General features: G+C 68.4%; 108 protein-coding genes and 1 pseudogene (2 of these 109 cut by a window edge). 31 read left to right on the top strand and 78 right to left on the bottom strand.

The annotated features are described in order from the left end of the window. Both LKD76_RS14310 and LKD76_RS14305 read left to right on the top strand, forming a co-directional pair. Positions 1-444: the 3' portion of an ABC transporter ATP-binding protein gene (locus LKD76_RS14310; protein WP_227981818.1), read on the top strand. It extends 360 nt beyond the left edge of the window; 444 of the gene's 804 nt are visible here — the last part of the coding sequence; its start codon lies beyond the left edge, outside the window; its stop codon occupies positions 442-444. 102 nt (positions 445-546) lie between these two features. After that, a complete protein-coding gene (locus tag LKD76_RS14305) occupies positions 547-960 on the top strand; it encodes a DUF3291 domain-containing protein (protein ID WP_227981817.1) in 414 nt (137 codons plus the stop codon). 33 nt (positions 961-993) lie between these two features. On the opposite strand, the gene LKD76_RS14300 is transcribed toward LKD76_RS14305, so the two are convergent. Continuing rightward, positions 994-2,460, bottom strand: a complete 1,467-nt coding sequence (locus tag LKD76_RS14300; protein ID WP_227981816.1) for an amino acid permease — start codon at positions 2,458-2,460, stop codon at positions 994-996. A gap of 101 nt (positions 2,461-2,561) precedes the next feature. Here LKD76_RS14300 and ggt point away from each other — a divergent pair, with 101 nt between their 5' ends. Continuing rightward, positions 2,562-4,511, top strand: coding sequence for a gamma-glutamyltransferase (gene ggt, locus LKD76_RS14295; protein ID WP_227981815.1), 1,950 nt, complete (start codon positions 2,562-2,564; stop codon positions 4,509-4,511). Between the two features lie 5 nt (positions 4,512-4,516). Here the strand turns inward: ggt and LKD76_RS14290 are convergent, their stop codons facing one another. The 4 genes from LKD76_RS14290 to LKD76_RS14275 form a co-directional block, all read right to left on the bottom strand. After that, positions 4,517-5,017: a PH domain-containing protein gene (locus LKD76_RS14290; RefSeq protein WP_227981814.1), complete on the bottom strand. Its 501-nt coding sequence runs from the start codon at positions 5,015-5,017 to the stop codon at positions 4,517-4,519. Between the two features lie 4 nt (positions 5,018-5,021). Further along, positions 5,022-5,501: a 6,7-dimethyl-8-ribityllumazine synthase gene (gene ribH, locus LKD76_RS14285; protein ID WP_227981813.1), complete on the bottom strand. Its 480-nt coding sequence runs from the start codon at positions 5,499-5,501 to the stop codon at positions 5,022-5,024. Between the two features lie 63 nt (positions 5,502-5,564). Further along, complete coding sequence (locus LKD76_RS14280) at positions 5,565-6,815, bottom strand: bifunctional 3,4-dihydroxy-2-butanone-4-phosphate synthase/GTP cyclohydrolase II (RefSeq protein ID WP_227981812.1); 1,251 nt, start codon at positions 6,813-6,815, stop codon at positions 5,565-5,567. A gap of 189 nt (positions 6,816-7,004) precedes the next feature. Further along, positions 7,005-7,625, bottom strand: coding sequence for a riboflavin synthase (locus tag LKD76_RS14275; protein ID WP_227981811.1), 621 nt, complete (start codon positions 7,623-7,625; stop codon positions 7,005-7,007). 579 nt (positions 7,626-8,204) lie between these two features. Between LKD76_RS14275 and LKD76_RS14270 the strand changes: the two genes are divergently transcribed. After that, complete coding sequence (locus LKD76_RS14270; protein ID WP_227981810.1) at positions 8,205-8,675, top strand: hypothetical protein; 471 nt, start codon at positions 8,205-8,207, stop codon at positions 8,673-8,675. Here the strand turns inward: LKD76_RS14270 and rpe are convergent. Further along, positions 8,644-9,309: a ribulose-phosphate 3-epimerase gene (gene rpe / locus LKD76_RS14265; RefSeq protein WP_227985246.1), complete on the bottom strand. Its 666-nt coding sequence runs from the start codon at positions 9,307-9,309 to the stop codon at positions 8,644-8,646. The two genes, LKD76_RS14270 and rpe, sit on opposite strands and share 32 nt — an antisense overlap. Positions 9,310-9,399: 90 nt before the next feature. On the opposite strand from rpe, the gene LKD76_RS14260 reads away from it, so the two are divergent. Then, positions 9,400-9,855: an ATP-binding protein gene (locus tag LKD76_RS14260; protein ID WP_227981809.1), complete on the top strand. Its 456-nt coding sequence runs from the start codon at positions 9,400-9,402 to the stop codon at positions 9,853-9,855. Between the two features lie 188 nt (positions 9,856-10,043). Next, complete coding sequence (locus LKD76_RS14255) at positions 10,044-10,775, top strand: RNA polymerase sigma factor SigF (RefSeq protein ID WP_227985245.1); 732 nt, start codon at positions 10,044-10,046, stop codon at positions 10,773-10,775. A gap of 17 nt (positions 10,776-10,792) precedes the next feature. On the opposite strand, the gene LKD76_RS14250 is transcribed toward LKD76_RS14255, so the two are convergent. Beyond that, positions 10,793-11,716, bottom strand: coding sequence for a LysR family transcriptional regulator (locus tag LKD76_RS14250; protein ID WP_227981808.1), 924 nt, complete (start codon positions 11,714-11,716; stop codon positions 10,793-10,795). 103 nt (positions 11,717-11,819) lie between these two features. On the opposite strand from LKD76_RS14250, the gene LKD76_RS14245 reads away from it, so the two are divergent. After that, positions 11,820-12,962, top strand: a complete 1,143-nt coding sequence (locus LKD76_RS14245) for a YeiH family protein (protein WP_227981807.1) — start codon at positions 11,820-11,822, stop codon at positions 12,960-12,962. Between the two features lie 9 nt (positions 12,963-12,971). Here the strand turns inward: LKD76_RS14245 and LKD76_RS14240 are convergent, their stop codons facing one another. The 6 genes from LKD76_RS14240 to LKD76_RS14215 all read right to left on the bottom strand — a co-directional run bounded on the left by LKD76_RS14240 (position 12,972) and on the right by LKD76_RS14215 (position 18,796). After that, on the bottom strand, positions 12,972-14,627 hold the full coding sequence (locus LKD76_RS14240; RefSeq protein ID WP_227981806.1) for an RsmB/NOP family class I SAM-dependent RNA methyltransferase: 1,656 nt from the start codon (positions 14,625-14,627) through the stop codon (positions 12,972-12,974). After that, on the bottom strand, positions 14,624-15,547 hold the full coding sequence (fmt, locus tag LKD76_RS14235; protein ID WP_227981805.1) for a methionyl-tRNA formyltransferase: 924 nt from the start codon (positions 15,545-15,547) through the stop codon (positions 14,624-14,626). The genes LKD76_RS14240 and fmt overlap by 4 nt, the downstream gene beginning before the upstream one ends. Then, positions 15,548-16,108: a peptide deformylase gene (gene def / locus LKD76_RS14230; RefSeq protein WP_227981804.1), complete on the bottom strand. Its 561-nt coding sequence runs from the start codon at positions 16,106-16,108 to the stop codon at positions 15,548-15,550. Between the two features lie 66 nt (positions 16,109-16,174). Then, a complete protein-coding gene (locus LKD76_RS14225) occupies positions 16,175-17,197 on the bottom strand; it encodes an esterase/lipase family protein (RefSeq protein ID WP_227981803.1) in 1,023 nt (340 codons plus the stop codon). A gap of 54 nt (positions 17,198-17,251) precedes the next feature. Further along, a complete protein-coding gene (locus tag LKD76_RS14220; RefSeq protein WP_227981802.1) occupies positions 17,252-17,911 on the bottom strand; it encodes a PadR family transcriptional regulator in 660 nt (219 codons plus the stop codon). A 306-nt stretch (positions 17,912-18,217) separates the two neighbouring features. Next, positions 18,218-18,796: a TetR/AcrR family transcriptional regulator gene (locus LKD76_RS14215; RefSeq protein ID WP_227981801.1), complete on the bottom strand. Its 579-nt coding sequence runs from the start codon at positions 18,794-18,796 to the stop codon at positions 18,218-18,220. A gap of 74 nt (positions 18,797-18,870) precedes the next feature. On the opposite strand from LKD76_RS14215, the gene LKD76_RS14210 reads away from it, so the two are divergent. Then, a complete protein-coding gene (locus tag LKD76_RS14210; protein ID WP_227981800.1) occupies positions 18,871-19,710 on the top strand; it encodes an NAD(P)H-binding protein in 840 nt (279 codons plus the stop codon). A gap of 12 nt (positions 19,711-19,722) precedes the next feature. Here the strand turns inward: LKD76_RS14210 and LKD76_RS14205 are convergent, their stop codons facing one another. From LKD76_RS14205 to pyrR, 14 genes are all read right to left on the bottom strand, one after another. Next, positions 19,723-21,756: a primosomal protein N' gene (locus LKD76_RS14205; RefSeq protein WP_227985244.1), complete on the bottom strand. Its 2,034-nt coding sequence runs from the start codon at positions 21,754-21,756 to the stop codon at positions 19,723-19,725. 254 nt (positions 21,757-22,010) lie between these two features. Then, entirely contained in the window at positions 22,011-23,225 is a 1,215-nt protein-coding gene (gene metK / locus LKD76_RS14200) for a methionine adenosyltransferase (RefSeq protein ID WP_227981799.1), read from the bottom strand. A 225-nt stretch (positions 23,226-23,450) separates the two neighbouring features. After that, positions 23,451-24,668 carry a bifunctional phosphopantothenoylcysteine decarboxylase/phosphopantothenate--cysteine ligase CoaBC gene (gene coaBC, locus LKD76_RS14195; protein WP_227981798.1) on the bottom strand — a complete coding sequence of 406 codons (1,218 nt, stop codon included), beginning with the start codon at positions 24,666-24,668 and terminating at the stop codon, positions 23,451-23,453. 123 nt (positions 24,669-24,791) lie between these two features. Then, positions 24,792-25,067, bottom strand: a complete 276-nt coding sequence (gene rpoZ / locus LKD76_RS14190) for a DNA-directed RNA polymerase subunit omega (RefSeq protein ID WP_227981797.1) — start codon at positions 25,065-25,067, stop codon at positions 24,792-24,794. A gap of 64 nt (positions 25,068-25,131) precedes the next feature. Then, positions 25,132-25,713 carry a guanylate kinase gene (gene gmk / locus LKD76_RS14185; protein ID WP_227981796.1) on the bottom strand — a complete coding sequence of 194 codons (582 nt, stop codon included), beginning with the start codon at positions 25,711-25,713 and terminating at the stop codon, positions 25,132-25,134. 7 nt (positions 25,714-25,720) lie between these two features. Continuing rightward, positions 25,721-26,041, bottom strand: coding sequence for an integration host factor, actinobacterial type (gene mihF / locus LKD76_RS14180; protein ID WP_030513994.1), 321 nt, complete (start codon positions 26,039-26,041; stop codon positions 25,721-25,723). A gap of 558 nt (positions 26,042-26,599) precedes the next feature. Then, a complete protein-coding gene (gene pyrF / locus LKD76_RS14175) occupies positions 26,600-27,424 on the bottom strand; it encodes an orotidine-5'-phosphate decarboxylase (protein WP_227981795.1) in 825 nt (274 codons plus the stop codon). Next, complete coding sequence (locus tag LKD76_RS14170; protein WP_227981794.1) at positions 27,421-27,798, bottom strand: hypothetical protein; 378 nt, start codon at positions 27,796-27,798, stop codon at positions 27,421-27,423. The genes pyrF and LKD76_RS14170 overlap by 4 nt, the downstream gene beginning before the upstream one ends. Positions 27,799-27,812: 14 nt before the next feature. Then, on the bottom strand, positions 27,813-31,157 hold the full coding sequence (gene carB / locus LKD76_RS14165) for a carbamoyl-phosphate synthase large subunit (protein ID WP_227981793.1): 3,345 nt from the start codon (positions 31,155-31,157) through the stop codon (positions 27,813-27,815). Then, on the bottom strand, positions 31,157-32,275 hold the full coding sequence (gene carA / locus LKD76_RS14160) for a glutamine-hydrolyzing carbamoyl-phosphate synthase small subunit (RefSeq protein WP_227981792.1): 1,119 nt from the start codon (positions 32,273-32,275) through the stop codon (positions 31,157-31,159). The genes carB and carA overlap by 1 nt, the downstream gene beginning before the upstream one ends. Then, complete coding sequence (locus tag LKD76_RS14155) at positions 32,272-32,796, bottom strand: PH-like domain-containing protein (protein ID WP_227981791.1); 525 nt, start codon at positions 32,794-32,796, stop codon at positions 32,272-32,274. Before LKD76_RS14155 ends, carA begins: the two co-directional genes overlap by 4 nt. Beyond that, a complete protein-coding gene (locus LKD76_RS14150; protein ID WP_227981790.1) occupies positions 32,796-34,142 on the bottom strand; it encodes a dihydroorotase in 1,347 nt (448 codons plus the stop codon). The genes LKD76_RS14155 and LKD76_RS14150 overlap by 1 nt, the downstream gene beginning before the upstream one ends. A 106-nt stretch (positions 34,143-34,248) precedes the next feature. Continuing rightward, positions 34,249-35,214: an aspartate carbamoyltransferase catalytic subunit gene (locus LKD76_RS14145; protein WP_227981789.1), complete on the bottom strand. Its 966-nt coding sequence runs from the start codon at positions 35,212-35,214 to the stop codon at positions 34,249-34,251. Continuing rightward, positions 35,211-35,846, bottom strand: a complete 636-nt coding sequence (gene pyrR / locus LKD76_RS14140; protein ID WP_227981788.1) for a bifunctional pyr operon transcriptional regulator/uracil phosphoribosyltransferase PyrR — start codon at positions 35,844-35,846, stop codon at positions 35,211-35,213. The genes LKD76_RS14145 and pyrR overlap by 4 nt, the downstream gene beginning before the upstream one ends. Positions 35,847-36,042: 196 nt before the next feature. Between pyrR and LKD76_RS14135 the strand changes: the two genes are divergently transcribed. The 3 genes from LKD76_RS14135 (at position 36,043) to LKD76_RS14125 (ending at position 38,439) form a co-directional block, all read left to right on the top strand. Continuing rightward, a complete protein-coding gene (locus LKD76_RS14135) occupies positions 36,043-36,930 on the top strand; it encodes an alpha/beta fold hydrolase (RefSeq protein WP_227981787.1) in 888 nt (295 codons plus the stop codon). 73 nt (positions 36,931-37,003) lie between these two features. Beyond that, positions 37,004-37,630 (top strand): alpha-ketoglutarate-dependent dioxygenase AlkB, encoded by a 627-nt coding sequence (locus LKD76_RS14130; RefSeq protein ID WP_227981786.1) that lies wholly within the window; start codon positions 37,004-37,006, stop codon positions 37,628-37,630. A gap of 62 nt (positions 37,631-37,692) precedes the next feature. Further along, positions 37,693-38,439 (top strand): HD domain-containing protein, encoded by a 747-nt coding sequence (locus LKD76_RS14125; protein WP_227981785.1) that lies wholly within the window; start codon positions 37,693-37,695, stop codon positions 38,437-38,439. A gap of 6 nt (positions 38,440-38,445) precedes the next feature. Here the strand turns inward: LKD76_RS14125 and LKD76_RS14120 are convergent, their stop codons facing one another. After that, positions 38,446-38,997, bottom strand: a complete 552-nt coding sequence (locus tag LKD76_RS14120) for a DUF4334 domain-containing protein (RefSeq protein ID WP_227981784.1) — start codon at positions 38,995-38,997, stop codon at positions 38,446-38,448. A 295-nt stretch (positions 38,998-39,292) separates the two neighbouring features. On the opposite strand from LKD76_RS14120, the gene LKD76_RS14115 reads away from it, so the two are divergent. Next, positions 39,293-40,444: a serpin family protein gene (locus LKD76_RS14115; RefSeq protein WP_227981783.1), complete on the top strand. Its 1,152-nt coding sequence runs from the start codon at positions 39,293-39,295 to the stop codon at positions 40,442-40,444. A gap of 69 nt (positions 40,445-40,513) precedes the next feature. Here LKD76_RS14115 and LKD76_RS14110 read toward each other — a convergent pair whose 3' ends face one another. Continuing rightward, complete coding sequence (locus tag LKD76_RS14110; protein WP_227981782.1) at positions 40,514-41,086, bottom strand: TetR/AcrR family transcriptional regulator; 573 nt, start codon at positions 41,084-41,086, stop codon at positions 40,514-40,516. An 87-nt stretch (positions 41,087-41,173) separates the two neighbouring features. On the opposite strand from LKD76_RS14110, the gene LKD76_RS14105 reads away from it, so the two are divergent. Beyond that, entirely contained in the window at positions 41,174-42,151 is a 978-nt protein-coding gene (locus tag LKD76_RS14105; RefSeq protein ID WP_227981781.1) for a quinone oxidoreductase family protein, read from the top strand. Positions 42,152-42,164: 13 nt separating this feature from the next. On the opposite strand, the gene LKD76_RS14100 is transcribed toward LKD76_RS14105, so the two are convergent. The 5 genes from LKD76_RS14100 to LKD76_RS14080 all read right to left on the bottom strand — a co-directional run bounded on the left by LKD76_RS14100 (position 42,165) and on the right by LKD76_RS14080 (position 45,475). Then, positions 42,165-42,725, bottom strand: a complete 561-nt coding sequence (locus tag LKD76_RS14100) for an LppU/SCO3897 family protein (RefSeq protein ID WP_227981780.1) — start codon at positions 42,723-42,725, stop codon at positions 42,165-42,167. 104 nt (positions 42,726-42,829) lie between these two features. Next, the gene (locus tag LKD76_RS14095) at positions 42,830-43,087 is read right to left on the bottom strand and encodes a YciI family protein (RefSeq protein WP_227981779.1); all 258 of its coding nucleotides are present in this window, start codon (positions 43,085-43,087) and stop codon (positions 42,830-42,832) included. Next, a complete protein-coding gene (gene nusB, locus LKD76_RS14090; RefSeq protein ID WP_227981778.1) occupies positions 43,087-43,587 on the bottom strand; it encodes a transcription antitermination factor NusB in 501 nt (166 codons plus the stop codon). The genes LKD76_RS14095 and nusB overlap by 1 nt, the downstream gene beginning before the upstream one ends. A 108-nt stretch (positions 43,588-43,695) precedes the next feature. Then, positions 43,696-44,259 (bottom strand): elongation factor P, encoded by a 564-nt coding sequence (gene efp, locus LKD76_RS14085; protein ID WP_227981777.1) that lies wholly within the window; start codon positions 44,257-44,259, stop codon positions 43,696-43,698. Between the two features lie 79 nt (positions 44,260-44,338). After that, the gene (locus tag LKD76_RS14080; RefSeq protein WP_227981776.1) at positions 44,339-45,475 is read right to left on the bottom strand and encodes a M24 family metallopeptidase; all 1,137 of its coding nucleotides are present in this window, start codon (positions 45,473-45,475) and stop codon (positions 44,339-44,341) included. Between the two features lie 165 nt (positions 45,476-45,640). Between LKD76_RS14080 and LKD76_RS14075 the strand changes: the two genes are divergently transcribed. From LKD76_RS14075 to aroB, 4 genes and pseudogenes are all read left to right on the top strand, one after another. Then, positions 45,641-46,195 carry a prepilin peptidase gene (locus LKD76_RS14075; RefSeq protein ID WP_227981775.1) on the top strand — a complete coding sequence of 185 codons (555 nt, stop codon included), beginning with the start codon at positions 45,641-45,643 and terminating at the stop codon, positions 46,193-46,195. Between the two features lie 44 nt (positions 46,196-46,239). Then, positions 46,240-47,460 (top strand): chorismate synthase, encoded by a 1,221-nt coding sequence (gene aroC / locus LKD76_RS14070; RefSeq protein ID WP_227981774.1) that lies wholly within the window; start codon positions 46,240-46,242, stop codon positions 47,458-47,460. A gap of 56 nt (positions 47,461-47,516) precedes the next feature. After that, positions 47,517-48,032, top strand: a pseudogene (locus LKD76_RS14065) (shikimate kinase); the annotation flags it as partial. Between the two features lie 626 nt (positions 48,033-48,658). Next, positions 48,659-49,795, top strand: coding sequence for a 3-dehydroquinate synthase (aroB, locus tag LKD76_RS14060; RefSeq protein WP_227981773.1), 1,137 nt, complete (start codon positions 48,659-48,661; stop codon positions 49,793-49,795). A 62-nt stretch (positions 49,796-49,857) separates the two neighbouring features. Here aroB and LKD76_RS14055 read toward each other — a convergent pair whose 3' ends face one another. From LKD76_RS14055 to LKD76_RS14025, 7 genes are all read right to left on the bottom strand, one after another. Beyond that, a complete protein-coding gene (locus LKD76_RS14055; protein ID WP_227981772.1) occupies positions 49,858-50,331 on the bottom strand; it encodes a B-4DMT family transporter in 474 nt (157 codons plus the stop codon). Between the two features lie 48 nt (positions 50,332-50,379). Then, complete coding sequence (locus LKD76_RS14050) at positions 50,380-51,228, bottom strand: shikimate dehydrogenase (RefSeq protein ID WP_227981771.1); 849 nt, start codon at positions 51,226-51,228, stop codon at positions 50,380-50,382. Next, positions 51,218-52,930 carry an endolytic transglycosylase MltG gene (mltG, locus tag LKD76_RS14045; RefSeq protein ID WP_227981770.1) on the bottom strand — a complete coding sequence of 571 codons (1,713 nt, stop codon included), beginning with the start codon at positions 52,928-52,930 and terminating at the stop codon, positions 51,218-51,220. Before mltG ends, LKD76_RS14050 begins: the two co-directional genes overlap by 11 nt. Then, positions 52,923-53,441, bottom strand: coding sequence for a Holliday junction resolvase RuvX (ruvX, locus tag LKD76_RS14040; protein WP_227981769.1), 519 nt, complete (start codon positions 53,439-53,441; stop codon positions 52,923-52,925). The genes mltG and ruvX overlap by 8 nt, the downstream gene beginning before the upstream one ends. A gap of 101 nt (positions 53,442-53,542) precedes the next feature. Beyond that, on the bottom strand, positions 53,543-56,209 hold the full coding sequence (alaS, locus tag LKD76_RS14035) for an alanine--tRNA ligase (RefSeq protein ID WP_227981768.1): 2,667 nt from the start codon (positions 56,207-56,209) through the stop codon (positions 53,543-53,545). A gap of 54 nt (positions 56,210-56,263) precedes the next feature. After that, a complete protein-coding gene (locus LKD76_RS14030) occupies positions 56,264-57,592 on the bottom strand; it encodes a replication-associated recombination protein A (RefSeq protein ID WP_255661447.1) in 1,329 nt (442 codons plus the stop codon). A gap of 101 nt (positions 57,593-57,693) precedes the next feature. Further along, positions 57,694-58,269, bottom strand: coding sequence for a helix-turn-helix domain-containing protein (locus LKD76_RS14025; protein ID WP_227981766.1), 576 nt, complete (start codon positions 58,267-58,269; stop codon positions 57,694-57,696). A 65-nt stretch (positions 58,270-58,334) separates the two neighbouring features. Between LKD76_RS14025 and LKD76_RS14020 the strand changes: the two genes are divergently transcribed. Continuing rightward, positions 58,335-59,288, top strand: a complete 954-nt coding sequence (locus LKD76_RS14020) for a TauD/TfdA dioxygenase family protein (protein WP_227981765.1) — start codon at positions 58,335-58,337, stop codon at positions 59,286-59,288. Positions 59,289-59,292: 4 nt separating this feature from the next. On the opposite strand, the gene LKD76_RS14015 is transcribed toward LKD76_RS14020, so the two are convergent. Then, positions 59,293-60,462, bottom strand: coding sequence for a phosphotransferase family protein (locus LKD76_RS14015; protein WP_227981764.1), 1,170 nt, complete (start codon positions 60,460-60,462; stop codon positions 59,293-59,295). Between the two features lie 259 nt (positions 60,463-60,721). Between LKD76_RS14015 and LKD76_RS14010 the strand changes: the two genes are divergently transcribed. After that, complete coding sequence (locus LKD76_RS14010) at positions 60,722-61,771, top strand: DUF2189 domain-containing protein (protein WP_227985505.1); 1,050 nt, start codon at positions 60,722-60,724, stop codon at positions 61,769-61,771. A gap of 25 nt (positions 61,772-61,796) precedes the next feature. Here LKD76_RS14010 and LKD76_RS14005 read toward each other — a convergent pair whose 3' ends face one another. Further along, positions 61,797-62,771, bottom strand: a complete 975-nt coding sequence (locus LKD76_RS14005; protein WP_227981763.1) for a DUF389 domain-containing protein — start codon at positions 62,769-62,771, stop codon at positions 61,797-61,799. A gap of 90 nt (positions 62,772-62,861) precedes the next feature. Continuing rightward, positions 62,862-64,652: an aspartate--tRNA ligase gene (gene aspS / locus LKD76_RS14000; RefSeq protein WP_227981762.1), complete on the bottom strand. Its 1,791-nt coding sequence runs from the start codon at positions 64,650-64,652 to the stop codon at positions 62,862-62,864. Between the two features lie 299 nt (positions 64,653-64,951). On the opposite strand from aspS, the gene ypfJ reads away from it, so the two are divergent. Further along, positions 64,952-65,860, top strand: coding sequence for a KPN_02809 family neutral zinc metallopeptidase (gene ypfJ / locus LKD76_RS13995; RefSeq protein ID WP_227981761.1), 909 nt, complete (start codon positions 64,952-64,954; stop codon positions 65,858-65,860). 186 nt (positions 65,861-66,046) lie between these two features. After that, entirely contained in the window at positions 66,047-66,538 is a 492-nt protein-coding gene (locus tag LKD76_RS13990) for a hypothetical protein (protein ID WP_227981760.1), read from the top strand. Positions 66,539-66,559: 21 nt separating this feature from the next. Here LKD76_RS13990 and LKD76_RS13985 read toward each other — a convergent pair whose 3' ends face one another. From LKD76_RS13985 to LKD76_RS13975, 3 genes are all read right to left on the bottom strand, one after another. Then, positions 66,560-67,639 carry a 2-oxoacid:ferredoxin oxidoreductase subunit beta gene (locus tag LKD76_RS13985; RefSeq protein WP_227981759.1) on the bottom strand — a complete coding sequence of 360 codons (1,080 nt, stop codon included), beginning with the start codon at positions 67,637-67,639 and terminating at the stop codon, positions 66,560-66,562. Then, a complete protein-coding gene (locus LKD76_RS13980; RefSeq protein ID WP_227981758.1) occupies positions 67,636-69,588 on the bottom strand; it encodes a 2-oxoacid:acceptor oxidoreductase subunit alpha in 1,953 nt (650 codons plus the stop codon). The genes LKD76_RS13985 and LKD76_RS13980 overlap by 4 nt, the downstream gene beginning before the upstream one ends. Positions 69,589-69,751: 163 nt before the next feature. Further along, entirely contained in the window at positions 69,752-70,795 is a 1,044-nt protein-coding gene (locus tag LKD76_RS13975; protein WP_227981757.1) for an Rv2578c family radical SAM protein, read from the bottom strand. A gap of 185 nt (positions 70,796-70,980) precedes the next feature. Here LKD76_RS13975 and LKD76_RS13970 point away from each other — a divergent pair, with 185 nt between their 5' ends. Then, positions 70,981-71,130, top strand: a complete 150-nt coding sequence (locus LKD76_RS13970) for a hypothetical protein (RefSeq protein WP_227981756.1) — start codon at positions 70,981-70,983, stop codon at positions 71,128-71,130. 5 nt (positions 71,131-71,135) lie between these two features. Further along, entirely contained in the window at positions 71,136-72,320 is a 1,185-nt protein-coding gene (locus LKD76_RS13965; RefSeq protein WP_227981755.1) for a serine hydrolase domain-containing protein, read from the top strand. Here the strand turns inward: LKD76_RS13965 and LKD76_RS13960 are convergent. Next, positions 72,275-73,267 (bottom strand): NAD-dependent epimerase/dehydratase family protein, encoded by a 993-nt coding sequence (locus tag LKD76_RS13960; protein WP_227981754.1) that lies wholly within the window; start codon positions 73,265-73,267, stop codon positions 72,275-72,277. The two genes, LKD76_RS13965 and LKD76_RS13960, sit on opposite strands and share 46 nt — an antisense overlap. A gap of 173 nt (positions 73,268-73,440) precedes the next feature. Between LKD76_RS13960 and LKD76_RS13955 the strand changes: the two genes are divergently transcribed. The 3 genes from LKD76_RS13955 (at position 73,441) to LKD76_RS13945 (ending at position 76,547) form a co-directional block, all read left to right on the top strand. Continuing rightward, complete coding sequence (locus LKD76_RS13955; protein WP_227981753.1) at positions 73,441-73,767, top strand: type VII secretion target; 327 nt, start codon at positions 73,441-73,443, stop codon at positions 73,765-73,767. Positions 73,768-73,770: 3 nt separating this feature from the next. Then, positions 73,771-75,426 carry a hypothetical protein gene (locus LKD76_RS13950; RefSeq protein WP_227981751.1) on the top strand — a complete coding sequence of 552 codons (1,656 nt, stop codon included), beginning with the start codon at positions 73,771-73,773 and terminating at the stop codon, positions 75,424-75,426. 251 nt (positions 75,427-75,677) lie between these two features. Next, positions 75,678-76,547: a TIGR03619 family F420-dependent LLM class oxidoreductase gene (locus LKD76_RS13945; RefSeq protein WP_227981750.1), complete on the top strand. Its 870-nt coding sequence runs from the start codon at positions 75,678-75,680 to the stop codon at positions 76,545-76,547. 4 nt (positions 76,548-76,551) lie between these two features. On the opposite strand, the gene LKD76_RS13940 is transcribed toward LKD76_RS13945, so the two are convergent. The 3 genes from LKD76_RS13940 to hisS form a co-directional block, all read right to left on the bottom strand. Next, positions 76,552-77,559 carry a malate dehydrogenase gene (locus LKD76_RS13940; RefSeq protein WP_227981749.1) on the bottom strand — a complete coding sequence of 336 codons (1,008 nt, stop codon included), beginning with the start codon at positions 77,557-77,559 and terminating at the stop codon, positions 76,552-76,554. 604 nt (positions 77,560-78,163) lie between these two features. Then, positions 78,164-78,823, bottom strand: coding sequence for a hypothetical protein (locus tag LKD76_RS13935; protein ID WP_227981748.1), 660 nt, complete (start codon positions 78,821-78,823; stop codon positions 78,164-78,166). 76 nt (positions 78,824-78,899) lie between these two features. Further along, complete coding sequence (gene hisS, locus LKD76_RS13930; RefSeq protein WP_227981747.1) at positions 78,900-80,177, bottom strand: histidine--tRNA ligase; 1,278 nt, start codon at positions 80,175-80,177, stop codon at positions 78,900-78,902. Positions 80,178-80,341: 164 nt separating this feature from the next. Here hisS and LKD76_RS13925 point away from each other — a divergent pair, with 164 nt between their 5' ends. Then, entirely contained in the window at positions 80,342-81,208 is an 867-nt protein-coding gene (locus tag LKD76_RS13925; protein WP_227985243.1) for a peptidylprolyl isomerase, read from the top strand. Positions 81,209-81,572: 364 nt separating this feature from the next. After that, complete coding sequence (locus tag LKD76_RS13920; RefSeq protein WP_227981744.1) at positions 81,573-82,136, top strand: hypothetical protein; 564 nt, start codon at positions 81,573-81,575, stop codon at positions 82,134-82,136. 65 nt (positions 82,137-82,201) lie between these two features. Here the strand turns inward: LKD76_RS13920 and LKD76_RS13915 are convergent, their stop codons facing one another. From LKD76_RS13915 to LKD76_RS13850, 14 genes are all read right to left on the bottom strand, one after another. Continuing rightward, complete coding sequence (locus LKD76_RS13915) at positions 82,202-82,588, bottom strand: DUF4913 domain-containing protein (RefSeq protein WP_227981740.1); 387 nt, start codon at positions 82,586-82,588, stop codon at positions 82,202-82,204. Next, the gene (locus tag LKD76_RS13910) at positions 82,585-84,420 is read right to left on the bottom strand and encodes a type IV secretory system conjugative DNA transfer family protein (protein ID WP_227981738.1); all 1,836 of its coding nucleotides are present in this window, start codon (positions 84,418-84,420) and stop codon (positions 82,585-82,587) included. Before LKD76_RS13910 ends, LKD76_RS13915 begins: the two co-directional genes overlap by 4 nt. Positions 84,421-84,456: 36 nt before the next feature. Further along, positions 84,457-84,969 carry a hypothetical protein gene (locus LKD76_RS13905; protein ID WP_227981737.1) on the bottom strand — a complete coding sequence of 171 codons (513 nt, stop codon included), beginning with the start codon at positions 84,967-84,969 and terminating at the stop codon, positions 84,457-84,459. Between the two features lie 149 nt (positions 84,970-85,118). Continuing rightward, a complete protein-coding gene (locus LKD76_RS13900; protein WP_227981736.1) occupies positions 85,119-86,819 on the bottom strand; it encodes a peptidoglycan DD-metalloendopeptidase family protein in 1,701 nt (566 codons plus the stop codon). A 10-nt stretch (positions 86,820-86,829) separates the two neighbouring features. Beyond that, positions 86,830-87,135 carry a transposase gene (locus LKD76_RS13895; RefSeq protein WP_210743180.1) on the bottom strand — a complete coding sequence of 102 codons (306 nt, stop codon included), beginning with the start codon at positions 87,133-87,135 and terminating at the stop codon, positions 86,830-86,832. Continuing rightward, the gene (locus LKD76_RS13890) at positions 87,135-90,179 is read right to left on the bottom strand and encodes a hypothetical protein (protein ID WP_227981734.1); all 3,045 of its coding nucleotides are present in this window, start codon (positions 90,177-90,179) and stop codon (positions 87,135-87,137) included. The genes LKD76_RS13895 and LKD76_RS13890 overlap by 1 nt, the downstream gene beginning before the upstream one ends. Positions 90,180-90,185: 6 nt before the next feature. Then, positions 90,186-91,676, bottom strand: a complete 1,491-nt coding sequence (locus tag LKD76_RS13885; RefSeq protein WP_227981732.1) for an SCO6880 family protein — start codon at positions 91,674-91,676, stop codon at positions 90,186-90,188. Continuing rightward, the gene (locus LKD76_RS13880) at positions 91,673-93,145 is read right to left on the bottom strand and encodes a hypothetical protein (RefSeq protein ID WP_227981730.1); all 1,473 of its coding nucleotides are present in this window, start codon (positions 93,143-93,145) and stop codon (positions 91,673-91,675) included. The genes LKD76_RS13885 and LKD76_RS13880 overlap by 4 nt, the downstream gene beginning before the upstream one ends. Positions 93,146-93,225: 80 nt before the next feature. Beyond that, positions 93,226-94,062 carry a DUF8175 domain-containg protein gene (locus LKD76_RS13875; protein ID WP_227981728.1) on the bottom strand — a complete coding sequence of 279 codons (837 nt, stop codon included), beginning with the start codon at positions 94,060-94,062 and terminating at the stop codon, positions 93,226-93,228. Positions 94,063-94,137: 75 nt separating this feature from the next. After that, positions 94,138-94,398 (bottom strand): hypothetical protein, encoded by a 261-nt coding sequence (locus LKD76_RS13870; protein WP_025350768.1) that lies wholly within the window; start codon positions 94,396-94,398, stop codon positions 94,138-94,140. After that, a complete protein-coding gene (locus LKD76_RS13865; protein ID WP_030513931.1) occupies positions 94,398-94,694 on the bottom strand; it encodes a hypothetical protein in 297 nt (98 codons plus the stop codon). The genes LKD76_RS13870 and LKD76_RS13865 overlap by 1 nt, the downstream gene beginning before the upstream one ends. Positions 94,695-94,845: 151 nt before the next feature. Beyond that, the gene (locus LKD76_RS13860) at positions 94,846-95,316 is read right to left on the bottom strand and encodes a hypothetical protein (RefSeq protein ID WP_227981726.1); all 471 of its coding nucleotides are present in this window, start codon (positions 95,314-95,316) and stop codon (positions 94,846-94,848) included. A gap of 176 nt (positions 95,317-95,492) precedes the next feature. Next, the gene (locus tag LKD76_RS13855) at positions 95,493-96,365 is read right to left on the bottom strand and encodes a hypothetical protein (protein WP_227981724.1); all 873 of its coding nucleotides are present in this window, start codon (positions 96,363-96,365) and stop codon (positions 95,493-95,495) included. 15 nt (positions 96,366-96,380) lie between these two features. Next, a complete protein-coding gene (locus LKD76_RS13850; protein WP_227981722.1) occupies positions 96,381-97,529 on the bottom strand; it encodes a DUF8176 domain-containing protein in 1,149 nt (382 codons plus the stop codon). Between the two features lie 781 nt (positions 97,530-98,310). On the opposite strand from LKD76_RS13850, the gene LKD76_RS13845 reads away from it, so the two are divergent. Further along, the gene (locus LKD76_RS13845) at positions 98,311-99,195 is read left to right on the top strand and encodes a DMT family transporter (RefSeq protein ID WP_227981721.1); all 885 of its coding nucleotides are present in this window, start codon (positions 98,311-98,313) and stop codon (positions 99,193-99,195) included. On the opposite strand, the gene LKD76_RS13840 is transcribed toward LKD76_RS13845, so the two are convergent. From LKD76_RS13840 to LKD76_RS13830, 3 genes are all read right to left on the bottom strand, one after another. After that, positions 99,171-101,465 (bottom strand): RelA/SpoT family protein, encoded by a 2,295-nt coding sequence (locus LKD76_RS13840; protein ID WP_305082780.1) that lies wholly within the window; start codon positions 101,463-101,465, stop codon positions 99,171-99,173. The genes LKD76_RS13845 and LKD76_RS13840 overlap by 25 nt on opposite strands. Before the next feature lie 327 nt (positions 101,466-101,792). Beyond that, a complete protein-coding gene (locus LKD76_RS13835) occupies positions 101,793-103,403 on the bottom strand; it encodes an ATP-binding cassette domain-containing protein (protein WP_372465804.1) in 1,611 nt (536 codons plus the stop codon). A gap of 180 nt (positions 103,404-103,583) precedes the next feature. Then, positions 103,584-104,075 carry a nitroreductase/quinone reductase family protein gene (locus LKD76_RS13830; protein ID WP_227981718.1) on the bottom strand — a complete coding sequence of 164 codons (492 nt, stop codon included), beginning with the start codon at positions 104,073-104,075 and terminating at the stop codon, positions 103,584-103,586. 179 nt (positions 104,076-104,254) lie between these two features. Here LKD76_RS13830 and LKD76_RS13825 point away from each other — a divergent pair, with 179 nt between their 5' ends. Then, on the top strand, positions 104,255-104,485 hold the full coding sequence (locus LKD76_RS13825; protein ID WP_227981716.1) for a hypothetical protein: 231 nt from the start codon (positions 104,255-104,257) through the stop codon (positions 104,483-104,485). A gap of 27 nt (positions 104,486-104,512) precedes the next feature. Here LKD76_RS13825 and LKD76_RS13820 read toward each other — a convergent pair whose 3' ends face one another. The 7 genes from LKD76_RS13820 to LKD76_RS13790 all read right to left on the bottom strand — a co-directional run bounded on the left by LKD76_RS13820 (position 104,513) and on the right by LKD76_RS13790 (position 112,600). After that, the gene (locus tag LKD76_RS13820) at positions 104,513-104,938 is read right to left on the bottom strand and encodes a hypothetical protein (protein WP_227981714.1); all 426 of its coding nucleotides are present in this window, start codon (positions 104,936-104,938) and stop codon (positions 104,513-104,515) included. 156 nt (positions 104,939-105,094) lie between these two features. Then, positions 105,095-105,652, bottom strand: coding sequence for an adenine phosphoribosyltransferase (locus LKD76_RS13815; RefSeq protein ID WP_227985242.1), 558 nt, complete (start codon positions 105,650-105,652; stop codon positions 105,095-105,097). Positions 105,653-105,702: 50 nt separating this feature from the next. Further along, on the bottom strand, positions 105,703-107,439 hold the full coding sequence (locus tag LKD76_RS13810; RefSeq protein WP_227981712.1) for an ABC transporter substrate-binding protein: 1,737 nt from the start codon (positions 107,437-107,439) through the stop codon (positions 105,703-105,705). After that, positions 107,439-108,641, bottom strand: coding sequence for a protein translocase subunit SecF (gene secF / locus LKD76_RS13805; RefSeq protein WP_227981710.1), 1,203 nt, complete (start codon positions 108,639-108,641; stop codon positions 107,439-107,441). The genes LKD76_RS13810 and secF overlap by 1 nt, the downstream gene beginning before the upstream one ends. Continuing rightward, on the bottom strand, positions 108,638-110,416 hold the full coding sequence (gene secD, locus LKD76_RS13800) for a protein translocase subunit SecD (RefSeq protein ID WP_227981708.1): 1,779 nt from the start codon (positions 110,414-110,416) through the stop codon (positions 108,638-108,640). Before secD ends, secF begins: the two co-directional genes overlap by 4 nt. Before the next feature lie 121 nt (positions 110,417-110,537). Then, positions 110,538-110,969: a preprotein translocase subunit YajC gene (yajC, locus tag LKD76_RS13795; RefSeq protein ID WP_227981706.1), complete on the bottom strand. Its 432-nt coding sequence runs from the start codon at positions 110,967-110,969 to the stop codon at positions 110,538-110,540. Between the two features lie 137 nt (positions 110,970-111,106). After that, positions 111,107-112,600 (bottom strand): flavin-containing monooxygenase, encoded by a 1,494-nt coding sequence (locus LKD76_RS13790; RefSeq protein ID WP_227981704.1) that lies wholly within the window; start codon positions 112,598-112,600, stop codon positions 111,107-111,109. Between the two features lie 37 nt (positions 112,601-112,637). On the opposite strand from LKD76_RS13790, the gene LKD76_RS13785 reads away from it, so the two are divergent. Further along, complete coding sequence (locus LKD76_RS13785) at positions 112,638-113,312, top strand: TetR/AcrR family transcriptional regulator (protein WP_255660006.1); 675 nt, start codon at positions 112,638-112,640, stop codon at positions 113,310-113,312. A 16-nt stretch (positions 113,313-113,328) separates the two neighbouring features. Here LKD76_RS13785 and ruvB read toward each other — a convergent pair whose 3' ends face one another. The 3 genes in view from ruvB to ruvC are tightly spaced (at most 5 nt apart) and all read right to left on the bottom strand, a layout consistent with a single transcriptional unit that may run on beyond the window. After that, complete coding sequence (gene ruvB / locus LKD76_RS13780) at positions 113,329-114,441, bottom strand: Holliday junction branch migration DNA helicase RuvB (protein WP_227981700.1); 1,113 nt, start codon at positions 114,439-114,441, stop codon at positions 113,329-113,331. 5 nt (positions 114,442-114,446) lie between these two features. Beyond that, a complete protein-coding gene (gene ruvA, locus LKD76_RS13775; protein WP_227981698.1) occupies positions 114,447-115,052 on the bottom strand; it encodes a Holliday junction branch migration protein RuvA in 606 nt (201 codons plus the stop codon). Continuing rightward, positions 115,049-115,343 carry the 3' portion of a crossover junction endodeoxyribonuclease RuvC gene (gene ruvC / locus LKD76_RS13770; protein ID WP_227985241.1) on the bottom strand. It continues 275 nt past the right edge of the window, so the window shows 295 of its 570 coding nt (coding positions 276-570); its start codon lies off the right edge, out of view; it ends in the stop codon at positions 115,049-115,051. The genes ruvA and ruvC overlap by 4 nt, the downstream gene beginning before the upstream one ends.

The raw sequence follows: 115,343 nt of genomic DNA, 5'->3' as shown, positions 1-115,343 counted from the left end.
CAGGATATCGAGGCGGACCGGCTGATCGAGCTGATGGGCCTCACCCATCGGCGCGATGCGCGCTGGCCCACGCTGTCCCAGGGTGAACGCGGCCGTGCCCTGATCGCGCGCGCCCTGATCGCCGAGCCGCGACTGCTCCTGCTCGACGAACCGGCCACCGGACTCGACGTGGGCGGCCGCGAACAACTCATCGACCGCATCGATCTCCTGCAGGCCACCCATCCGGAACTGGCCTCCGTCCTGGTCACCCACCATCTCGAGGAACTCCCACCGGCGACCACCCACGTGCTGCTGCTGCGGGCGGGCCGATGTGTGGCCAGCGGCCCGGTGGACGACGTGCTGACCGGCGCCAACATCAGCACCTGCTTCGACCATCCGATCCGGCTCACCCGGACCGAGGACGGCCGCTGGCAGGTGCGAGCCGAACGCGGCGTACGCACCTGATCGAGGTTCCACACCTCCCCATCTTGCCATTGACAAGATAGGGAGGGCGTGCCATGTTGGACGAGCGACACCACCTCGTACGCCTCCTCGAAAGTTCCCCTCATGCCCACTCTGCCCTGGGTCACCATCGCTCGGCCCACCGCCGAAACCGTCCAGATCATGGCCTCACGACTCGAGGTCCGATCACTGCGCCACGTTCCCCGGTTCTTCGCGACGTCGATCGTGCTGTGGCGACAGGCCCGCCGATCCCCGGGCGCGCTCGGTGTCACCCTGAAAGCCGACCTCGTCCGGGGCACCTTCTGGACCCTGTCGGCCTGGTCGGACACCGACTCGATCCACGCCTACGCCCGGACCGATCCGCACGCCTCGGCGATCGTGCGGGCCCGCGAGGTCGTCGCGGAATCGACCTTCGTGTTCTGGTCGGCCCCGGCGGCCGAGCTGCCGATCGACTGGGAGCAGGCCAGGCTCCGTATCAGCGCCGAACGCGAAAACGGCAGCCGGGCAACATCTTCCTGAGTCGCCGGGGCGACCACCACGTCCCGGGGCGCGTCAGTCGTCGACCGGTATCGGATTCGACAACCGGGCAGGTTCCTCATCCGGAGGCTCCCGCAACCGCGCTACCTCCATCACCCGGGAGCGCGCCGCGAACCAGCCGATGATCAAGGCCGGGATCAGGATCACCAGACTCGCCACCGTCCAGGTGCCGACCGGGTGATCGAACGCCATGAGCACCAGCATCGCGGCCAGGAACACCAGCGTCGCGATGCCGGTGTAGGGAGCCCCGAACATACGGAAGGCGGGGCGTTCCATCTCCCCGCGCCGCCACCGCCGGTACAGCGCCAGCTGGCACAGCACGATGGTCGCCCACGACGACAGAATGCCCAGCGACGCGACATTGAGCACGATCTCGAAAGCACGGGCCGGCACGATGTAGTTCAGCCAGATTCCCACCAGGGCGATCACACTGGTCAACACGATGCCGCCATAGGGCACACCGCGACTGTTCATCCGGGCGGTGAAGGCCGGCGCGCTGCCGTTGACCGCCATCGAGCGCAGAATGCGCCCGGTGGAGTACAGCCCCGCGTTCAGACTCGAGAACGCCGCGGTGAGCACCACCAGATTCATCACCGAACCGGCATGCGGCACACCCAGTTTCGCGAAGAACGTGACGAACGGACTCTCGTCCGCCCGGTAGGCGGTATAGGGCAGCAGCAGTGCGAGCAGGATCAGCGATCCCACATAGAACACCGCGATGCGCAGGATCACCGAATTGATCGCGCGCGGCATGATCTGCTGCGGATTCTCGGTCTCCCCCGCGGCCGTGCCGACCATCTCGACCGCGGCATAGGCGAACACCACACCCGAGGCCACGGTGACCAGCGGCAGCACCCCGGTCGGGAACCACCCACCGGCCTGCGTTACCAGTCCGAATCCCGTCGCGGCACCGTCGACCCGGAACCGGCCACCGAGGAACACCACCCCGATGATCAGGAACGACACCAGCGCGACCACCTTGATCAGCGCCGCCCAGAACTCGAGTTCACCGAACCATTTCACCGAGATGAGGTTCACGCTCAAGACCAGGACCAACGCGATCAGCGCGAGCACCCACTGCGGTATCGCGCCGAAGGCGCCCCAATAGTGCAGATAGGTAGCGATGGCCGTGGTGTCGACGATCCCGGTCATCGACCAGTTGAGGAAATACGTCCAGCCGGCGATGAAAGCCGCCTTCTCCCCGTAGAACTCGCGCGCGTAGGAGACGAACGATCCGGACGATGGCCGGTGCAGGACGAGTTCCCCCAGGGCCCGCAGGATGAAGAAGACGAACACGCCGCACACCGCGTACACCAGGAACAACCCCGGTCCCGCGTGTGCCAGCCGTCCCCCGGCGCCGAGGAACAGGCCGGTGCCGATCGCGCCGCCGATGGCGATCATCTGCAGTTGCCGCGGTTTGAGGCTCTTGTGATAACCGCTGTCTTCCGCACTGAGGTGCGTATCTGCCGGTAGCTCACTCATCGATCGGCTGATCCCTTGGTCGAGGTCGGGGCGGCTCGAGGTTACCTGGTGTGGGAAACGGACCTCGTCGCGGTGGTACCGCAGCGCGTTACAGTGCCCGCATGAGGCGTACCCGAGCGATCCTCGGCGGCGTGAGCGCCGCCCTCCTGCTGACCGCCGGGTTGCTGACCGGCTGTTCGTCGAAGACCTCCGATTCCGCGAGTACCTGCGCCGACACCCCCGGCGGCACCCCCGTCACCGCGGCCGCGGGACCGGCCGCGACCGCTGCCCCGACGAATCTGGCCACCAATCCCGAGATCGCCACCGGGTACCGCAGCGGGATGACGCCCGTGCGCACGCACACGTTCGCCGTCTCCACCGCCAATCCGGTCGCCACCCATGCCGCCTGCCAGGTGCTCGCCGACGGCGGCACCGCCGCCGACGCCCTCGTCGCCGCTCAGACCGTGCTGGGACTGGTCGAACCGCAGGCCTCCGGCATCGGTGGCGGCGCGTTCCTGCTCTACTACGACGCCGCGACGGGCTCGATCGACGCCTACGACGGCCGCGAGGTCGCGCCCGCGGCCGCCACCGAGAACTATCTGCGCTGGATCAGCGATACCGATCACACAGTGCCGCAACCGAATACCCGTGCCAGCGGCCGCTCCATCGGCGTGCCGGGAGCCATCCGCCTGCTCGACGCCGCCCACCGCGATCACGGTAAGCAGTCCTGGCGGGAGTTGTTCACACCGGCGATCACCCTGGCCGACAACGGATTCGACATCGGCGCGCGCATGGCGAGCCAGATCGCCCAGTCCGCACCCGATCTGGCCCGCGATGCAGAGTCCAAGGCGTACTTCCTGCAGCCGGACGGCACACCCAAACCGCAGGGCTACCATCTGACCAATCCCGCCATGGCGAAGACGTTGGGCGCCATCGCATCCGACGGACCCGACGCCTTCTACACCGGGGCCGTCGCCCGCGACATCGTCGATGCCACCGCCACCACCAGTGGAGGCCGTACACCCGGCCAGATCTCGCTCGACGATCTGGCCCACTACCAGGCCAAGAAGCGCACCGCGCTGTGCACCGACTACCGTGCGCATCGCATCTGCGGCATGCCCAACCCGTCATCGGGAGGTATCACCGTCGCCGCCACCCTCGGCATCCTGGAGAACTTCGATCTGAGCCGCCTCCGCCCGGAACACCTCGACCGCAACGGCGGCGAGCCCGATGCCGAAGCGGTGCACCTGATCTCCGAAGCCGAACGGCTGGCCTACGCCGACCGCGACAAATACGTCGCCGATACCGACTTCGTTCCGCTTCCCGGCGGCTCCCCCGCCGCGCTGCTCGACAAGGGCTATCTGAAGGGCCGCGCCGCGGCGATCGACCCGAACCATTCCATGGGCACCGCACAGCCGGGCGACTTCGGTCCCGTCCCGCTCGGCACCGGTCCGCAGCAGCCCGAGCACGGCACCAGCCACATCTCGGTGGTGGATCGCTACGGCAATGCGGCGACCATGACCACGACCGTCGAGTCCGCGTTCGGCTCCTTCCATCTGGTCGACGGTTTCGTCCTCAACAATCAGCTCACCGACTTCAACGCGAATCCGGTCGACGCGGCGGGAGTTCCGATGGCCAATCGGATTCAGCCCGGAAAGCGGCCGCGCAGTTCGATGAGCCCGACTCTGGTCTTCGACCGCCGCCCGGACGGATCACCGGGACAGCTCGTCGATGTGGCCGGCTCCCCGGGCGGCTCCGTGATTATCCAGTTCGTCGTGAAAACGCTGGTGGGACTGCTGGATTGGAATCTCGATCCGCAGCAGGCCGTCTCCCAGGTCGCGTTCGGCGCCGCCAACACACCGGTGACGGGAATCGGTGGAGAACATCCGGCCATCGACGCGACCGATCACGGCGCCCACGATCCGCTGGTGCAGAAGTTGCGCGCGATGGGACATCAGGTATCGGTCGATCAGCAGTCCAGCGGGCTCAGCGCCCTGCAGCGCGACAGCGACGGCTGGATCGGTGGCGCGGACCCGCGCCGCGAGGGAATCGTACTGGGCGATACCCGCTGAAACGATCAGTCGCCCGGTGCGGCGGTGTATTTCGCGCCCAGCTCGCGGAAACGATCCATCGCCCGCGCGGCATGATCCTTGTCGTTGACCCGGATCGCCAGCATCGGCACGTATTCGTCGCCCGCCAGCTCCAGCCGGGCCCATGCCTTCTTGTCCGGAATCGAGATGCCACGAATATCGGACCAGCCGAACTCGTTGTCGCCCAGGATGTTACGAACAACCACACCCTGCGGACCGACCCGCACACGGGGCCGCGTGAGCAGCAGGACCGCGCCCGCGAGCAGCAGCCCGAAACAGATGATCGCCACCTGATCCGCGCCACGGAAGTTGACCCCGGTCGCGGAATTGCTCGACAGCACACCGGCGAGGATGAACAGCACCGCGATCACCGCCGCCACGATGCGGGCGGTGCGCACCGCCCGCCGCGGCCGCACCTCGAGATCCCACCGCGACGCCTGCGCGCCCGGTTGCGAACCGCGCTTGAACAGATGAACGGCCGGAGACATCGCGTCAGACTTCTCGATGCAGCGCGCGCAGGGTCAGCGCGGCGTCCAGCGCCGCGGCACTCGCCTGCTCGCCCTTGTTCTCCGCCGAATCGGGCAGCCCGGCCCGATCGCGTGCCTGCGCCTCGGTGTTCACGGTCAGCACCCCGTTGGTGACCGGCGTGCCCTCGTCCAGCGACACCCGGGTCAGCCCCGCCGTGACCGCGTCACAGACGTACTCGAAATGCGGTGTCTCACCGCGGATCACGACACCCAGGGCCACCACCGCGTCGTGCGTGCGCGCCAATGCCTGCGCGACGACCGGCAGCTCCATCGCGCCCGCGCACCGCACGACGGTGATCTGCTCGACGCCTGCCTCGCGTGCGACCCGCTCGGCATTGGCGAGCAACGTGTCACAGATGGTGGTGTGCCAGCGAGAAGCGACGATGCCCACCGTCAGACTCTTCGCATCCGCCAGCGCGAACTCCGGTACGCCCGTACCACTCATCGACCGATACCCCTTTTCACCGAATTCCTCACCGCCACGCGGACTTCTGTCACCAGGTACTGTTTACTGCGCCGTCTCGCCGAGATCCAGATCGTCGAGACCCACCAGATCGTGGCCCATCCGATCCCGCTTGGTACGCAGATAGCGCAGGTTCTCGGCATTGGCCCGCACCGGCATCGGCACCCGGTCGGTGATACTCAGCCCGTAGCCGTCGAGACCGACCCGCTTGGCCGGATTATTGGTCAGCAACCGCATCGATTCGATGCCCAGATCCACGAGGATCTGCGCCCCGGTCCCGTAGTCGCGCGCGTCGGCGGGCAATCCCAGCTCGATATTCGCGTCGACGGTGTCGTGACCGGAATCCTGCAGCTGATAGGCCTGCAGCTTGTGCATCAAACCGATACCGCGGCCCTCGTGGCCACGCATGTACAGCACCACTCCGCGCCCCTCGGCGGCGACCATTTCCATGGCCGCGTCCAATTGCGGGCCGCAATCACAGCGCAGCGATCCGAAGACATCACCGGTGAGGCATTCCGAATGCACCCGCACCAGCACATCGTCACCGTTGCCGACGCTCAGATCACCGCGCACCAGCGCCACATGCTCGACATCGTCGTAGATGCTCTTGTAGCCCACGGCCTTGAATTCGCCGTATTTGGTGGGGATGCGCGCCTCCGCGATCCGCTCCACCTGCTTCTCGTGCTTGCGCCGCCAGGCGATCATGTCCGCGATCGAGATCAGCGCCAGCTCGTGCTCATCGGCGAAGACCCGCAACTCCTCGGTGCGGGCCATATCGCCCTCGTTCTTCTGGCTCACGATCTCGCAGATCACACCCGCCGGACCCAGTCCCGCCATCCGAGCCAGGTCCACGGCCGCCTCGGTATGCCCCGGGCGACGCAGCACTCCACCGTCCTTGGCCCGCAGCGGCACCACGTGGCCGGGCCGGGTGAAATCGTCGGCACGCGCCGCCGGGTCGGCGAGCAATCGCATGGTCGTGGCGCGGTCCGCTGCCGAGATACCGGTGCTGATGCCCTCGCGCGCGTCCACCGACACCGTGTACGCGGTACCGTGCTTGTCCTGGTTCATCGAGTACATCGGCGGCAGGCCGAGGCGATCGCAGTCCGAACCGGTCAACGGCACGCAGATGTAGCCGGAGGTGTATCGAATCATGAAAGCCACCAGCTCGGGGGTTGCCTTCTCCGCGGCGAAGATGAGGTCGCCCTCGTTCTCCCGGCCCTCGTCGTCGACGACGACGACGGCTTTACCGGCGGCGATATCGGCGACTGCGCGCTCGATGGTGTCGAACCTGGTCACGTCTGCTGTGCTCCATCTCGGAATAGGTGCGACTCGAGCCTACTGGGTTGTCGGCCTGCGCTTCGCTCCGGCATGTTCTCGGCCCCGTGGGCCCGGAACGGGAACTGTGGACGATTCGAGTGAGGCTGAACATGTGCGACTCGGGTGCACCCGTGTGTGTTTTCGTTCGGCCGCCGTGGCGGCCCGGCGCTAACCGCGCTGCTGGAGTCGTTCTACGTATTTGGCGATGATGTCGACCTCCAGGTTCACGGTGGCGCCGTCGGGGGCGGTACCCAGGGTGGTGAGCTCGCGGGTGGTGGGAATCAGGGAGACCTCGAACCAGTCGCGATGACCGGGTTCACCGGACTCGTCGACACCGATACCGGAGACGGTGAGCGAGATGCCGTCGACGGTGATCGAACCTTTCTCCACCACGTAGCGTGCGAGGTTGTCGGGCAACGAGATTCGCACCACCTCCCAGTTGTCGGAGGGGGTACGGGACAGCACCACGCCGGTGCCGTCGACATGCCCCTGCACGATATGTCCGCCCAGACGGCTGTTGACCGCGGCGGCGCGCTCCAGATTCACCTTCGAGCCGATGTCGAGTTTGCCGATGCCGGAGCGATTGAGGGTCTCACCCATCACATCGGTGGTGAAGCTGTTGCCGTCGACCACGTCGACCACGGTCAGGCACACGCCGTTGACCGCGATGGAATCCCCGTGACCGGCATCGGAGGTCACCAGCGCCCCGCGAATCGTCAGCCGGGCCGCATCGGCGGACCGCTCGGCGGCGACGATCTCACCCAGTTCCTCGACGATGCCTGTGAACATCCAAAGTCTCCTGTCACCCGGCGCCCTCCGCACGGGCGTCCGATAGCGCAAACGGTGGCAGCCGCCCGCTGTATTCCCCGGCGGGCCGCACTGTCATCAGACTAACGACGCGCTGTAGCAGAAAAAATCCGGCCGTCCCACCGACCGGACACAACCCGGCATTCGAGACCGCCGGACCGGAAAACCGCCGCGAACCCGGCAACTCGCCCGCGGCGCGCCGAGAGGAGGAACCGTGGATCTCGTGTTGCCCGCCGATATCGGGCCTTCACGCGTAATAGGAATCCGAATTCCGAAATCGATGAATCGAAAAGACCCGGTGGCGAACCGCATATCCGGATATTCCATTCGAAAATCACGAATGAATTCGACCTGTTACCCACCTGCCTGCGAATTCAACCCCGACGCTTGCGCGATAGCGGATTCGGTAGCAATATTGTTATGCAGTTGATTCCAACAGTTCACTACCGCGCACGTTTCGGTCTCGTGCGCGTTTTCTGCATCGCGTTCTGACGACATCCGGAAGGATAGGCCCGTGCGGGTCTGATCCAGGTTGGACAACAACACTCTTGGGGGTGCGGCGTGACCACAGTGATCGATACGTCTCTGACCGATCGTTGCGAGCGGTATCGGCGCGTCTTTCATCTGCCCGCGGCGGTGGACGACGCCTCCCAGCACATCGTGCTCGACATCGGCCGGCAATTCGGCGCCGTCACCATGCCGGCCGACCTCGGCGAGCGCGTCCTGCGCCAACTCACCCAGTCCGGACTGGTGACGCCGGTGGTCCACCATCCACGCGCCCGGCGCTGGACCTTCATCACCGGTCCCGCCCGCACGGCCGCGGTCAGCACAACCGTTGCGGCCGAACTGTTCCGCCTCTATACGACCGTCGCGTGCACCGGCAGTCAGGTGGTGCTGCCGTCGGCCGAGGACGAGCGGACCGGCTACCGGATCTGGGTGCAGACGCCCGACCACCTCGAGGCGGTGGTGCCGATGGCCGCCGTCGTGGAGGCCGCTCGGCTCAGCGCCGAGCCGCCTGCTCGCTCGCAATAGCCCTCTGGCGCAAGGCTTCCACGGTCGCGGCGGGGTCCGGTGTGCCGTAGACCGCGGAGCCGGCGACGAAACAGTCCACGCCCGCTTCGGCAGCCGCCTCGATGGTGTCCATATTGATGCCGCCGTCGATCTCGACGACCAAGCGCAATTCACCGCTGTCGACAAGCCGGCGTACCGCCCGCGCCTTGTCCAGGACATGCGGGATGAAGGATTGGCCGCCGAAGCCCGGCTCGACACTCATGACCAGCAGGGTGTCGAAGTTGCGCAGGATCTCCAGATACGGCTCGATCGGGGTGTTCGGCTTCACCGACAGTCCGGCCTTGGCGCCGGCCGCGTGGATATCGCGGGCCACCGCGACCGGATCGTCGGTCGCTTCCGCGTGGAAGGTCACGTTGTAAGCACCCGCCTCCGCGTACGGCGGCGCCCAGCGGCCCGGATCCTCGATCATCAGATGGCAGTCCAGCGGGACGTCGGTAGTGTTGAGCAGGCTCTGCACCACCGGCAGGCCGAGCGTCAGATTCGGCACGAAGTGGTTGTCCATCACATCGACATGCAGCCAATCCGCACCCTCGACGGCCCGCACCTCTTCCGCGAGACGGGCGAAATCGGCGGACAGGATGGACGGTGCGATCATCGGCGACGGCCGGTGGAACTGGTGATTCGAGGTGGACACAGCGCGTGAGTGTACTGGGTCGCTCACACCGGAATTCAGGACAGTCGACGGTTGTCCGCCGCGAAGTTGGGTAGCCTGCTTAGGGTGATCAACATGTCGGCTGAAGAGGGACTGCGCAGCACACCCGTCGAAATCGGAGTCGCGGCCACGGTGTCGCAATTGCCGATCGTGCGCGGATTGGCCGAAACACTGGTTCTGCTCAGTGATTTCACGCTCGACGAGGTCGCCGACATCCGGCTGGCTGTCGACGAGACCTGCTCCACTCTGATCGAGCTCGCCATGCCGGGGACCACTCTGCAGTGCCGGTTCACCGTCGGCGACACCGATCTCGTCGTGCGCGTGGCCGGGATCGCGGCCTCCTCGCAGCTGCCCGATCAGCGCAGCTTCGGCTGGCACGTGCTGCGCACCCTGACCGACGGGATCGAGGTCACGCAGGACCCCTACGATTCAGCGATTTCCGGCTACCCGACGGTCGTGGAATTTCGGCGGGTCCGGGGGAAAGCGTAGTGGTCGACGAAGACAACGTGTTCGAGGCCGACGCGGCCGCGGACACGGCGAGTACGGCCGCGAGCGGACCACCGGAGGACAACGGCGCCGACCGACCCACCGGTTCGGACTCCGCCAAGGAGACCGAAGAGACCGACAACGCCGATGAGGTCGCCGAGGTCACCAGCTCCGTTTCCGGCTACGACGATGTGAACGCCCTGTTCGTCGCGCTGTCGCAGGCCGGGGAGGACCGCCGCGGTGAACTGCGCGACGAACTGATCAACCGCTGCATTCCGTTGGCCGACCACATCGCTCGCAAGTTCAGCGGACGCGGGGAGCCGTTCGACGATCTCACCCAGGTGGCCCGCGTGGGGCTCGTCCACGCGGTGGATCGCTTCGACGTCTCGCGCGGATCGAACTTCCTGTCCTTCGCGGTACCGACGATCATGGGTGAGGTACGCCGCTACTTCCGCGACAACACCTGGGCCATGCGGGTTCCCCGGCGCGTCAAGGAAACTCATCTGCGCATCGGTTCCGCGATCGACTCGCTCTCCCAGTCGCTGGGCCGCTCGCCCACCGCCAAGGAGATCGCCGCCGAACTCGATATCCACCCCGACGAGGTGACGCAGGCGGTCATCGCCGGCAATGCCTACCAGCCGAGTTCCATCGATGCCGTCTCGGTGGGCCGCGATACCGAGGCATCACTGCTCGACACTCTGGGCGAGGAGGAGTCGCAGTTCAACCGGGTCGAGGAGTATGTGGCGATCCGGCCGCTGCTGGCCGGCCTGCCCGAACGCGAGCGGCGCATCCTCACCATGCGGTTCTTCGAATCGATGACCCAGACCCAGATCGCGCAGCGGATGGGCATCTCCCAGATGCACGTCTCCCGGATCCTGGCGAAAACTCTTGCGCGACTGCGGGAGCAGAGCGCCCGCGAGTGAAGTCGGCACCACGTGGATCAGTGTGACGTTCCCGCGGCGGCGTCGCGGTGCCGATGGACGACGGCGGCCACCAGCTCTCCGGCGGGGCCGGCGAGCTTGCGCGGCGGGCGCCACACCGCGCGCAATGTCCGCCGCAGGTCCAGTCCCTCGACGGTCACCGCGCGCAGTTCGCCGCGGTCGAGTTGTTCGCCGACGGCCAGCGTACTGACCACCGCCGGTCCGACACCGCCGAGCACACTGGTGCGGATCGCGGCCGCGCTGCCGAGCTCGAGCAGTGGTTCGGCGCGCGGATACTCCGCCAGCGCCACATCGAGTGTGCTGCGGGTGCCGGAGCCGGGTTCGCGCACCACCAGCGGTGTCGCGGCGAGTTCGGCCACGGTGAGGGGTTTGCGGCGGCGCGCCCACGGATGATCCGGATGCACCACCACGACCAAGCTGTCGTGCGCCACCGTCACATGGGTCAGACCGTCGGGCACCGCCGGCGATTCGACGAAACCGAGATCGCAGTCGCCGGCTACCAGCCGATCGCAGACCTGACGCGAATTGTGCACCTGCAAGTGGACTTTCACCTCCGGGTGGCCGCGACGGAATTCGCCCAGCCATCCGGGCAACAAGCATTCCGCGACCGTCATACTGGCCGCCACGGTCAATTCGGCCTCCTGGTCGGTACGCAACGCCGCGGCCGCGTCGAGCAAGCGGTCCACATCGGCCAGCACCTCCCGCGCCCAATGCACCACGACGGTGCCCGCGGGAGTCAATGTCGAGCCGCGGGGCGACCGGCGCAGCAATGCCAGGCCGAGGCGATGCTCCCACTGGCGTACCGCGCGGCTGGCGTTCGGCTGCGCCATGCCGATCGCCCGCGCGGCGGCACCCAGACTGCCATGATCGTCGATCGCGACCAGAAGTTCGAGAAAGCCCAGGTCCGGTCGAGTAGCAGCCATACCTGAATCATATGCCCAAGCGCATAGCCATATCTCTGCGATATGTCTGCGATGCCGATTCCGCGACTACTGGAGGCGACCGGATCGCGGCACCGTATGGGATATGACAAGCCTGGACTCACCGCGCGCGAACGCCTCCGCCGACGAACCGCGCCGCGACTCTCCGGCGACGGCGGCGGATGTGCCCGGCACCGGCGACGAACTCGTTCACACCGGCACCGGCACGGCGGTGCAACGCGCACCCGGCCGGCGCGGGCCGGCATCGCTTCTCGGCGCCGATATCGTGCCCGGCCTGGCGGTGACCGTCGTGGTGACGGCCGCGGTACTGGGTGTCGCCCAATTCGTGCCGACGGTCAGCCCGCTGCTCATCGCGATCCTGGTCGGCGCGATCCTCGCCAACTGCGTATCCCTGCCCCAACGGCTGCAGCCCGGATTGCAGTTCTCGGCCAAACGGCTGCTGCGACTGGGAGTGGCCCTGCTGGGTTTACAGCTGACGTTCTCCGACATCCTCGGGCTGGGCCCGGCCACGATCGTAGTCGTCGTCGCGATCGTGGCGCTCGGGATCGCGGGCACCATGCTGATGGGACGCTTGCTGGGGTTGAGCTGGACGCAGCGGCTGCTGATCGCCTGCGGATTCTCCATCTGCGGTGCGGCCGCGGCGGCGGCGGTGGACGGCGTCGTCGACGCGAAAGAGGAGGAACTGCTCACTACGGTCGCACTGGTCGTGGTGTTCGGCACCGTCATGATCGGCGTCATACCTCTGCTGTCGGGCGTCTTCGGACTCGACGCGCGCACCAGCGGAATCTGGGCGGGCGGTGCCGTCCACGAGGTCGCCCAGGTGGTGGCCACGGGTGGAGCGATCGGCGGTACGGCGCTCACGGTCGCGGTGGTGGTCAAACTGGCCCGCGTGGTATTGCTTGCGCCCGTCCTGGCGGTCATCGGATGGCAGGTCCGGCGGCGCGACGACGCCGAGGGCGGTCCCCAGCGGCCACCGCTGATCCCGCTGTTCGTGGTCGCATTCCTGGGGTGCGCGGCGCTGCGCACCACCGGAGTGCTGCCCGAATCGGTGCTCGATGTGGCGAAGGTGCTGCAGACCGCGCTGCTGACGGCAGCGATGTTCGCACTCGGCGCCGGGGTCCGAGTGGCCGCGCTGCGCCGAGTCGGTCCCCGGCCACTGGTGCTGGCGCTGCTGTCGACGGTGTGGGTCGCCTCGATCGCACTCGTCGGCGCCGTCCTGACCGGATAACCGGACCGATCAGCGCGGTTTGCGCAGCGCGGCCATGAACATCGCGTCCGTGCCGTGCCGATGCGGCCACAGCTGCGCCCCGGGGCCGTCACCGATATCGGTGACCCCGGGGAGCAGTTCGCGGGTATCGAGCTGTTCGGCGTCGGTACGCCGGACGAGATCGGCGACCACCGCGACCGTTTCGGGCAGGTGCGGGGAACACGTCGAGTACAGCACCACACCGCCCGGCCGCAACAGTTCCCATGCGGCGGTGAGCAATTCGCGTTGCAGGACAGCGAGCTCCCGCACGTCGGCGGGGGTCCGCCGCCACCGCGACTCCGGGCGGCGGCGCAGGGCACCCAGTCCGGTACACGGCGCGTCGACCAGGATGCGGTCGTAGCCCGGAGCCAGGCCGCTGTCGCGGCCGTCGGTGACATGCACCGTCACCGGCAGGCCGCGGGTCGCCTTGCGGACCAGTTCGGCACGATGGTCGGCCGGTTCCACGGCATCGACCCGGTAGCCGTCGATATCGGCCAGGGCACCCAGCAGCGCGGCTTTACCGCCCGGCCCGGCACACAGATCCAGCCAGCGCCCGGTATCCGCGCCGAGCAGCGGCGCCCGGGTCAGCGACAGCGCGACCAGCTGACTGCCCTCGTCCTGCACGGCGGCCATACCCTCGCGCACCGGTTCCAGCTGCGCCGGATCCCCGCCGTCGAGATACACCGCATACGGTGACCACCGACCTTCTTCACCACCACTGACCAGGGCCAATTCCTCGGCGGTGATATCGCCGGGCCGGGCTACCAAGTGGACTACCGGCCGTTGGTCATCGGCGGCGAGCAGATCGGCCAGCTCCCCGGCCCGGGCGCCGAGCGCATCGGCGAAGGCCTGCGCGATCCAGACCGGATGCCCGTACTCGAACGCCGCATGGCCCACCGGATCCGTCGGCGCCAGGGCCTCGACCCACTGCTCCGGCGACCGGGCCGCCGCGCGGCGTAGCACCGCATTGACGAAACCGGCCCTGCCGCTGCCGAATTCGGCCCTAACCAGGTCCACCGAAGTATCCACGGCGGCATGCGAGCCCACCCTGGTCCGCAGCAGCTGGTACACGCCCAGTCGCAACACATCCAGCAGCGGGCCGTCGATCTCGTCGAGCGGCCGCCCGGCACAGTCGGCGATCACGGCATCCAGCACACCCAGCGCCCGGCAGGCGCCGTAGGCGAGCTCGGTCGCGAACGCCGCGTCCCGCCCGGACAATCCGTACTCACGCAACAGTCCGGGCAGCACCAGGTTCGCGTAGGCGTCGCGTTCCCGAACGGCTCGCAGCACATCTCGGGCGACCGAACGCGGGACATCGGCCGAGCCGGTCCGCCGCCCCTTGTCCCCCGCGCCGCCGCGAGCACCACCGGGACGCCGGGCATCGGAGCCGCGGACGGCACCCGAACGCCCGCTCCGGCGCTCCGCGTTCGAGCCGCCACGTCCACCGGAACGGCGCGAACCACTGTTCTCACGATCACCGGCCCCGCGTCCCGGCACCTCGTCGGAACGCCGGCCGGCGCCGCCCTGTTCGGTCTTGCGGCGTACCTCGCGCCGGCCCGCATCGCCTCCGGTGGTGCGGCCGGCATCGCCGTCCCGGCGTCCCCGGCCCGACCGGGCGCCACCACCCTGTTCGCGTCGGCCGGTCATTCGACCACCGAGCCGGGCTCCAGGCGCGCGCCACGGGCCCAATCCAAGGCCGACATCATGCGTTTGCCCTGTGGTTGAACCTGGTCCAGCCGAACCGCGGTGGTAGCGGTGCCGATGAGGACCCCGGATTTACGCACCTCGATCACCCGCGCCGGCAACTGCTCCTCGACCAGTTCGACGGGGCCGACCTTGAGCCGCTTACCCGCGATCTCGGTCCAGGCTCCGGGCGCGGGCGTGACCGCGCGAATCCGGCGACCGATCGCCAGTGCCGGCTGATCCCAGCGGATATGCCCTTCGTCGGCCTCGATCTTGGGAGCGTAGGAGACTCCCTCACCGGACTGGGGTACCGCCTGCACAGTGCGGTCTTCGATCCCGTCGATGGTCGATTCCAGCAGTTGAGCACCCGACACTGCCAGCCGATCCAGCAGGGCACCCGCGGTATCGCCGACGCCGATCCGCTCGGTGACCACACCGTAGACCGGCCCGGTGTCGAGTCCGGTCTCGATGCGGAAGGTCGACGCCCCGGTGATCTCGTCACCGGCCAGTACCGCCGCCTGAACCGGTGCGGCGCCACGCCACGCCGGCAGCAGGGAGAAGTGCAGATTGACCCAGCCGTGCACCGGAATGTCGAGCACCGCGGGCGGCAGCAGCGCGCCGTATGCCACCACCGGGCAGCAGTCGGGCGCCAATTCCGTCAGCGCCGCAACGAATTCCGGCTCGGACGGCTTCCGCGGGGTCAGCACCGGTATGCCGTACTCGTCGGCCAGCCGGCCGATCGGCGAGCGAGTCACCTTGCGCCCGCGGCCCGCGACCGCGTCCGGGCGAGTCACCACAGCCACAACCTCGTGCCGGGGCGATTCGATCAGCCGCCGCAGCGACGGCACCGCCGGTTCGGGAGTACCCGCGAAGACCAGTCGCATCTACTCGCCCCGCCCGGCATCGGCGCGGCTGCCGGCGACCTCCGCCGCCGACATCACCGTCTTACCGGCGGTGAACCAGTCCGATTCGCGCACGGCGCGCATGGCCTGCTTCCGCGTCGCCGGTTCCAGGCGCTGCAGATACAGGACACCGTCGAGATGGTCGGTTTCGTGCTGGACGCAGCGAGCCAGCAGGCCGTCGGCCGCGAATTCCACCGGGGCACCCTGGATATCGACTCCCCGGGCGATCACCTGCTCGGCCCGGGTGACGTCGTAGCGCAGCCCGGGAATCGACAGGCAACCCTCCGGTCCGGTCTGCTCATCGGCACCCACGACCTCGAAGACCGGGTTGACCACATGGCCCGCGGCCTCACCGGTGTCGTAGACGAACACCCGTAGCCCGACGCCGATCTGCGGTGCGGCCATCCCGACTCCGCGGCTGGCGTACATGGTGTCGGTGAGGTCGGTGACCAGCTGCTCGAGTTCACGGTCGAAGGACCCGACCTCATCCGCGCGGGCACGCAGGACGGGGTCGCCGAACAGGCGAACGGGCTGGATTGTCACAGGCATACTCCCGGGCGAGACGACAAGGGGTCGCCCCAGTTTACGGGCGTGGCGAAATCCGCTTCGTCAGGAATGCGCCCCCAGGATCACTTCGCCGATTCCGGTGCCCAGCGGCACGTAGGCGCAGCGTGGCAGTGGCGCGCCGACCGGATCCAGGAGGGTGAGCAGCACCTGCTGGACGTACGGGTCGTACACCAGGTGGAAATGCCCGGTCAGGTCGATCGGGCACTGATCCTGCAGCACGATGTTGCGGGCGCCCGGACCTCTCAGCGCGATATCGCCGAACGGCTGGATCATCTCGTCGACCCGGCTACCGAGGGTGGTGTATCGCACACCGGGCACGGTGTCGCCGCCGGCGTTGAGGTCGAGCATGAACGGCGAGCCCTGTGCCTGCTGGATGGCGGCCAGTGAGGTGACCTGCCGGTAGGCGTCCCACAATCCGGGCACGGCCTCGGCGAGCGGCACCAGCCCGTACATCACGCCCCCGTAGGTCGGCGAGGCCAGGCCGATCCATTGGCCGACCTTCGGGGCGCCCCCGAGTTTGTTGATGTAGTAGCGAGTGATGTTGGCGCCCTGGGAAAATCCGACCAGATCGACCCGGCGGGCGCCGGTGGCGTCGAGCACCCGATCGACGAAGGCGCCGAACTGGCGCGCCGATGCCCACAGATCCTCGGTGCCGTAGCTGGTCGCCCCCGGTTTGCCGCCGTAGTCGGGGGCGAAGACACAGAATCCCGCGGCGACGAGTTGCGGGGCGATGCCCGCCCAATCGGTGTAGGCGGTGGCGTCGGTGCCGTGCGCGAGGACGACCGGACGCGGATGCCGCGCGGAGGGCCGGCAGGTGAAGTCGTTGGTGCCCCACGGGGTGGCGTCGGGATGCGCCTTCAGATACTGCGAGGCCGCCAGATGCTCGGACTGCGGCGGCGCCCATTCGGTCGGAACCACCACGGGGTTGGTGTCCGGCGGGGATGCGGGCGGTTCGGCCCAGCCGGGTGTGCTGCCACCGAAAACCGCCCCGCACAACGCCGCCGCCGCGAGCGTGCTACGCCACGCGCAGCCGCGAACGCCGAGATGATGCCGCCATTGTCCCATTTTCCCATTTTGCGCCGCGCGGGCCGAGATATGTGGCGGGACACGGATTCCGCCTCACTCGGCCGCAGTGGTGTCGTCGTCGGCGAGAATTCGGTAGATCGATCGCCGGGCCTCGGTGAGGACCTCCGCCGCCTTACCGGCCTGCTCGGGTGTACCGGCACGGGCCACCTGGGCGACCGCGCCCATCAGCTGCCCGACCAGCTCGCGCAGATCGAGCGCCTGATCGCCGACGCCCTCACGAACGTCCTGCCAGGGATCACCGAGCTCGTCGCGGTGATCGCGCACGTATTCGGTGCCGGCCTGGGTGAGCTTGGCGGTCTTCCGGCCCGACACCTTCTCGATGATGACCAGCCCCTCGTCCTCGAGCTGGGACAGTGCCGGGTAGATCGATCCGGGGCTGGGACGCCAGATGTCGTCGCTACGCTCGCGGATCCGCTGAATCAGCTCGTATCCGTGCATCGGGCGCTCCTGCACCAGTAGCAGGATCGCCGCGCGGACATCGCCGCGCCGGCCGCGGCCACCGCGGCCGCGTCCCCGGCCCACGTGCCCACCGGGACCGAATCCCGGTCCGAAATCCGGACCGAAGGGGCCGAAACCGTGCGGACCACGCGGATGACGGCGGAACTGTTCGCGCCCACCGCGCTCGTGTGGATCCGGCCGGGGTCCGCGACGACGTCCGCGACCGAATCGGTCCATGTTCTCCATGCTTTCCATGATGTGCCTCCTCAGGCGTTGTCTTACGTTGACGCAATCAACGATATATCGGCAATGCATCTTTGACAAGTATGGGACTCGCCACGTTCGCTCCCCGCTGCACCGGCAGGCCGCCGGCCATGGCGCCCACCAGCGGACATCAGGGCGTTCCGCGCTGCCGACGCGACGATCACCGTCGGTTCGACAGGTGGCCCCGATCAGCGGCCGCGCACCGGAGCGGCGCGGCGGGCAGCCCGCGCCGACCGTCGAATTTGCCCGGCGGCGAGTACCGAGCGGGCGTTCGTCGGCGGCGGACCCGAGGCGCCCTCACGCGGCGAGGGAATCGATCCAACGTTCCAATCGAGCGCCTTCGATCTCCATCAGCTCCGGATCGCGAAAGGTATTGGCGAGCAGGGAAATACCCTGATACGCGGCGATCAGGGCGACGGCCAGTTCGCGCGCGTCGGCGCGCCCCAGCGCCTCGAACTGCCGCTGCGCCCAGTCCAGCAGCACCCCCATCACCTCCGCGAGCTCCCGTTCCACGCCGTCGTCGCGCTTGTCGAGTTCTGCGGCGAGCGTCCCGGAGGGACAACCGAATCGGGCCGCCACCTCACGCTGATCCACCCAGGACCGAACAAGCGCCCGCAGGCGAGCCGCGGGGGTGGATTCGCGATCGAGTTCGGCGAGAAAGAGATCGAGGGTCCGCGCATGGGCTCCGATCGCGGCCCGGATCAACTGATCCTTGGTTTTGAAGTAGTAGTAGACGTTGCCGACCGGCACCTCGGCAGCCTGGGCGATATCCGCGATCGTGGACTTCTCCACCCCTTGCCGATGGAAGACCTCCGCGGCCGCCGTCGCCAGCCGGTCCCGCTTACCGGGCCGAACGTCCGCACCTGAGTTAGTCATACAACTCACTATAGACATCCGGGGCGCACTCCTCTACTGTCGATTCAGTCAGTCAACTAACTCAGGAGTTCGCAATGATCGCAATCACCGGCGCCACCGGCACCATCGGGCGTGTTCTGGTCCGGTCCCTCACCGAGGCCGACGAGAAGGTACTCGCCGTATCCCGCGGCATCGCCGAGGTACCCGACGCGGTGGCGCATCGCCGTGCCGATCTCGCCGATCCACAGCAGCTGGCGACCGCAGTCGAGGGAGCCGAGGCACTGTTTCTGCTGTTCACCGGACCGCAGCTGGTGACCGGACCGGATCCGGCCCACTACCTGGAGGCGGTGCGCCGCGCCGGCGTCGAGCGGGTGGTGCTGTTGTCCTCACAGGTCGCCGGCACCCGCCCGGATCTCGAGTCCCACGCCCGCGGGGCGACATTCGAACGGGCGCTGCGGGAGTCGGGCCTGGAATGGACGATTCTGCGGCCGACCGGATTCTTCTCCAACACCCTGGCGTGGGGAGACAGCGTCCGCGACCAGGACACGGTCTTCGCACCCTTCGCCGATATCGCGCTGCCGACGATCGACCCGGCCGATATCGCGGCGGTGGCGGCCGCCGCGCTGAGCCGGGACGGCCACACCCGGCACGTCTACGAACTGACCGGTCCCGCCGCGATCACGCCGCGCGCACAAGTGGATACCCTCGCACAGGCACTGGGACGGCCACTGCGGCTGGTCGAGCTCACCCGGTCGCAGGCCCGGGAGAACCTGCTGCGTTTCATGCCCCCGGCCGTCGCCGACGGCACCCTCGACATCCTCGGCGAACCGCTGCCTGCCGAACAGGTGCCGGGTACCGATGTGACCACTGTCCTCGGCCGGCCGGCGACCACGTTCGCGGACTGGGTCACGCGCAACCTGGGCGCGTTCGGCTGACCGAGGGCGCCACTACCCGATGTCGACCGGATCGATCTGAACCCGCAGCGGACCGTCCGAGCGATGGCTGCTGCGGATGGTCAGGGCGTCGGCCAGGGATCGCGACAGCACCGATCCCTGGTGTCGGTCGACGCGCAGAATCATGCGTTCGACCTCCGCGGGCGCGGCGTCCCCGGAGAAAGGTGTGCGGGCGCCCGGCGGCAGCGGCACCGGGCCCAGGACCTCCACTCCGTCGGGAAGCACTGTCTCACCGAGCAATTCGCCGATGGTCGAGGTGGTGCCGTCGACGGCGGCCAGCCGGACCGCGGGCGGGAAACGCACCTCGACGCGGGCGGCCAGCTCGTGGCGAGCATGGCCGATCGGATCCCAGCGCACCAGGGCCTGCACGGTCGGCAGTGACGGCTCGGCCATGACCAGCACCTCACCGGCGGCGCGGACGAGGGTGGCCGCCGACATCCAGCGCCGTAGCGCGTCCTCGGCCGCACGTAGATCCGCACGGCCCAGCAGCGCCCAGCCGTCGAGCAGGAGTGCGACCCCGTAACCGCCCGGTACCGGCGGTTCGGCGCCGATCGTCGCGACCACCACCTGGGGTCCCTCGGGCACCGAATCCAGGACCGCCGAGCCGCCGGAGCCTCGGATCGGCACATCGGGAAAGGCCCGGCCCAGCTCCTCGGCGGTCCGCTGGGCACCGATCACCACCGCGCGCAGCACCCGGGATCCGCAACTGCCGCAGCGGAAGGCCGGTTCCACCTTTCCACACCAGCGACAACTCGGGCTCGCGGCCGTCTCGCCGGAGGCCCGGCTTCCCAGCGGAATTCCCGAACCGCCTTCGCGTCCGGCGTTGTCCCCCTTCGTATCTCGCCGTCCCCACGCCCCGGTCTCCGGTAGTGTCAACGGACCGTTGCAGTGGCGGCAGCGGGCGGGTGTGCGGCATTTCGCACACGCCAGCGCCGGAACATATCCGCGCCGGGGAACCTGCACCAACACCGGTTCGCCGGCAGCCAAGGCGCGGCGCGCCGCGGCGAAGGCGGTACCGGGAATCCGGATCGCGCGGGCCATCGGATCGCGCTCCAGGGCGATATCGCTGTCGCCGGGTGCGTGGATGCGCGGGGTCGCGGCACGCAACGTCTGCCGATCGGCGATCAGATCGTGGGCCCACCCGGATTCGACGACCGCCTGCGCTTCCGCGGTACGCGCGAATCCGGCCACCACGAACGCCGCCCCTGTCTCGTGCGCGCGCAGCATGGCGACCTCGCGGGCATGCGGATACGGGGCGCGCGGCTCGGCGTAGGTGTCGTCACCGTCGTCCCACACCGCGATCAACCCCAGATCGCGCGCAGGCGCGAAGACCGCGCTGCGCGTGCCGACCACCACCCGCGCCACGCCGCGCAACGCCGCGAGCCAACGCCGATACCGCGCGGCCGGCCCCAGCCCGGCCGACAGTCCGACAACCGCATCGCCCACCAGCACAGCGCATTCGGCCACCACCCGGTCCAGATCGCGTTGATCGGGAACCATGATGATCGCGCTGCGACCACCCGCGACCGTCGTAGCCGCCAGTTCCGCCAGCCGGCGGGCCCAGTCCTCACCCGGCAGCGCCTGCCAGGCTGCGCGCGGCCCACTCCCCCGCCGCAGCGCGGACAGGAAGGATCCGCCGTGCACATATCCCGACCAATCCGGGAAGTCTTCCGGAATCTCCGGCAGCACAACCGGTTCGGCCTCGGCCGCTTCGGTGCGCGCATGACGCGGTGGAATCGCCAGCCGCAGCACGTCGGCCCGGGTGCCGGCGTAGCGGGCGGCCACCGCGGACACCACGCGCGCGATCTCCGGCGTCAGCACCCGCTCGCCGGAGATCACCCGCTGCAGCGGCACGATCTTTCCGGAATGCGCACTGCGCGTGAGCCGTTCGAGAATGTAGCCGTCGACGAGCCGCCCGGAGAACCGGACCCGAACTCGGACACCGGGCTGGGCGAGCTCGTCCATCTCCGCCGGTACCGCGTAGTCGAAATCACGGTCCAGATGGGCTGGTTCGAGCAGCGGCAGCACCCGCGCGATCGGCTTGTCGAGCCGGACGTGACCGCTCGGCGCCGAACCCGCACGCGACGCGGGGTCCGATCGGCCGGGCAGTTGCGGGTCCGCCGCCTCGGCCTCCTGCGATTCCGGCGAAGCAGCCGCTCCCACAGGGGATTCCGCGGACAATGCCGGTGACGGCGAAGGTCCGGGCACGCACCCGGCGTCCTCCGTCGCGACGGAGGACGCCGTCAGGCTCGCCGCTTCCGCCAAGGCAGGCGCGGACCGGCTCAGAGACCGGCGGCCGCGCGCAACTTGTCGGCGCGGTCGGTGCGCTCCCAGGGCAGGTCCACATCGGTGCGGCCGAAGTGACCGTAGGCGGCGGTCGGCGCGTAGATCGGCCGCAGCAGGTCCAGATCGCGGATGATGGCGCCCGGGCGCAGATCGAAGACCTCGCTGATCGCCTTCGAGATGCGGTCCGGATCGACCTTCTCGGTACCGAAGGTCTCGACGAACAGCCCCACCGGCGCGGCCTTGCCGATCGCGTACGCGACCTGGACCTCGACCCGTTCCGCGAGTTCGGCCGCGACCACATTCTTGGCGACCCAGCGCATGGCGTAGGCGGCCGAGCGGTCCACCTTCGACGGATCCTTACCGGAGAACGCGCCGCCACCGTGGCGGGCCATACCGCCGTAGGTGTCGACGATGATCTTGCGACCGGTCAGACCCGCATCACCCATCGGGCCCCCGAGCACGAACTTGCCGGTCGGGTTGACGAGCAGGCGGATATCGGAGGTGTCGAGCGGGTTGGGCAGCTCCAGATCGGCCAGGACCGAGTCCACGACCTTCTCCCGGATATCGGGAGCCAGCAGGTTGTCGAGGTCGATATCGGCGGCGTGCTGGGTCGACAGCACCACCGTGTCGAGCCGGACCGGCCGGTCACCCTCGTATTCGATGGTGACCTGGGTCTTGCCGTCGGGACGCAGATAGGGCAGCACGCCGGACTTGCGGACCTCGGTCAGCCGCCGCGACAGCCGATGCGCCAGCGCGATCGGCAGCGGCATCAGCTCGGGGGTCTCCTTGGTGGCGTATCCGAACATCAGACCCTGGTCGCCGGCACCCTGACGTTCGATCTCGTCGTCGGACCCACCGACGCGGGCCTCATGGGAATGGTCCACACCCTGGGCGATATCGGGCGACTGGGCGCCGATCGCGACGTTGACGCCGCAGGACGCGCCGTCGAAGCCCTTCGCCGAGGAGTCGTACCCGATCTCGAGCACCTTCTCGCGCACGATGGTGGGGATATCGGCGTAGGCCTCGGTGGTCACCTCACCGGCCACATGCACCTGACCGGTGGTCACCAGGGTCTCGACCGCGACCCGGCTGTGCGGGTCCTGCGAGAGCAGGGCGTCGAGGATGGAATCGCTGATCGCGTCACAGATCTTGTCCGGGTGACCCTCTGTGACGGACTCACTCGTGAATAGCCGGCTACCGGACGTGCGCACAGTTGTTCCCTCTCCCTCAACGGGTTTCTCATGTCGGGATGCGACAGTAGCGGCATCGCGTCACCGCACAACCCTTTACCTCACACTATTCCAAACATTCCCACGGTTGGGCCGCAGACCGCCACCCGGGGTACTTGCCCGCCGGGCCCAGTGCGGCACCGGCCGCGGATATCCTTCCGCTGAGCGGGCCGCGGCATCCCCACCGCGACGGAAAACGGTTGCGGCTCAGCGCAACAGCGGTCCGAGCGCGTCGAGCACCCGGCTCGCCAGCAATGCTTTGGAACCGTGATCCAGCGATTGTTCGGTGCCGTCGGCGCCGAGCAGCCAGCCGTCGTTGTTGTCGACCTCGAACGCTTTGCCGTCGCCGACGGCGTTGACCACCAACAGATCACAACCCTTGCGGGCCAGTTTCGCCCTGGCGTGGGTCAGCACATCACCGTGCTCGTCGCCGGTCTCGGCGGCGAAACCGACGATTGCGGTCTCGGCGAGTTGCCCGTCGCGACGTGCCTGCACCAGTCCGGCGAGGATGTCGCGATTCTTGGTCAACTCGATCGAGTTCGGCTCGTTCGCGCCCTTCTTGATCTTCGCCGCGGCCACATTGGACGGCCGGAAATCGGCGACCGCGGCGGCCATGATGACCGCGTCGGCGCCGACGGAGTGTTTGTCGACCGCTGTACCCATCTGTTCCGCGGTCGTCACGTGCACGACCTCGACCGAGGCCGGCGGCTCCAGGCCGATGGTGTTACCGGCGATCAGCACGACCTGGGCGCCCCGCTGGGCCGCCACCCGGGCCATCGCGTAGCCCTGCTTCCCGGAGCTCCGATTACCCAGGAAACGAACCGGGTCCAGGGGTTCACGGGTGCCACCGGCGGAGACGACGACCCGGCGGCCCTCGAGATCGCGGGGCAGCGCATCGGCGCGTTCGAGCAGCAGCGAGGCCAGCGTGAAGATCTCCTCGGGCTCCGGCAGCCGGCCCGGGCCGGTATCGGCACCGGTCAGGCGCCCGGAGGCCGGCTCCATCACGGTGGAGCCGTGCGCGCGTAGCGCGGCGACATTGGCCTTCGTGGCGGGATGCTCCCACATCTCGGTGTGCATGGCGGGAGCGAACAACACCGGACATCGCGCGGTGAGCAGCGTGGCGGTGAGCAGGTCGTCGGCGCGGCCGGACGCCGCGCGCGCCATCAGGTCGGCGGTCGCGGGCGCGATCACCACCAGATCGGCCTCCTGGCCGATGCGTACGTGCGGCACCTCGGGCACATCGGCGAAGACGCCGGTGTTCACCGGATTGCCCGACAGCGCCTCGAAGGTGGCCTTACCGACGAACTGCAGCGCGGACTCGGTGGGAATGACCCGGACATCGTGCCCGGTCTCGGTGAACTTGCGCACCAGCGAGCACGCCTTGTAGGCGGCGATGCCGCCGCCCACGCCGACAACGATTCGCATCTGAATCAAGCCTCTTCGTCCGGTGGAGGGGCGGCGACTGCGCCGATGGCGGTCCTCGCGGCGCCCTCCGGGGTTACGCGGGCCGCCGCCTCCGGGCCCGTCGCGAGCACCGTGGCGGGGGTGTCACTCGCCCTCGGTGTGTTCCAGCAGGTCCGAGTGGATCTCGCGCATCGCCACCGACAGCGGCTTCTCCTGCAGACCCGGCTCCACCAGCGGACCCACGTACTCGAGGATGCCGTCGCCGAGCTGGTTGTAGTAGTCGTTGATCTGACGCGCCCGCTTCGCGGCGTAGATGACCAGCGCGTACTTGGACGACGTGCGCGCGAGCAACTCGTCGATCGGCGGGTTGGTGAGGCCGACCGGGGTGTCGTAGGCGGGCACGGTCTTGATGTCGCTCACTGAGGAGGCTCCTGCGGGTCGATGGGGAGTTGCGGTTCGGGACGTGCGCGCGGATCGCCCGCGCTCATCTCGATTTTGTGCTAACGAACAACGATACCAACTGCTCACATGCCGTTGTCACGTCGTCGTTCACGATCACGATGTCGAACTCGTCACAGGCGGCGAGTTCGGTCCGCGCGGTGGCCAGCCTGCGCTCGATCACCTCGGGTGATTCGGTACCGCGGCCGGTGAGCCGGGCGACGAGTTCGTCCCAGCTGGGCGGGGCCAGAAAGACCAGCAGTGCCTCGGGCATCGCCGCTCGTACCGAGCGGGCGCCGGCGAGGTCCACTTCCACCAGAACCGGTTTCCCGGCGGCGAGAGCCGCCTTCACCGGTGCGGCCGGGGTTCCCGACCGTTGCAGGCCGCCGTGGATATCGGCCCATTCGAGGAGTTCGCCGTCTTCGATCATGGCGTCGAAGTCGGCACGGGTCACGAACCGGTAGTCACGGCCGTCGACCTCACCGGGCCGAGGGGCCCGGGTGGTGGCCGACACACTGAAAACCAGTTCCGGCAGTCGTTCCCGGACACAACGGACCACGGTGGACTTGCCTACGGCCGAGGGGCCGACCAGTACAACCAGCCGACCCTTCTGAGTGTGTTCGACCACCCTCGGATCAGGCTTCGAAGTCGAACTTCGCCAGCAGCGCCTTACGCTGCCGGTCGCCCAGGCCCCGCAGTCGGCGGGTCGGCGCGATCTCCAGCTCGCTCATGATCTCGGCCGCCTTGACCTTGCCGACCTTGGGCAGGGCCTCCAGCAGCGCGGATACCTTCATCTTGCCGAGGACCTCATCGGTCTCGGCGTCCTTCAGGACCGTCTTCAGGTCAGTGCCGCCACGCTTCAAGCGCTCCTTGAGCTCTGCCCGAGCGCGGCGAGCGGCAGCCGCCTTCTCCAAAGCAGCGGCGCGCTGCTCGTCAGTCAGCTGGGGAAGGGCCACGGTTCCTCCGTCTCATCGTTCATTGCTAGATCTACCTCCGGTAACCCGGTGGTCTCAGCGACCGTACCCACGCGGCTCGCCGATTGCGAACCCACCCCCCAGGTCAGCGCCCGATTCGAGCATTCGGCGCCGTTCCCGGGCCGGTCGGAGCATGGAATCGGCCCGGTGGCCGAGACCACGTGAGCGAATCCACAAGCAGGCCCGTGGCCTGCGGTTTTCGCGATCCCGCCGGGTTCGGCGAGGGAATCGCACCCGACCGGAAGCGGCCGTAACCGACCCGTAATCGCGCGACCTGGAACTTTCTGAAAATTCTCCGCGTGTCGCACATTTTCGCATCTGCGTGTCGCGTTTCGGTCGCCTCGGATGGCTCCGTCCGCAACGAGTCGGCGACGAACTGGAACGGCCCGTAGCGGGTCCCGGAATGGCCGCTGAGCCGGAAAAATACGAGGGTGTAACTCCATGCGCGCACGACGGATCCGCGGCGCGCGAACGGGCCGCTGACACAAACCGAACGGTCGCCACGCAGTGCGTGGCGACCGGGACTTCGAGCGCGAAGGATCAGGACTGCAGGAAGGCGAACTCGTCGGCGAGCTTGAGCATCTTCGTACGCATCGCGGCGACCGACGGACCGCAATCGAGGAGCTCCCGCGAGACGTTGGGCACCACGGAGGCCAGCTGCCCGGCCGGGATCAACGCGCGAATCGTTTCCGGTCCCCCGCCCTGCGCACCCACACCGGGCATCAGGATCGGACCGTTGAGCTTGCTCACATCCACGGGTTCGGTGAGGGTCGCGCCGACCACGACGCCCACCGAGCCGTACTCGGCCCCGGCGTTGCACGCGGCCGCCTCGTCGATCATGAGCTGGGCGACACTGCGACCGTCGGGCGCGGTGATGCGCTGCAGCTGGGCGGCCTCCGGATTGGAGGTGGCGGCCAGGACGAACACCCCGCGCCCGGCGGCCCGCACGGCGTCGAGCGCGGGTGCCAGCGAGCCGAATCCGAGGTACGGCGATACCGTCACCGCATCGCTGGCCAGCGGGCCGTCACCCAGCCAAGCGCGGGTGTAGGCGGCCATCGTCGATCCGATATCCCCGCGTTTGGCGTCGGCCAGGACCAGCGTGCCGGCGGACCGCAGTGCGGCGATGATGTCCTCGAGGACGACGATCCCGCCGGATCCGTACTCCTCGAAGAACGCCACCTGCGGCTTCACCAGCGCCACCCGGCCCGCGAATACCTCGACGCAGGTGTCCGCGAACCGTTTCAGGCCCTCGACGTTCTCACCGAGTCCCCACGCGCGCAGGAGTTGCGGATGTGGATCGATGCCGGCGCACAGCGGGCCCAACCGGCCCATCGCCAGCGCCAGTCGTTCGCCGAACGGCGTCACCGGCTCGCTCCGGCACCCGCCAGCTCGTCACCCGAATGCGCCGGCGGAGGCGCGTCGTCGCCGCCCTCGGGCGGGCACCCCTCGGCGCCGGCGAGGACCTCGTCGGCCCGTGCGAGGACCTCGTCCGCGCGGGCCAGGAGCGCGTCGGTCAGCGCCTCGGCGTCGACCTCGTCCGGATCCGGCGCCGGCTTCCGGCCCATCGGCGGAATCGCCCGGAAACCGACGGTGCTGTAGCCGCCGACCTTGCGCATCCGGCGGATGTCGCCGCCACCGGGCGGCGCGACCTCCCCGGCGACGAAACCTCGCGTCCGCCGAGACGCCGCCCGGCCCGCTCCCGGGGGCCGGACTCCCGCACCGAAACCGATGGCTCCCACGGTCTCCCTCTCTCTCAGCCGCGCAATACGGCGTGCAGCTCCTGCAATGAGCGCACCCCGATACCGCCGTTGATGGTTGCTTCGATGCCCTGTACGGCCGCGGCCGCACCCTGCACCGTGGTGATGCACGGAATATTGGCGCCCACTGCCGCGGTACGAATTTCGTAGCCGTCGACGCGGGGCCCGGAGTTACCGTATGGCGTGTTGAACACGATGTCGATCTCACCGTCCTTGATCTGATCGACAATCGACGGCGTCGGCGCGGTGTCCTCGCGCCCCTCCGCCGGCTCCGGCTCCGAGTGCTTGCGCACTCGTTCACACGGAATTCCGTTGCGCCGCAACATCTCCGCGGTGCCCTCGGTGGCCAGGATCCGGAATCCCAGATCGTGCAGACGCTTGACCGGGAAGACCATCGCGCGCTTGTCACGATTGGCTATCGACACGAACACCGTGCCCTCGGTCGGCAGCGAGCCGTAGGCCGCGGACTGACTCTTGGCGAAGGCCGTACCGAAATCGGTGTCGATACCCATCACCTCACCGGTGGACTTCATCTCCGGCGAGAGCAGCGAATCCACACCGGTCCCGTCCGGGCGGCGGAAGCGGTGGAACTGCAGTACCGCTTCCTTGACCGCGACCGGGGCGTCCATCGGCGCGTGCCCGCCGTCGCCCTCGGCCGGCAGGATGCCCTCCTTGCGCAGCTGGGCGATGCTGGTGCCCAGCATGACCCGCGCGGCGGCCTTGGCCAGCTGCACGCCGGTGGCCTTGGATACGAACGGAACCGTCCGGCTGGCACGCGGATTGGCCTCGAGCACGTACAGCACATCGTCCTTGAGGGCGTACTGCACGTTCAGCAGGCCCTTGACCCCGATGCCCTTGGCCAGCGCCGCGGTCGAGCGGCGCACCGACTCGATATCGCTGCGCCCCAAGGTGATCGGCGGCAGCGCGCAGGCCGAGTCACCGGAGTGGATACCGGCCTCCTCGATATGCTCCATGACCCCGCCGAGGTAGACCTCCTCGCCGTCGCACAGGGCGTCGACGTCGATCTCGATGGCGTCTTCGAGGAAGCGGTCGACCAGCACCGGATGTTCGGGGCTCAGTTCGGTGGCGCGGGAGATGTAGCCCTCGAGTGAGGACTCGTCGTAGACGATCTCCATACCGCGCCCGCCCAGCACATAGGACGGGCGGACCAACACCGGATATCCGATTCCGGCCGCGATCTCCTTGGCCTGCTCGAATGTCGTGGCGGTGCCGTACTTGGGCGCGGGCAGACCGGCCGCGACCAGCACGCGTCCGAATTCGCCGCGGTCCTCGGCCAGGTCGATCGCCTCCGCGGAAGTTCCGACCACCGGCACCCCGGCGTCGGTGAGCCGCTGCGCCAGACCCAGCGGCGTCTGTCCGCCCAGCTGCACGATCACACCGGCGACCCGGCCCGACTCCGATTCCGAGTGGTACACCTCGAGGACGTCCTCGAAGGTCAGCGGCTCGAAGTAGAGGCGATCGGCGGTGTCGTAGTCGGTGGACACCGTCTCCGGGTTGCAGTTGACCATGACGGTCTCGTAGCCGGCCTCCGACAGCGTCTGCGCCGCGTGCACACACGAGTAGTCGAATTCGATGCCCTGGCCGATGCGATTGGGACCGGATCCGAGGATGATCACCTTCTCGCGATCGGGCTGCGGGGCCACCTCGGACTCGGCGGCGGGATCGAGTTCGTAGGTCGAGTAGTGGTACGGGGTCTTGGCCTCGAATTCGGCCGCGCAGGTGTCCACGGTCTTGTACACCGGCCGGATGCCGAGCCGGTGCCGCAGCTCACGAACGCCGTTCTCCCCGGCCAGCTCCGGCCGCAGCACCGAGATCTGACGATCGGACAGGCCGTTGTACTTGGCGTAGCGCAGCAGTGCCTCGTCGAGTACCGGCGCCTGCGCGATCTCCTCGCGCAGTTCGACCAGTCCGGCGATCTCCGCGACGAACCACGGGTCGATGCCGGAGGCGTCGGCGACCTTCTCGATGCTCGCACCCAGCCGCAACGCCCGCTCCACCTGGTAGAGCCGGCCCTCGGTGGGCACTCGCAGATCCGCGAGGATCTCCTCGGTGTCGGTCCAGCGCCCGTCGGGCTGGGTCCAGAAGCCCGTGGCCTTCGTCTCGAGCGAGCGCAGCACCTTGCCCAGGGCCTCGGAGAAGTTGCGGCCCAGGCTCATCGCCTCACCGACGGACTTCATCGTGGTGGTCAGGGTCGGGTCGGCGCCCGGGAACTTCTCGAACGCGAATCGCGGCGCCTTGACCACGACATAGTCCAGGGTCGGCTCGAAACAGGCCGGGGTCTCCTTGGTGATGTCGTTGACGATCTCGTCGAGGGTGTAGCCGATCGCCAGCTTCGCCGCGATCTTCGCGATCGGGAAGCCGGTCGCCTTCGACGCCAGCGCCGACGACCGCGAGACGCGCGGATTCATCTCGATGACGATCAGGCGGCCGTCGCGCGGATCGACCGCGAACTGGATGTTGCAGCCGCCCGTGTCGACGCCGACCTCGCGCAGGATCGCGATACCCAGATCGCGCATCTTCTGGTACTCGCGGTCGGTGAGGGTCATGGCCGGGGCGACGGTCACCGAGTCACCGGTGTGCACGCCCATCGGGTCCACGTTCTCGATCGAGCAGACGATGACCACGTTGTCGCGGCCGTCGCGCATCAGCTCGAGCTCGTATTCCTTCCAGCCCAGGATGGACTCCTCGATGAGGACGTTCGCGGTCGGCGAGGCGGCCAGTCCGCCGCCGGCGATGCGATCGAGATCATCGTCGTTGTAGGCCATACCGGAGCCCAGGCCACCCATGGTGAACGACGGCCGCACGACGACCGGGAAGCCGAGTTCGGCGACGGTCTCGCGGACCTCGTCCATGGTGTAGCAGACCTTGGACCGCGCGGACTCGCCACCGACCTTGGCGACGATGTCCTTGAACTTCTGCCGGTCCTCACCGCGCTGGATGGCCTCGAAGTCGGCGCCGATCAGTTCGACGCCGTACTTGTCGAGGACGCCGTTCTCGTGCAGGGCGACCGCGGTGTTCAGCGCCGTCTGGCCCCCCAGGGTGGCCAGAACAGCATCGATCGGCACGCCCTTTGCCTTCTGGGCGGCGATGACCTTCTCGACGAATTCCCACGTGATCGGCTCGACGTAGGTGGAGTCGGCGAATTCCGGGTCGGTCATGATCGTGGCCGGGTTGGAGTTCACCAGCGAAACCCGCAGGCCCTCCGACCGCAGCACCCGGCACGCCTGGGTACCGGAGTAGTCGAATTCGCAGGCCTGTCCGATGACGATCGGGCCCGAGCCGATCACCAGGATGTGGTGCAGGTCGTTACGACGTGGCATCAGGCTTCCTCCATCAAACCCGCGAAGCGGTCGAACAGATAGGCGGCATCGTGCGGTCCGGCGGCGGCCTCCGGGTGGTACTGCACCGAGAACGCGCGGCCGTCCACCAGGCGCACGCCCTCGACGGTGCCGTCGTTGGCACAGGTGTGGCTGACCTCGGCGGCGCCGAACGGGGTGTCGAACCGCTGGCCCGCCTCCCCCTCGAGGGCGAAGCCGTGGTTCTGCGCGGTGATCGAGATCGCGCCGGTGCTGTGGTCGACGACCGGGACATTGATACCGCGGTGGCCGAACTTCATCTTGTAGGTGCCCAGGCCCAGCGCGCGGCCCAGGATCTGGTTGCCGAAGCAGATTCCGAACAACGGAAGCCCTTCGCCCAGCACGGCTTTGGTGAGTTCCACCGCACCGTCCTGGGTGGCCGGGTCGCCGGGGCCGTTGGACAGGAACACGCCGTCGGGCTTCAGTTCCTTGATCCGGTCCAGCGTCACCCCCGACGGGACCACGTGCACCCGCATCCCACGCTCGGCGAACATGCGCGGCGTGTTGGTCTTGATACCGAGGTCGACGGCGACCACGGTGAACCGGTGCTCACCCACGGGCTCGATGGTGTACAGACCCTCGGTGGACACCTCCCGGGCCAGATCGGCGCCGAGCATCGACGGTTGATCGGCGACCCGGCCCAGCAGTTCCTCGGCCGAGGCGGCCGCGGCGTCACCGCTGAAGATGCCCGCCTTCATCGATCCGCGGGTGCGCAGATGACGCACCAGCGCGCGGGTGTCGATCCCGGCGATCCCGACCACGTGCTGGCGTTCGAGCTCCTCCTGCAGAGTGGTCGTGGCCCGCCAGTTCGAGGCCCGCTTCGCGGGGTCACGCACCGCGTAGCCGGCCACCCAGATCCGGCCGGATTCGTCGTCCTCGTCGTTCCAGCCGGTGTTGCCGATCTGTGGGGCGGTCGCCACCACGATCTGGCGGTGGTAACTGGGGTCGGTCAGGGTCTCCTGATAGCCCGTCATCGCGGTGCAGAACACCGCCTCGCCGAGCGTCTGCCCCTCGGCGCCGAACCGCCGGCCTCGGAACACCTTTCCGTCCTCGAGCACCATCACCGCGGCGCGGTCGCTCATTCGTTCACCTCGTCTTCCGTCGCCGCGCCGGACTTCCCGGTCGCGGATGTGGCCGTCCAGGCCGGATACACCGTCTTGTCGTCACCGCGGAACCCGGTATCCACCTCGGTTCCGGTCGGCAGTTTCCAGCGAATAACCAGCACACCATTGTCGGTCATCACCTTGCCCGCGTGGCCACGTTCGGTGCGGACCGCGGTGATCGACTCCTGCGGAATCCAGATCACCTCCGCACCGTCGCGCTCCAGCAGAATCCCCCGCTCGAATCGAGTCAGCTCCGCCGTGGCCCGGAACCCCAGATCTCCGACCACGATCCGGTTCTGCCAGCTCGGCGCGAGCGTGGTCCCCGTATAGAGGCCGGTGGTCGGCTCGAGCACCTGAGCACCCAGATCGCCGGGCACCCGCGGCAACTCCCCGACCGAGGACGCCTGCTTGCGCGCCCGCTCGACCCACGATCGGTACATCAGCCACAGCAGCAGTACGAACAGGGCCGCCAGCCCGATCACCCACAGCGCTCGCTCCATTACGGTCCCACTCTCCCCGCCAGGGCGGTGTTCGCCTTACCGTCGCGGGAGGTGATCCGCCCGCGCAGCACAGTGGCGGTGACCTTGGCGGGCAGGGTCATCGCCTCGTAGGGGGTATTGCCGGAGATGCTGGCGAGTTCGGTGGCCCGCACCGTCCACGAGGTATCCGGGTCGACCAGCGTCAGGTTGGCCGGTTCACCGACCGCGATCGGGCGGCCCTGATCGTCGAGTCCGGCGATGCGGGCCGGATTCTCACTCATCACCCGCGCCACACCACGCCAGTCGAGCAGTCCTGGAGCCACCAAGGTCTCCACGACGATCGACAGCGCGGTCTCCAGACCGAGCATGCCCGGACGGGCGGCGGCGAACTCGCAGCACTTCTCCTGTTCGGCATGGGGCGCGTGGTCGGTGGCGACGCAGTCGATCACCCCCTCGGCGATCGCCCGGCGCAGCGCCTGGGCGTCACCGGCCTCACGCAGCGGAGGGTTGACCTTGTTCACCGCGTCGTAGGTCTCGAGCCGGGAGTCGTCGAGCAGCAAGTGATGCGGGGTCACCTCGGCGGTGATCGAAATTCCTTGTCCCTTGGCCCATTTCACCAGCTCGACGGTGCCGGCGGTGGAGGCGTGGCAGATGTGCACGCGAGCGCCGGCGTCGCGGGCCAGCAGTGCGTCGCGCGCCACGATCGACTCCTCGGCCGCGCGCGGCCAGCCCGCCAGGCCCAGCCGGGCGGCGTTCGGACCCTCGTGCGCGATCGCGCCCTCGGTCAGCCGCGGCTCCTCGGCATGCTGGGCGATCAGCACATCCAGCGATTTCGCGTACTCCAGCGCCCGCCGCATGATCAGCGGGTCGTAGACGCATTTGCCGTCGTCGGAGAAGACCCGCACCCGCGCCTCACCGGCGGCCATGGTGCCCATCTCGGCCAGCTGCTTGCCCGCCAGCCCGACCGTCACCGCGCCGACCGGGTGGACGTCGACCAGGCCGACCTCCCGCCCGCGCCGCCACACGTGGTCGGTCACCACCGCCGTATCGGCGACCGGATCGGTGTTGGCCATCGCGAACACCGCGGTGTAGCCGCCCAATGCCGCTGCGGCCGAACCCGATTCGATGGTCTCGGTATCCTCGCGACCGGGTTCGCGCAGATGGGTGTGCAGATCGACGAAGCCGGGCAGCAGGATGTGACCGCCCGCGTCGAGCACCTCGGCGTCCGCCGCGACGGGCACCCCGTCGACCGCGGCCGCACCGGAATCCGCCGCGCCCAGCGCGACGATGACACCGTCACGGACCAGCACGTCCACGGGCTCGCCCTCACCGTAGGGCCGAACACCTCGGATGACCAGATCGCTCACGCGCCCTCACCTTCCCGATCGAAACCAAAGCCACGCACGCGGTGCCGAGACACACGAGCGAGGACTCGCGTGATCACATACGCCGCCGCCATCGGCCCCGACCCGCTCACGCGACCGCCTCCCCGGCGCCGACGAGCAGCCGGAACAGCACCGCCATCCGCATGTGCACACCATTGGTGACCTGCTGCAGTACCGCGGCCCGGGGCGAATCGGCCACCGCCGCGGAGATTTCCATACCGCGCAGCATCGGCCCCGGATGCAGGACCACGGCATCGTTGTCGAGCAGCGCCATGCGCCGCTCGTTGAGCCCGTAAGCGATCGAGTACTCGCGCGCCGACGGGAAGAAGCCACCGTTCATCCGCTCGGCCTGCACCCGCAGCATCATCACCGCGTCCGCGCCGGGCAGCGCCGCGTCCAGTGAATGCGAGACCTGAACCGGCCACTGCTCGACCCCGACCGGCAACAGCGTGCGCGGTGCGACCAGCACGACCTCGGCACCCAGGATGTCGAGCAGGAACGCGTTCGAGCGAGCCACGCGGCTGTGCAGGATATCGCCGACGATGACGACGCGCTTACCGGCCAGATCGCCCAGACGCTGACGCAGGGTCAGCGCGTCCAGCAGCGCCTGAGTGGGATGTTCGTGCATACCGTCACCGGCGTTGATCACCGCCGGACCGGTGCCGGTGTAACCACCCGCTCCGGCGTCCAGCTCACCGAACCACCGGGCGATCTGATGGGCCGCACCCGAGGCGGGATGCCGCACGATCAGCGCGTCGGCGCCGGCCGCGTGCAGGGTCAGCGCGGTGTCGCGCAGCGATTCCCCCTTGGACACCGAGGAACTCGACGCGCTGACATTGATCACGTCGGCGCTCATCCACTTGCCCGCGACCTCGAACGAGACCCGGGTGCGGGTGGAATTCTCGAAGAACACCGTCATCACCGTGCGCCCACGCAACGTGGGCAGTTTGCGCACCTCGCGGCCGAGCAGCGCCTGTTCGAAACGCTGTGCGTCGTCGAGCAGTTCGGTGGCGGTGGCGCGGTCGAGGTCGGTAACCGACAGCAGATGCCTCACCGCTGCTCCCCCTGATGTAGATAGACCCCGTCGTGGCCGTCGTGTTCGGTCAGCAACACCGAGACGTCCTCGCTACGGGACGTGGGTACGTTCTTGCCGACGTAGTCGGCGCGGATGGGCAGTTCGCGATGTCCGCGGTCGACCAGCACCGCCAGCTGCACCGCGCGCGGGCGTCCCAGGTCCCGCAGACCGTCCAGCGCGGAACGGACGCTGCGGCCGGAGAACAGGACGTCGTCGACCAGGACCACCAGCGCGTCGTCGATACCGCCCTCGGGCACCGAGGTCCGCTCGAGCGGACGGTGCGGGCGATTGCGTAGATCGTCGCGGTACAGGGTGATATCCAGCGAACCGAGTGCGGGTCGCACCCCGCTGAACTCCTCGATGCGCTCGGTCAGCCGAGCCGCGAGCGTGGTGCCGCGGGTCGGGATTCCGATGAGAACCACCCGGGCAGCCTCCGGATCGGCGGAATCCAGGGCGGTCTTCTCGATGATCTGATGCGCCATGCGCGCGATCGTGCGGCCGACATCGGACGCCGACAGCAGCTCGCGGCCGGCCTCGACCCAATCGGGGTCGTGCCGCTGCGAATATTCGGCAGCACTCGACCTGGCGGCCCGGTCCTCGGGCACAGCCATGCCGACCTCCTTCCCCGCCTCGCCGGACGGTCCGTTAAAGGATGTCTTGTCGATGCCAGAGCCTAGCAGCGGCGCCCGGCGCCCCCAGCGGCGGGGGTCCCGCTGTGAGCCCCGCCACCTGCGAAGATGTCCGCGCATGATCCGCCCGGTCGTCTCGGTCACCGGACCATTTCATACAGCGTAAACCGAATGTGGGATGCTCGAAGGCGTGAGCAACGAAGCCGACTTCACCGAACCTCGCCGGATCTCCTTCCGGGGCCACGGCGGAATCACCCTGTCCGGGGAGAGCTGGGGACCGGCCGACGGCCCGCTGGCGGTCTTCCTGCACGGCGGCGGTCAGACCCGGCACTCCTGGAAGGAGTCCGGGGCCGCGCTGGCCAAGGTGGGGATGCACGCGATCCTGCTCGACGCTCGCGGACACGGCGAGAGCGACTGGGCACCCGGCGGCGACTATTCGCGCGAGGCGATGACCGCCGATCTGCTCGGCATCCTCGCCGAACTGGATCGGCCGGCCATCGTGGTCGGCGCGAGCATGGGCGGCCTGACCGCCCTACTGGCGACCGCGCGACCTGGACACGAGCGGATCGCCGGACTCGTACTGGTCGATGTCGTGCCGCGCCCCGAGCACAAGGGGGTCGAGCGCGTGCTCAACTTCCTCGGCGGCAACCCCGAGGGGTTCGCCTCACTCGACGAGGCCGCGGACGCGGTCGCGGAATATCTGCCACACCGCCCCCGCCCGCGCAATCCGGACGGTCTGCGCCGCAATCTCCGCCGGCGCGAGGACGGCCGGTGGTACTGGCACTGGGATCCGGCGATGATGTCGAGCCGCCCCGAGGACATCGAACTGCAGACCAGCGACCTCGAGGACGCCGCGCGGGCCCTGGACATCCCGGTACTGCTGGTGCGGGGGCGACTGTCGGATGTGGTCAGCGAACAGGGTGTCGCGGATTTCCGGGCCCTGGTCCCGCAGCTGGAGTACGTCGAGATCACCGGCGCCGCACACACGGCCGCCAGTGACGTCAACGACGAATTCTCCGATGCGGTGGTCGATTTCGTACGCGCCCACCTCACCGGCAGGTCCTGACACTCGGCGGGCCACACACGCCCACACCGGCCGATGCTTGAACATATGTTCGATAGAACGTAGATTCGAACGCATGTCCGCACCGCTGCAACAATCGCTGCTCGACGGCTTCGGCGAGGTCGAGGTGGGGACGCTGACCGGACTTCGCCGGACCGGGCTCACCGACGGCGCGTGGGTGGATCTGTTGCCGGGCTGGCTGCGCGGCGCCGACGAACTGTTCGACCGCCTCGCCACCCGGGTGCCGTGGCGTACCGATCGGCGCCCGATGTACGACCGCGTGGTCGATGTGCCGCGGCTGCTGCGCTCCTACGGCGAACACGAGCCGTGGCCGGATCCGATCCTGCCGCGGGCCCGCACGGCGCTGAGCGAGCATTACGGCCCCGAACTGGGCGAACCGTTCCGGACGGCGGGCCTGTGCTACTACCGCGACGGTAACGACAGCGTCGCCTGGCACGGCGATACCGGCGGTCGCGGCGCCACCCACGACACCATGGTCGCCATCGTTTCGATCGGCGCCCCGCGCGCACTGCTGCTGCGCCCACGCGGCGGTGGCGCGAGCATCCGGTATCACCTCGGCCACGGCGATCTGATCGTGATGGGCGGATCGTGCCAGCGCACCTGGGAACACGCCGTACCGAAGACGCGCCGCCCGGTGGGCCCGAGGATCAGTATCCAGTTCCGCCCCCGCGGCGTGCACTGATATCTCGCGGACTCCCCTGCCGTTGGCACCGGGCTGTCACCCGGCCCCGCTACATTGGGCCGATGAACTCGATCGGGGCGGGAATCCTGGCGGCCATGCCGTTGCACACGCTCAGCGATGTGCACGGCGAGAGCGGCCTGCGGCAGCGACTACTACTGGAATCGGAACGCAAACTTCCCGATCCCGAACGGGTTTCGGCCGCACTCGATTTCGCCGCCGATCTCCATCGCGACGACACCTACGGCCGCGAACCGTATCTCAATCATCTGCTGCGGGTCGCCATCCGCATCGTCAGTCACTACGAGGTCCACGACACCGATCTCGTACTGGCGGGTCTGCTGCACGATGCCGTCGAAGATCACGCATCCGAACTCGCCGCTCGGCACGGCACCGTTCCCTCGGCCGCTCCCGATGACCAGACGGCGGCCGCCCTCGCGCTGCTGAGCGAGCAGTTCGGCACGCGAGTGGCGAATCTTGTCGCGGCGGTGACCAACCCGGCCCGCGAACCCGGCGAGGACCGCCATATCCGGTACCGCGAACATGTCGCCGCGTCACTCGAACGCGACCCATGGGCCAGGGTGGTGAAGATCTCGGACTTCACCGACAACGGTGTGGGCATCCTCTATGCCGACCAGCAAGCCGTCATGTACAAGCTCGCGACCAAATACCGGCCCCTGACCGGCGTCTACCGGGATCTGATCACCCGGGCGGACACACCGCTGGCCGCACATGTCAAGCAACACATCCTCGACCAACTCGATACCGCGGATACGCGCTTCGACGCCATTCTGGCCGGCGAGGACGACTGAGCGGGCTCAGGCCCGCTCGCGACGCAGGACGAAGAAGTACGGGTCGTCCATACCGCGCATATCCATCACACCGAGCAGAGTGTCGTCGTCCACGCGCCGGAAGATGTCGATGATCGGCAGGTGGTCGTAGATCATCGCCGCACCGACCTTGCCGCGGTACTCGATATCGCGCAGGCGCGCACGCCCGCGCCCGGTCCGCAGCAGCGGGCGCAACGCCGGCAGCATGCGCCGGGCCGCACGGAATCCGGCCGTCGGAAACCAGCCCGCGAGACCGAGCGGCACGCGGCGCGGGTCGACCCCGAACACCTGCCCGTCGGGACCCGCGAACAGCAGCGGCTGAACCTCGTCGGGTGAGTCGAATTGCTTTCCGTACCAGCCGGATTCCACGAGCACCCCGGCCCAGGGATGTCCGGTGTCCAGCTCGGCGCCGGTCCAGCGGCCGGTGATGATCTCCGACACCGCGACCGCGGGCAAGCTGTCGTACAACTGCCAGGCCTGTTCCACCGTCGCGCGTCCCGCGCTCAGCTCCGCCAGGCGAGCCGTACCGGCCCCAGCCATCCCTGCCTCCTCGATATCGTGCGAGCGTTCGCGTCGGAAGGATGTCACAGATCCCGGCGGCGGTCCTCAACACCTCCGGCCACGAAAACGCACTTTCGGCCAGAGGTGACGCAGACCACACCGCTCCCCCTGGACCTCGAGTGCGGTTGAGGAACAAGACTCGTCCACAGATCGGTCACCCGGCCGATCCTCCGGATCGCCCGATCCGGCCGCGCCCCTGCCGCCCACGTACACCCGGGCAGGGGCGCACCTTCTCCCCCGTGCCCGGGACCGGCCGCAACTAGGCTCGGCGATTATGCAGCCCAGCCTGGCCCCCGACGTCGCGGCCGCCAACGACCTCACCCGAAAATGGTGCGCGGCCGCCGGTTCCGGCGATTTCGTCCTGTCCGGCTGCGGCGTATGGCCGCTGCTCGCCTTGCTCGCACCGGTCGCGGCCGAGCCGACTCGCACCGAACTCGCCACGGCGGCCGGAGTTTCGGCGGATTCGGCGCATCCGGCCGCGCGCACCCTCCTCGCGCGCATCGAGGGCGCCGACGCGGTCCGCACCGCGCTCGGCGTATGGGTTCGTGACGGCATCGCGTTGGACGACAACTGGATTCGCTCACTGCCTCCGGCGACGGTGGCCGCACTGCGCGGCCGCGCCGATCTCGACGAGTGGGCGGTGCGGCACACCGATGGTCTCATCGACCGATTTCCGGTCGAGATCGACGGATCCGCCGCACTGGCCGTGGCCACCGCGGTCGTCGCGCGGACACCGTGGACCAGCGCCTTCTACGCCGACGTCCTCGAGCCGGCCACCGGCCCCTGGCGCGGCCATCGGGGACCGGCCTTGGCGCGATACGACACCGCGCTCGGCAATGCCGCGCTGCTGACCGCCGAGACACCGATGACCCGGGTGGTGGTGCGCGGCGCCGCCGATCTCGATGTGCATCTGCTGCTCGGCCCGGATGCACCCGCGCCGGGGACACCCGCCACGGTGCTCGCCGCGGGCCTGGACGCACTCGACGGATCGGTCGAGACCCGGCCGATCACACTCGCCAGCACCGGTCCCGGTCTACTCGTCCGGGAGGTGACCGCGATCGGCGACGCGCTACGGGTCCAGTTGCCGCCGTTCGACATCCGGTCGGCACACGACCTCCTCGAGGTCCCGGCGCTGTTCGGGCTGCGTACCGCCACCGTCACGACCGGCAATCGATTTCCCGGACTGTCGCCCACACCGCTGGCGCTCAGCGGCGCCGGCCAGCACGTCCGCGCTCGCTTCACCGCCGAGGGGTTCGATGCCGCGGCGGTCAGCGCCGTCGTCATGGCTCCCACCGGCATGCCACCGAAGCCCACCCGCAGCATCGAGGTCGCGGTGAGCTTCGATCGCCCGTTCGGATTCCTCGCCGTGCATCGCCCCACCGGACTGGTGATCGTGGCCGGCTGGGTCGCGACACCCGGATCGTGAACCTTCGCGCCGCCTCGCGGGCCGGCACCGACGCCCCCGCGACCACCGGTGCGGTCGCGGGACCGCTGATCACCGGGTGACCACCGACTCCACCAGCTGGCGGACCGCATGCCGCAAGCGCTCGGCCTCCCCCTCGCGCACCGCCGTGACCGCGTAGTCGGTGCCCAGGATCCCGAACAGCAGCCCGCCGACCGCCGCGGCGTCGAGATCGGGCCGCGCCTCCTCCAACAGCGAGGTGATGTGGGTGGCCCAGGCGGAATGGAATTCGGAGGTGCGCGGATGCGGGGGGACGCTGCGGTAGGCGGCGGCCATCAACTCGACATTCGCGGCCATCATCGAGGTCATCGCATCGAAGAACGCCAGCAGCCGGTCCGCCGCCGCGGCGCCGGGACCGAGCGGCGGAGGCCCGTCGGCGATCCGGGCCAGCAGTGATTCGGCGGGTTCGGCGACCATCGCCTGCAGCAGCCCCGCGCGAGATCCGAAGCGGTGGAACACCGTTCCCTTTCCGACCCCGGCGGTCGCGGCGACCCGCTCCATGGTGACCGCATCGGCGCCGCCCTCGGCCAGCAGTGTGCGCGTCGCGTCGAGTATCGCGCGGCGGTTGCGTGCCGCATCGGCTCGTTCTCTGCGCTGCTCGGCCACGGTATCTCCGATTTCGTTGACAAAGTTGACCGTCGGTCCATATCCTATCGAGGATATCTGGACCATCGGTCAACTTATGAGGTTGGGATGCAAGCAATCGTAATGACAGGGGTCGGCGGACCCGATGTGCTCGTCGCTCAGGAGATGCCCGAACCGCAACCGCGGCCGGGCGAGGTACTCGTGCGGGTCGAGGCGGTTCCGGTGCTGTATCCGGAAACCATGTTGCGCAACGGCGCCTTCCCGATGCCGAGTCCGCCCCCGACGGTGTTCGGCATGCAAGCCGTCGGCATCGTCATCGCCGTCGCCGCGGACGTCGACCCGGACCTGATCGGACATCGCGTTCTGGTGACGCGCGACGACTTCGGCACCTATGCCGAACGGGTGTGCGCACCAGCGGAATCCGCGGTGCGGGTACCGGACGGACTCGACGCCGCATCGGCCGCCGCGGTGGCGATGAGCGGCTCGGTCGCCTCGGCGCTGATCGACACCGCCGCACTCACGGGTACCGATACCGTGCTGATCCAGGCCGCGGCCACGGGGATCGGCGGATATCTCACTCAGCTCGCGGCACGATCGGGCGTGGGCCACATCATCGCCACCGCCGGCGGTCCCGCCAAAACCCAGCGCGCCCGCGAACTGGGCGCCCACACGGTCATCGATCATCGCGATCCGGACTGGCCACGGCGGCTCGCCGAGGTCCTCGGCGATACCACCCTCGACGTGGTCTTCGACGCCATCGGCGGCGACACCGCGGCCGCGCTGCTGGATCTCATGACCCCACTGCACGGCCGGATGCTCGGCTACGGCTGGCTGTCCGGCGCACCCGCGCAGGTGACGGCTTCGGATCTGATCATGCGCGGGCTCACCTTCATCGGATGCTCCGGGCCGCAGTGGCTCGCCGGAGTTGCCGCGCGACGAGCCACGGCCCTGCGCCTCGCGGCCGACGGCGACCTCACGGTGCTGATCGACAGTGTGCTGCCCCTCGACGAGGCGGCCCGGGCGCATCATCTGGTCGACGACCGCGCGACCCGGGGCACCGTCGTCCTGCGCCCCGAAACCGTCTGACGCGGAAGCCGTTTCAGGACTTCGGCTGCGCCAGGCAGAACGTCGTCCGCGGATCCGACAGCGTGATCACGCTGTCGGATTCCGCGCCGCAGAGGTTCTCATCGGACTGCCCGTCGATGCGCTGAGCGACCCGGAAGCAGGCCTCCGACGACGCGCAGTCAGCGAACTTGTACCCACTGATGGACGACTCGGCGTAGCACAGGCCCTGCTTGAAATTCGGGGCCAGGCACAGGTAGGCCAGCGTGCGGCCGTTGAGGGTCTCCTCATAGGAGGTGTAGTCGGCGGCGCACTCGATCTTCTGCTCGTGCACCTGCGCGACCTTGTAGACGGCCCTGTCCGAAGTGCAGGCCACCGGTTCGGTGTCGGAGTCGACGGCCGATGCGGTGATCACGTTGATGCACTCACCGACCTTGGCCCGGGCGGTATCGGACTTGTTGTGGTCCTTCGCCACCTGAACTCCCCTGTCGACGCTCTTTTCGACCGCCGAGCACCCGGTCGCCGCGAGCGTCGCCGCCGCGAGGATCGCCGGGAGAAGACGCAGCACGTTCCGTGCCGACGCCGATTCGAACCGCATGTGTTCCACCTTTTCCAGTCAATTGACCAGGACAGTGAACCCCATGCGTTGCCGAAACCCACAACCGAAATGACGGCAATGTCCGAATTCCGCCGGGTGGCCGGTCAGCCCGTGATCTCCCATTCGTGAATGGTCAACTCGGAAGCGCCTGTGGTGTGAATCGGATCGGTGAAGACCAATTCCCGTGCGGCGGTGAGATCTTCGGCCAGCACCAGATAGGCGCCACCGCTACCGTCGGTGAATCGCCCGGTGCTGTCGAGTTGCCCGGCTGCCCGCACCGTGTCCAGCCACTGCCGATGCGGTTCGATCACCGCATCGGACCAGGCCGGGGTGCGCATGGCCAGGACGAGGTACTTGATCATCACGCCCCGCTATCGCGGCGAGTGGCCGCCGCGGCGGCGCGGACCTGGTCGGCGACGGTCACGATGCGCCCGAGCACACCGTTGACGAAGCCGGGCGAATCGTCGGTGGACAGCTCCTTGGCCAATTCCACGGCCTCGTCGACCGCCACCACCGGCGGGACGTCGGTCGCGTGGAACAACTCCCATACCGCCACCCGCAAGATCGCGCGATCGACCGCGGGCAGACGTTCCAGTGTCCAGTCCTGCAGATACGACTCGATGGTGGCGTCGACCCGGTCCAGATCGTCGGCCACACCCTCCACCAGCGTGCGGGTATACGGATTCACCGGTGCGACCTGCTCGTCGCGTCCGGCCAGCTCCAGCCGGTCCGCTACCAGATCCGCCGGATCGATATCGCGGGCCTCGGCCTCGAAGAGCAGATCCACGGCGCGCCGGCGAGCCTTGTGCCGGGCACCGAGCTTCTTGTGGGTGGACTTCTTGTCCACGGGCTGATCAGCCACGATCACCATTATCCCGTTCGCAGTGTCGACGGCGGCGCGGGCGTCATCGAAACATCGATGCGCGCGCGCCGCCCATGGTTCCGGCACCCGGCCGGTGGATCCGACGGATCAGGCGTTGACCCGGCCCAGGTAACCACCGTCGCGCGAGTCGATCTTCAGCTTGTCGCCGACGTTGATGAACAGCGGAACCTGCACCTCGGCGCCGGTCTCCAGGGTGGCGGGCTTGGTGCCGGCGCTGGAGCGATCGCCCTGCAGGCCGGGTTCGGTGTGGGTCACCTCGAGCTCGACGGTGACCGGCAGCTCCACGTACAGCGGCGCGTCTTCGTGGGTGGCGACCTGCACGGTCATGTTCTCCAGCAGGAAGCCCGCGCCCTTGCCGACGGTCTTCTCGTCGATGCCGATCTGGTCGAAGGTCTGGCTGTCCATGAAGATGTAATCGGAACCGTCGTGGTACAGGTAGGTCATATCGCGGCGGTCGACGGTCGCGGTCTCGACCTTCACACCGGCGTTGAACGTCTTGTCGACCACCTTGCCGGACAGCACGTTCTTCAGCTTGGTCCGTACGAACGCGGGACCTTTGCCCGGCTTGACGTGCTGGAACTCGATGATCTGCTGAAGCTGACCGTCGATCTTCAGCACGAGGCCGTTCTTGAAGTCGCTGGTGTCCGCCACTGTCCTCGGATCTCCTTGTTAGTACTTTTCGACGTTCCGCGCCGGCGCCGTGCGGGCCGGCCGATTTCGGCAACCGAGGTCAGTCGACCACGGTGAGGTCTTTACTGGTGTGGGTGAGCAATTCCGGCCCCCCCGCGCGAACCACGAGCGTGTCCTCGATGCGAACTCCGCCGCGGCCGGGGAAATACACACCTGGCTCGACGGTCACCGCCACGCCATCCAGAAGTGTACCGGTCGCGGTTTTGGCCACCGGAGGCGCTTCGTGGATCTGCAGCCCGACTCCATGGCCGAGGCCGTGCACGAACAGGTCGCCGTATCCAGCGGACTCGATGACCGAGCGCGAGGCCGCGTCCACATCGGCGCAGCGCACTCCCGGTGCCAGCGCCTCCCGACCGGCCCGCTGCGACTCGTAGACCAGCTGATAGATCTCGCGCTGCCAGTCGCTGGGTTCTCCCAGGACCAGGGTCCGGGTCATATCGGAGTGGTAGCCGTCGACGACGGCGCCGAAATCGAGCTTCACGAAATCACCGGCGGCCAGGACCGCGGACGTCGGCCGATGGTGCGGGACGGCGGAATTCGCGCCCGTGGCGACGATGGTCTCGAACGCGACGGCATCCGCGCCGTGCTCGAACATCAGCCATTCCAGCTCGCGCGCGACCTGGCGTTCGGTGCGGCCCGGGCGCAGGCCGCCGCGTTCGAGCAGTGCGGCCAGCGCGGCATCCGCGGCCGCGCACGCCGTGCTCAGCCGATCGACCTCGAAATCGTCCTTGACGGTCCGCAGTTGTTCGACCAGTCCCGGCGTGGGCACGAATTGCAGGCCACTGCCCTGATCCACGAAACCGCGATGCTGATCGACGGTGACGACGTGGCTCTCGAAGCCCACCCGCCCGATCTGCCACTCCCCGGCCAGCTCGACCAGGCGGCGCGCGCTGGCCCGGGCGATCTCGGCGCGCACATCGGGCACCTGCTCGCCGACCTGCGTGATGTAGCGGCCGTCGGTGCAGATGACGGTCCGGTCCCCGTCCTCACGCATCTGCGTGCCGTCCCAGGAGTGCACCAGCAGGGCGGCGTTGGATCCGGTGAAACCGGTCAGGTACCGGATATTGACCAGATCGGTGACCAGCAGGGCATCGACCCCGTTCTCCACCAACAGGTCTCGCAACCCCGCCCTGCGCGCCGCGTGGTCGGGACGCCGGGCACCGTCGTGTGCAGACATGGCTGTCACGCTACAACTGCCACATTGCGGGGTCGTCACGCCGTCACCGGGAGGACCGCGCCGGGGCCTGGGCCGAAGCCGTGTTACCCGGCGCGTGTTCACAACCGTTGCGGTTGTCCACATTCGGCGTTCGGGCCCACCGGCGCCCAACCGGGACGAACGACGATGGATACCGTGCCCCTCATCGCCTATCTCGTCCTCATCGTCTGGTGCGCGGTCCTGACCACCGTCGACCTGCGGTCGCGCCGCCTGCCCGACGCGCTCACGCTGCCCGCGCCGGTGGTGATCGTCGCGATCGCCGCGCTCACCGGCCACGGCGGCGCCGCTGCCGGCGGCGCGATCGTGCTCGCCGTGCCGTATCTGCTGGTGCATCTGGCCGCTCCGGCCGCATGTGGAGCCGGTGACGTCAAACTCGCCCTCGGCACCGGCGCGGCGGCGGCATGCGGGGGCGCGTCCTGCTGGGTATGGGCCGCGATCGGCGCGCCCGTCCTCACTGCGGCCGCCGGTGCCGGTGTCCTCGCCGCCGCCCGGATCACCGATCGGGCGTGGGCCGCGGCACCGGTCCCACACCACGTCGAGGCCGCCGAATTCGCGCGGGCCGGGCCGTCTCGGCACCGCCGCGCCAGGTGTGCCCGACGTGTGCTCACCGGTCCGATCACCGTGCCGCACGGACCCGCGATGTGCCTGGCTACCGTTGCGGCACTGTGGCCCACGCTGTAGGCGCGCGGATACCGATTCCCGGGGAAACGTCGTGACGTGGAAAGATGGAGGTCGTGTTGCGCTGGATAACTGCCGGAGAGTCTCATGGTCCCGCCCTCGTCGCCATGCTCGAGGGGATGGTGGCCGGTGTCGAGGTGACCTCGGCCGATATCGCCGCGCAACTCGCGCGTCGCCGGCTGGGGTACGGGCGAGGCGCGCGAATGAAGTTCGAAGCCGACAAGGTCACCGTCATCGGCGGTATCCGGCACGGCCGCACGATGGGCGGCCCCATCGCGATCGAGATCGCCAACTCCGAATGGCCCAAATGGACCGAGGTGATGGCCGCGGATCCGGTCGACGAGGCCGAATTGGCGGAGCTGGCACGTAACGCCCCGCTCACGCGGCCACGCCCCGGCCACGCCGATTACTCGGGCATGCTCAAGTACGGCTTCGACGATGCCCGCAATGTGCTCGAACGCGCCAGCGCCCGGGAAACCGCCGCGCGGGTGGCCGCCGGAACGGTCGCGCGGCAGTTCCTGCGCCAGGCCTTGGGCGTCGATGTGGTCTCTCATGTCGTATCGATCGGCACCGCGGCCGCGCGCCCCGAATTCGTCCCGGCCGCCACGGATCTCGACACCATCGACGCCAGCCCGGTCCGTGCCTTCGACCCCGAGGCCGAAACCGCGATGATCGCCGAGATCGAGGCCGCCAAGAAAGACGGCGACACCCTCGGCGGTGTAGTGGAGGTCGTGGTCACCGGCCTGCCGGTGGGACTGGGTTCGTTCGTGAGCGGCGAACAGCGCCTGGACTCGCGACTGGCCGCGGCCTTGATGGGCATCCAGGCCATCAAGGGCGTCGAGGTCGGCGACGGCTTCGAGACCGCTCGCCGGCGCGGCAGCGCCGCTCACGACGAGATGCGTCCGGGCCCCGACGGCGTGCTGCGCTCGACCAACCGCGCCGGTGGTCTCGAGGGCGGCATGACCAACGGTGAACCCTTGCGGGTACGGGCGGCGATGAAGCCCATCTCCACGGTCCCGCGCGCCCTGTCGACGGTCGATATGGCCAGCGGTGAACCGGCCGTGGCCATTCATCAGCGCTCCGATGTCTGTGCCGTGCCGGCGGCGGGTGTGGTGGCCGAGGCGATGGTGGCCCTTGTGGTCGCCCAGGCGGTACTGGAGAAGTTCGGCGGTGATTCCCTGCCCGAAACGGTCGACAACCTCACCAGCTACCTGAAGCGTGTCCACACCCGTCCGCACATTCCGGGCGCCGTGGCGTCGGAGGCATGAATGGCTGATCCCGCGCACGGCACCGCCCGGGTCCGGCGCCCGGGACAGCCGTCGTGATCGTCCGCAGCGAACCCAGCAGGCCCAGTGTGATCCTCATCGGTGCGCCGGGCGCGGGTAAGTCCACCATCGGCCGCAAGCTCGCCCGCGAACTGGATGTTTCGCTCTACGACACCGACACCGGGATCGAAGAGGACACCGGCCGCACCATTCCCGATATCTTCGCCACCGACGGCGAACCGGAGTTCCGGCGTATCGAGGAGCGGGTCGTACGGCGGGCGATCCTGGCCGAGCACGGCGTCGTCTCCCTGGGCGGCGGCGCCGTACTGTCCGCGGCGACCCGGGATCTGCTTCGCGGTCGCACGGTGGTCTATCTGGAGATCAGTGTCGCCGAGGGGTTGCGGCGCACCGGCGCCTCGACGAATCGCCCCCTGCTCAACGGTGACGATCCCGCCGCGAAGTATCGCGAACTCATGCGGGTACGGCGCCCGCTCTATCGCGAGGTCGCCTCCATCCGCGTCCGCACCGACGGCCGCAGCCCCGGCCGCGTCGTGCGCGCGATCCTGGCCAGACTCGGTGTCGAACCCACCGAACCCGCGGCGCCACAACCGGATCCGTCGCGCGCCGAGAACACCTCCCGCCGCTCCCGCACCCGCGGGCGGCGACGTCGTGCGCAGCCGAAGGCGGACGCCGCACCCCACGGCGAGACCGACACCACCGGCCATGCGGCCGCACCATCCGGCGAACCCGATACGCCACCATCGGGCTCGGGAGCCGATTCCACGCCTCGGCGGCGCGCGCGCCGATCCCGTCGCGGTGGCCGCCGGCACGCCCGCAACCGCGCGAACGCGGCAGCCGATCCGACCGCTGGGACCACCCCGGCGATCGACGTGAATCCCACTCCCTCGGCGAATCACGCTGCCCCGGTAGCGAATTCACGGTCGGGGCGAGGCCGGCGCAGCGCGACCCGGCCCGCCGGGCCGCCCGGCCCGAATTCCGGTGCGGCACCGGCACACCACCGAGATCGGTCCGGCGCGGAGACGCCCCCCTCTCCCAAAGATCCCGCGCCGCCGGACGGCGGCCCGACCGCGGCCGGGGACCGATCCGATCACGAATCCGCCCCCGGGACGGGGCGGTCCCGCCGCGCCCGGGCCCGCCGCGCACGACTACGACGAGCACTAGAGGAATCGGAGCAGCACACATGAGTGAGCCCATCAGCATCGAGGTCCGAACCGCCGACCCGTATCCGGTGATCATCGGCCGTGGACTGCTGGGTGAACTGGTCGAGCAGGTCGCCCGCCATCCCGGTGTGCGCACCGTGGCGATCTTCCATCAGCCGCCGCTGACCGAGACCGCCGAGGCGGTGCGGCAGGCGCTCGCCGAGCATGTCGTCGGCACCCAGGGCGAGACGATCGACGCCCATCGCATCGAGATCCCCGATGCGGAGGCCGGTAAGGACCTGCCGGTCGCCGGATTCTGCTGGGAGGTGCTCGGCCGCATCGGCCTCACCCGGCAGGACGTGGTCATCAGCCTCGGTGGCGGCGCCGCCACCGACCTCACCGGGTTCGTGGCCGCGACCTGGATGCGTGGCGTCAAGGTCGTCCACATTCCCACCACCCTGCTCGCGATGGTCGACGCGGCGGTCGGCGGCAAGACCGGAATCAACACCGAGGCCGGCAAGAACTTGGTCGGCTGCTTCCACGAACCCTCGGCGGTGCTGGTGGACCTGGTCACGCTGGAAACGGTGCCGACGAACGAGATCGTCGCCGGGATGGCCGAGATCATCAAGGCCGGATTCATCGCCGATCCGGTGATCCTGGAGTTGATCGAACGCGATCCGCAGGCCGCGCTCGATCCCACCGGTTCTGTCCTGCCCGAGTTGGTGCGGCGCGCGATCCAGGTCAAGGCCGATGTGGTGGCCGCCGATCTCAAGGAAGCGAGCCTGCGCGAAATCCTCAATTACGGCCACACTCTGGGCCACGCCATCGAGCGACGGGAGCGGTACCGGTGGCGGCACGGCGCGGCCGTGTCGGTGGGTCTGGTCTTCGCGGCGGAACTGGGCCGGCTGGCCGGGCGGCTCGACGACGCCACCGCGGATCGGCATCGCGCGATTCTCGAGAGTGTGGGACTGCCGACCGGCTACGACGCCGACGCGCTGCCGCAACTGCTCGAGACCATGCAGACCGATAAGAAGACGCGGTCGGGCATTCTCCGGTTCGTCGTACTGGACGGTCTGGCCAAACCGGGTCGACTGGAGGGCCCCGACCCGTCACTGCTGGCCGCGGCGTATGCGACCATCGCCCGCGAGGACAGCTCCGCCAGCGGAATTCTGCTCTGATACAGGACAATCCGGGTCGCGGGACTTCTCCGCGGCCCGGATGCTCCGAAGTGTCCGGCCGATCAGGCCGGGGAGGCAGCTGCGGGCGGCGGCGAGGGCTCACCCTTGCGCTGCTCCCGGCCGACCAGCACGCGGCCGACGGCCACGCCGATCATCGCCGGGATGAAGATCATCAGCACGATGAACGCCGCGCCGGCGGTGAGCTCGAACAGCAACCCGTTGTCGCCGAGATCGAACTTCGGCACGAAATCCAGCACCCACGACACCAGACCACTGCCCAGACCACCGGCGACACCGGCCTTCAGCCAGCGCATGGTCAGGTCCGCACCACCGCGCTCGGGATCCGGATTGGCCCGCCGATCACTGCGACCGTCGATCAGACCCCACGCCACACCGGCAACGACCAGCACGATCAGGCACAGAATGCGCATCCACGAGCCGTGCGTCGGCCAGTAGATCATGCCGAAGCCGAGCAGCGTTCGTAGTACGACGGTCAGCGCGCCCAGGACTATGGCACGCAACACCCACGAATTCATGTCGATCACCTTAGCCTGTGTTGTGACGTCATCGAATTGGAACCGGTTCTAGAAGTTTCCGAGGTCGAGTGCCGCCGCCATCGCGGCACGCGGCGCCGGATGTCCGGTGAACTGCTCGACCTGGCCGTACGCCTGGTTGAGCAGCATCTGCAGTCCACTGACGACGGTATGTCCCGCGCGCTGTACCGCGGCCGCCAACGGTGTGGGCCACGGATCGTAGATCGCGTCGAGCACCACGGGCGCGACCGCCACCGCCTCGGCGACCCCGGCGGCGCCCGCCGCCGGAACCGAACTGACCACGGCGTCGGCCCGCGCGCAGACCGCCCGGACCGCGTCCTCGTCGAAGCCGATGCACTCGGTCTCCAGCTGCAGTCGCCGAGCCAGGGCGAGGGTCGAGGCGGCCCGGCCGGCGTCGCGCGCCACCACCGTGACCGTGCGCGCACCGAGGTCGGACAGTGCGAGCAGGGCCGGCCTCGCGGTGCCACCGGCACCGAGTACGACAGCCCGGTTCACCTCGTCGACACCGGCCCCCTGCAGGGCGCCGCGCACCCCGTCGACATCGGTACAGTCGGCGCGCCACCCGGTGGCGGTCCGGACCAGGGTGTTGGCGGAACCGACCAGGACAGCCCGCTCGGTGCGCTCCTCGGCGTAGTTCAGCGCGGCGACCTTGCCCGGCATCGTGACCGAGAGACCGACCCACGCCCCGTCCAGCCCGTCGACCAGCGCGGGAAGCTGTTCACCGGTGCACTCGATGCGCTCGTAGCTCCAGTCCAGCCCCAGTGCCCGATAGGCGGCCAGATGTAGTTGCGGCGACCGGGAGTGCGCGATGGGACTACCCAGCACCGCGGCCTTACGCCCCTGGCCCGGATCGGCGGCCGCGGTGTCGTCATCGGCCACTGTCGAGAATTCCGCTCTGCTGGGCGCGTTCGATATTGCGCAGGTGTTCGCTGTAACTCTCGGTGAACAGTGTCGTCCCCTGTTTGTCGACGGTGACGAAGTACAGCCACGGTCCGGCGTTCGGATTCTCCACCGCCCGCAACGCATCCAGCGACGGCGAGGAGATGGGAGTGGCCGGCAGACCCGACATGGCATAGGTATTCCACGGCGTCTTGCGGGCCCGGTCGGCGTCGGTGGTCGCGACCTCGGTGCGGTCCAGGGTGTAGTTCACGGTGGAGTCGAGCTGTAACGGCTGATCGACCGCGAGCCGATTCATGATCACCCGCGCGACCTTCGGCATGTCCTTGGGCAGCGCCTCCCGCTCCACCAGCGATGCCGCGATGAGCATCCGGTACGGATCGAGCGTATTGGTGGCTCCCGATTGCAGCAGACCGGTCGTCTCGTAGCTGGCGGCGCTCTCCCCGACCAGCTGGGCCAGGATCTGCTCCGGAGTGCCGGACGGATCGAAATCCCAGGTGCCCGCGGCGATCAGCCCCTCGAGCTGGCGTGTGCGATCGGGCACCTTGCGCACCGCGTCGACAGCCCAGGCCGGCACGCCCAAGGCGGTCGCATCCGCCGTGGCGCCGGCGGCGTCGAGCTGTTCGTAGGTGACGCATTTGCGCTCGGAACCGGTCCCGACACAGCTGGCATCGGCGATCTTGCGATAGATGCCCTCGTTGCGGGCGCCGGTGTTGACGTCGGTCGAATCGTGGAGCCGGCGGCCTTCGGAGACGACCACATTGCCGACCCGGGAACCCTTGTCCAACAGCGCCGACACCGCGTCGACGCCCTTGCTGTGCGTCGGCACCGCGTAGTACCCGGGCTGCACCGACGTGATGCCCGAATTGCGCACGGCCGCTTCGTAGAAGGCACCCGAACTCTTGACGACGTCGCGTTCGACCATCGTCCGCGCTATCTGCTCCGCGGTGTCGCCGTGATGCACCTGCACCACCGCCAGCGGCCCGGCCGGACCGTCGAAGTCCTCCGGCCCGCCCATCGAGCCGATGAGTTTGTATCCGGCATAACCACCGGCCACCACGAACAAGACCACGAACACACAGCCGAGTACGACGAGATTGCGACGCCGGCGCTGCCGTTCGGCCGCCTTGCGGGACGCGACCCGGGACCGCCGCCCGCGCCCGGAGGACGACCGCGACGATCTGCCCGCTCCGCGAGCTTGGCTCCCGGGTTTTTTACGGGCCGTGCCGCCGCGCTGAGCTTCGCGCGGTGATGTCGCACCGGATCGGGCGCCGCGCCGGGCCGGCGGGGGTTCGGGCGGCTCCTCCTCGACGAGCGGCTCGATATCGCGTTCGGAGACATAGCGCGAGTCGTAGTCGGATTGGCGGTAGCGATGCCCCGAGGCGGACTGCTCGTATCCGGGATCGGTGTCGTCGTCGAGGTAATCGGGATCGGCATAGTCCGGATCGGCGTAACCGGGCTCGTGATCGTAATGAGCGCCGCCGTATCCCGGGGCCACGTCGGCGTACTGCGCGACCGGCTCGTCCTCGTCGACGTAGCGCGGGATCACGGCGGTGTCGTCGTCCTCGTCGTCGTCCCAGTCGTCGGTGGCACTTCGATGCGCACCACCGCGCCGATAACGCCGCTGCTGCTCGTCGGCGCGTTGACGGGACCGCTCTCCGGCTCGGGCCCAGCGGTCATTCATCCGACCACCTGGCCTCGTTCGCACCGGCCGAGTTCAACACCGCACTCCGTTCGTCCAACCACCCTTGCAGGATCGACACAGCAGCCGCCTGGTCGATCACCTGCCGGCGGCCGCGCGCGCGAACTCCGCTGTCCCGCAATGCACGTGCAGCTGTCACCGTAGTCAAACGTTCGTCGGAAAGTCGTATCGGCACACGGGGAATCAGTTCCCGCAAACTACTCGCGAACCTCATCGCGAGCTTCGCCGACGAGCCACCTTCCCCGCGTAACGTGCGCGGAAGGCCCACGATCACTTCCACCGCCTCGTATTCCCGCACAATCTCGGCTATTCGATTCAGATCGGTTGCGGGCCCGCGTTTACCGCCCTTGGCTGTCGGAACGGTCTCGACCGGAGTCGCCAGAATCCCGTCCGGATCGCTGGCGGCGACCCCGATGCGCACCGTCCCCACATCGATGCCGATGCGCCGTCCGCGTCCCGGGTCGGTCTCGGCGCTGGGGCGCTCGGCCGACACCCGTTGCGGACGACCGGCCTCGGATTCTCTCCCGAATTCCGAGGCCGCGCCCGATGGAGGAGGTTCCGCGTCGGTGGTTTCCGAATTCTCGGAGGTGCCCATCAGCCGGCGATCTCGGCCACCCGCGCGCGTACACCGGCCAAACCGGCTTCGATTCCGGACGGATCCGAACCGGCGCCCTGGGCCATCTCCGGCTTACCACCACCGCGACCGGCGATACTCGGGCCGAAACTGCCCACCAGATCTCCGGCCTTGAATCCGAGTTCCTGGGCGGGTTTGTTCACCGCCACCACGAACGGCACCTTGCCGTCGGCATGGCCGAGCAGCACCACCACGGCGGGTTCGCTACCGAACCGGCCGCGAATATCGGAGGCCAGGGTCCGCAGATCCCCGGCGCCGACACCCTGCGGTGCGGCGGCCGCGACCAGCAGCACCTTGCCCACCCGATGCGCCTGCTCGACATAGGTTCCGGCCTGCGACAGCACGGCGGCGGCCTTGGTGCGCTCGAGTTCCTTCTCCGCAACCTTCAGCCGCTCCACCAGCTGCTCGACCCGCCCGGGCACCTCTTCGGAGGGCACCTTCAGCGAGGCGGCCACACCGGCGAGCAGGGCCCGTTCCTTCGCGAGGTACTTGTAGGAATCCAATCCGACGAACGCCTCGACGCGGCGGACACCCGAGCCGACGGACGATTCGCCGAGCAGCGTGATCGGACCGATCTGCGACGAGTGCCCGACATGGGTGCCGCCGCACAGCTCCATCGAGAACGGCCCGCCGATCTCCACGACCCGCACTTCGGAGCCGTAGTTCTCGCCGAACAGCGCCAGCGCGCCCATCGCCTTGGCCTTGGGCAGATCGGTGACGAAGGTATTGACCGGGAAGTCGGAGCCCACCGCGTCGTTGGAGACGGCCTCGATATCGGCCTTCTGTGTCTCCGACAGCTGTCCCTGCCAGTTGAAGTCGAAGCGCAGATATCCGGGTTTGTTCAGCGAACCGGCCTGTACGGCATTGGGTCCGAGCACCTGCCGCAGCGCGGCGTGCACCATATGCGTGCCGGAGTGGCCCTGGGTGGCACCGCGCCGCCATGCCGGATCGACCTGGGCCAGCACGGTATCGCCCTCGGTGATCTGCCCGCGTTCGACGGTGGTCTTGTGCACCCAGAGCTTCTTGGCGATCTTCTGCACGTCGTTGACCCGCAGTTCGGTCCCCGATGTGGTGATCGTGCCGCGGTCGGCGATCTGGCCACCGGATTCGGCGTAGAGCGGACTGCGGTCGAGGATGACCTCGACCTCGTGCCCGGCGGTCGCGGTCGGCACCCGGACACCGTCGGAGATCAGCGCGAGAACCGTTGCCTCGGTGGCGAGTTCGTCGAAACCGGTGAACTCGGTGGCGCCGCGATCGACCAGTTCCTTGTAGATGGACAGGTCGGCGTGGGCATGTTTGCGAGCCTGGGCGTCGTCTTTGGCGCGCTGCCGCTGCTCGGCCATCAGCGTCCGGAAGCCGGCTTCGTCGACCTCGAGACCGGCCTCGGCGGCCATCTCCAGGGTCAGGTCGATCGGGAAGCCGTAGGTGTCGTGCAGCGTGAACGCCTCACTGCCCGGAATCTCGCGACCACCACCGGACTTCACCTCGGCGACCGCGTCGTCGAACAGCTTCGAGCCGGTGCTCAACGTCTTCAGGAAGGCGGTTTCCTCACCGACGGCCACGGTTTCGATGCGGGTGAAATCGGTGGCCAGTTCGGGATACGAGGGGGCCATGAGCTCGCTGACGACCTTCATGAAGTCCCCGATCACCGGCTTCTCGGCACCCAGCAGCCGCGCCGAGCGCACGATCCGGCGCAGCAGCCGCCGCAGCACGTAGCCGCGGCCGTCGTTACCGGGATTCACACCGTCGGCGATCAGCATCGCGGAGGTGCGGGCGTGGTCGGCGATAACCCGGAAGCGGACATCGTCGGTGTGTTCGACGCCGTAGTTCTTACCGGTCAGCTCTTCGGCCTTGGTGATGATCGGGCGCAGCAGATCGGTCTCGTAGACGTTGTCGACGCCCTGCAGCAGCATCGCCACCCGCTCGACGCCCATACCGGTATCGATGTTCTTCTTCGGCAGCGTGCCGACCGGCGGATAGCCCAGCTTCGGACTCTGCTCGCCGCGAATATCCTGCATGAACACGAGATTCCAGATCTCGAGGTAGCGATCCTCGTCGGCGACCGGGCCGCCCTCGGCACCGTACTCGGGACCGCGGTCGTAGTAGATCTCCGAGCAGGGACCACCGGGACCGGGGACACCCATATCCCAGTAGTTGTCCTTGCCGTCGCGGAACTGGATGCGCTCGGTCGGAATTCCGGCGACACGATGCCAGATCTCGGCGGCCTCGGGATCGCTCTCGTAGGCGGTGACCCAGATGCGCTCCGGATCGAATCCGAATCCGCCCTCCTCCTGGGGCTTGCTGATCAGCTCCCAGGCGAAGGTGATCGCGCCTTCCTTGAAGTAGTCACCGAAGGAGAAGTTGCCCGCCATCTGGAAGAACGTGTTGTGGCGGGTGGTGACGCCCACCTCTTCGATATCGCCGGTGCGCACGCATTTCTGCACGCTCGTCGCGCGCGCGAACGGCGGCGCCTCCTGGCCCAGGAAATACGGCTTGAACTGAACCATGCCCGCATTGACGAAAAGCAGGTTCGGGTCCGGCAGGATCAGCGAGGCGCTGGGTACCTCGCTGTGGCCGGCACGGACGAAATGGTCCAGGAAACGCCGTCGGATCTCGTGGGTCTGCACAAATATCCAGCCTACCGGGCGCCGTCCAGCCGGTTTCCAGCGGACGGGCGCGTTTCAGCGTCCGCGAACGATGCGGCGCAATTTGGTCACCCGGGGGCCCACCTCGCGCTCGTAGCCGTGGTCGGTCGGCGCGTAGTACTCGGCACCGATCAGCTCGTCGGGCGGGTACTGCTGGGTGAGAACGCCGTCGGGGTGGTCGTGCGGATAACGGTAGCCCTGCGCGTTGCCCAGGGCGGCCGCCCCCGAGTAGTGCCCGTCGCGCAGATGCGGGGGCACCGCGCCCGCCTTACCGGCCGAGATATCGGCCAGCGCGGCGCCGACGGCCGCGGCGACGGCACCGGATTTGGGCGCCGTCGCGATGTGGATGGTGGCGTGCGCGAGCGCCAGTTGCGCCTCCGGCATCCCCACCAGCTGGACCACCTGGGCGGCCGCGACGGCGGTCTGCAATGCCGAGGGATCGGCCATACCGACGTCCTCGGAGGCCTGGATCATCAGCCGCCGCGCGATGAACCGCGGGTCCTCCCCCGCGCTGATCATGCGGGCGAGATAGTGCAGGGCGGCATCGACATCGGAGCCGCGCAGAGATTTGATGAACGCGCTGATCACGTCGTAGTGCTGATCGCCGGACCGGTCGTAGCGCACCGCGGCGCGATCGACGCTGGCCTCCACCAGGTCGACGTCGACGGTGCCGTCCAGTGAGGATTCCGCGGAGGCCTCGAGGGCGGTCAGCGAACGCCGCGCATCGCCCCCGGCGATGCGCACGATGTGATCGAGCGCGGGTTCGGTGACCGTGTACTGCCCGCCCAGACCGCGCTCGTCGGCGATCGCGCGGCGCAGCACGGCTCGAATGTCGTCGTCCGACAACGACCTCAGTTGCAGGACCAGCGACCGCGACAGCAGCGGTGACACCACCGAGAAGGACGGATTCTCCGTGGTCGCCCCGACCAGCAGCACCACCCGGTTCTCCACCGCGGCCAGCAGTGCGTCCTGCTGGGTCTTGGAGAACCGATGTACCTCGTCGATGAACAGCACGGTCTGCTCTCCCACGAGCAGCCGCCGCCGCGCCAGCTCGATGACCGCGCGCACCTCCTTGACCCCCGCCGACAACGCCGACAGCGCCTCGAAGCGCCGACCGGTGGCGGTGGAGATGAGCGCGGCCAGCGTGGTCTTACCGGTACCCGGCGGGCCGTAGAGCAGTACCGACGCCGCACCGGACCCTTCGATCAGCCGTCGCAGTGGCGAACCCGGGCCCAGCAGATGCTGCTGGCCGACGACCTCGTCCAGACTCGCCGGGCGCATGCGCACCGCCAACGGTGACATCCGGCCAACCGGCGGCAACGCGGTCGACCCCCCGGCCCCCTCCTCCGCCCCCGGTGCCTCCATCGCCGGCGCCTCGAACAACCCTTCGCTCACGCTTCGACGGTACCGATGCCCACCGACAGCACAGCACTCCGACACCGGCGCCGATGCCGTGCCCGGGTGGATCAGGCACCCAGGATGCGAGCGGCCTGGGCGTCGATGGCGGCCCGCAGTTCGGCCTCGGTCAGATCCTGCAGCCCGGCCGCACTGCGCAGAAACGGCTCGAGGAGCTGCCAGCCCATCGTGAAGGCCGCCAGATGCGCCGCGGCCAGTCCGGCCGCGCGATCGCTCCCGGCGTCCGGGCGGATCCGCTCGATCAGCAGCGCCATCACCGGGAACCGTTCCTGCAGCTCCCCAACCGGGTAGCCGTCGAGGATGCAGCGCGCGAGCACCGTCAGATGGCGGCGCAGCCGAGGATCGCCGGCATCGAGCTCTCCGGCCGCCGCGAGAGCGCCGGATCGATCACCCAGGAACTCGAGTACAGCGCTCACGAGTCTGTCCTTGGCGCCGAAATGCCGGAATACCAGGCCGTGGTTGACCCCGGCCCGTTCCGCGATATCGCGGATCGAGGTGGCGGCGGGACCGCGTTCGGCGAACAGGTCCGTGGCAGCCTCCATCACGGCCGCCACCACCGCGTCCCGGCCGACCGGCGCTGGACCGGGCTCGTCCCGAACCTGCGTCGATGGCGAGGGATCGGACATCGGACTACAGTAACGGACACCACTGTAGTCAAATGACTACAGTCGACCGCGACGAAGGAGACGCCGTGACGACCACCGCTGATACCGACCGGCCCGCGAAGTACGACGTGAGTTCATTCCCGCTGCCCGGATATCCGTTGATCGCGGGTCCGTTCACCCACTTGGTCGCCGAACGTGACCGGCTCGCCGGACTGCGCTGGCAGCATTTCGACGCGCGCCCGGTCGGGGTCACCCTCGGCGCCGAGATCAGCGGGGTCGATCTGAGCACCGACCAGCCCGGCGAGGTGATCGACGAGTTGCGCCGGGCACTGCACGACTACAAGGTGATCTTCTTCCGGGACCAACCGCTCACCGCCGCACAGCACGTCGCCTTCGCCGCCCGCTTCGGCACCCTCGAGGTCCACCCGTTCATCCCGTCCAACACCGAGCAGCCCGAACTGGTCCGCTTCGAGAAGACGCCGACCATCGCGGGTGTCGAGAACATCTGGCATCACGACGTGACCTGGCGGCCGCGGCCGTCGATAGGCGCGGTCCTGCACGCGGTCGCGGTACCCGAGATCGGCGGCGACACCCTGTTCTCGGACATGTACGCGGCCTACGAGGCGCTCGACGCCGAAACCCGTACGCGCATAGACGATCTCACCGCCACACACGACTACACCCGCGCCTTCGGTCGCGGCCTGCCGCCGGACGCGCAGGCGGCGATGCGGGCCGAACATCCTTCGGTCAGCCATCCGGTGGTGTGCACCCACGAGGCCACCGGCCGCCGGCATCTGTACGTCAACCGGATTTTCGTCGACCACATCGACGGTATGGACCCCGCCGCGAGCAGCGACCTGCTGGACCGGCTGTGCCGGCAGGCCGACTACCCCGAACATCAGGTCCGGCTGCACTGGGAACCCGATACGGTCGCCTTCTGGGACAACCGCGCGGTCCAGCACTACGCCACCAGCGACTACTGGCCGCGGACCCGCGTCATGGAACGCGCGTCCATCGTGGGCCCACGACCGGCCCGCTGACCGGCTAGCCCTCCCAGAGCTCCTCGAGGGTGGCGGAGACATGCTCGGCGAAATCGCCGAGTGTGTCGTCGCCGGTGCAGCGCGCGTCCTCGGCGAGTGCGGCCCAGCGGTTGATCAGAGCGGCCGACCGCGGTACCGACAGTCCGTGCTCCCGCGCAGCCGCGATGCGCGTGTGGTCGGCCGGCAGGAACCAGTAGGTGCTCAGCCACACCCAGATGAGCCGCGCCTCGAGGATCCGCTCGGCCAGCACGTCGTCGTCGGCGAGGGCGGGCCATACGCCCACGACCTCCGAACGCCACGCCTCCACCATCTGGTGCGCACGTTCGCGGGAGAGTTCGAAATCGCACAGGCAACCCGGGAACGACACCAGGGCATAGGCGATATCGAGCGTGGCATCGCGGAATCCGCCCCACTCGTAGTCCAGGAACCGCGCGCCCTCGTCGTTGAGGATCACGTTGTCCGGGCACAGGTCGGACGGGCTGAAGGCACGGGAGCGCCCGGCGGAGAACAGACGATTACCCCGCACGATCCGTTCGGCGATCTCGCCCGGCACCTCGATGCCGACCTCGCGCGCCAGCATTCCGGGCACCTCACCGATCGCGGCCTCGGCCTGCTGGGCGATGCCGTCGACACGATGCCCGACATCGACGCGGCGCAGCAGGGCGACGAAATCGGCTTCCCGGCCCACGGTCGCCGCGTGCATACGGCCCAGCGCCTGCGCGAACGCCATCTGCGCGTTCCGCGTCGCCGGTTCCGAGCCCGATTGCAGCACCGTGGTCAGCGACATGTTCTCGCCCAAATCGCTGAGAATGAGCAGCCGGTCCGGCAGGCTGTGCGCCAGCAGGTACGCGCCCGGACGGTGCTCACTGCTCAGCGCGGTCGTGAACTGGTAGGACACGGCCTCACGCAGGAACGCCGAGTCGATACTGGCCACACCCGGCGCCAAACCCCCGATCCGCCGCTCCTGCGCGGCGCCGCGGACCTGCTTGACGATGAGGGTGCGGGGAAGTGAGAACGAGTTCTCCGCTACGCGTACGCGAAGTACCGTCGTCCTGCCACTACCGCTGAGTTCGATCGGATCGCTCAGCTTCACCGCAGCACCCATTCGCTTTGTGAGCAACTGTTGTGCCGCGGACACGACTTCGGCGGCGCGTTCGGCCAATAGTGCGGTCATCGGCTCCCAAGTTACTCGCTTCAGGTCACTTTCAGCGAGCGGTTCGGCAACCTTTCGCGCGTCGCCCGGCGTGTCCCGGCCGTGGGGGCGCAACCCGAACGAGATGCTCATTACGCTCATCGTCGGCCGGGTCACAGATCCGGGCCCCTGCCCCCGAAACCGTAGCCCTTCGCTTGACACACTCGGCCGCGTCCGGTTGTGTCGAGACCTCAACTGCAGTGTGCCACACCAGAACCCAGGTGATTCGAAAGGTCCGACGATGAGCGACTCCCCGCAGTCCGGCCCCGGCGACACCGGCGAAGGTGGTGAGCGGCGGCCCGAGCACCGCCCCGGGCACACCGGCGCCGGATCGGGAGCGCCCGCTGCCGTACCGAGTGGACACGAACCTCCCGGCGCCCCCGGATCTCCGCAGTTCGCGGGCCCGCAAGCGACACCGTACGGCCACGCGCCGACACCGCCACCGACGGCGCCGACCGGCGGGATCCCGCCGGTCGCACCGCCGTCCGGCCCGGCGCCGACGCCCGGTCCTTCCTACGGACCGCCGGGTAGTGTGCCGCCGGGCGCGTACCCTCCTCCGCCGGGCGGCTACCCGCCCCCGCCCCCGGGCGCCGCGTGGGACACCCCGGGCGCGGGGATGCCGCAGCAGGGCGGCATGCAGCCCGGGTACGAGGTACCGCCGGGGTACGCGCCGCCGGCCGGACTCGAGATCGGCCGCGCACTCGGCTTCGGCTGGGATCGATTCCGCGCCAACCCGATTCCGTGGATCGCGATCACGCTGGTCGGATTCGTCGCGTATCTGGCGGTGACGGTGGTGGTCAACGTCACCCACATGAACTCACTGCTGCCCGTCCTGCTGATCGCGATGATCGCCGCGGCGGTCGTCTGGCTGTTGCAGGCCGCGATGATTCGCGGGGCGCTCTACGAAACCGACGGCACTCCACCGGATTTCGCGTCGTTCTTCGCTTTCGTCAACGCCGGCAACGTACTACTGACCGCCCTGCTGGTATTCGTGGCGGCCTGCGTCGGCGCCGCGCTGTGCATCCTGCCCGCGCTGATCGTCGGCTATCTGGGCATGTTCTCGCTGCACTACGTGATCGATCAGGATCTCGATCCCTTCACCGCGATCAAATCCAGTGTGCAGCTGGTGGTGTCGAATTTCGTGCCGACGCTGCTGCTCGCCGTGACCGTGGCCGGACTGACACTGGTCGCCACCGCGCTGTGCGGCATCGGCCTGCTGGTCGTGGCGCCGTTGACCGCCATCGCGGTCACCTACTCCTACCGCACCCTCACCGGAGGATTGATCGCCTGAGCGGTCGCGCGAGTGCGCGGCCCCCTCATTCGGATTCGCCGAACCACCAGCGCGACAGCGCGTTCAGCCGGCCGCTACGCGACGGACCGAGCGCGTGGTCGGGCCGGGGTCGCAGATTCAGCACGATGACGCCCGCGACGACGATGCCGATCATGTTCACGCCCAGCTGACCGATCGACATGAAGGCCTTGTGCCATTCGCCGACGGTGGCGGCCACGACCGCGAAACCGGCCGCGGGAATCGTGGTGACCGAGATGAAAACGCCCACCAGCGCAGCCGATTTCGCGGTGATCAGCGACAACATACCGGCCGCCCCGGCCAGCAGCGCGACCACCAGTGAGAACGGCCCCACCTCATAGATGAAGTCGACGTTGTGGATGGAATGGATCCGATCGACCGTGATCCAGCCGAGCTGTTCCCACAGCAGCGAGGCCGCGGTGGCGATCCCCATCGCGACCGGAAATCCGGCCAGCAACGCCAGCGCCGAACGGCGCGCGAGACGAAAGTTCCTGCGCACCAGCGCCACCGCGATCGCCGCCAACGGTCCGAACTCCGGCCCGACCACCATCGCCCCGACGATGGTCACCGGCGAATCGGTGGCCACGCCGACCACGGCGAGCAGGCAGGCGATCGTGATGAACGCCAGGAAGACCGGATTGAGAGTCGACTCCTCGTGGGTCTGGGCGAGCAACTGCTCCCAGACGACCGCGTCCGACGGATCGCCCGGCGCCGCCGCGACCGCACGCTCCGCCGGCACCGACAGCACCGTCTCCACCGGCGACAGCATCACCCCGCCCCGATCCGGGATCCCGAGACCACGCAGCCCGGCGAGGATGTCGTTGGCCGATTCGCGCGCGATATCGGCTTGGACCAGATCGCCGGGCGGCTCCACCGAGGCGCCACGCTGCACCGTGATCAAGGTGGCCCCGGGATCGGAGCGCAGTGCGGTGACCGCGGCATCGGTCGATTCCGGTGGGCAGACCACCCGTAGGTGCAGCACCTCGAACCCCTGTCATCATTCGACCGCCCGGCACCGGACGGCATCGGACGATCAGCAGACTAGCGGGCGGTGCCGCACCGCCCGCAGAGGTCAGGCGCGTGCCGGGACCGGCTTGCCGTTCTCGTCGAGCACCACGTCCAGTCCCGCTTCCTTGCGCTGCTGCGCGGTGATGGGGGCCGGCGCGTCGGTCAATGGATCGACACCGCCGCCGGACTTCGGGAAGGCGATGACCTCACGGATCGAGTCCACACCGGCCAGCAGTGCGGTGATGCGGTCCCAGCCGAAGGCGATACCGCCGTGCGGCGGCGCGCCGTAGGCGAAGGCGTCGAGCAGGAACCCGAACTTCTCCTGCGCCTCGTCGTGGCTGATGCCCATCACCCGGAACACCCGTTCCTGCACGTCACGACGATGGATACGGATGCTGCCGCCGCCGATTTCGTTGCCGTTGCAGACGATGTCGTAGGCGTAGGCCAGTGCCGATCCGGGATCGGTGTCGAAGGTGTCCAGCGACTCCGGCTTCGGCGAGGTGAACGCGTGATGCACCGCGGTCCACGCCGAATACCCGAGGGCGACATCACCGCTGGCGGTCGCGTCGGCGGTGGGTTCGAACATCGGCGCGTCGACGATCCAGACGAATGCCCAGGCGTTCTCGTCGATCAGCTCGCACTTGCGGGCGATCTCGCCGCGCGCGGCGCCCAGCAGCGCCCGGCTCGACTTGATCTCACCGGCGGCGAAGAACACGCAGTCGCCCGGAGCGGCACCGACGTGCGCGGCCAGGCCCTCGCGTTCGGAATCGGACAGGTTCTTCGCGACCGGACCGGTGAGTGTGCCGTCCTCACCGACGAGGATGTAGGCCAAGCCCTTGGCGCCGCGCTGTTTGGCCCATTCCTGCCAGGCGTCGAGCTGGCGCCGGGGCTGGCTCGCGCCACCGGGCATCACGACCGCGCCGACGTAGGGAGCCTGGAAGACCCGGAAGGTGGTGTCCTTGAAATACTCCGCGCATTCGGTGATCTCGACGCCGAACCGCAGATCCGGCTTGTCGCTGCCGTAGCGGCGCATCGCCTCGGCGTAGGTCATGTGCGGAATGGGGGTGGTGATGTCGTGGCCGATGAGTTTCCACAACGCCACCAGGATGTCCTCGGCCAGCAGGATCACATCCTCCTGCGTGACGAAACTCATCTCGATGTCGAGCTGGGTGAACTCGGGCTGCCGGTCCGCGCGGAAGTCCTCGTCGCGATAGCAGCGCGCGATCTGGTAGTAGCGCTCCACACCGGAGGCCATCAACAGCTGTTTGAACAGCTGCGGGCTCTGCGGCAACGCGTAGAACTTGCCCGGCTGCAGACGGGCCGGGACCAGGAAGTCGCGCGCGCCCTCCGGGGTCGACCGGGTCATCGTCGGCGTCTCGACCTCGATGAAGGCGTGCTGGTCCAGGACCTCACGCGCCGCGGCGTTGACCTTCGACCGCAGCCGGATGGCGTGGGCGGGGCCTTCCCGGCGCAGGTCCAGGTACCGGTACTTCAGCCGTGCTTCCTCACCGGGCTGCTCGTCGAGCTGGAACGGCAGCGGCGCGGCCTCGTTGAGCACCTCGAGCTCGGTGACGTTGACCTCGATGGCCCCGGTCGGCAGGTTCGGGTTCTCGCTGCCGTCGGGACGAGCCTCGACGACACCGGTGACCTGCACGCAGTACTCCGCGCGCAGCTTGTGCGCCTGTTCGGCCGGCACGCCCTCACGGAAGACCACCTGCGCGACCCCCGACGCATCGCGCAGATCGATGAAGATCACGCCACCGTGGTCTCGCCGCCGGGCCACCCAGCCGGTGAGGGTGACGGTCAGAGCGGCGTGCTCGCTTCGCAGCGAACCAGCCAAGTGGGTGCGCAGCACGGGATTCCTTTCGACGACACGGGCCACCGGGTGCGGAACGACCTGGTGCGGCCCCCATGGTAGTGAGACGCGCCCGGCGGACGGAAACCGATATCCGCACCGGAGGCGCCCGGGGCCTTCCCACGCCCGTGGCCGTTCCACTCCGCCGGACCGGACGGTGACCGTTTCCGTCTCGCCCGCGGTGGACACACGGCGCGTTCCGTATACCCGGCCGGACCGCACTCGTGTCAAGCTGTATCGGTTGTTCCGGCGGGAGTCGATCCGGGCAATATCGATCGAAAGCACAGGAGAGCAGCGCGATGACCTTCAACGAAGGTATGGACATCGACCCCGACCGCGTTTCGACGAGCGGCGGTATGGGACCCAAATTGGCCATGGGTGGCGGGGGCGGTCTGATCGTGCTGGTCCTGGCTCTGCTCTTCGGCGTCAACCCCGGGAACGTGCTCGGCGCACTCGGCAACGGTGATCACGGAACCCAGAGCGGTGGCGTCGACACCGCGGTGTGCAAAACCAACGGCGACGCCAACCGATACGCCCAGTGCCGCGTCATCCTCACCGCCCAGAGTCTGGACGGGGTGTGGGGTGCGGTCCTGCCGAATCAGACCCGGACTCGGTACCGGACCCCGCAGGTCCATCTGTTCGTGGGCTCGGTCAACACCCGGTGCGGTGGCGCGACCAGTGCGGTCGGACCGTTCTACTGCCCGGCCGACCGGACCGCCTACTTCGATACCGGCTTCTTTCAGGAACTGCGCGACAAGTTCGGGGCCAAGGGCGGACCGCTGGCCGAGGAGTACGTCGTCGCGCACGAGGTAGGGCATCACATTCAGAACCTCCTCGGCGACAGCGGCCGCGCCCAGCGCGACCCGAAGGGGCCTGAATCGGGTTCGGTTCGCCTGGAACTCCAGGCGGACTGCTACGCGGGTATCTGGGCCAACTCCGCGGACAAGACTCCGGCACCGGGCGGCTCGCAACCGTTGCTGAAGCCGCTGTCCGACAGCGATATCCAGGACGCGCTGTCGGCCGCGGCCGCCGTCGGTGACGATCGAATCCAGAAGGCGGCCACCGGCCGCGTCAATCCCGAGGGGTGGACGCACGGCTCGTCGAGTGAGCGGCAGAAGTGGTTCCTCACCGGCTATCGGGCCGGGCAGGTCCAGGCGTGTGACACCTTCTCGGCGCCGGATCTGAACAATCCGCCCGCCCTGCGCTGACGAGCGATGCGGTAGCGGCAGCGGGACGGTTTCCTTGCGAGACAGCCCTCCTCGACGCGATGGCCGCCGGGGTGCGGGCCACAATGGTCGGCGGTGATCGGTACGAGCAGCGGGTCAGGAACAGGAGTGAGCGGCATGGTGCGAAGCGGCGGCACGAGACGGCGATTCCCCGGCGGGCGGGGCGTCGTGACGGGGATAGCCTGCGCGGTGGCGATATTCGGCGGTGCGGTCACCGCCGTGGCCGACGAACCCGCCGGGCCGGCGCTGACGGTGGCCCTGACCACGATTCCCGGGGGTGAGCACGCCGACGTGACACCGGCCCCGACACTTCTCGTCTACGCCGACGGGCATGCCGTACACAGCCCGGACGCCGCCGATCCGAAACGTGCCGCGGACAAGGCGCCGAAACAGCGCAACGGGCATATCTCCCCGGATGCGGTGCACGCCGCGGCCGACGACGCGAGAGCGCTGGCCGCCGCGGACCTGGGCATGCCGAAGGACGGGGGCGGTGGGTCCACACTGCTCGATTTCCTCGGCGCCACCCCCGATCAGGATGTGCACCTGGTGGTCTACTCCCCCGGCGGCACGGACGGACTCAACGACGCGCAGAAGGCCGACCGCGAGCGCTTCACCGCCCTGTGCAAGAAGCTGGTCGATGCCTTCGAGGCCGACCGCTGACCGGATGACCCGGGCCGCCGCTCAGCCGACGGTCCAGGTCTCCCTGCCGTTGAGCAATTCCTGCAACGACTGCGCCGCAACGGGTTTGCGCTCGCGCGCGACCTCGGTCTGCGCCCGGACGCCGTCGTCGTAGGTGGGTCGGGTGACCCTGCGGAAGATCCCGATCGGCACATGCGCCAGATCCTGAGAGGTCAACCGCGACAACGCGTACGCGTATTCGGGTTGTTCGCGGTGGGCGTCGTGCACCACGATATCGGCCTCGGCGATATCGGCGGTACTCACCACCTCGAGCCCGAAACCGTTACGCACCACAGCGTATTCCCCATCGGCGCCGAACCTGATCGGCTCACCGTGCCGCAACGGGATCAGGTGGGATTCGGCGTTGTCACGACGGAGCGCATCGAAGGAACCATCGTTGAAGATCGGGCAGTCCTGCAGGATCTCCACGAACGACGTGCCCCGATGTTCGGCCGCCGCCCGCAACACCTCGGTCAGGCCGGCGCGGTCGGAGTCCAGTGCGCGGGCGGCGAAGGTCGCCTCCGCACCCAGAGCCACCGACAACGTGTTGAACGGGTGGTCGACCGACCCGAGCGGGGTGGATTTGGTGACCTTGCCCAGTTCGGAGGTCGGTGAATACTGCCCCTTGGTGAGACCGTAGATCCGATTGTTGAACAGCAGGATCGTCATGTTCACATTGCGCCGCAGCGCGTGGATGAGGTGATTGCCGCCGATCGACAGCGCGTCACCGTCGCCGGTCACCACCCACACCGACAGGTCGGGCCGGGTCACCGCCAGGCCGGTGGCGATGGCCGGCGCCCGGCCGTGAATCGAGTGGATGCCGTAGGCGTCGAGGTAGTACGGGAACCGGCTCGAACATCCGATGCCGGAGACGAACATCAGGTTCTCCCGGCGCAGCCCCAGTTCGGCGAGGAATCCGCGCACGGTCGCGAGGATGACGTAGTCACCGCACCCCGGACACCAGCGCACCTCCTGATCGGAGGTGAAGTCCTTGACCTTCTGCGGCCGGTCGGCGCCCGGCACGCCGGATACGCCGGTGAGGCCGAGATCGGCTCCGATGAGCGAGGTTTCGACGATGGTCATCGGTATCCCCCTGCCGTGCGGTAGGTTGCCCGGGCCCGGGCATCGAATGCCTTGTTCTGTTCCAGCTCGCCGATGGTCCCGTCGAGCGCCGCGTCGATCACGCCGACCAGCTCCTGCGCGGAGAACGCCGTACCGGCCACCTTGGTCCACGGCTGCACGTCGACGAGATACCTCGCCCGCAGCAGCATCGCCAATTGGCCACCGTTCATCTCCGGCGCCACCACCTGGCGATAACGGCTCAGGACCGCGCCGGTATTCGCCGGGAACGGATTGAGGTGACGCAGATGGGCCTGGGCGACCGGCACCCCGCGCCGCCGCGCGCGCCGGCATGCCTCACCGATCGGACCGTACGAACTGCCCCATCCGATCAGCAACAACTCGGCGTTGCCGTCAGGATCGTCGACCTCCAGATCCGGGACCGTGATGCCATCGATCTTGGCCTGGCGCAGCCGGACCATCAGCTCGTGATTGGCCGGGTCGTAGGAGATGTTGCCGCTGCCGTCGGCCTTCTCCAGACCACCGATGCGGTGAGCCCGGCCGGCGGTTCCCGGTGTCGCCAGCGGGCGGGCCAGCGTCTCCGGATCGCGCGCATAGGGCTGGAACGGCGGTTCGTTCGTGGCGTCCCCCTCGACGGCAGGCTCGAAGGCCGGGTCGATCGGCTCGAGATCGGATACCCGCGGGATGGACCAGGGTTCGGAACCGTTGGCGATCGCCCCGTCCGACAGCAGCAGCACCGGTGTGCGGTAGGTGAGCGCGATCCGGGCCGCGTCGACCGCCGCCGCGAAACAATCCGCGGGTGAGCGCGGCGCCACGATCGCGACCGGTGATTCGCCGTTGCGCCCGTAGAGCGCCTGCAGCAGATCGGCCTGTTCGGTTTTGGTCGGCAGTCCGGTGGAGGGCCCGCCGCGCTGCACGTCGATGATCAGCAGCGGCAGCTCCGTCATCACCGCCAGCCCGATGGACTCGCTCTTGAGCGCCAATCCGGGACCGGAGGTGCTGGTCACTCCGAGCGCACCGCCGATGGCCGCCCCCAGTGCCGCGCCGATACCGGCGATCTCGTCCTCGGCCTGAAAGGTGGTGACGCCGAAATTCTTGTGCTTGCTGAGTTCGTGCAGGATGTCGGAGGCCGGGGTGATCGGATAGGTCCCGAGGAAGACCGGCAGGCCCGACAGCTGTCCGGCCGCGACGACGCCGTAGGCGAGGGCGGTATTGCCGGTAATCTGCCGATAGGTGCCCGGCGGGAGTACAGCGGGCGCGACTTCGTATGTGGTGGCGAAGGATTCGGTCGTCTCGCCGTAGTTCCAGCCGGCCCGGAATGCCAGCACATTGGCCTCGCCGATTTCCGGTGTGGCAGCGAACTTCTCGCGCATGAAGATCTCGGTGCCGCCGATCGGCCGGCCGTACATCCACGACAGCAGCCCGAGGGCGAACATGTTCTTGGCGCGTTGACCGTCCTTCTTGCCGACACCGGCCGGTTCGGTGGCCGCCAAGGTCAGCGAGGTCATCGGCACCCGGTGCACGACGAAATCGCCCAGACTGTCGTCGGTGAGCGGATCACTGCCGTAGCCGACCTTGGACAGCGTGCGCTTGGTGAACTCGTCGGTGTTGACGATGACGGTGGCACCACGGGCGAGATCCTCGATATTCGCCTTCAATGCCGCCGGATTCATGGCGACCAGCACATCGGGCTGATCGCCGGCGGTGAGGATGTCGTAGTCGGCGATCTGAATCTGGAACGACGACACCCCGGGTAGCGTGCCCTGAGGCGCTCGGATCTCGGCCGGGAAATTCGGCTGGGTGGCGAGGTCGTTGCCGAAGGCGGCCGCCTCGTGGGTGAATCGGTCCCCGGTCAGCTGCATACCGTCGCCGGAATCACCGGCGAAGCGGATGACCACCTTCTCCAATTTTTCGCTGCCGGTGGGGCCGTCAACGCCCTGGTTCGACACCATGCGCCTGCATCACTTCCTCGTAGGGATGAGCTACCACACGCCAAGTTACTCCGCGGCTCCCCGGAGAATCCGCAGAACGAAAAACCCGGCGAGCATGCGGTACAACAGGATTCGGCCGACGATACGGCCGGGCCCCGAAGACCGTCGGGCCTGCCGGGGGCGATCAACCGAACAATGACAACTGCGGTTCGAGCTGCGCTGCGTCCGGAGCACCGCCCGGCCGGGCGGGCCCGCCGAACCGGCCCCGCGCCGAGGGTTCCCGGTGTCGGTCCAGTCCGTACCGGGCCAGCATCGGATCGACCCGCTCACGTAACCACGCAGCGTACTCCGGTGTGACGTACGCCCCACGACCGTACAACTGCCGGTAGTGCCGAAGCAGGGCCGGGTGATGTTCGGCGAGCCACTGCAGGAACCAGCCCCGGGTGCTTCCCCGCAGGTGCATGGGCAGAACGGTCGCGCGAGCGGCACCGGCCGCCGCGATCGACCCGAGTAGCTGGTCCAGATGATCGGTGCCGTCGGTGAGGTACGGAACGACCGGGGCGACCATGACGTTGACCTCGAATCCGGCCTCGGTCAGCACGCGCACCAATTCCAGCCGCGCGCGTGGGCCGGGCGTGCCGGGTTCCATGCCACGGTGCAGGTCGTCGTCGATCGTCGCGACGGAGAGGGCCAGATGTACCGGGACCACCTGGGCCGACTGCACCAGCAGCGGCAGATCGCGCCGCAGCAGGGTGCCCTTGGTCAGTAGGGAGAACGGCGTGCCCGACTCGGTGAGGGCGGTGATGATGTCCGGCATCAGTCGATAGCGGCCCTCGGCCCGCTGATAGGGGTCGGTATTGGTGCCCAGCGCGACCGGATCGCGCCGCCACGAACGCCGCCGGAGTTCCTGGCGCAGCACCGCCGCGATATTGGTCTTGACCACGATCTGGGTATCGAAATCGCGGCCCGCGTCCAGATCCAGATATTCGTGGGTGGGGCGCGCGAAGCAGTAGCGGCAGGCGTGTGAGCAGCCGCGCATCGGATTGACGGTCCACTCGAACGGGACGGCCGAACGCTGCGGCACCTTGTTCAGCGCGCTCTTGCACAGCACCTCATGGAAGGTGACGCCCTCGAATTCGGGAGTCTGCACGCTACGGACGAGGCCGGTTCGCTCCATCCCCGGAAGCGCGCCGTCGTCGGCCGCCGGGTTCTGGTTCTGCCATCGCACCCGTCCAGTCGAACATTCGTTCGAGACTATGTCAATCGAGCGTCGGCGGAAACCACTCCGCAAGTGGCTACCCGGCGTGGCCGGAGGCCGGTTTCCGGCGCGCCGGCACGCGCGGACCGATGAATTTCGCGGCGCGTGCCCGTCGTCATCGAGAGGGGCGCACAACACTCGATCGAGGACATGACATGACCGACAGGGCACCGGATGTCGCGCTGGGGCCGTTCCCGTCCCCCGATGCGTGGGCGGCGGCGTGGGCGGCGGCGCCGACCGTCGGCTTCGCCGTCGGCAAGCCGCCGATGTCGAGCCGGACTCGCCACACGTGGCCGAGGCGGTGACGCCGATGCCCGCACTGCAGCACCGGATCCAGAGCGCCCTCGACGAGTTCGTCGACACCGGCGCCGAAACCGGCGTGCAGGTCGCCGTTTACCAGAACGGTGTTCTGGTCGTCGACGCCGTCGCAGGCGTCGCCGACAGTGTCACCGGGCGCCGGGCGACAGCGGACACCCCGTTCTTCAGCTTCTCCACCGGCAAGGCCATGACGTCGCTGATCGCCCACCTGCTCGTCCGGACCGGCGCCGTCGGATACGACACACCCGTGGCCGACGTGTGGCCGGAATTCGGTACCCACGGCAAGGAGTTCGCGACACTTCGACATGTGCTCACGCACTCGGCCGGTGTACCCGCGATGCCGCGCGACATCGGCCCCGCCGATCTGCCCGACTGGTCGCGGGTCTGTACCGCGATCGCCGACGCGAAACCACGCTGGCGCCCCGGGACCGCGACGGGGTACCACTCGTTCACCTTCGGCTACCTCGTCGGCGAGATCGCGCGCCGGGCCACCGGCAAACCGATGCGGCAACTTCTGCACGAGTGGGTCGCCGCGGACCTGGGCATCGACGGCGAGCTGTACTTCGGTGTGCCCCACACCGAGCTGGACCGCCTGGCACGACTGGAAGACAGCACACCGCGCCCACTCGCCCCACCCGACGACGATGCCGTTCTCGCGCCCTGGGAAATGCGACCCACCGCGGCCATGGGCAACAGCCGCGAGATCCTGCAAGCCGATATTCCGTCGGTGGGCACCTTCACCGCGCGGGGAATGGCGGCCGCGAACGCCGCGCTCCTCGACGGTCGGCTCATCGACTCACACCGGCTGGCCGAGATCACCGCCGTGGCCTTCGAGGGCACCGATCAGGTCTTCGGCAACCCCGTGCGACTGGCCCTGGGCTATCCCCTCGGCCGCCTGGGCAGCGGCCCGGACGAGGCCTCGACCACGTTCGGCTGGGTCGGTGGTGGCGGCAGCTACGCCTACGTCGACACCGCCACGGGCGTCTCCTTCGCCATGACCAAGACCCGGCTCACTTCCGATTTCACCACCGCGCGACGACTCGCGGACCTCACCGCGGCCGCGACCAACCCACACGCTCGAGCAACCGTCCGAGGATCTTCCGCCTTCGACGCAGCCGCCGGCGAAGATCCTCAGGCCATACTGCGCGCGACCGATGGCACCGATTCACCCTTGTAGAAGGCCACCAGATCGCGGACGGTCTCCTCGGTCGACCGCGGCTGATAGCCGAGTTCGGTGCGCGCCTTCGTGCCGTCGATCTCGGGCGCCGACAGCAGCGCCCCCATCGCCGCGCGCGAGACCCGATCGCTGCCCAGCATCTTGCCGATCGGCTCCAGCACCGGCAGCGCCCCGGAGATGACCTTGGCCGGAATCGCGAAGCGCGGTCCGCGCTTGCCGTTCACCTGCGCGGCGAGCTGGGTGACCTCGAGCATGGACACCATCGCGCCCGACAGCAGGTAGTTCTCACCGGTCCGCCCGCGCTCACCGGCGAGAATCAGGCCGGTCGCGACATCGCGCACGTCGACCAGGTCGAAACCACCGCCGATCATCACCGGCACCCGCCCGCGCGCCGCATCCCACAGTGTGGTGTTGATCCGCGAGTCGGAGTGGTCGACGGGACCGTAGACACCGGTCGGATTGCAGATCACCGCATCGAGCCCCTGCTCGATGACCGCGCGCAGCTCGATCTCGCCCTGGAACTTGGAACGGTCGTAGACGGGCAGCTCCGGCTCGGTCGACCGCGGCGCGTTCTCGTCGATGCGTCCACCGCAGCTGTACTGGTTGAACGCGTGGATAGAACTCGCGTGCACCATGCGCCGGGCGCCGACCGCGAGCGCGGCCTCGGCGACGACCCGCACACCCTCGGTGTTGACCCGCCAGGCCAGATCGTTGCGCTGCGCCAGGGTGATGACGGCCACCAGGTGGTAGACGACCTCGGCACCCGCCAGGGCGGAGCGCATCGATGCCGGATCCAGCACATCACCACTCACCCAGGTCACATTCGGATCCGTTGCGCCGGTGGGCCGGACCCGGTCGATCGCGGTCACCTCGTGACCACGCTCCACCAGCTGGTGGAGCAGATTCGTGCCAAGGAAGCCGGCTGCGCCGGTCACTGCGACCTTCATGCGACGAGACTATAGAACGCGTTCTAATTTGCAACAAGTTCTAGTTATTCGGGCTCGAACGACGTCGTCGTGGTCGGCTATATTGAGGCCCAGCCCAGCCTCCGGTCGCCCCGGTCGCGAGGCTGGTTCGACGTTGACGCGAAGTTGACCACGACGATTGGGGGGCAGATTCGATGACCATCGATCTCAGCGCGGAAACGAATGCCGTGCGAGCATTCGGAACGGCGCACGAGGGAATCGCGACCGAGATCGCCGGCGCGGCGAATATGGATACCGCCACACACGTCGCAGCGATGACCCCGGTCTTCGGACTCATCGGCGCCGACTATCTCGCGATGTTCGCCGCCGCCCAGGTGCTGCACTGCAGCGATGTGAACGATCTGTCGGCCAAATGCAATCACCTGGGGCAGTCCGCATTCGGCACCGCGGCGCTCATCGACGACTCCGACGATGCGGCTTCGGGCATTCTCGGGGCCATCGGCAACGGGATCGGGGGCTGATCGGTGCACACCATCGGTTCCGGTACCGACAGCGGCGTCATCGCCGCACCGGCCGCACCCACCGCGCCGTCCTCACCGGTGGCGCCCGCCGCCCCGGCGGCCTCCGCACCGGACGCGACACTGGCCCCGGCCGAGCAGCAGGGCCCCTTCGCCGATCTTTCGATGCCGCAGCTGCCGCCGGATACTCCGCCCGCACAGGCGCCTGCCTTCACGACCGCGCGCAAGGAATACGACGACGGATCACACGCCCTGGGCGCACCACATCTGCCCGGTGGGGGATCCGGCGCTCCCGACCCCTCCGAGGCCCACGGCGTCGTGGGAGATGCGCTCTCCCCACTCCTCGGCGCCGGTCACGGTGCGATCGATCAGGCCGCCGGCGTCCTCGGCGGCGTGGCGGGCGCACCGACTGTGCTCGACGGCGCACACGCCGCGTTGAACCAGGCCCCCGCCGCCCTCGGCGGGGCGACCGGTGCCGTCCAGCAGGCGGCCGCGGCCGCGCCCGTCACCGGCGTGCTTCCGGCGAATATGCCGGCCGATCCGGTGGCCGCGTTGATGAGCGGTATGGCGCTGCCCGCCATTCCGGGAATCGACATGCTCTTCAAGCCGTTCCTCGACCTGCTGTCCAGTTTCGGCACCGGCGTCATGGGCTCGCTGAATCCGGCCGACCTGCTCAGTCAGTCGTCCCAGGTCATCCAGAGCGCCATGCAAGTCGGCATGGGCGCGATGAAATCGGTCGAGCAGGTGTGGCAGGGCAAGTCCGCCAACAGCGCGCAGACGGCCGGGCAGCAGGCCCAAGCCCACGGCGAGGACGCCAGTCAGCGCGGTTTCGACATCTCCAAGCTGACCGAAGAGGCCGCCGCGGTCGTCCAGCGCGGCAATGTGCAACTGACCGCGGTCGCGGAATCCTTCGCCGCACAGGCCTCGGCCCTGGCGCCGTTGATCTTCACTCCGCCCGCCCAGGGCGTTCTCATGACCACCGCGACCGAACACCTCGGGCAGGCGGTCACCATCGTCAATGCCACCCGCGGCGAATTGGGCGGTTACACCGGCCAGTTGAGCAATGTGGTGAACCAGCTGGTGGGCGCCAACGGCCCGAATGCGGCCGACGTCGCCCAGTCGGTGGCCCAGAACGTCGGGCAGCCGATCATGGAACAGGCTCAGGGCCTGCTCTCGGGCGGCGCCGATACCCAGGCCGCCGGGCTCGGCGATCTCGGCTCCGGCCTGTCCGGCACGGCATCCACCCATGCCAGCGGCTTCGGCGGCGGCAACGGCGCCCATCCGGGTTCGATGACCGGGGCCGGCGGCGGTCTCGGTGGCCTGCTGGGCAACACCGCCTCCGGTGGCGGCACCGCGGCCAAACCCGGCATCGGCTCCTCGGTCCCCGGTCGCCCGGCCGGGGTCCCCGGTATGCCCTTCGGCCCGGGTATGCCGGGCACGCCTGGACAGGCCACCCCGGGTTCGGGGTTCATGGGCGGCGGCGGCCCCGCCGCCGCGGGCGGGCGCAACAGCGATGAGGAACGCGGCCGCACGGTGCAGAACTACCAAAGTGCCACCGGCAATACCGATCTCACCGGACCGCTCGGCGAGAGCGCACCCGAGGTCATCGGCCAGACCCATTCCGACGAGATCATCAGCGAATACGAGAACGACCAGCTCTGATCTCCGACCTGGCGTCACCGCCATCCTCGTGGCCCGGACCTGCACGGTCCGGGCCACGAATCGTCGGCGGCCGGTATCGTCGATCGCCGGCCACCGACGCGAACTATTAGAACAAGTTCACGGAACCGCTCAGTGGCTGATCTCGGGACAGCGCACTGCCTATCGGGCTAGGATCGCACTCACAACTAGAATCTGTTCTAGTTTTGTAGAGTTCTAGTTTCATATCGGAGCAACACCCGAGAGGACCACCGATGCGTTTCACCTACGCGGAGGCGATGACCGATCCGGCGCACTACATTCCGCTGGCGCAGGCCGCGGAGGCCGCTGGGTTCCACAGCATGTCGATCGCCGACAGCATCGCCTATCCCGCGGAATCGGATTCGACCTATCCCTACACCCCGGACGGTTCCCGGGAATTCCTCGACGGTAAACCGTTCATCGAGGCGTTCATCCTGTCCGCCGCCCTCGCCGCGGCGACCACCACCCTGCGGTTCACCCCCTTCGTGGTGAAGCTGCCCATCCGCCCGCCGGTCCTGGTGGCCAAACAGGCCGCCTCGCTGGCCTATCTCAGCGGCAACCGCTTCTCGCTCGGTGTGGGCATCAGCCCGTGGCCCGAGGACTTCGAGATCATGGGCGTGCCGTTCGAGCGGCGCGGCAAGCGGATGGACGAATGCATCGAAATCGTGCGCGGGCTCTCGCGCGGCGAATATTTCGAGTACCACGGCGAGTTCTACGACATTCAGAAGATCAAGATAACCCCGGGTGCGACCGAGCGGCTGCCGATCCTCGTGGGCGGGCACAGCGATGCCGCCCTGCGCCGTGCGGTACGCCTGTGCGACGGCTGGATGCACGCCGGCGGCGATCCGGAGGAGCTCGACCGCATGCTGGTGCGGCTCAACGAGTTACTCGCCGAGCGCGAGGCGTCGACACCGTTCGAAATTCACGCGGCCTCGATGGACGCCTACACCGTCGACGGCATCAAACGCCTCGAGGACAAGGGCGTCACCGATGTGATCGTCGGCTTCCGCTACCCCTACGTCGCCGGTGACGACACCGAACCGCTCGCGGACAAGATCGCCCACCTGCAGCGATACGCGGAATCGGTGATCGCGAAGGTGTGACGGCTCAGCCGCGTTTGGCGAAGCCGAGTTCGATCACCGCATCGCGCTCGGCCGCCAGCTCGGCGACGCTGAGATCGATACGCTCCCGCGAGAACGCATCGATCTCGAGGCCGGGCACGACCGTGTACTCCCCGTCCACGCAGGTCACCGGGAACGAGCTGATCAGCCCCTCGGGGACGCCGTAGGAGCCGTCCGAGGGCACCGCCATCGACACCCAGTCACCGGCGGCGGTGCCGCGAACCCAGTCGTGGATGTGATCGATGGCCGCACTCGCGGCACTGGCCGCCGAGGACGCCCCGCGGGCGGCGATGATCGCGGTGCCCCGCTGCTGGACGGTGGGAATGAAGGTCTCGCGCACCCACGCCGGATCGTCGACCACCTGATCGGCTGGCCGCCCGCCGATCAGGGCGTGGCCGGTATCCGGGTATTGAGTGGCGGAATGATTGCCCCACACCGTCATTCGCGTGATCGACGCCGCCGGGGCGCCGCTGCGCGCGGCGAGCTGCGCGATCGCGCGGTTGTGGTCGAGGCGGGTCAGAGCGGTGAAGCGGGCGGGCGGCACATCCGGAGCGTTGCTCATCGCGATGAAGGCATTGGTGTTGGCCGGATTTCCCACCACCAGCACCTTCACGTCGCCGGCGGCGCTCGCGTTGATGGCCGCGCCCTGATCGGTGAAGATCGGCCCGTTGGCGGCCAGCAGATCCGACCGTTCCATCCCCGCGGTCCGGGGCCGGGCGCCGACCAGGATCGCCACCGACGCGCCGTCGAATCCGACCCACGGATCGTCGCTGATATCGATGGACTCCAGGAGCGGAAACGCACCGTCCTCGAGTTCCATCGCGACCCCCTCGACCGCGCCGACCGCGGCCGGGATCTCGAGCAGCCGCAAACGTACGGGCGTATCCGGCCCGAGCATGGCTCCGGACGCGATCCGGAACAGCAACCCGTAGGCGATCTGACCGGCGGCTCCGGTAACGGTGACGGTCACAGGCGTCCGGGCGGCAATGCTCACGACAAACTCCTCTGGGTCGGCTTGGTCCCCCCAACCCTATCGACCCTCACCGACCAGCAGACACAACCGTGAGCAAGCAGACAGCGCGAAGGCATACGCCCGGTCTCCCAATCGATTTCGATGCCGGCCCCCCACACGGCAGGGGCGCCGCCGATCCGGCAGCGCCCCGGTTCGGTCGGCTCAGAGACACACAGCGACGCTGCCGAAGCTCAAGCAGACGGAAACGGACCCGACCTGTGTTGCCGTCGGGTTGGGGGTGGTCGTCGCAGCCGACGCGACTGGGGCGATCACGGCCCCCAGGCCGACTGCTATGGCGGTAGCCGCGACCGCCCGGCGGATTGTGATTGGCATGGCGCATCCTTCGTTCGAACTAATTCCTTCCTCGAAAAACCTTGCGATTCTCAGTGTTCGCCGAGACCCGATGTATATCCAGACATGAAAGAGTCAAGCCACGACTACATCGGGTACCAGTGTGGTCACGAGCCGGATCGGCATCCCGGCCCGGGGCGTATGCCGAATGGTTGCCGAACAGGGCGAATGACGGGGAGCCGGGTATGCGGAGATGAGGTCACAACCTCGTTACCGAACGGCCGCCGCGGCTCGCTCAGGCGGCGGTGTCCCGGCTCAGGGTCGCGATATCGCTGTCACTGAGCCGAACCGGCTGGACGATATCGCGGGCCCGGACCAATTGGACCGCCCGATACAGCGGGCGCTGCGCCAGTCCGGCATCGCGAGCCTCCGCGCGCAGTTGGCCGACCAGTAGTCCGGACAATGCCAGTGCCGCCGCGAGCTGGGCCGTGGACAGCGCGTCGGCCAGCTTCCGTAAACCCAGAATGTGCAGTTCACGACCGCTACCGGCGTCGGTGTACATGGCCAGCGGCACGGTCTGGGTGCGACCACCGGCGGTGACCCGCAGCGCGATCCGGCTCAGCCGCCCCGGATACACCAGTACCTCGACACCGGTGGCGGCCGCGATATCGAGCCGACGTCGGCCCAGTACGGTATGTGCCTCCAGGACGGTGCCGGTCAGCCAGATCCGCCGCCGCCGAACGCTCAGCGCGTAGAGCGCCGTCGGGGCGCCCAGGACACAGCCGATCACGACACCGGCCGGCCAGCTCACCACCAGCGCGACCACCAGGCCCACCACCACGCCCACCGCGATCGCGGCGAGGGCGAGCCGGCGCAGCGTCGGCGCGTACGTCTCCGGGGCGATCAGGTCCAGGCCGACCCGTTCCGGCGCGGCGGAATTCGGCGATTCGTTCACGAGCGCGCGATCAATCGCACTCGGCCGCGACGGAAATCGGTGCGCGACACGGTATCCCGGACATGCTCGGACAGTACTACCGTCGCGCCGCCAGCGCAGCCGCTACCTCGGTGACGGTGTCGGCGAGCGGAATCTGGCGCTGGTCGCCGGTGCCGAGATCCTTCAGGCCCACCTGTTCCTCGGCCAGATCGCGGTCCCCGAGCACCACGGCGAAGGCGGCACCGGACCGGTCGGCCGCCTTCATCGCGCCCTTGACGCCCCGGCCCCCGTAGGCCAGGTCCACCCGGATACCGGCCGCGCGCAGCTCCGCGGCGAGGACCACCAGCCGCGCCATGGCCTCCTCGCCCATCGGCACCCCGAAGACGTCGACGCGGGCCGGATCGCCGGCGATGACCCCCTCCGCCTGCAGCGCGAGGACCGTGCGATCGACACCGAGGCCGAAGCCGATACCCGACAGCTCCTGGCCGCCCAGCTGGGCCATCAGCCCGTCGTAGCGGCCGCCGCCGCCGATACCCGACTGTGCGCCCAGCCCGTCGTGCACGAATTCGAAGGTGGTTTTGGTGTAGTAGTCCAGACCACGCACCATGCGCGGGTTGACCGTATAGGGCACGCCCAGCGCGTCGAGATGGCCGAGTACCTGCTCGAAGTGCGCTTTCACCGAATCAGACAGGTGATCCAGCATCAGCGGCGCGTCCGCGGTCATCGCGCGGACCTCTTCGCGCTTGTCGTCGAGCACCCGCAGCGGGTTGATCTCGGCGCGGCGGCGGGTCGCGTCGTCCAGCGGCAATCCGAGCAGGAACTGCTGCAGCAGTTCCCGATACTGCGGACGGCAGGTGTCGTCGCCGAGAGAGGTGATCTCGAGCCTGAAGTTGCGCAGTCCGAGGGCGCGGAAACCCGCGTCGGCGACGGCGATCACCTCGGCGTCCAGCGCCGGATCGTCGACACCGATGGCCTCGACACCGACCTGCTGGAGCTGGCGATAGCGCCCGGCCTGCGGTTGCTCGTAGCGGAAGAACGGACCGGAGTAGCAGAGCTTGACCGGCAGTTGCCCGCGGTCGAGCCGGTGTTCGATCACCGCGCGCATGACGCCCGCGGTGCCCTCCGGGCGCAGCGTCACACTGCGGTCACCGCGGTCGGTGAAGGTGTACATCTCCTTGGAGACCACATCGGTCGATTCGCCGACGCCACGCGCGAACAGCGCGGTGTCCTCGAATACCGGAAGCTCCACATGTCCGTACCCGGCCAGTCGCGCGGCGCGCACGAGCCCGTCCCGCACGGCGACGAACTCCGCCGAGGCGGGCGGCACATAATCCGGAATCCCTTTCGGGGCGGTGAAGCTGCTGGTCTTGGTCACAATGGTCCAGTTTCCCCCACCCGGCCACGGCAAGTCCAACCGGTTCACCCCGCGGCGGGCCGAACTGGGCGATTGTACGGACCGCACGGGGAAGTTAGGTGTCATCTCAGGAACTGATGGCACACTCTTATGCCGATGAGCAACCGACACGGGAGGACCGGGTAGTGCCGACCAACGAACAGCGACGAGCGGCGGCCAAACGCAAGCTGGAACGCCGGCTGGCCCGACAGGCGCAGCGGGCGCGCAAGCGCAAGCAGCTGGCGATCGCCGGATCGGCCCTCGGCGTGGTCGTGGTGGTCGCGGCCGGAATCGGGATCTACTACCTGACGCGCGGCGACGACAGCCAGAACGCCGCGGCCTCGACTCCCGACGCCTCACTGTCGTCGACCCCGCAGGCCGCGCCGCCGCCGGCCGCCAAGCCCAAGGCCGCGACCGTCAACTGCGCCTACACCGATGCGGGCCCGGCGGCGAAGCCGGTCGACAAACCCGGCCAGGACGGCGTGTCGACCACCGATTCGCCGCGGGTCGCCGTCGACACCGACCGCGGTCCGATCGGGATCGCGCTCAACGCGGGTGAATCCCCCTGCACCGTCAACAACTTCGTCAGCCTCGTGCAGCAGAAGTTCTACGACGGCACGCCCTGCCACCGCCTGACCACCGGCGAGGGTCTGAAAGTGCTGCAGTGCGGCGACCCCAGCGGCAAGGGCAGCGGCGGCCCGGGATACGCGTTCGCCAACGAATATCCGACCGACCAATTCGCGCCGGGCGATCCGACCGCGCAGCAGGTTCCGGTCCAGTACAAGCGCGGTGTGATCGCGATGGCCAACAGCGGCCCCGATACCAATGGCAGTCAGTTCTTCCTGGTGTACGGCGACTCCCAGTTGCCGCCGCAGTACACCATCTTCGGCACCGTCGACGACGCCGGTCTGAAGACGCTCGACGCCATCGCCAAGGACGGCGTGCAGAACCCCGCCACCGGTGACGGCGCGCCGAAGCAGCCGGTCACCGTGAAGACGATGCAGCTGAGCTGATCCCCGGCGGTGCGGGCCCGGATCCGGTGCGACGGACCGGTCCGGGCCGGCACCACAGACCGGGCCCGCCGCCCGGACGCCGCCTGCGCGAAGGACATTCGGTCCCGCGCCGCTGTTTCACCGCGCTCACGCACGATACGCATTTGTTGCGGCGCCAAGTTAGGCTGCCCTGCACCACGCTGGTAATGTCGTACCACGGACTGCAATGCGGGCCCGGTCGAGGCCGGTCCCGCAGCGTTTTCCGGTGTCCACGTTGTGCAGAGAGATGGGGCTCGCCGGGCGAATTATCCCTTTCGTGTGGCGCAGTCCGATATGAAGCAGCACAATCGTCCACAGTGATAACTGCAGCATCGGGGAGCAGGTAATGGCCGAGGAAGTCGATGACATCGGCCGCGAGACCGCGGCTTTGATGAGGCAAATGTTGCAGCTGGCGACACTGGTCGCGCTGCGCACCCGCGAACGTGGTCAAAGAGAGGCCGAAGCTCGCGTCAAGGTCACTCAGGAACGGGTCAAGGACACCCGAGAGCGCATGCTCCGCGAGGCTCGCGAAGCCAAGTCGAAGGATCCGCGCAACCTGGAATTGGCCCGCATGCTCGAGCGTCCGGCCCTGGAACGCGGTGTGTCACTGGAGCGGGACCGCATCGAGCACGCCAATCTCGCGCGCAGCGTCCGTGCCGCAGACCGGCAGAAGGTCCGGGAGCGGGAACTGAGCCGCTACGACTCCCCCGAACGCCGTCAGGCGCTCGCGGCTCATCTGTCGCGGGTCGGGGTCGCGCCGGAATTGGCCGCCGTGCGAATGCTGATGGACGTCAGCCAGGCACAGCCGCCGCAGGCCGCCGTCCGCACCCGCCCGGAGGAACCGCCCCGGGTCACCCGCGCACGCGAGCACGAGGAGCGCATGCGCGAACGCGAGCGCACCCGGCGCTGACCGGTCCGAACGACGAGTGTGCCGCCGCCCGAAACGGGCGGCGGCACAGTTGTTTTCGGCGCGGCTCAGGCCTTCTTCGGATCGGCCGCACTCGGCTCGCCGAACATGCCCTGCTGCGGCGGGGTGAGCGGGAGCGGGCTGAGCATATCCTTGTGGCCGTTGCGGACACTGCAGTACTTGAACGGACCGCGCGGATCGAACAGCCGCGCCATATGCGGATCGGCGTGGTCGAGGAACCAGACGCTCATTCCGGTCTGCGCGTCCTGACGCAGGTATTCCCAAGCACGCCAGAGGGCTTCGAGCCGCATGGCCGCCTCGGCGTGCTTCCACCATTCCGGACACCACACGGTATCGGTGAGATCGGTGACCTGCCGACGGTAGACGAGGCTGAGATAGTTCTCGACGAACTCGACCACGTTGGAGTAGATCATGTCCTGGGGCTGATCGGTCACAGCGGGCGAACCTCCTCGGGCTGGCCGTAGGTCGTCGGCGGTTGTCCGGGCGTCGCGCCGCCGTCGAGCACGGTCCGCTCATCCACGAGATCGCTGATCGTGGTGCGGCGCTGCGGATCGTGGCGTTCGATGGAGTTGCGCACCTCGGAAGCGTACTCTCCCTCCCACCACGGGACGGTGCGCACCAGCACCGCCGGCGCACCCGAGGAGAATACGACCGCCCGGCCGCGCGGCAGCGTCGCCAGGGCATTCGCGTTGAGCGTGCGCGAGGACCCCAGCGACCGCGAATAGCTCTTGCCGCCTTTGGATTCCGATACCGACGCGGAGATCGAGTCGTAATCGCCGATCGCTTCCGAACGCGCCGCCAGGAAGGCCATATCGTCGACGCCCGGCCCGAGGACCTTGATGTTGGCCGCGGCCCACAGCGCTTCCATCCCGGCTTGCCCCCAGCACCGCACGCCCTGAGCCCACGACTGCAGCACGGTCATCACGACGATGCCGCGGGATCCGAAGTGGCTGTACTGCTTCGGCAGATCCTTCCAGCGCACGATATTGGCGGCCTCGTCCAGTACCGCGAGCAGCGGAATGTCGAGCCGACCCAGGTGCTGATGGGTGGCCTTGCGCATCGCCACGTCCACGACGGCCTCGGTGAGCGCACTGACGAGCGGGCCCGCCGAGCCGCGCCCCTCCAGTGACAGGCAGTAGAGCGTCGAGTTCCGGTCCAGGAAATCCCATTCGTCGAACTGGTAACGATCGCCCCCCGGGGTCACCCACTGGTGCACATTCGACAGTTTCAGGCAGCGCACCATCTTCTTCGCGGTACCGAAGATACTGTCCCGCACGCGTTCGGCCGTGTTGTACTGCTGCGCCAGACCGGAGGCGACGAGATGGTGACCGGCGGCACGCAGCAGCTGGACCGACTCCGAGTCACTCGGATCGGTGACCCAGTACCACACCTGGGTGATGGGCCGATTGGCCACGGCAGCGGCCAGGAACAGACCCGCCAGCAGATCCTCGGCCTCGGGGTCGAAGTAGCTGTCGGGCGTTCCGTCGCCACCGTCGTCGGCGTCCGCGAAATGGCCGGCGAGGCGGGCCGCCCGCATCTCGCACCCCTCGTGGCGGGCATCGACCCAGCCCAGCGGATCCCAGAACCAGGCGGCGTGCTGCTCACTCGCCACGCCCTGCGGATCGAAGACGAAGGTGCGAGATCCCTTGCTCTCGCGCACTTCTCGTGTCGCGTCGACCACATCACGCTTATTGGAGGTCACCAGCACCGGACCCACCGCCGACAGGATCGCCGGGATCACCCGGGCGGTGGTCTTGCCCTGGCGCGGACCCCAGATGTCGAGATGCAGGTCCTCGTAGGAGCCGAAGAGCATCGCACCGTCGGCGACCCCCACCCCGATCGGCACACCGGGTGAATCCTCGTAGCCCAGCCGTACACCCAGCTGCTCGGCCTTCGCCCGGACCCCGGCCTCGGTGAGTGCCGCGATCGCGCCGCCCGACCCCATGTACTGGGCCTTGTCGTCGACCGGCAGCTTCCCGCGGCCCTTGCGCTTCTTCATTTCCCGGCGCACCATCACGATCGCCACCACGACCAGCACCACCAGCAGCACGATCACCGTGGACGGACCCGGCCAATGCAGTTGCCCCCGTGCGATCTTGGCGACGTCGGCAACCGGGTTGATCGGAATGTCCTGTGGCACGGTCGACAGCTTGTTGCCGAGATGCAGCGCGACCCACAGGGTTCCGACGATCGCGAAACCGATGTAGATCATGTACAGGCTGACGTCGGGACCCGGATCGGCCGGGTCCTTCACCTTCTTCGCCATCTCGCCTCCTGAGGTGACCGGGAATATGGATGCGGCTCAACGAAATCCGTCGAGCCGCCAACCGTCTGGGGTGTGGACGACGGTGGCGATCACCGTCGTCGGTGGCAACGCGTCGCGCTTGCCGTCGGTGCCGACGGCGGTCTGCTCGATGCCGATCTTGTACTGGCGGTGGTCCGGGTCGCCCGCATTGGGCGCCGATTCGCCGGACGCGAAGGTGAATGCCTCGACCCGCATCCCGGCACGTCCCCAGTCGGCCCACTGCAGGGTCGGATTGGGGGTCTGGCCGTCCACCGGGGTGTCGAGCGTGTGAAGCAGGCTGGGACCGAGCCATTTCCGGGCACGCGAGAGCGACGCGCCCTGCATTTCGCGGGCCGGGTACCAGGTGAAGATCTCGCGCAGCGCGGCCACCGCCACACCGTCCGGCGTGGTGGGATCGGGTGCGGGCGCGGCCTCGAGTTGCCGCGGCGTCGAGGTGACGGCGGAGGAGCCGGCCTGCTCGGACTGTCCCGCGCAGGCGCCGGTCAGCAGTGCGACGCTCGCCACCAGCATCACCACCAGGTTCGCGTAGACAATTCGTGCCGCGGGTCGGCCGCCCGGCGCCCGACATGCCGGGCGTTCTGTCCAGGTTATCGGTCCCGGCGCTCCCCCGGCGACTCCCGGCAGCGCGACGACCTCGGCGTGTCCCGAATGTGGCGACCTCACAACACCCTCCGTAACCGTGCATCACCGGGCACCGGCGCCTCACTGACGCCTGAGGGATCGGCCGCACGGATCATGCGACCGTCACCGGCGTAGATCCCCACCTCCGCCGGACCGCGCGGGCCGAACCGGGAGAACACCAGATCACCCGGCGCGGCATTGCGAATCGGCACCTCCACACCGGCCTCCCACTGCTGTTCGGCGGTCTGCGGCAACGTCTTGGCGCCGGACGAGGCGGCGAACACCGCGGCCGAGGTCAACCCCGGCCCGTCCAGGCCGCCACCGGTGGGCCCCTGCGGACCGCCGCCGCCCCAGACGTACGGGGTTCCCATCCACTGTTGCGCGGCCGCCAGCACATCGGCTCCGCCCGAACCGTGGCCGGGCTGGAATCTGCCGGTCGACCCGGGCGCCCGGTACTGCGCCTCCATCGCCAGGATGTTCGCGACATAGGGGCGGGTTTCGGAGTAGTGCGCGGCAACCTGATTCGGCATACCGCCGGAGGCGAGCACCGCACCCTCACCGGCGTTGTAGGCGGCCAGCGACAGGGGCACCACATCGCCGTGCACCTTGCCCTCCCCGATCCAGCGCTCGACCTGATGGGCGATCGAGCACATGTACCGCCCCTGGGCGATGATCGCGTCGCCGTCGTCCCACAGACTGCTCTGCCCGTTGCCGTCCGCGTCGAGCAGATAGGGCCGGCCGTCGTCGGGATCGGCGGCGCGAGCGGTACTGGGCAGGAACTGGGCCAGGCCCTGCGCTCCCGCAGGGGAGGTGAGACCGCGCCGGAAACCGGATTCCTGACGGCCCTGAGCCGCCAGTACCGATGCGGAGATCTCCGGGCACAGCGAACCCGCCCGGCGGTACCAGACCTCGAGTTCGGGCGGCACCTTCCCATCGGCGAGGGCGCCGCCCGCGGTACCGAATCCACGGCTGCACAGTGGATTCGGCGACCACGGGAACGCGCCGCCGCCGTTCGGCGTCAGCGCGCCGTCGAGCCAGGGCAGCGGATCGATCTGATGCCCACCGGTCAGCCGGCCGCCGGGCACGATCTCGAAATGCAGGTGCGGGCCCGTGGATTCGCCCGCGGAGCCGACCGCACCCACCTGCTGGCCCGCACGGACCCGCTGCCCGACCCGTACCCCGACTCCGCTGTCCCATTCGTGGCCGTAGACCGCGGAGAAGGGACGGCCGTTGACGTCGACGGAATCGATGACGATCCAATTGCCGAAGCCCGACGCGGGCCCGGCAGCCACGACGACACCATCCGCGACGGCGAATTCCGGGGTACCGTCCGGCGCGGCCAGATCGACGCCCAGATGGCTGCCTCCGCGGGCGCCGAACGGGTCGGAGACCGTGAACGACCCTGCCGGCAGCGGCCAGGTGCGTCGCAGCGGAGCGATCCCGGCGGCCAGCGAAGGAGCACCCGTCACCTCCGGATTCGCCCCCGCGACAGGGATATCCGCGGCACTCGGAGTCGGCGACGTGGTGCCGGCCGGCGCCGAGGCCGTCGGCGTCCCGGATCCCGGCTGCGTCGCGTGCGCCGCCCACGGCGCATCGGAGGTGTCGGGCAGACCCGAACCGGGACCCGTCGGCTCATCGGCGCACGGATCCTCCGACGACGGCAGCACGATCACCACCACCAGGGTGATCAGAGATATCACACCGCCGAGCACGAGGGCGGTGACGGTTTTCGCGTTCACCGCGCACCTGTCATGTCGCGCGGCGGGTTTCGTTCAGGGTTTCCACCAGCGTGCGGTTCATCTCCGCCGCGGCCGCCAATTGTTGTTGCAGCAGCGCCACTTTCCGCCGCAGGGCCACCGCGTCCATCCGTTCCAGGCTGGGGCCCTCCGCCGCCCGCACCCAGTTGCGAACCGAATTGGTGTGCACGCCGATCTGTTCGGCGACGACTCGGCAGGCCTCCGACTCGCTGCGCAGCTTGTCGGTCAGCGCGACAACCTGCTCCACCGCCGCCTTGCGCACCTGCGGTGACACTCTGCGGTATGACCTGTGCGGCATCACGCGGCACTCCCCTCGTCGCCCCGGCGGGCCGTGGATTCGGTGAATTCGCTGAAACGCTGGTTGGTTTCGTGGATTCCGCTCTCCTTCTCCGATGCGGTGAATTCCATTTGGAACGGAATGCCGGGGCGGCGATCCTCACCGATCTTGAGCAGGAATTTTCCGGTGCCGGGCGCCGGTGGACGGGCCTGGCCGGGTTTGAGCGCTTCACCGGTCAGCGCCTGCGGCGCGGACCAACTGGTCACCATCTCCTCCTCCGCGGAGGTGAACGGGATGGTGGAGTCCAAACGGCTGATCTCCTCGGGCGGCAGTGCTCCGAAGATCTTGGCGCGGGCGCGTTCCAGGAAGCCGAGCGCCTTGGCGATCGCCGCTTCCGAACCGAGCGACTGGAGATCCTTGATGGTGTGGCTGATCATGATCAGCGAGGTGGCCATACCGCGCTGCAGCCGGGTCAGCTCGTCGACGCGGTCGACCATGAAGTCGCCCAGGCCCAGCACCTGCCACAGTTCGTCCATGACGACCTGGAAGTAGCGCTGCGGGCCCAGTTTGCCGTCGGCCAGCACGTGCGCGGCCTCGACGGAGGCGAAGCCGTCGGCCCAGCAGGCCAGCATCACCGCGGCCTTCAATTTCTTGTCCCCGGAGGGGATATGGGAGACGTCGATGCACACCGCCACCGCCGAGGTGTCGATCGGAGTCGTGGTCTGGCCGTTGAAGACCGCGCCGAACGGCCCCTGGGTCAGTGCGCGCAACGACCGGCGCAGCCCCTTCGTCGCCTCGTGATATTCGTCGGTGTTGTCGGCCCCGGCATCGAGCATCAGTTCCTGACCGCCGCCGATGACGATATCGAGCAGATCGTCCATGATGGGCGGGGATTCGGGTGCGAAACCACTGCCCTCCCGATACAGGATGCGCAACGCCGTCGAGATCAGGGTCTCCTCGTAATCGCGGACCCGGGCCCCGCGCACCAGTTCCACCAGGCCGGCGATCAGCGTCACCTGCCGGGCACGCAATTCCTGGGTCACCTGCAACTGCAGCGCCGGCATGTCGGCGAGCAGCGGCACGATCGATCCGAGGACACCACCGGCGAGCGGGTTGAGTTTGCCGTGCCCGTAACCGAGGTCGATGACCTGGCCGCCGACCATCTCCACCATCTTGCGGTAGTCCGGTTTGACATCGGCCAGGATCAGCGGCGTGATGCCCTGCGCGACGCCACCCAGCACGATCCGGCGCACCAGCGAGGACTTACCGAATCCGTTGAGCCCCAGTACGAAAAGGCTCGGCGCGGTGATGAAGCTGCCGCGCATGAACCAGTTCATCGGATCGAAGCAGACCGGCGCGCCCGTGTGCAGATGGGAGCCGAGCGGGGTGCCGATCAACGGGGCGCCGGCGCCCACCGACCACGGCCACAGACCCGCGACCTGAGCGGTCGTGGCCCGGTATTCGACCGGACGTCCGACGACGTTCATCCGGCCTCCACCGGCGCCGATATAGCCGCGGTCGGTCAATTGCGAGGTGCCGCGGTCGAATCCGTCCTCCACGACCGATTCGATACGAGCGGCGGCGTTGACCCGGCGCAGATCGTCGGTGCGGATCCGGAACGCCGCCCACGCGGCGCGCAGGCCGACACCCTCACGGGCGACCGCTTCCAGCCGTGCCCGCGCCGCGTCGTCGAGCAGCGGCGGACCCTGGTTCTTCTTCTTGGCGGGGCGGTTGCGGCGATTGCGGCGGTCACCGTCGTCTCCGCGGCGGACGGCTTCCGAAAGCTGTTCGTAGGAGGCCATTTTCGAGCCGCTGCGATCGCGCAGGGTACGCTGCCCCCGACCGCCGCGCCGGGCGGCTCCCTCGGAACGCCGGTCCGCGGATCGTTCGGCACCGGAACCGTTGTCGTATCCCGAGCCACGGCGTGGCACCCGCTCGTCATCGCCGGTCACGGTACGGCCCCCTCGGGTCCTGGACGGGGGCAGCCGGTCGAATCCGGCGGGCGGATCGGACGGGTCGGGCGTGCCATTCGCATACGAGATCTCTCGGTCATCGGGCCGTTCATCCGGTCCGCTCACCCGACGGCGCTTGCGGCCGCTCGGCGAAGTATCGTGCGCCGCTGCGGCATTGCCGTGCCCGCGGGGATCATCGGCCTCGATATTCGCGGGCGGCTCACCGCCCGGCGCGGCGTCGGCACTCGCCGGGTCGGTATCCGCCTGCCGTGCAGCGGTTTCGGCGTTCGCGGGATCGGCGCCCGGTCCGTCCGTCGGCACCTGCCGACGGGACTCGGCCGTACCGTCGCCGTCGGTCACCGACTGCCCGGTGTCGAACGTGGCGGTCCGAGAGGTATCGGTGCCCGGCCGTGCCGCGACAGCACCCTCCGTCCCGGCGCCGACCGTTCGCTCGACGTGCCCATCGGCGCCGGAATCGCCCCGGTGCGCGTCACCACGCGCGCCACGTTCCTCGCGGGCCTCGCCGCCGTCACCCCGGGTCCGGCCGCGGCCCGTGTCGGTGTCACGGCCGGAGACCGACGGATCCGCGGCACGCCGGGCACGGGGCCGGGTGTAGCTCTCCTCGCCCGGGCGCGCTCGCCCGGCACGATCGCCCTCACGTGCCGGGGTCGAATGATCCGCGCCGACACCGCTACGGCGCCGCGGATCCTCCACGCTGAGCTCGGGCAGCGTACGGCGCCGGGTGGAGCCCCGGGAGCCGCTACCGCGAGTGCGCCCGGCCTCCTCGGCATCCGAGTCGCCGCGTGGACGACGATGTGCGCGCCCGGCCTCCTCGGCCGCGTCCGCGTCCGCGTCCCGGCGGATCCGGCCGGGCTCCTCGTGCCGGGAACGCCGGCGGATCGGGCGCAGCGGGACATCGTCCCAATCGGCAGGTGCGCCACCGTACCCCGAGTTCGGGAGGCCGGGCGCATAGGCCTCGGCACCCCACTCGTCGTCGTGGACCGACCGCCCGCGCTGCCGGGTGGGGACCGGATTCTCCGGATCCACCACCCGTTCGCTGTAGCGCGGCGGTTCGCCGCGGTAGCGGACCGGTGGCTCCTGATCACCTGCCATATCTGCTCACCCCGCCAATGCTTTCGGAATACTCGCGTGTTCCGGCAGGATCACCCCGCAGCCGAGCGAGGCCGCGAAGGCCGCGGCCTGGTAGCGGTAGCATCGCCGGATCTTCAACCGGGCCTGCGTGGACAAGTCGCGTGTAATCGCCTCGATCCGAGGCAGATCGCCGCGCAGGGGTTCGGTGATCGTGACCAGCGCACCGAACCGGGTCACACCGTGACCGCGGGCCTGTTCCTCGCGGGCCTGCTGGGTGGCTCCCACCCGCAGTGTCGCCGACGCCGACACGACGCCTCGCTCGCTCTGCTGCGCGACCAGTGCGTTCTTGTAGTCGTCATCGACGATCTCGGCAGCGTCCGCGGCCGAATGCGGCCGATAGACGATCGCGATCCGCTTGCGCGGCACTTCGGGATTGGGTGCCAGCAGGCGCTGCAGCACCCGCTCGTCCACCGCGCCCTCGGGTGCGGCATCCATTTCCCACGTCACCGAACGACCACCGTCGTGGATGAACTGATCCCAGCGCTCCTCGTGCGAGATCGGGCCGGCGTCGGCCCAGTCCAGCCCGTGCCCGCCGGCCTCACCGGAGGCGACCTCGAGGTCGGCCTGCGCGGCCGGGTCGTAGCTGCGTCGGATGAACGAGATCACCTCGTCGGCCGACATCGGCTGAGCCCGCACACCGGCTTCGGCCAGCGCCGCGCAGATGCCGGGCAGGCGACGGCCGATCTCGACGGCTTCCTCGGCGGGATTCTTGCGACGCTCGGCGGTGGTGGCCTTGAACGTGATCGCCACCCGGGGCAGCAATTGCACCCGCTCCTGGGGCAATTCGGTGGCCAGCTCGTACATGACCTGCTGGGCCAACGCCGGCGACTCCGGCCGGGTGATCGTGGAAACCTCGGTCAGCAGCCGGTTTCCGGTCTCCGGCACCGTGTCGATCACTGGGACGACCGCGATGATGTCGGAGGTCTGGCCGAGCGAGGCCAGGAATGTGCCCCACGCGGCGACCCACCGATCGATCACCGGCTGGTCGACCGCTTCGTGGCCCTGCGGCCAGGCCCGCAGTACGACTGTGTACTGGGCGAATTGGGGAAGGTGGATCATGCCGAAGCTGTAGCCGCCCGCGTCGATGCCCTCGTACAGGCGCGAGGGCGCCATCAGTCCGGGCAGGCGAGCCACGCCCCCGGGGATGCGGGAGAAGCGGCCACCGCGATAGACATGCTCGCCCTTGCTGCGGCCGCGCAACCAATGGAACATCATCAATCCCGTCTCGTAACCGGAGCGGCCCCCCGTCCGCCATACCAGTGGAACCATTACGACCACGCCGATGACGGCGACGAACAGCGCCGGTTTCGGTCCGGCGACCAGGGCCGTCAGCAGCGCGGTGATGACGACCACGAAGCCGAGCACCGTCTCGCCCCAGCGCAGTCCGAAAAGACCCGCGCTGCGGGGTTTCTGCCACAGCCCGTACGAGCGGTGCTCGTAGGTATCGGTCGTCGTCATCGTGGAATGGTGCTCCTGCCGAGGTCGGGTGCGCGGTTGGCCCACCGGTCACCGGCGATATCCCCCATCGCCTCGTCCGCGCGATTGAGGCTCGCGCCCGCGGCGCGGGCGGTCGCGATGTTGTTCATGGCCCGCGACGCGCCGGATGATGCCTGCGCGGCACCGCCGGGCGCCCGCGGACTCGCGGGCGCCTGCTGCCCGCCGCCGCCCGGCCGTGGGCCACGGGGTGGCACGGGACGCGGACTGCCGCCACCGCGGCCGGTACCGCCGGGCGGTCGCTGACCACGGCCACGGCCGACATATCCGGGCGCGCCGGCCGCGGCCTGACCCCGCACGCCGACCGCCTTGGTGCCGACCGCGCCGAGTGCGGCCGCGCCGAGCAGAACCGCACCGGTGGCGGCGAGACCGGAACCACCGCTACCCACGAACGCCACCGCTGGGTGGACCAGCCGCATGAGGGCGGGCAGCACGAATGCCACACTGCACAGCAGCACGATCGACACGAGCATGCGCTGTGCCTGATCGGCATTGGGCAGACCGGAGGTCGGAGTGGTCTGGTTGGTGTCCCCGGCGGTCACGAACGCGATCATGTAGACGATCGCGGCCACCGGTTTCCACAGCATGAAGGCGATGATCCAGCCGATCAGCTTCGGATACGCCTGCCGGCCGGTACTCGTCCCCGACGCCGCCGCCGCGAGAGGCAGCACGCCCGCCGCTACGACCAGCATGCCCTGGCGGACGATGGCCAGCACGATCTGCGCCAGCGCGCCGAGGAGGCCGACGATCGCGATGATCAGAACCAGACCCGGCGAGAACGCCTGCAGTTTCGAGGTTTTGATCATCAACTCGGCCAGGCTGCGGGCATTGCCGTTCGTGGCATCCTCGATCACCCACTGCGAGAAGCGGTCCGACGCCTGCGTCCCGGCGACGATCACCGCGCCCAGCATCCAGGAACTGAACACCACTCTGGCGAACATGCGGAACGATTCGGCGGCCTCACTCAGTGCCGCACCCCGTCTGGCCTCGGCCAATCTGGCGCCGGACAGGATCACCGACACGATCAGCAACAGAATCTGCGCCTGATACGTGTAGTCGTTGATCCGCTGGAACAACTCCCCGCCGTTGCTGATTCGCTCGTTGGGCACCTTCATCCAGAAGGTGAGGGCCAGGATCAAGGCCTGCCCGAGACCGTTCATCAGCGAGTCGACCACCTTGCCGAAGGTGGAGTCCCAGGCCTTGTCCTTGACCGCGTTCGCGGCATCACCCGGGTGGGTGGCGGCGTTACCGGCCTTGCACGCCGCGGAGGCGGCGTCACCCAGAGAGGCTCCGGGCAGGCCCAGGCCGTCGAGATTGTCGTGAATCTCGTTGCAGGTCTGATCGAATCCGTAGGTCTGCCCGTAGGCGACCGTCGGCGTCGCGATCATGACGGTGAACACGACCGCGAGGATCGTGACGATGCGCCTCACCATGAGATCCACTCCTCGATGCGTCGCTGGGAATCGATCCGGACCATCGGCTGACTTTCGTGCCTTTCCGACAAATGTGGTGGTCACCATCGGGTCCACCCCTGCAGTGTGTCGACGTACTGGTTGCCGCCGGTGCCGGAATCGGCGGGTTTGAGCCGCCAATCCCCGTTGTCCCACACCATGATCAGCCGGATCGCTGCCCACACCTGCTTGCCGTCGTTGACCGGTCCGCGCGCGGCCAGCCGGACGATCGCCATATCGTCGGCGTAGTTCTCGATCTGGAACGCATCCGGTGCGACCAGGTACCGGGTGATTCGATCCGGTTGCTGCTCCGGCAGTTTGCCGCTGCCACGCGCCTTGTCGTAGGCCGCGATCTGCTGGGCCGAGACCCGGACCTGGCGAACGTAGAGATCGCGGTTGCCCGGTCGCGCGTTGAGCCGGTAGGTGATCTGTGCCGCAGCCAAAGCCGCCCCCTGCGGTGTGTGGGAATACCCGACGGCCAGACCGTTCTCGTCGATACGGGTGGGGCCGTCGCTGGTGGAGAACGGCACCGAGGCGCCGTAGACCCGCTGCCAGCCACGTTGTTCGGTGGTGCCGGCGGGCGCCGCAGTCAGCCAGTCCGAATCCGACGAACCGTGCTCCTGCGATGGATTCTGCGGAAGCGGTTGCCCCGCAGGGTTGTTCGGAATATCGACCCGGCGGCCGAACAGATCCACGTCGGGTGCGGCGAATCCGGTAGCACCCGAACCGGCCGCCGGTGAGGGCGCCGAATCCGGTTGCCGGGGTACGGGTCCGGGCGAGGAGGTATCTCGGCCGACGTACATGAAGATGCCGACGATCACGATCAGGGCGAGGACCGCCGCGGAGGCGACGACGCCGAAGGAGACGCCACGTTCCCCGGTGTCGTTCTTATCGCTCATGCGGTCACCTCCGATCGTCGAATATCGTTGCCGCCGTTCATGTCGTCGGCTCGCGTAGTGAGTACTGTCACCGGCTCAAGCGGGGAGGAAGGTCAATGCGATCGCACTCGCCGAACTGGCCACGATGGCGCCGATCAGGCTCATCACGATGCCGTGGGAGGCATCGTTGACTGCCATGTCGTCTCGCATCGCGGACCACAGCCTGCCTGCGGAAACGATCATCCAGGCCAGGCACAGCAACAGCACGCACCACAGTAACCAGTTGATCAGCTGCATGATCGGTTGGATCACGTCCGCGGGCATCTGCTTGTAGGCCAGCACGATCGCGGTGCCCATCACGATCCGATGACGGCGTTCATGATCGTGCCCGCGCTGGTGGCGACGATGCCGCCGATCATGGCGCCCGCCACCATCTTCGGCGATTCCAGGCCACCGCCGGTCCACTTCTCCCAGGCGAACCTGCCGCCGGCATAGGTGATGCCCAGGATGCCCGACAGCAGGACGAACCACGTGAAGTAGCGGACCAGTTTCATCAACTTGTCGGCGGCCGGCGGCGTCTCGGGTGTCGGATTCCCGACCTGAGCGAGAACAACGCCGTACGTCTCGTGTACAGCGGCCAGGATGGTACTCATCGAGCGTCCTTCTCAATAGGTGATCGGAATACAAAGCCGGGTACCTCAGGTACACCGTCGGATACAACTGTCGGCGCGGTCATGACAGCCCCGGGGAGGCACGGATCACCCGCACCCCGGTCGCGGCGGGGACCGGCTGCGCAATCATCGGTCATCGTCGCTCCCTGTCCTCCGGCTGCGAACCGGCACCGACCGTGTCCCGCACCAGGTCGACGATGCTCATACCCAGCGCGTCCACCTCGTGCGGAACCTCTTGCAACGGATCGAGTTTGCGTTTGCGCTGCTGTGGCGGCGGGTCGCCCGGCGACCACACCGGCAGCTGATCGGGTTCGACCAGCGTCCACTCCTCGATCCAAGGCAGCTGCCACACCTGCCCTGCCAATGCGCCGACCACGTCGCGATAGCGCCGGATCTCGGCCGGGATGCGGCCGGGGCGCGCGGCGACGGTGATCAGGCCCAGAACTTCACTCGGCCCGGCGAGACCCGCCCGATGCTGACGCAGCAGATCGTGGGCGCGCGTCAGCCCGGCGATGGTCTCACGAGCGACCAGCACCACGAAAGGTGATTCGCGTTCGAACACACCGGGCCAGCGCCGGTGCGAATCCGCCGCAGGCGCAAGCACATGCGCGAGGGTACTGGCTCCCGCGCCGCCGTGCACCCCTAGCAACCACACCAGCGGTGCACGTCCGGCACCGGGAACCGGGCGGTCCCAGATGGGGGCGCGCCGAGACTCCGCCGGTGCGATAACGCCTGCCGCAGGCGGATTTTCGGAGGGACGAGGTTCCTTCATGGCCGCGGTCATGATGCCATCCCCGTCAGCAGCCGCCGGTAGGCCCTCCGGGTTTCGGCGTCGAGTGCGTTGTGGCGCACCAGTTCTCCGCGAGCGAGCTGCGGGTCGTAGGGAACCTCCCGAATATCGCTGACCCATCCGGTGAGATGTTCGCGCAGGTGGTCGGCGACTCGAGAGTCGTTGCCCGGCAACTGATGTGAGACCACGATGGTCGTGTCGCCGACGATGCCGCCACCCTGCCCTTCCGCGTGACCGCCGAATTCGTCGTCGAGCCACTCCAGGGTGACCCGCAAACGATTGGCGGCATCCGCGCGCGCCGGAATAGCCAGTACCAGTGCGACTTCCGCATCTTCGAGCAACGGACGCAGCTGCCGGGCCGCGATGGGGTTCCCCCCGTCGTAGACAGGGGTGAATCCCGCGTCCGCGACCGCACGGGCCACGGTCAGATACGTCGCTCGCCGCCGCAGCGGTGAGGCGTCGCGCCACAGCAGGCCGATACCCGAGCTGGCGCGGGACAGGCACTCCTTCAGTGGTGCGGGCTCGTCGTCGCCGCGGCCGTACAGCCACTGTTGCAGGCTGATCGGGCTCAGATGCTCGTCGGCGCCGCGCAGCGCCAGATCGCTTCCGGCCACGGTGGCGTCGACGGCCACGGCGGGGGCCTCGGCGCCCAGCTCACCCGCGAGTCCCAGTGCGGTCGTGGTGGTTCCGGAACCGCCGCAGCCACCGACGACCAGAATCGGACGGGGCAGCCCGCTGTCCTCGCCGTCGTCTCGCCGACCCTTGCGCAACCGGACCACCGGCGCCCGTCCACGCGGTCGCGAACCCGACGAGACGTCCGCGTCGGACGTCTCGTCGAGCCATCGGCTCCAGTCCTGTCCCATCTCTCTGCTCTCCTCTTACCCGGCCGTGATTCCCGTGATCAGGGTCCGGCCGCCGACCACCGTGGTGGTCACCAACTGCTTGTCGTAAGTGGCGGGGCCCGCGCCCGGCCGCCGTTCGGTCACCTCCACCGAATACCGGTCCGCGGCCAATGTGACCACCCGCACGCAATAATCGGTGCCCAGCGGCACCGAGGCGATGCCACGCTGGATCACCTCGGCGGGCGACACCGCCGCACCCGGCGCCACCACTTCGCGGGCACGCTCGGCGGACCGCTCGACGTAGAACGCGTGCTGGAACCACAGGATGGCGTCCGGTCCGGACGCGGTGCCACCGACCTCGGCGCCGCGCACGACACGATCGGAGCGTTCGGTCGGACAGTGCCCCGCCGAGCCCACGACCGCCACGTGATCGGCGCCGATGGCCGAGGTCAACCGCAGCATCGGCGCGTCGTCCCCCGCGGCGGGCCGCAGCGGTAGCCGAGCGGTGGACTGCGTGCTGTCACCGCCGGACCGCAACAGGTACAGGGCGAAACCGCCTGCGACAGCCAGCAATAGCACAGCTATCGCAAGAACCACCGTCACGCGCAGCGGGCTGGGGCGGACGTAGTCGCGCAGTGACGGCGACGCCGAGCCCGGTGCCCGCCGGATGACCCGGCCGGGCCCCTCGTCCTCGTCGTCCGCGTCGTCCGCGTCGAACTCGCGCCGCGAGGGCAGGATCCACTCCGTGCCGTCGTCGTCTCGGTCGTCCAGGTCGTCCGGGTGAGCGTCGAATTGACCCGCACCGGACTCCTCCGCATCGTCGCCGGCGGCGTTGGTGGAACGCGGGCGGCGGCGGCCACGGGCCCGGCCGTCGTCGGATTCCCGGGGTAGGCGGACCACCTCGCCTTCGTGGGCGGGATAGTCGTCGTCGGGGCCGGGTGCGTGCCTGCCGACCCAATCCGACCAGCCACCCACGAATTCGCTGCGTCGCGTGGCCGGTTCGTCGGCGAACGGGATGTCGAACGGCTCGGGCTCGGTGTCGAGAATGTAGTGCGGATAACGCGCCGCTCCAGGCTCCGCCTCGTCGTCGACGGGGTCGGAGTCACCCGGGACGGGTGTCGGCACGGCATGTTCGGGTTCCAGCGCCGGGAACCATCGTTGGACCTGTTTGTACGGCTTCAACATTCCCTCATCCCCGCGGAGCCGGGCACGTCGTGCAGCATCGTCGGACCCTCTCGGCGATCAGTTCGTGGAGAACGGGTAGTTGTTGTCAGCGGTACCACCACGGGAGCTCACCAACGGCACACCACCGGGTGCGGCGTCACCGAGGCCCTTCCCGAACGGAAATTGTCCCGTACCCGACGAATTCGACGAACTCGACGCGCCGGACAGGAGTCCCGAGATTCGGCGTATACCACGTCCGCGCAGGTCGTGGGCCGTGATTCGCGAGGATGAGGGGATCACAACAGGGGCGGGAACGAATGCGGATACACCGAATCCGCGGCGGAGACCCGGCGCGACCGGTACGGTCGCTGCCGAGCACGTCAGCACGGTCAGCACGATCTGACCCCCTTAACCCGCTGTGTGCAACAGTTCTGAGGGTCGAGTGCCGCTGCGACCCGTCCGGCGATCATCAGGTGGATTCGAGTTGTCGCCGACCTCGCGCACGCCCCGAAACGCAATAAACCGTAACAGAATCCGAGCCCGAGTGCAGGCCTACCATCCACGGCCACACCCGCCCGCGGACGCGGTGCGCGAACGTTCCTACCTGCGAGAAGGATTCGGGCGGTCCGCACGGTACGTCCGAAACGTCACTATCGAACCGGCTCGGGCAATCTCATGGCGAATGCGCAATTCGGCCGTGGGCGAGGACAACTCACCGCGATATCCGCGTCGGCGCAGCACATCGCACGGGCACACCGGTCCCGATGCGATCAGGTAACCGTGCGCGCGGCAGACTGATCACGTGAGCAATTTTCCCGTCGCCGCGGTCGTCTGCGCGTTCGTGGGCGCACTGCTGTTCGCCGTATCCGCCGTCGCCCAGCAACGCGCGGCCGCCGACGTTCCGGCCGGGGACGCCCTGGTCGCTCAGCTGATCCGGAACCCGCGGTGGTGGGCCGGGATCATCGGCGACGCCGGCGGGTTCGCGTTCCAGGTCGTGGCGCTGGCCCTGGGCTCGGTGCTCATCGTGCAGCCGATCCTGGTCACCGCACTGGTCTTCGCCCTCCCGCTGGCCGCGCATTACAGTCGGCGGCCGGTCACACCCGTGATGTGGGCACACGCGCTCGCGCTGTCGGTCGCGCTGGCCTGCTTCCTCATCGTCGGCGACCCGACCGAGGGAGTCTCCGACGCACCGTGGGACCAGTGGATGTGGCCGTTGATCCTGGTACTCGGGCTGGTCGCCGCCGCGGTCGTCGTCGCGGTCACGATCCGGGTCACCGGACTGCAGGCGCTGATGCTGGGGTCCGCGGCCGGGCTGTTGTTCGGCGTCGCGGCCGCGCTGACCCAGCACGTGGTGGAACTGTTCGGACACGGCATCACCGCGGTCGTCACCAGCTGGCAGCCCTACACCCTGGTGGCCGCGGGCATCATCGGACTCTACCTGCAACAGCGTGGCTATCAGGTCGGAGCGCTCTCGGCCTCCCTGCCCGCCTTTACCGTCACCGAACCCCTCGGCGCGGCCTTTCTCGGCCTCACCGTGCTCGACGAACGCCTGCGGACCGGCACGGTGGGCACCCTCGTCGTCATCGCCTCGGTCCTGGTGATGTGTGTGGCCGCGATACGGCTCTCCCGGGCCCAGGCCGAACTACCCCCGGCGCCGCCCGATCAGGCCGCCGAGGTCACCCGGTAGACGTCGTACACACCCTCCACGTTGCGAACCACGTTCAGCAGGTGTCCCAGATGTTTCGGATCGCCCATCTCGAAGGTGAACTTGCTGATCGCCACCCGATCACCGGAGGTCATCACCGACGCCGACAAGATGTTGACCTTCTCGTCGGCCAGCACCTTCGTCACATCCGACAGCAAACGGGTCCGGTCCAGCGCCTCGATCTGAATCGCCACCAGGAACACCGACGACGGCGACGGCGCCCACTTGACCTCGATGATCCGTTCCTGTTGCGCACGTAGCGAATCCGCGTTCGTGCAGTCGGTCCGGTGCACACTCACCGAGCCGCCGCGAGTCACGAAACCCATGATCTCGTCGCCCGGCACCGGTGTACAACATTTCGCCAGCTTCGCGACCGTGCCCGGGGCGCCGGGAATCTCCACGCCGGCGTCACCGATGGTGCGCTGCCGCGCCGGCAGCGTCGACGGCGTACTGCGTTCGGCCAGTTCGTTTTCCACATCGCCGACACCGCCGAGCTGCGCCATCAAGCGCTGCACGACATGATGGGCCGACACCTGATTCTCGCCCACCGCCGCGTACAGCGACGAAATGTCGGTGTAGTGCAGTTCGTGCGCCAGCGCCGACATCGCGTCCACGCTCATCAACCGCTGCAACGGCAGACCGGACCGGCGGACCTCCTTGGAGATCTGCTCCTTACCCGCCTCCAGCGCCTCTTCCCGGCGCTCCTTGGCGAACCACTGCCGGATCTTCGCCTTGGCCCGCGGCGAGACCACGAAGTTCTGCCAATCGCGACTCGGACCCGCGTTCTGTGCCTTCGAGGTGAAGATCTCCACGACCTCACCGTTCTCCAGCTGCCGTTCCAGCGCCACCAGCCGGCCGTTGACCCGGGCGCCGATGCACCGGTGCCCGACCTCGGTGTGCACCGCGTACGCGAAATCGACCGGCGTCGACTCCTGCGGCAAGGTGATCACATCGCCCTTCGGCGTGAAGACGAAGATCTCCGGCGACTTCAGATCGAAGCGCAGCGACTCCAGGAACTCGGCCGGATCCGCGGCCTCACGCTGCCAGTCCAGCAACTGCCGCATCCAGGCCATATCGTCGACCTCGGCGGCGTCGCCGGAATGTTTGCCCTTGGTCTCCTTGTACCGCCAGTGCGCGGCGATACCGAACTCGGCCGTGCGGTGCATATCCTGCGTGCGGATCTGCACCTCGAGCGGCTTACCGTCCGGCCCCACCACCGTGGTGTGCAGCGACTGGTAGACGCCGTAGCGCGGCTGAGCGATGTAATCCTTGAACCGCCCGGCCATCGGCTGCCACAGCGAATGGACCACGCCGACCGCGGCGTAGCAGTCACGGACCTCGTCGCACAGGATCCGGATGCCCACCAGGTCGTGGATATCGTCGAAATCCTTACCCTTGACGATCATCTTCTGATAGATCGACCAGTAGTGCTTGGGCCGGCCCTCGACGATGGCGTTGATCCGGCTCGCGGCCAGCGTGTTCACGATCTCCGCCCGCACCCGCGCCAGATAGGTGTCACGCGACGGCGCGCGATCGGCCACCAGCCGCACGATCTCGTCGTACTTCTTCGGGTGCAGGATCGCGAACGCCAGATCCTCGAGCTCCCACTTCACCGTGGCCATACCGAGCCGATGCGCCAGCGGGGCGATGACCTCGAGCGTCTCGCGCGCCTTCTTCGCCTGCTTCTCCGGCGGCAGGAAGCGCATTGTGCGCATGTTGTGCAAACGGTCCGCGACCTTGATGACCAGGACCCGGGGATCCCGCGCCATCGCGATGATCATCTTGCGGATGGTCTCGGCCTCAGCCGCCGCCCCGAGATTGACCTTGTCCAGTTTGGTGACACCGTCGACCAGATGCGCCACCTCGGACCCGAAATCCGCGGTCAGCTCGTCCAGCGAATACCCGGTGTCCTCGACCGTGTCGTGCAGCAGCGCCGCCACCAGCGTGGTGGTATCCATCCCCAGCTCGGCCAGGATATTGGCCACCGCCAGCGGGTGGGTGATGTACGGATCGCCCGACTTGCGGAACTGGTGGGAATGCTTCTCGTCGGCCACATCGAACGCACGTTGCAGCAACTGCAGGTTGGCTTTCGGATACAGCTCCCGATGCACCGTCGCCAACGGTTCCAGCACCGGCTTCACCGCCGCGATACCGCGCTGCCCCGTCATCCGGCGCGCCAGGCGGGCCCGCACCCGCCGCGACGCCGAGCTCGGCACCGCGGCCGTCGGAGCACCCGGCTGGCGCATAGGCATATTCCGAGGTGACGGGGTGGACTGCTGACTCCCCTGCCCCGCGCCCGCCCCGGACGCCGGGGGTCGCGGGGCCTCCGGAGTGGCGGGCGGATCCGCCGAGCCGGTGGAGGCCGATGCGGCATCACTGCCCGCCTCCGATTTCCCGGCATTCGCCTTCTCCAGATGCTGAGTCATGCCACCACCTCTCGCGCCTCGATCGAAATACCCTAGCCGACCGATTCAACAGCCCAGAACTCCCACTTTATGCCGCAATTTCGGCCTTCGCTTCGCTCCCGCGGGGTTCCCGGCCGATCCCGTGCCCGTCGCGGCGACGGCGCGGGCCGATGCTCACCCTGTTCCGGCGGACGACCGGTCGATCAGGCCGCCTCGGGTCAGCTCCAGATGCCGGGTCGTGCCGATCTCGCACAGGAACTCCGGGTCGTGGCTGACCACGATCAGGGCGCCCTCGAAGCTGGTCAGGGCCTCGGTCAGATGTCGCAGACTGGGCAGGTCCAGATTATTGGTGGGCTCGTCCAGCAGCAGCAGTCCGGGTGCGGGATCGGCCAGCAGCGCCATCGCCAGGGCGGCCCGCAACCGTTCCCCGCCCGACAGCGCACCCGCCGCGACGTCGGCGTCGGCGCCGCGGAACAGGAAACGTGCCAGCTGTGCGCGGATCCGCTCGGCCTCGGCACGGGGAGCCGCGGCCGAGACGTTCTCGAACAGCGACAGCTCATCGGTGAAGATGTCGAGCCGCTGCGGCAGCAGCCGCCAGGGCACCCTCGGCGGTTGTGCGATCAGCCGGTGCAGCAGTGTCGTCTTCCCGGCGCCGTTGCGACCGGTGACAGCGATGCGCTCGGGTCCGCGCACCCGCAGCGACACCACCGGCCCGTGCGCCAGCCGGACCTCGTCCAGTTCCACCACATCCTGCCCCGGGTACAGCCTCGTCCCCGGCAGGTCGACCCGGATCTCACGATCGTCGCGCAGTTGCTCCTGTGCCTGCTCCAGCGTCGATTTCGCCTCCTCCACCTTGGCGATGTGGTTGTTGCGCAGTTTGCCCGCCGACACCTGCGCCTGACGTTTGCGCTCGGCCATGATGATCTTCGGCTCACGCTTGGTGTCCCACATCTTCTGCCCGTAGCGACGGCGGCGGTCCAGTTTGACCCGGGCCTGCACCAATTCGCGCGATTGCTTGCGGACATCGCTGCGCGCATCGCGGATGGCCGCACGCGCGGCCACCTGCTCCGCCTCGACGATCTGCTCGTAGACGTCGAAATTGCCGCCGAAACAGCGGATCTCGCCTCGGCGCAACTCGGCGATCGTCCTCGCCCGGCGCAGCAGTTCCCGGTCGTGGCTGACCGTCAGCACCGTTCCAGCAAACCCGTCGACGACCTCGTAAAGCCGTTGGCGAGCAGCGGAATCCAGATTGTTGGTGGGTTCGTCGAGCAGCAGCACATCGGGTTCGCGAAGCAGTTCGGCGACCAGGCCGAGCAGGATCGTCTCACCGCCGGACAGGGTCTCCAAGCGCCGATCCAGGTGTGCCACGTCATCGGCCAGATACCGCAGCCCCAATCGTCCGAGCAGCGCGATCGCCGATTCCTCGATGTCCCAGCGGGTTCCGACCCGTTCGAAATCGGCCACGGATGCGGCGCCGGATTCGATGCGGTGCAGTGCGGCGCGAATCTCACCGATTCCGAGTACGGCGTCGACCCGCTGCCCCGCCGCCAGTCCGAGGTCCTGGCGCAGATGGCCGAGTCGCCCCGCCACCGTCACCGAACCGCGCGCCGGGCGCAGTTCCGCCGTGATCAGCCGCAACAGCGTGGATTTGCCGGCGCCGTTACTACCGACCACTCCGATGTGGCCGGGTCCGAGCACCGCGTCGAGCCCGTCGAGAACGGGAGTGCCGTCGGGCCACGCGAAAGTGAGGTCGGACAGCGAAATGGTCGGAATAGACATGTGCATGCTCCTGAGGGCGGCGAGAATGGCGCGCGAGAGGGCGGGCCACGCGGGGGCTACCTCAGAAGAGCAACGGCACGACTCCGATCAACGGGAACAAGAGTTGAAGACTCTAGCGGACAGAGCATCCGGCCACAAGTACCGACGCCGGCGACCCCGGCCACCGGCAATGAAAATCGGTGCCGCTCAGTTGATTCGAAAGACCGGGAATCCAGGCGCGATCGCGGCCAGTTCGGCGTCGGTGGCATCCGCGGTCACACCCTCGAAGAATTTGCCGACCTCCCAGCCCCACTTCTTCAGGTACAGCCGCAGCACCGGAACCTTGTCGGCGTCGGCCACCTCGGTCACCGTGAACACCTCGGTCTTGCGTCCGAGCCGAAGCTCACCCCCGCCGGCGACGCGGATATTGCGAACCCACTGTGTACGACCCCGCGGGGCGACCAGATACCGAGCTCCGTCCGCATCCTCCAGCAAGTTGACCATCGTGGTGCGCCATTCCCCGGAGGTGCGGCCACGTACCGCCAGCAGGCGAGACCCCATCACGCTGATGCCCCATTTCGGCAGGACGTTGAACATCCGGTTCATGATCGGGTCGATACCGGTGGGGGCGATGTACCGGGTGGCGTTCACGACTACTCCTCGCTTTTGTGAGCATTGCTCTCTTGATGGATCTATCATCCACCGGCGGGTGCGCCGTTGTCAAGAGCAGCGCTCACATTCGAGAATTCCAGGCCACTGGACAAAATCGGCTGCGTTCAACGCCGTCACGCGGGTATTCGGCGAGTATGTACAGATATAGAACCTATCGGACTAACCGCGCGGGTGGACTGGCGGCGATCGTCAGCACCATCGGCGGCGTGCTCGCACTGATCGAGATCGTCTACATCCTGTTGCAGATCTTCGATGCCAACCAGACGAACCGGTTCTTCACCTTCATCAAGGGGTTGGCCGAACCGCTGGCGCTGTTCTTCCCCGGCCTGTTCGCCACCGGCTCGCCGGACTGGGACGTCATCATCAACTACGGTCTGGCCGCGATCTTCTGGCTCGTGGTAACCGGAATCGTGGCGCGCCTGCTGGCCCGGCTGTGATCCGGGGCGGCGGCTGCCGACCTGCGGTTATCCGCGAGCCGAATGCTCGTGCGGAGTGAGAAATTCCATGCGGTGATGGTGGAGGAATTCGAAGGCCGGTGCCCAATGGCCCGTGAAGACATCCTCGTCCTTGCCGACCGTACGCTGTGACGCCGCCCCCAGACGGGGATCCTCACACACGACGTGGGCGTTGTGGCGGCCCGGACCGACCGGGCCGGTATCGAGGTCGACCGAACCGTCGCCACCGACCGCACGCCACGGCATATCCACTCCGGTCGCGTTGATCCGGCAGGACCGCCCCTGCTTCTCACCCGTCACCCGGGCGGTGATGGTGGACCCACCACGCAAGGCCACCGACGGTGTGGCCGCTGCAGTGGCGGCCCCGACGATGAATACGACGCCGACCGTGCCGGCCAATGCCGCCCCGATCCGGGTACGCCGGCTGCGGCTCACCGCCGCACCGTCCACCTCGGCCCGGCACGGCCTGCTTCGGCGCTGCCGCGATGGCCGCTGTATTCGTTCATGCGAATCGTCCGTCGCTCATTCGGGCTCCCTTGCCGCACGTCAGCATAACGATCCCGGTCGGGAGCCCACAACCGGACACGCGCCTTACACCTGCACGATCGAGGTGAGCGGATAGTCGCCCTGACGGGCCCGCCCGCCGAGGTCGCCGATTTCGAGGACGACCGCCGCCGCGACGACCTGCGCCCCGGCTGAACGGAAGAGCTCCGCCGCCGCGGCCAGTGTGCCGCCGGTGGCGAGAACGTCGTCGAGTAGCAACACCTTGCGATCGGTGAGGTCGATACCGTCGGCCGGGATTTCCAATGCCGCCGAACCGTATTCGAGCGTGTACTCGCGCGACAGCACCGGCGGCGGCAGTTTGCCGCCCTTGCGGACCGCGACCACACCGGTGCCCAGCAATGCCGCCACGCCGGCTCCGAGCAGGAAGCCGCGGGCGTCGACGCCGGCGATCAGGTCGGCGTCGGGCGCGCACGAGGCCAGGCATTCGATCACCGCGTGGAAGCCCTCGGCATCGGCGAAAACGGGGGTGAGGTCCGCGAAACGCACACCGGGGGTGGGGAAATCGTCGTGCCAGCGGGTCAGCCGCGCCACCACATCCGCAGTCCGCACGATCTTCTCCTCCGCGGACTCGGCCGTTTCCACCATCGTGTGCTTACTCATCTACACCCACTCCCTCATCCCGCACCCGGAGGTACTCACCGCCGCAACACCCAACGGTCCATATTCCAGCCCGCACCGGCCTTGGTGGGGCTCACCACCCCGTTCTCCAAACCCTTGCCGAACGCGACTGTCCGGGGGGTGTTGAACAACGGGATCGACGGCATCTCGTTCCACAGCAGATTCTCGGCCTCGGTGTCGAGGTTCAACACGGTCGCCGAATTGTCATCCGCCGCAAGCTGATCCGAGATCGCATCGTAACGCCCATTACCGAAATGACCGAAATTCACGCCCTCACCGGTGCGAAGCGCGGCGGTGGCCTCGATCCCCGGCAGTGACCCGGCCGGCCCCACCGCGGCGGCGGTGCCGCCCAGGATCGCATCCACCTTCCCGTCGCCCAGCTGTGCCGGTGCGAAATCCGCCGCACCGGCGTCGACGACGGTCACACCCGCCGCCTTGCACGCATCCGCGATCATCGCCACCGTGCGGGCACGGCGATCATCCGGGGCACGATAGCCGATCCGGACCGTCGGGTTGGGGGCACCGGCCGAGGCCAGCGCACGCTGCGCACCCGCGGAATCTCCGGCGCGATACTTGTCGGCCGGACCCGAGATCACCGGATAGTAAAGCGAGTCCGCCTGCACCGTGCGGGAATTCAGGGGGCCGGAACCCAGACCGGATTTCTCGTCGAATCCCGGATGCCCCAGGGTGTCGTACAACGCCTGGCGCGGGACACACAGTGCGAACGCCCGCCGCACATCCGCGGACGAGAAGACACCGGCGGTCGCGAGCACCAGTTGCTCGGCGCCGCGGCCCGGTACCTGATTCACCGAGAAACCGCCCAGGCCCAGATCTTTCACCGAATTCGCGCCGATATCGACGACCTCGACGGAATTGTCGGAGACCTTCTTCTTCAGATCCGCGTTCTTGGGCCACACCACGATGCGCGGGGTGGCGGGTTTGTTCCCCCACCACTTGTCGTTCTTCACCAGCACGAGCCCGTCGCCGTCGCTGTAGGAGTCGATGCGATAGGGCCCCGAGGACGGCAGCAGGTCGGCATTGACATCGCCGGACTTCAGATTCCATCCGGTATTCCAGAACTGGGCCAGCCGGTCCAGGGCGCCCTGATCGCCCGCCTGCACCGCGGCCACCACATTCGGCACACCGGCGGCCTTGGCCGCGATATGCGCCGGCATCAGATCACCGGCGTTGAACAGGGTCTTCCAGGCCAGGAAATGATGATCCGGGCGGAAGACGACTGTCGCGTCCTTGGAACCGGGCTGACATTCGACCCGCTCGATTTCGGAATAGCCGGTGGTGGTGGCGGCATCGAACAGCGGAATCGGGCCGCCCGGACCGGGTTTGGTGAATCGGCCGCTGCGCGCCGCCCATTCCAGGACCAGATCGTCACAGGAGGTGGGCACGCCGTCGGAGTAGACGCCGTCCCGATTGAGCCGGTATCGGACGGTCTGCGCCTCACCCGCCACCTCGTTGGCGGTGCCCACATCGGTGTCGGCGACCGGCTGGCCGTCCGGGCCGGTGTAGAAGAATCCGGTCAGCACGCGGGAGAACAGTGCAGACGAGCCTCCCGCCACTCCGGCCGAGCTGCCGCCGTTGTAGGTGGTCGGTAGCGCGTCGACGGCGTATCCGATGGATGGCACCTGGTTCTTGCTGGAACACCCCGCGACCACGCCGGTGAGCAGAGCACCGGCCGCGATCACGCCGAACGTTCGCCGTAGCGTCCGCCGCACCCGATCCGACCCCCTTCGACTCATCAGTGGCTTCTCTTGTGCCGCTTCCCGGTGGGCCGGGCACCGGGTCTCGGTGCGGCGGAACCGCTTTCGCGGGTGCGGGTGCCGACCGGCGCGCCCACGGGGCGACGACGCGTCGTCTCGCCCGGGCGGCCGGTGTCACCGGCGGCGCGCTTGGCGAGCACCTTGCGGGTGTGCGCGGCGACCGGACCGAAGCGCTCCTTGATCGACACCAGCAGCGGTACCGCGAAGAAGATCGAGGAGTACGCACCCACGATCATGCCGACCAGCTGGACCAGCGCCAGATCCTTCAGGGTGCCCACCCCGAGCAGCCACACCGCGATCACCAGCATGCCGACAATGGGCAGGATGCCGATGACGGTGGTGTTGATGGACCGCATCAAGGTCTGGTTGGCGGCCAGATTCGCCTGCTCACCGTAGGTGCGCCGGGTCAGATGCAGAACACCGCGGGTGTTCTCCTCGACCTTGTCGAACACCACGACGTTGTCGTAGAGCACGTAACCGAGGATGGTGAGCAGACCGATCACCGCGGCCGGCGTCACCTCGAATCCGACGATCGAGTAGATGCCCGCCGTGACGACGAGGTTGAAGAACAGCGAGGCGATCGCGGCGATGGACATATCGCGTTCGAACCGGATCGCGATGTAGACCATCGTCAACAGTACGAACACGACCAGCGCGATGATCGCCTTGCGGGTGATCTGCCCACCCCAGGTCTCGCTGATCTCGGCGACGCTGATCGCGTTACGGCTCACCGCGCCGCTCGAATCCTTCGGATGGAAGGCGTTGAACAGCGCGTCGGCCACCTTCTCCTGCTGCGCGGCATCCAGTGTGTCGGAACGGATTTCGTACGAGGTCGAGGCTCCCGAGCCCACCTTCTGAACCGTCACCGGGTCGTGTCCGAGCGCCTGGTTGTAGGTCTGCTCGACCTTGCTGGTGCTGATGTCCCCGCTCGCCGGAACCTGGATGCGGGTTCCACCGGCGAAATCGATGCCGAGGGTGAACCCGCGCACCGCGATACTCAGGATCGCGATCAGCACCAAGGCCGCGGCGATGCCGTAGTAGAGCTTGCGGCGGCCGACGATCCGGAATCCGCCGGTACCGGTGTAGAGACGCTCGAAGAATCCGTGCCGCGGGGCGTCCGCGGTGGGTTCCGGCTCGTCCACGATCGGTTCCTCCAACACCTGACTGCGATTGTCGCTCATCGTGTCCCCGTCCCTACCAGCGTGCCGCTCGCTTTACGCTCTCGCGCGATCTGCTGCACCGCGCCGAGTCCGTTGACCGAGGGCTTGGCCCAGAACGGCGAGCGCGAGGCCAGCATCATCAGCGGCGCGGTGACCAGATAGAGCACGATCACGTCGAGCACCGTGGTCAGGCCCAGGGTGAAGGCGAAGCCCTTCACCTGCCCGGCGGCCAGGATGTAGAGCACCACCGAGGCGATCAGGCTGACCGTCTTACCGGAAAGGTTGGTGCGCTGCGCCCGCGACCAGCCGCGGGGCACCGCGGACCGGAAACTTCGGCCCTCACGCATCTCGTCCTTGATGCGCTCGAAGAACACGACGAACGAGTCGGCTGTCATGCCGATACCGATGATCAGACCCGCGATACCGGCCAGATCGAGGGTGAAATTGATCCATCTGCCGAGCAGGACGATGATGCCGTACACCGCCACACCGGAGGCCACCAGCGAGAATCCCGCGAGGAAGCCGAGCATCCGGTAGTAGAGCAGGCAGTACAGCAGCACCGCGATCAGGCCGATCGCACCGGCGATCAGACCGGCGTGTAACGAGGCCAGGCCCAGCGTCGCCGACACGGTCTCGGCTTCGGAGGTGGCGAACGACAGCGGCAGCGAACCGTACTTCAGCGAGTTGGCGAGTTCCTTCGCCGTGGACGCGTTGAACCGGCCGGTGATCTGGGTGGTGCCACCCAGCTGCGGGCCCTGCTGCACGACCGGCGCGCTGAGCACCTTCGAGTCCAGCGTGAACGCCACCTGCTTCTGCAGGAAGTCCTGGGTGAGCTTGGCCCACGCGTCGGCGTTCTTGAAGGTCAGGTCGACCGCCCACTGCGACTGCTGGTTCAGCGACGAGCTGGCGTCCTTGATGTCCTGGCCATCGATGCGGCTCTTGTCCAACAGGTAGACCTCGTTGCCATCACTGGAACAGGTCACCAGCGGCAGGTTCGGATCGTCGTTACCGGCCAGCGGATCGGGCTTGCTGCAGTCCAGCATCTGCATGGCCTGCGCCAGCACCTGCGGATCGGTACTCTGCCGCAGCGCCTTGGCCTGCGCGATCTCCTGCTGGGTGCGCTGCTGCGGGGTCAGATCGCCACCGGGCTGTCCCGGGGCCGGCGCGGGAGTGGACGGCGCCTGCGCCGGGAACACCCGGTTCTGCGCGGTCCCACCCGAGGGCTGATCGGCGCTGGACGGCTCGGCCGGAGCGGGAGCCGATTCCGCGGACGTCGGCGCCGGCTGCTGCTCGGCACCCGAGGGCTCCCCCGGCACCTGCGCACCGGGGACCTGCGCACCGGGCACCTGCGCACCGGGGGCCTGCTGACCGGGAACCTCGCCGCCGGGCTGCTGCTGAACGCCACCCCCGGCCTGGCTCTGCCCGGAATTGAGCACCGGGCGGATGTAGAGCTTGGCTGTGGTCGCCAGCGCCTTGGCCTGCTGGCCGTCCTCACCCGGAACCGTGATGACCAGGTTGTCGCCGTCGATCACCACCTCGGAGCCGGCCACGCCCAGGCCGTTGACCCGCGATTCGATGATCTGCTGGGCCTGCTGCAGGCTGTCCTTGCTCGGTTTGCTGCCGTCGGGCGTGCGCGCGGTCAAGGTGACCCGGGTACCACCCTGCAGGTCGATTCCCAGCTTCGGTTCCGGCGACTTGTCACCGGTGAAGAACACCAACGCGTAGATCACGGCGAGCAGCACGGCATAGACGCCGAGCAGCCGCAGTGGATGCCCCGTTCCCTTGGAAGGTGGCACAGTACTTATCTCCTAGGCGGTGAGGGTGGCGGCCGGAATGGCGACGTGGACCGCATGACGAGGCCCGGACACGCCGCACCGCCGTCGCGGCGCCCGCGAGCGCGACAACGGCGGGAACGATTCAGTCTTTACGCAGCCGGGCGGCGGTGTCGTCGACGGACTCCTCGAGTACGGGCGCGCCGTTGTGGCGGTCCGCTCCCTCGGCCGGCGCGGCGGCCTCGACAGGCGAGGCATCGGCGATCTCGGCCACCGTGGTCTCCTCGGAGCCGGCATCGGCGTTGTCGCCGGCGGCATCCGCATCCGAGCGCACATCGCGGATCGCGGCGCGCAGCCAGGTGGTCACCACATCCTCGGCGATCTCCAGGTCGACGGTCTCGTCGTCGATATCGACGACCGTGCCGTACAGGCCCGAGGTGGTCGTGACCCGGTCACCGACCTTCACGCTCTCCTGCATGGCAGTGACCTTCTCCGCTTCGCGCTTCTGGCGGCGGACGCCGAGGAACATCGGCACGAGCAGAACTACCAGTAGCAGCGGAAACAGCAGGTTTGCCATCGTCGTAGTCGGTCCTAGGTTGGGGGTTGGATCGGTCCGTACCCACACAGTCTGCCAGCAACCTGGAATATCGCCACACCCGCGGTGCGTCCGGCGGGGTGTCACGCACCGGCTCGACCCCGCCGTACGCAGGCGAATCAGGCCGCCGGCGTGCCGTACAGGTAATCGTCGAGCGGGAAATTCACCGCTTCACGGTGGGTGGTGACGGTGCTGTTGGGGCGCAGCAGCGCGGCCTCACCGTGCTGGTTGAAGTAGTAACTGCGCGCGCTGGAGCAACTGCCGGCGTAGAACACCGACGAGCCGAGCTTCTCGGTCACGTAGTCGAGGAACCGCGTGTTGGCCTCGTCACGGACCTCGAACACCTGCTCGCCCCGTCGCCGGGCCTCCCGCAACAACCGGTCCATATGCTTCATCTGCGCCTCGATCGTGGTGAAGTAGGACAGTCCGCTGTAGGAGTAGGGGCTGTTGAGGCTCAGGAAGTTCGGGAACTTCGGCACCGTGATGCCCTCGTAGGCCTGGAATCGGTTGTCACGCCAGTACTTTCCGAGATTCACTCCGTCGCGGCCGATGATCTCGATCGCCGGGAAGTTGACGTCCCACAGGTTGAATCCGGTGGCCAGGATCAGCGTGTCGATCTCGGTCTTGCGCCCGTCGGCGGTCACGATGCCGTCGGCTTCCACATGATCGATGGAGTTGGTCTCCAGCCGCACATGCGGCTCGTTGAAGGCCTTGAAATAGGTATTGGAGAACGTCGGCCGCTTACAGCCGAAATCGTAGTGCGGCGTCAGTTGCTCCCGGGTCCGCTTGTCGCGGACCTGGGCGCGCAGATGCGCCTTGGCCAGCAGCGCCGCGCCCTTGTTCCCGATTTTGACCTGCTTGTAGTGCAGGACGCCGGACACCATCAGCAATTCCAGCGCCGCGGTGTTGACCAGTCGTGCGGCCTTCTGCGTCACCGGTAGCTTCGCGAACAACCGCTGCACCGGCGCCGGGATAGCGGCGTCCACCTTGGGCACGACCCAGATCGGAGTGCGCTGGAAGACCGTCAGCTCCGCCACTTTCCGGGCCGCCTCGGGCACCAGTTGCACCGCGGTGGCGCCGGTGCCGATCACGGCGGCTCGCCGGCCGGTCAGGTCGAAGTCGTCCTCCCACGCGGTGGTGTGCAGGATCTTGCCTTCGAAGCTGTCGATACCGGGGAACGGCGGGGTGTAGGGCTGGGACAGGAACCCGGTGGCCGTGAGCAGATAGCGGGCGGTCAGCGTCTGCCCGTCCTCGATCGACACCACCCAGTGCTGCTGCTCGCAGTCCCAGCGGGCGCCGCCGACCACCTGGTTGAACCGCATGCGGCGGCGCAGGTCGTACTTGTCGGCGACGTGCTCGGCGTATTTCTTCAGCTCGGCACCCGGGGCGAACAGCCGTGACCAGTGCGGATTGGGCTCGAACGAGTAGGAGTAGGTCACCGAGGCGATATCGACCGCCAGACCCGGGTAGTGATTGACGTGCCAGGTGCCGCCGAGATCGTCCTCCCGCTCGAGGATCACGAAATCGCTCAGGCCGAGGCGATCCAGCGCGATACCGGCCCCCATACCGCCGAATCCCGCACCGACCACCACGGCGTCGTACTGAGGTGCCACGCCGAACCTCCCTGCTACTTCACGGATATCGCACGGAATGACACATCATTCCGTTTCGGAACACCGTATCATCGAGCCCGTGCCGAAGCCATCCACGCATGCCGAACGCCGCCGGGCCGAGACCCGCCGCCAGATCATCGACACCGCCTTCGCCTGCTTCGCCGAGAAGGGCTATCACGCCACCGGTATCGCCGATATCGCCACCGAGCTCGGAATCGGGCACGGCACCTTCTACCGCTACTTCGAGAACAAGCGCGACATCATCGACCATGTCATCGACGATCTCGCCGCGCGCATCATCGAAGCGCTCGGGACCGAGAACGCACCGGATGCGGCCGCCTCACTGGCGCAGTACCGCCTTCAGCTCGAGCGGATCGGCATCGCGCTGCACCGGATCTTCCTCGAAGACCGCAGGGTCGCCCAGCTGCTGCTGTTCCAGGCCACCGGCATCGACCCGGAATTGACCATGCGACTGTACGGACTGCTCGACACCGCGGACGCGCTGACGGCCGGCTACCTCGAGCACGGCGTGGAGCTGGGATATCTGCGGGCCGACCTCGATACGGTCAACACCGCCAAGGCCGTCACCGGCATGCTTCTGGCCGCCATCCTGCACGGACTGCGCGATCCGGATCCCGAGGCCACCGACGGCCTCGCCCAAGCCATCCCCCGCCTGCTGATCGACGGGGTGCGCACCGCCGATCCGATCTGATCGAGCGCCGGCGGGCTCAGTTCTCGAACAGGTCGAGGGTGGGTTCGGATTCCCGGCCGCGGACCTCGATGGAACCGAAGACCAGATCCGGTGGCGGCACCAGCCCCAGATGTTCCCAGGCGGCGGCGGTGGCGACCCGGCCGCGCGGGGTGCGGGCGACCATTCCGGCGCGGACCAGGAACGGTTCGCACACCTCCTCGACCGTGGCGGCCTCCTCGCCCACCGCGACCGCCAGCGTCGACACCCCGACCGGACCGCCACCGAATCCGCGGACCAGCGCGCCGAGTACGGCCCGGTCCAGACGGTCCAATCCGAGCGAGTCGACGTCGTAGACGACCAGCGCGGCGCGGGCGATCTCGCGAGTGACCAGACCGTCGGCCCGTACCTCGGCATAGTCGCGTACCCGGCGCAGCAGCCGGTTGGCGATGCGTGGCGTGCCGCGGGAGCGGCCCGCGATCTCGGCGGCGGCGTCGGCCTCGATCCGCACTCCGAGGATGGCGGCCGAGCGTTGCAGAATCCGCTGCAACTCGTCGGGTTCGTAGAAGTCCATATGACCGGTGAAGCCGAAGCGGTCACGCAGCGGTCCGGTCAGCGCACCCGACCGGGTGGTGGCGCCGACCAGTGTGAACGGCGCGATCTCCAGCGGAATCGATGTGGCGCCGGGTCCCTTGCCGACCACCACGTCGACCCGGAAATCCTCCATCGCCAGGTACAGCATCTCCTCGGCCGGGCGGGCCATGCGGTGGATCTCGTCGATGAACAGCACATCGCCCTCGACGAGGTTGCTCAGCATGGCGGCCAGATCACCGGCGCGTTCCAGGGCCGGACCGGACGTGATGCGCAGGGCGGTGCCCAGTTCGCCGGCGATGATCATCGCCATACTGGTCTTTCCCAGTCCGGGCGGGCCCGACAGCAGGACGTGATCAGGAGTGCCGCCGCGCTGCGTGGCGCCGCGCAACACCAGGGCCAGCTGCTCGCGCACTCGCGGCTGGCCGATGAAGTCGTCCAGGGATTTCGGCCGCAGCCCGGCCTCGATATCCCCGTCGGATTTCAGATAGTCCGCGGTGACCGCGGACTCGTCGTCACCGGAAAAGGAACTGTCGACCGGGAATTCGGCGTCGGCGCCCATCGCCGTCACCGATTCCGGCCGAGCAGGGCCAACGCCGCGCGCAAGGCACGCGAGGTATCCAGCTCGGGTTGTTCGGCGAGTACCCCATCGACCGCGGGTTCGGCCTGCTTGATCGGGAATCCGAGCCCGACCAGCGCCTCCACGACCTGATCACGCACCGGGGTGACCACCGGCGCGGGACCCGCCCCCGGCGGCCCCGACTGCACCGGAACCAGATCCACCTTGTCGCGCAGTTCGACGACCATGCGTTCGGCGCCACGCTTACCGATGCCCGGCACCCGGGTCAGCGCGGCGACATTGCTCTCCGCCAGCGCCTTTCGCAGCGCTTCGGGTTCCAGCACCGCCAGCACGGCCATCGCCAGCCGGGGCCCGACACCCGAGACGGTCTGCAGGAGTCCGAACAGATCGCGCGCTTCGGTATCGGCGAAGCCGAACAGCGTCATGGAGTCCTCGCGCACGATCATCGCGGTGTAGAGGCGCGAGGTCTCGCCGCGGGTGAGAGTCGCCAATGTCGACGGGGTGGCGTTGAGCCGATAGCCGACCCCGGCGGCCTCCAATACGGCATGGTCGAGGCCGATCTCGAGCACCTCTCCACGCACCGACGCGATCACCTGGGCACCGCCTTCCGTTGCTGGGCAAGCCTTTCGGCGTATCGACGCCGCGCCTGCTCCGCCTGTGCTTCCGCCTTCGCCATCCGCTCCAGCATCGGCGCCCGCCAGCAGTGGCAGATCGCCAGAGCCAGGGCGTCGGCGGCATCGGCCGGTTTCGGCGCCGTCTGCAAGCCTAGGATGCGAGTCACCATCGCGGTCACCTGCGCCTTGCCCGCGGAGCCGTTACCGGTGACAGCGGCCTTGACCTGGCTGGGGGTGTGGAAATGAACCGGTATGCCGCGCCGGGCCGCC

The organism is Nocardia spumae, from assembly GCF_020733635.1.
Taxonomy (GTDB): domain Bacteria; phylum Actinomycetota; class Actinomycetes; order Mycobacteriales; family Mycobacteriaceae; genus Nocardia; species Nocardia spumae.
The sequence above is the reverse complement of the archived record's forward strand: the minus strand, read 5'-3'. Positions and strand labels throughout refer to the sequence as shown.

Bases quoted from the DNA above. Each gene is read 5' to 3' on its own strand.
- LKD76_RS14305 (WP_227981817.1), top strand. From the start codon at position 547: ATGCCCACTCTGCCCTGGGTCACCATCGCTCGGCCCACCGCCGAAACC.
- LKD76_RS14300 (WP_227981816.1), bottom strand. From the start codon at position 2,460: ATGAGTGAGCTACCGGCAGATACGCACCTCAGTGCGGAAGACAGCGGT.
- ggt (WP_227981815.1), top strand. From the start codon at position 2,562: ATGAGGCGTACCCGAGCGATCCTCGGCGGCGTGAGCGCCGCCCTCCTG.
- LKD76_RS14290 (WP_227981814.1), bottom strand. From the start codon at position 5,017: ATGTCTCCGGCCGTTCATCTGTTCAAGCGCGGTTCGCAACCGGGCGCG.
- ribH (WP_227981813.1), bottom strand. From the start codon at position 5,501: ATGAGTGGTACGGGCGTACCGGAGTTCGCGCTGGCGGATGCGAAGAGT.
- LKD76_RS14275 (WP_227981811.1), bottom strand. From the start codon at position 7,625: ATGTTCACAGGCATCGTCGAGGAACTGGGTGAGATCGTCGCCGCCGAG.
- rpe (WP_227985246.1), bottom strand. From the start codon at position 9,309: ATGATCGCACCGTCCATCCTGTCCGCCGATTTCGCCCGTCTCGCGGAA.
- LKD76_RS14250 (WP_227981808.1), bottom strand. From the start codon at position 11,716: ATGGCTGCTACTCGACCGGACCTGGGCTTTCTCGAACTTCTGGTCGCG.
- LKD76_RS14245 (WP_227981807.1), top strand. From the start codon at position 11,820: ATGACAAGCCTGGACTCACCGCGCGCGAACGCCTCCGCCGACGAACCG.
- LKD76_RS14240 (WP_227981806.1), bottom strand. From the start codon at position 14,627: ATGACCGGCCGACGCGAACAGGGTGGTGGCGCCCGGTCGGGCCGGGGA.
- fmt (WP_227981805.1), bottom strand. From the start codon at position 15,547: ATGCGACTGGTCTTCGCGGGTACTCCCGAACCGGCGGTGCCGTCGCTG.
- LKD76_RS14225 (WP_227981803.1), bottom strand. From the start codon at position 17,197: ATGGGACAATGGCGGCATCATCTCGGCGTTCGCGGCTGCGCGTGGCGT.
- LKD76_RS14220 (WP_227981802.1), bottom strand. From the start codon at position 17,911: ATGGAAAGCATGGAGAACATGGACCGATTCGGTCGCGGACGTCGTCGC.
- LKD76_RS14215 (WP_227981801.1), bottom strand. From the start codon at position 18,796: ATGACTAACTCAGGTGCGGACGTTCGGCCCGGTAAGCGGGACCGGCTG.
- LKD76_RS14210 (WP_227981800.1), top strand. From the start codon at position 18,871: ATGATCGCAATCACCGGCGCCACCGGCACCATCGGGCGTGTTCTGGTC.
- coaBC (WP_227981798.1), bottom strand. From the start codon at position 24,668: ATGCGAATCGTTGTCGGCGTGGGCGGCGGCATCGCCGCCTACAAGGCG.
- carB (WP_227981793.1), bottom strand. From the start codon at position 31,157: ATGCCACGTCGTAACGACCTGCACCACATCCTGGTGATCGGCTCGGGC.
- carA (WP_227981792.1), bottom strand. From the start codon at position 32,275: ATGAGCGACCGCGCCGCGGTGATGGTGCTCGAGGACGGAAAGGTGTTC.
- LKD76_RS14155 (WP_227981791.1), bottom strand. From the start codon at position 32,796: ATGGAGCGAGCGCTGTGGGTGATCGGGCTGGCGGCCCTGTTCGTACTG.
- pyrR (WP_227981788.1), bottom strand. From the start codon at position 35,846: ATGGCTGTGCCCGAGGACCGGGCCGCCAGGTCGAGTGCTGCCGAATAT.
- LKD76_RS14135 (WP_227981787.1), top strand. From the start codon at position 36,043: ATGCTCGAAGGCGTGAGCAACGAAGCCGACTTCACCGAACCTCGCCGG.
- LKD76_RS14130 (WP_227981786.1), top strand. From the start codon at position 37,004: ATGTCCGCACCGCTGCAACAATCGCTGCTCGACGGCTTCGGCGAGGTC.
- LKD76_RS14125 (WP_227981785.1), top strand. From the start codon at position 37,693: ATGAACTCGATCGGGGCGGGAATCCTGGCGGCCATGCCGTTGCACACG.
- LKD76_RS14120 (WP_227981784.1), bottom strand. From the start codon at position 38,997: ATGGCTGGGGCCGGTACGGCTCGCCTGGCGGAGCTGAGCGCGGGACGC.
- LKD76_RS14115 (WP_227981783.1), top strand. From the start codon at position 39,293: ATGCAGCCCAGCCTGGCCCCCGACGTCGCGGCCGCCAACGACCTCACC.
- LKD76_RS14105 (WP_227981781.1), top strand. From the start codon at position 41,174: ATGCAAGCAATCGTAATGACAGGGGTCGGCGGACCCGATGTGCTCGTC.
- LKD76_RS14100 (WP_227981780.1), bottom strand. From the start codon at position 42,725: ATGCGGTTCGAATCGGCGTCGGCACGGAACGTGCTGCGTCTTCTCCCG.
- LKD76_RS14095 (WP_227981779.1), bottom strand. From the start codon at position 43,087: ATGATCAAGTACCTCGTCCTGGCCATGCGCACCCCGGCCTGGTCCGAT.
- LKD76_RS14080 (WP_227981776.1), bottom strand. From the start codon at position 45,475: ATGTCTGCACACGACGGTGCCCGGCGTCCCGACCACGCGGCGCGCAGG.
- LKD76_RS14075 (WP_227981775.1), top strand. From the start codon at position 45,641: ATGGATACCGTGCCCCTCATCGCCTATCTCGTCCTCATCGTCTGGTGC.
- aroC (WP_227981774.1), top strand. From the start codon at position 46,240: ATGGAGGTCGTGTTGCGCTGGATAACTGCCGGAGAGTCTCATGGTCCC.
- aroB (WP_227981773.1), top strand. From the start codon at position 48,659: ATGAGTGAGCCCATCAGCATCGAGGTCCGAACCGCCGACCCGTATCCG.
- LKD76_RS14055 (WP_227981772.1), bottom strand. From the start codon at position 50,331: ATGAATTCGTGGGTGTTGCGTGCCATAGTCCTGGGCGCGCTGACCGTC.
- mltG (WP_227981770.1), bottom strand. From the start codon at position 52,930: ATGAATGACCGCTGGGCCCGAGCCGGAGAGCGGTCCCGTCAACGCGCC.
- LKD76_RS14030 (WP_255661447.1), bottom strand. From the start codon at position 57,592: ATGGAGGCACCGGGGGCGGAGGAGGGGGCCGGGGGGTCGACCGCGTTG.
- LKD76_RS14025 (WP_227981766.1), bottom strand. From the start codon at position 58,269: ATGTCCGATCCCTCGCCATCGACGCAGGTTCGGGACGAGCCCGGTCCA.
- LKD76_RS14015 (WP_227981764.1), bottom strand. From the start codon at position 60,462: ATGACCGCACTATTGGCCGAACGCGCCGCCGAAGTCGTGTCCGCGGCA.
- LKD76_RS14010 (WP_227985505.1), top strand. From the start codon at position 60,722: ATGAGCGACTCCCCGCAGTCCGGCCCCGGCGACACCGGCGAAGGTGGT.
- ypfJ (WP_227981761.1), top strand. From the start codon at position 64,952: ATGACCTTCAACGAAGGTATGGACATCGACCCCGACCGCGTTTCGACG.
- LKD76_RS13985 (WP_227981759.1), bottom strand. From the start codon at position 67,639: ATGACCATCGTCGAAACCTCGCTCATCGGAGCCGATCTCGGCCTCACC.
- LKD76_RS13980 (WP_227981758.1), bottom strand. From the start codon at position 69,588: ATGGTGTCGAACCAGGGCGTTGACGGCCCCACCGGCAGCGAAAAATTG.
- LKD76_RS13970 (WP_227981756.1), top strand. From the start codon at position 70,981: ATGACCGACAGGGCACCGGATGTCGCGCTGGGGCCGTTCCCGTCCCCC.
- LKD76_RS13965 (WP_227981755.1), top strand. From the start codon at position 71,136: ATGCCCGCACTGCAGCACCGGATCCAGAGCGCCCTCGACGAGTTCGTC.
- LKD76_RS13960 (WP_227981754.1), bottom strand. From the start codon at position 73,267: ATGAAGGTCGCAGTGACCGGCGCAGCCGGCTTCCTTGGCACGAATCTG.
- LKD76_RS13955 (WP_227981753.1), top strand. From the start codon at position 73,441: ATGACCATCGATCTCAGCGCGGAAACGAATGCCGTGCGAGCATTCGGA.
- LKD76_RS13945 (WP_227981750.1), top strand. From the start codon at position 75,678: ATGCGTTTCACCTACGCGGAGGCGATGACCGATCCGGCGCACTACATT.
- LKD76_RS13920 (WP_227981744.1), top strand. From the start codon at position 81,573: ATGGCCGAGGAAGTCGATGACATCGGCCGCGAGACCGCGGCTTTGATG.
- LKD76_RS13910 (WP_227981738.1), bottom strand. From the start codon at position 84,420: ATGGCGAAGAAGGTGAAGGACCCGGCCGATCCGGGTCCCGACGTCAGC.
- LKD76_RS13905 (WP_227981737.1), bottom strand. From the start codon at position 84,969: ATGCTGGTGGCGAGCGTCGCACTGCTGACCGGCGCCTGCGCGGGACAG.
- LKD76_RS13895 (WP_210743180.1), bottom strand. From the start codon at position 87,135: ATGCCGCACAGGTCATACCGCAGAGTGTCACCGCAGGTGCGCAAGGCG.
- LKD76_RS13890 (WP_227981734.1), bottom strand. From the start codon at position 90,179: ATGGCAGGTGATCAGGAGCCACCGGTCCGCTACCGCGGCGAACCGCCG.
- LKD76_RS13885 (WP_227981732.1), bottom strand. From the start codon at position 91,676: ATGACGACGACCGATACCTACGAGCACCGCTCGTACGGGCTGTGGCAG.
- LKD76_RS13880 (WP_227981730.1), bottom strand. From the start codon at position 93,145: ATGGTGAGGCGCATCGTCACGATCCTCGCGGTCGTGTTCACCGTCATG.
- LKD76_RS13875 (WP_227981728.1), bottom strand. From the start codon at position 94,062: ATGAGCGATAAGAACGACACCGGGGAACGTGGCGTCTCCTTCGGCGTC.
- LKD76_RS13870 (WP_025350768.1), bottom strand. From the start codon at position 94,398: ATGGGCACCGCGATCGTGCTGGCCTACAAGCAGATGCCCGCGGACGTG.
- LKD76_RS13865 (WP_030513931.1), bottom strand. From the start codon at position 94,694: ATGAGTACCATCCTGGCCGCTGTACACGAGACGTACGGCGTTGTTCTC.
- LKD76_RS13855 (WP_227981724.1), bottom strand. From the start codon at position 96,365: ATGGGACAGGACTGGAGCCGATGGCTCGACGAGACGTCCGACGCGGAC.
- LKD76_RS13850 (WP_227981722.1), bottom strand. From the start codon at position 97,529: ATGTTGAAGCCGTACAAACAGGTCCAACGATGGTTCCCGGCGCTGGAA.
- LKD76_RS13840 (WP_305082780.1), bottom strand. From the start codon at position 101,465: ATGCCTATGCGCCAGCCGGGTGCTCCGACGGCCGCGGTGCCGAGCTCG.
- LKD76_RS13835 (WP_372465804.1), bottom strand. From the start codon at position 103,403: ATGCACATGTCTATTCCGACCATTTCGCTGTCCGACCTCACTTTCGCG.
- LKD76_RS13830 (WP_227981718.1), bottom strand. From the start codon at position 104,075: ATGATAGATCCATCAAGAGAGCAATGCTCACAAAAGCGAGGAGTAGTC.
- LKD76_RS13815 (WP_227985242.1), bottom strand. From the start codon at position 105,652: ATGGTGGAAACGGCCGAGTCCGCGGAGGAGAAGATCGTGCGGACTGCG.
- LKD76_RS13810 (WP_227981712.1), bottom strand. From the start codon at position 107,439: ATGAGTCGAAGGGGGTCGGATCGGGTGCGGCGGACGCTACGGCGAACG.
- secF (WP_227981710.1), bottom strand. From the start codon at position 108,641: ATGAGCGACAATCGCAGTCAGGTGTTGGAGGAACCGATCGTGGACGAG.
- yajC (WP_227981706.1), bottom strand. From the start codon at position 110,969: ATGGCAAACCTGCTGTTTCCGCTGCTACTGGTAGTTCTGCTCGTGCCG.
- LKD76_RS13785 (WP_255660006.1), top strand. From the start codon at position 112,638: ATGACACATCATTCCGTTTCGGAACACCGTATCATCGAGCCCGTGCCG.
- ruvB (WP_227981700.1), bottom strand. From the start codon at position 114,441: ATGGGCGCCGACGCCGAATTCCCGGTCGACAGTTCCTTTTCCGGTGAC.